Annotated in this window: 105 protein-coding genes, 1 tRNA gene and 2 pseudogenes; 59 read left to right on the plus strand and 49 right to left on the minus strand. The window is 70.4% G+C overall.

The annotated features are described in order from the left end of the window. Positions 1-172 precede the first annotated feature (172 nt). Positions 173-589 carry a cupin domain-containing protein gene (locus tag FJ091_08985; protein MBM4383490.1) on the plus strand — a complete coding sequence of 139 codons (417 nt, stop codon included), beginning with the start codon at positions 173-175 and terminating at the stop codon, positions 587-589. An 11-nt stretch (positions 590-600) separates the two neighbouring features. Here FJ091_08985 and FJ091_08990 read toward each other — a convergent pair whose 3' ends face one another. Continuing rightward, entirely contained in the window at positions 601-1194 is a 594-nt protein-coding gene (locus FJ091_08990) for a pyridoxamine 5'-phosphate oxidase family protein (protein MBM4383491.1), read from the minus strand. Between the two features lie 215 nt (positions 1195-1409). On the opposite strand from FJ091_08990, the gene FJ091_08995 reads away from it, so the two are divergent. The 3 genes from FJ091_08995 (at position 1410) to FJ091_09005 (ending at position 4224) form a co-directional block, all read left to right on the plus strand. Then, a complete protein-coding gene (locus FJ091_08995) occupies positions 1410-1631 on the plus strand; it encodes an antibiotic biosynthesis monooxygenase (GenBank protein ID MBM4383492.1) in 222 nt (73 codons plus the stop codon). 187 nt (positions 1632-1818) lie between these two features. Continuing rightward, the gene (locus FJ091_09000; protein ID MBM4383493.1) at positions 1819-3168 is read left to right on the plus strand and encodes a hypothetical protein; all 1350 of its coding nucleotides are present in this window, start codon (positions 1819-1821) and stop codon (positions 3166-3168) included. A 30-nt stretch (positions 3169-3198) separates the two neighbouring features. After that, positions 3199-4224 (plus strand): NADP-dependent oxidoreductase, encoded by a 1026-nt coding sequence (locus tag FJ091_09005; protein MBM4383494.1) that lies wholly within the window; start codon positions 3199-3201, stop codon positions 4222-4224. A gap of 77 nt (positions 4225-4301) precedes the next feature. Here FJ091_09005 and FJ091_09010 read toward each other — a convergent pair whose 3' ends face one another. Genes FJ091_09010 through FJ091_09020 form a run of 3 tightly spaced genes read right to left on the minus strand, consistent with a single transcriptional unit; the run spans position 4302 to position 6925 of the window. Beyond that, positions 4302-5405 (minus strand): aldo/keto reductase, encoded by a 1104-nt coding sequence (locus FJ091_09010; GenBank protein ID MBM4383495.1) that lies wholly within the window; start codon positions 5403-5405, stop codon positions 4302-4304. A 12-nt stretch (positions 5406-5417) separates the two neighbouring features. Continuing rightward, entirely contained in the window at positions 5418-6527 is a 1110-nt protein-coding gene (locus tag FJ091_09015; protein MBM4383496.1) for an NAD(P)-dependent alcohol dehydrogenase, read from the minus strand. A gap of 20 nt (positions 6528-6547) precedes the next feature. Then, positions 6548-6925 carry a hypothetical protein gene (locus FJ091_09020; protein MBM4383497.1) on the minus strand — a complete coding sequence of 126 codons (378 nt, stop codon included), beginning with the start codon at positions 6923-6925 and terminating at the stop codon, positions 6548-6550. 197 nt (positions 6926-7122) lie between these two features. Here FJ091_09020 and FJ091_09025 point away from each other — a divergent pair, with 197 nt between their 5' ends. From FJ091_09025 to FJ091_09035, 3 genes are all read left to right on the plus strand, one after another. Continuing rightward, a complete protein-coding gene (locus FJ091_09025) occupies positions 7123-8502 on the plus strand; it encodes an MFS transporter (protein MBM4383498.1) in 1380 nt (459 codons plus the stop codon). Next, positions 8492-10177 carry an FAD-dependent oxidoreductase gene (locus FJ091_09030; protein ID MBM4383499.1) on the plus strand — a complete coding sequence of 562 codons (1686 nt, stop codon included), beginning with the start codon at positions 8492-8494 and terminating at the stop codon, positions 10175-10177. The genes FJ091_09025 and FJ091_09030 overlap by 11 nt, the downstream gene beginning before the upstream one ends. Positions 10178-10264: 87 nt before the next feature. Then, complete coding sequence (locus tag FJ091_09035; protein ID MBM4383500.1) at positions 10265-10534, plus strand: hypothetical protein; 270 nt, start codon at positions 10265-10267, stop codon at positions 10532-10534. Between the two features lie 3 nt (positions 10535-10537). On the opposite strand, the gene FJ091_09040 is transcribed toward FJ091_09035, so the two are convergent. Next, positions 10538-11569, minus strand: a complete 1032-nt coding sequence (locus FJ091_09040) for an MFS transporter (GenBank protein MBM4383501.1) — start codon at positions 11567-11569, stop codon at positions 10538-10540. Between the two features lie 24 nt (positions 11570-11593). After that, the gene (locus FJ091_09045) at positions 11594-11758 is read right to left on the minus strand and encodes a hypothetical protein (protein ID MBM4383502.1); all 165 of its coding nucleotides are present in this window, start codon (positions 11756-11758) and stop codon (positions 11594-11596) included. An 83-nt stretch (positions 11759-11841) separates the two neighbouring features. On the opposite strand from FJ091_09045, the gene FJ091_09050 reads away from it, so the two are divergent. The 7 genes from FJ091_09050 (at position 11842) to FJ091_09080 (ending at position 22128) form a co-directional block, all read left to right on the plus strand. Further along, entirely contained in the window at positions 11842-12879 is a 1038-nt protein-coding gene (locus FJ091_09050; protein ID MBM4383503.1) for a phosphotransferase family protein, read from the plus strand. 9 nt (positions 12880-12888) lie between these two features. Continuing rightward, entirely contained in the window at positions 12889-13770 is an 882-nt protein-coding gene (locus FJ091_09055) for an SDR family NAD(P)-dependent oxidoreductase (protein ID MBM4383504.1), read from the plus strand. Positions 13771-13975: 205 nt separating this feature from the next. Then, positions 13976-16609 (plus strand): TonB-dependent receptor, encoded by a 2634-nt coding sequence (locus tag FJ091_09060; GenBank protein ID MBM4383505.1) that lies wholly within the window; start codon positions 13976-13978, stop codon positions 16607-16609. Between the two features lie 118 nt (positions 16610-16727). Beyond that, on the plus strand, positions 16728-19151 hold the full coding sequence (locus FJ091_09065; protein ID MBM4383506.1) for a CoA transferase: 2424 nt from the start codon (positions 16728-16730) through the stop codon (positions 19149-19151). 39 nt (positions 19152-19190) lie between these two features. Further along, positions 19191-19790 carry an RNA polymerase sigma factor gene (locus tag FJ091_09070; protein MBM4383507.1) on the plus strand — a complete coding sequence of 200 codons (600 nt, stop codon included), beginning with the start codon at positions 19191-19193 and terminating at the stop codon, positions 19788-19790. Continuing rightward, on the plus strand, positions 19787-20356 hold the full coding sequence (locus FJ091_09075; protein MBM4383508.1) for a VOC family protein: 570 nt from the start codon (positions 19787-19789) through the stop codon (positions 20354-20356). The genes FJ091_09070 and FJ091_09075 overlap by 4 nt, the downstream gene beginning before the upstream one ends. Before the next feature lie 62 nt (positions 20357-20418). After that, entirely contained in the window at positions 20419-22128 is a 1710-nt protein-coding gene (locus FJ091_09080) for an NAD(P)/FAD-dependent oxidoreductase (GenBank protein ID MBM4383509.1), read from the plus strand. A 24-nt stretch (positions 22129-22152) separates the two neighbouring features. Here the strand turns inward: FJ091_09080 and FJ091_09085 are convergent, their stop codons facing one another. Continuing rightward, a complete protein-coding gene (locus FJ091_09085) occupies positions 22153-22842 on the minus strand; it encodes an SDR family oxidoreductase (protein MBM4383510.1) in 690 nt (229 codons plus the stop codon). Between the two features lie 241 nt (positions 22843-23083). Here FJ091_09085 and FJ091_09090 point away from each other — a divergent pair, with 241 nt between their 5' ends. From FJ091_09090 to FJ091_09130, 9 genes and pseudogenes are all read left to right on the plus strand, one after another. Then, positions 23084-23554, plus strand: a complete 471-nt coding sequence (locus FJ091_09090) for a cytochrome c (GenBank protein ID MBM4383511.1) — start codon at positions 23084-23086, stop codon at positions 23552-23554. An 18-nt stretch (positions 23555-23572) separates the two neighbouring features. Next, positions 23573-25527 (plus strand): annotated as a pseudogene (gene nosZ, locus FJ091_09095) (Sec-dependent nitrous-oxide reductase). Between the two features lie 6 nt (positions 25528-25533). After that, a pseudogene (locus FJ091_09100) lies at positions 25534-26286 on the plus strand (right-handed parallel beta-helix repeat-containing protein). Positions 26287-26308: 22 nt separating this feature from the next. Continuing rightward, on the plus strand, positions 26309-26797 hold the full coding sequence (locus FJ091_09105; GenBank protein ID MBM4383512.1) for a hypothetical protein: 489 nt from the start codon (positions 26309-26311) through the stop codon (positions 26795-26797). After that, positions 26787-27671 (plus strand): ABC transporter ATP-binding protein, encoded by an 885-nt coding sequence (locus tag FJ091_09110; protein MBM4383513.1) that lies wholly within the window; start codon positions 26787-26789, stop codon positions 27669-27671. The genes FJ091_09105 and FJ091_09110 overlap by 11 nt, the downstream gene beginning before the upstream one ends. Then, complete coding sequence (locus FJ091_09115) at positions 27664-28092, plus strand: hypothetical protein (protein ID MBM4383514.1); 429 nt, start codon at positions 27664-27666, stop codon at positions 28090-28092. The genes FJ091_09110 and FJ091_09115 overlap by 8 nt, the downstream gene beginning before the upstream one ends. Continuing rightward, positions 28089-28931, plus strand: a complete 843-nt coding sequence (locus FJ091_09120; GenBank protein ID MBM4383515.1) for an ABC transporter permease subunit — start codon at positions 28089-28091, stop codon at positions 28929-28931. Before FJ091_09115 ends, FJ091_09120 begins: the two co-directional genes overlap by 4 nt. Positions 28932-28941: 10 nt before the next feature. Further along, entirely contained in the window at positions 28942-29571 is a 630-nt protein-coding gene (locus FJ091_09125; protein MBM4383516.1) for a hypothetical protein, read from the plus strand. A 51-nt stretch (positions 29572-29622) separates the two neighbouring features. Next, positions 29623-30378, plus strand: a complete 756-nt coding sequence (locus tag FJ091_09130; protein MBM4383517.1) for a glucose 1-dehydrogenase — start codon at positions 29623-29625, stop codon at positions 30376-30378. A gap of 194 nt (positions 30379-30572) precedes the next feature. Here the strand turns inward: FJ091_09130 and FJ091_09135 are convergent, their stop codons facing one another. From FJ091_09135 to FJ091_09145, 3 genes are all read right to left on the minus strand, one after another. Continuing rightward, positions 30573-31355, minus strand: coding sequence for a DUF2652 domain-containing protein (locus tag FJ091_09135; GenBank protein MBM4383518.1), 783 nt, complete (start codon positions 31353-31355; stop codon positions 30573-30575). Positions 31356-31614: 259 nt separating this feature from the next. Next, positions 31615-32097 carry a hypothetical protein gene (locus FJ091_09140; protein MBM4383519.1) on the minus strand — a complete coding sequence of 161 codons (483 nt, stop codon included), beginning with the start codon at positions 32095-32097 and terminating at the stop codon, positions 31615-31617. Positions 32098-32194: 97 nt separating this feature from the next. After that, positions 32195-32668 (minus strand): pyridoxamine 5'-phosphate oxidase family protein, encoded by a 474-nt coding sequence (locus FJ091_09145; protein ID MBM4383520.1) that lies wholly within the window; start codon positions 32666-32668, stop codon positions 32195-32197. Between the two features lie 562 nt (positions 32669-33230). On the opposite strand from FJ091_09145, the gene FJ091_09150 reads away from it, so the two are divergent. Further along, positions 33231-34214 carry an integron integrase gene (locus FJ091_09150; GenBank protein ID MBM4383521.1) on the plus strand — a complete coding sequence of 328 codons (984 nt, stop codon included), beginning with the start codon at positions 33231-33233 and terminating at the stop codon, positions 34212-34214. Here the strand turns inward: FJ091_09150 and FJ091_09155 are convergent. Further along, positions 34204-34602, minus strand: coding sequence for a DUF1330 domain-containing protein (locus FJ091_09155; GenBank protein MBM4383522.1), 399 nt, complete (start codon positions 34600-34602; stop codon positions 34204-34206). The two genes, FJ091_09150 and FJ091_09155, sit on opposite strands and share 11 nt — an antisense overlap. A gap of 5 nt (positions 34603-34607) precedes the next feature. Further along, positions 34608-37073, minus strand: a complete 2466-nt coding sequence (locus FJ091_09160; GenBank protein MBM4383523.1) for a CoA transferase — start codon at positions 37071-37073, stop codon at positions 34608-34610. Positions 37074-37214: 141 nt separating this feature from the next. On the opposite strand from FJ091_09160, the gene FJ091_09165 reads away from it, so the two are divergent. Further along, positions 37215-37745, plus strand: coding sequence for a hypothetical protein (locus FJ091_09165; GenBank protein ID MBM4383524.1), 531 nt, complete (start codon positions 37215-37217; stop codon positions 37743-37745). Between the two features lie 10 nt (positions 37746-37755). Here FJ091_09165 and FJ091_09170 read toward each other — a convergent pair whose 3' ends face one another. Further along, positions 37756-39030 carry an amino acid permease gene (locus tag FJ091_09170; GenBank protein ID MBM4383525.1) on the minus strand — a complete coding sequence of 425 codons (1275 nt, stop codon included), beginning with the start codon at positions 39028-39030 and terminating at the stop codon, positions 37756-37758. 249 nt (positions 39031-39279) lie between these two features. Here FJ091_09170 and FJ091_09175 point away from each other — a divergent pair, with 249 nt between their 5' ends. Beyond that, positions 39280-40242: a hypothetical protein gene (locus FJ091_09175; protein MBM4383526.1), complete on the plus strand. Its 963-nt coding sequence runs from the start codon at positions 39280-39282 to the stop codon at positions 40240-40242. A gap of 4 nt (positions 40243-40246) precedes the next feature. On the opposite strand, the gene FJ091_09180 is transcribed toward FJ091_09175, so the two are convergent. Continuing rightward, complete coding sequence (locus FJ091_09180) at positions 40247-41311, minus strand: alcohol dehydrogenase catalytic domain-containing protein (protein ID MBM4383527.1); 1065 nt, start codon at positions 41309-41311, stop codon at positions 40247-40249. A gap of 90 nt (positions 41312-41401) precedes the next feature. On the opposite strand from FJ091_09180, the gene FJ091_09185 reads away from it, so the two are divergent. Together FJ091_09185 and FJ091_09190 are read left to right on the plus strand one after the other, a co-directional pair. After that, the gene (locus FJ091_09185; protein MBM4383528.1) at positions 41402-42556 is read left to right on the plus strand and encodes an ATP-binding protein; all 1155 of its coding nucleotides are present in this window, start codon (positions 41402-41404) and stop codon (positions 42554-42556) included. A gap of 78 nt (positions 42557-42634) precedes the next feature. Further along, entirely contained in the window at positions 42635-43867 is a 1233-nt protein-coding gene (locus FJ091_09190) for an acetyl-CoA C-acyltransferase (GenBank protein MBM4383529.1), read from the plus strand. Between the two features lie 56 nt (positions 43868-43923). On the opposite strand, the gene FJ091_09195 is transcribed toward FJ091_09190, so the two are convergent. From FJ091_09195 to FJ091_09205, 3 genes are read right to left on the minus strand one after another with little or no spacing between them, the layout of a single operon-like run. Continuing rightward, positions 43924-44433, minus strand: a complete 510-nt coding sequence (locus FJ091_09195; GenBank protein ID MBM4383530.1) for a DUF1993 domain-containing protein — start codon at positions 44431-44433, stop codon at positions 43924-43926. A gap of 38 nt (positions 44434-44471) precedes the next feature. Next, positions 44472-45344, minus strand: a complete 873-nt coding sequence (locus FJ091_09200) for a sterol desaturase family protein (protein ID MBM4383531.1) — start codon at positions 45342-45344, stop codon at positions 44472-44474. A 14-nt stretch (positions 45345-45358) separates the two neighbouring features. Beyond that, a complete protein-coding gene (locus tag FJ091_09205) occupies positions 45359-45883 on the minus strand; it encodes a hypothetical protein (GenBank protein ID MBM4383532.1) in 525 nt (174 codons plus the stop codon). A 67-nt stretch (positions 45884-45950) separates the two neighbouring features. On the opposite strand from FJ091_09205, the gene FJ091_09210 reads away from it, so the two are divergent. Further along, entirely contained in the window at positions 45951-46604 is a 654-nt protein-coding gene (locus FJ091_09210) for a DUF502 domain-containing protein (protein MBM4383533.1), read from the plus strand. Then, complete coding sequence (locus FJ091_09215; GenBank protein MBM4383534.1) at positions 46601-48148, plus strand: glycosyltransferase family 39 protein; 1548 nt, start codon at positions 46601-46603, stop codon at positions 48146-48148. The genes FJ091_09210 and FJ091_09215 overlap by 4 nt, the downstream gene beginning before the upstream one ends. Here FJ091_09215 and FJ091_09220 read toward each other — a convergent pair. Next, positions 48145-49350, minus strand: coding sequence for a glycosyltransferase family 2 protein (locus FJ091_09220; GenBank protein MBM4383535.1), 1206 nt, complete (start codon positions 49348-49350; stop codon positions 48145-48147). The genes FJ091_09215 and FJ091_09220 overlap by 4 nt on opposite strands. 68 nt (positions 49351-49418) lie before the next feature. Here FJ091_09220 and FJ091_09225 point away from each other — a divergent pair, with 68 nt between their 5' ends. Then, positions 49419-50198 (plus strand): class I SAM-dependent methyltransferase, encoded by a 780-nt coding sequence (locus FJ091_09225; protein MBM4383536.1) that lies wholly within the window; start codon positions 49419-49421, stop codon positions 50196-50198. 7 nt (positions 50199-50205) lie between these two features. Here the strand turns inward: FJ091_09225 and FJ091_09230 are convergent, their stop codons facing one another. After that, positions 50206-52701 (minus strand): penicillin acylase family protein, encoded by a 2496-nt coding sequence (locus tag FJ091_09230; GenBank protein MBM4383537.1) that lies wholly within the window; start codon positions 52699-52701, stop codon positions 50206-50208. Between the two features lie 125 nt (positions 52702-52826). Here FJ091_09230 and FJ091_09235 point away from each other — a divergent pair, with 125 nt between their 5' ends. Next, on the plus strand, positions 52827-54230 hold the full coding sequence (locus FJ091_09235) for a M20/M25/M40 family metallo-hydrolase (protein ID MBM4383538.1): 1404 nt from the start codon (positions 52827-52829) through the stop codon (positions 54228-54230). After that, positions 54220-54603: a VOC family protein gene (locus tag FJ091_09240; GenBank protein MBM4383539.1), complete on the plus strand. Its 384-nt coding sequence runs from the start codon at positions 54220-54222 to the stop codon at positions 54601-54603. The genes FJ091_09235 and FJ091_09240 overlap by 11 nt, the downstream gene beginning before the upstream one ends. On the opposite strand, the gene FJ091_09245 is transcribed toward FJ091_09240, so the two are convergent. Next, entirely contained in the window at positions 54590-56389 is a 1800-nt protein-coding gene (locus FJ091_09245) for a phosphoenolpyruvate carboxykinase (GTP) (GenBank protein ID MBM4383540.1), read from the minus strand. The two genes, FJ091_09240 and FJ091_09245, sit on opposite strands and share 14 nt — an antisense overlap. Before the next feature lie 454 nt (positions 56390-56843). On the opposite strand from FJ091_09245, the gene FJ091_09250 reads away from it, so the two are divergent. From FJ091_09250 to FJ091_09260, 3 genes are all read left to right on the plus strand, one after another. Continuing rightward, entirely contained in the window at positions 56844-58484 is a 1641-nt protein-coding gene (locus FJ091_09250) for a VWA domain-containing protein (protein ID MBM4383541.1), read from the plus strand. Positions 58485-58656: 172 nt separating this feature from the next. Further along, positions 58657-59349, plus strand: coding sequence for a tetratricopeptide repeat protein (locus FJ091_09255; protein MBM4383542.1), 693 nt, complete (start codon positions 58657-58659; stop codon positions 59347-59349). Positions 59350-59377: 28 nt separating this feature from the next. Then, a complete protein-coding gene (locus FJ091_09260) occupies positions 59378-60436 on the plus strand; it encodes a c-type cytochrome (GenBank protein ID MBM4383543.1) in 1059 nt (352 codons plus the stop codon). 4 nt (positions 60437-60440) lie between these two features. Here the strand turns inward: FJ091_09260 and FJ091_09265 are convergent, their stop codons facing one another. Then, positions 60441-60959 (minus strand): hypothetical protein, encoded by a 519-nt coding sequence (locus tag FJ091_09265; GenBank protein ID MBM4383544.1) that lies wholly within the window; start codon positions 60957-60959, stop codon positions 60441-60443. Positions 60960-60998: 39 nt separating this feature from the next. Here FJ091_09265 and FJ091_09270 point away from each other — a divergent pair, with 39 nt between their 5' ends. Beyond that, positions 60999-62201: a CoA transferase gene (locus tag FJ091_09270; protein MBM4383545.1), complete on the plus strand. Its 1203-nt coding sequence runs from the start codon at positions 60999-61001 to the stop codon at positions 62199-62201. A gap of 17 nt (positions 62202-62218) precedes the next feature. Here the strand turns inward: FJ091_09270 and FJ091_09275 are convergent, their stop codons facing one another. From FJ091_09275 to FJ091_09315, 9 genes are all read right to left on the minus strand, one after another. Continuing rightward, positions 62219-63034: a fibro-slime domain-containing protein gene (locus FJ091_09275; GenBank protein MBM4383546.1), complete on the minus strand. Its 816-nt coding sequence runs from the start codon at positions 63032-63034 to the stop codon at positions 62219-62221. A gap of 181 nt (positions 63035-63215) precedes the next feature. Beyond that, on the minus strand, positions 63216-64448 hold the full coding sequence (locus tag FJ091_09280; protein MBM4383547.1) for an acyl-CoA dehydrogenase family protein: 1233 nt from the start codon (positions 64446-64448) through the stop codon (positions 63216-63218). A gap of 2 nt (positions 64449-64450) precedes the next feature. Then, positions 64451-65560 carry an acyl-CoA dehydrogenase family protein gene (locus tag FJ091_09285; protein ID MBM4383548.1) on the minus strand — a complete coding sequence of 370 codons (1110 nt, stop codon included), beginning with the start codon at positions 65558-65560 and terminating at the stop codon, positions 64451-64453. Positions 65561-65584: 24 nt separating this feature from the next. Continuing rightward, positions 65585-66667: an LLM class flavin-dependent oxidoreductase gene (locus FJ091_09290; GenBank protein MBM4383549.1), complete on the minus strand. Its 1083-nt coding sequence runs from the start codon at positions 66665-66667 to the stop codon at positions 65585-65587. A gap of 11 nt (positions 66668-66678) precedes the next feature. Then, positions 66679-67452, minus strand: a complete 774-nt coding sequence (locus FJ091_09295) for a DUF2007 domain-containing protein (GenBank protein ID MBM4383550.1) — start codon at positions 67450-67452, stop codon at positions 66679-66681. A gap of 16 nt (positions 67453-67468) precedes the next feature. Beyond that, a complete protein-coding gene (locus tag FJ091_09300; protein ID MBM4383551.1) occupies positions 67469-67831 on the minus strand; it encodes an MOSC domain-containing protein in 363 nt (120 codons plus the stop codon). Next, positions 67738-68010 carry a hypothetical protein gene (locus FJ091_09305; protein ID MBM4383552.1) on the minus strand — a complete coding sequence of 91 codons (273 nt, stop codon included), beginning with the start codon at positions 68008-68010 and terminating at the stop codon, positions 67738-67740. The genes FJ091_09300 and FJ091_09305 overlap by 94 nt, the downstream gene beginning before the upstream one ends. Then, entirely contained in the window at positions 68007-69611 is a 1605-nt protein-coding gene (locus tag FJ091_09310; protein ID MBM4383553.1) for an alkaline phosphatase family protein, read from the minus strand. The genes FJ091_09305 and FJ091_09310 overlap by 4 nt, the downstream gene beginning before the upstream one ends. 153 nt (positions 69612-69764) lie before the next feature. Continuing rightward, the gene (locus tag FJ091_09315; GenBank protein ID MBM4383554.1) at positions 69765-71168 is read right to left on the minus strand and encodes an MATE family efflux transporter; all 1404 of its coding nucleotides are present in this window, start codon (positions 71166-71168) and stop codon (positions 69765-69767) included. A 71-nt stretch (positions 71169-71239) separates the two neighbouring features. On the opposite strand from FJ091_09315, the gene FJ091_09320 reads away from it, so the two are divergent. Genes FJ091_09320 through FJ091_09330 form a run of 3 tightly spaced genes read left to right on the plus strand, consistent with a single transcriptional unit; the run spans position 71240 to position 73988 of the window. Continuing rightward, on the plus strand, positions 71240-72160 hold the full coding sequence (locus FJ091_09320; protein MBM4383555.1) for a DUF3604 domain-containing protein: 921 nt from the start codon (positions 71240-71242) through the stop codon (positions 72158-72160). Beyond that, a complete protein-coding gene (locus FJ091_09325; GenBank protein ID MBM4383556.1) occupies positions 72112-73524 on the plus strand; it encodes a DUF3604 domain-containing protein in 1413 nt (470 codons plus the stop codon). Before FJ091_09320 ends, FJ091_09325 begins: the two co-directional genes overlap by 49 nt. Continuing rightward, positions 73521-73988, plus strand: coding sequence for a nuclear transport factor 2 family protein (locus FJ091_09330; GenBank protein MBM4383557.1), 468 nt, complete (start codon positions 73521-73523; stop codon positions 73986-73988). Before FJ091_09325 ends, FJ091_09330 begins: the two co-directional genes overlap by 4 nt. A gap of 6 nt (positions 73989-73994) precedes the next feature. Here the strand turns inward: FJ091_09330 and FJ091_09335 are convergent, their stop codons facing one another. Continuing rightward, positions 73995-74828, minus strand: a complete 834-nt coding sequence (locus tag FJ091_09335; protein MBM4383558.1) for a ThuA domain-containing protein — start codon at positions 74826-74828, stop codon at positions 73995-73997. Between the two features lie 106 nt (positions 74829-74934). On the opposite strand from FJ091_09335, the gene FJ091_09340 reads away from it, so the two are divergent. Then, positions 74935-75600, plus strand: coding sequence for an SCP2 sterol-binding domain-containing protein (locus FJ091_09340; GenBank protein ID MBM4383559.1), 666 nt, complete (start codon positions 74935-74937; stop codon positions 75598-75600). A 94-nt stretch (positions 75601-75694) separates the two neighbouring features. Next, positions 75695-75771: transfer RNA gene (locus tag FJ091_09345), tRNA-Asp, on the plus strand. Between the two features lie 688 nt (positions 75772-76459). On the opposite strand, the gene FJ091_09350 is transcribed toward FJ091_09345, so the two are convergent. The 3 genes from FJ091_09350 to katG all read right to left on the minus strand — a co-directional run bounded on the left by FJ091_09350 (position 76460) and on the right by katG (position 79339). Continuing rightward, positions 76460-76618: a hypothetical protein gene (locus FJ091_09350; protein ID MBM4383560.1), complete on the minus strand. Its 159-nt coding sequence runs from the start codon at positions 76616-76618 to the stop codon at positions 76460-76462. A gap of 12 nt (positions 76619-76630) precedes the next feature. Next, on the minus strand, positions 76631-76894 hold the full coding sequence (locus FJ091_09355; protein ID MBM4383561.1) for a hypothetical protein: 264 nt from the start codon (positions 76892-76894) through the stop codon (positions 76631-76633). A 249-nt stretch (positions 76895-77143) separates the two neighbouring features. Then, positions 77144-79339 (minus strand): catalase/peroxidase HPI, encoded by a 2196-nt coding sequence (gene katG / locus FJ091_09360; protein MBM4383562.1) that lies wholly within the window; start codon positions 79337-79339, stop codon positions 77144-77146. Positions 79340-79491: 152 nt separating this feature from the next. On the opposite strand from katG, the gene FJ091_09365 reads away from it, so the two are divergent. After that, complete coding sequence (locus FJ091_09365; protein ID MBM4383563.1) at positions 79492-80424, plus strand: LysR family transcriptional regulator; 933 nt, start codon at positions 79492-79494, stop codon at positions 80422-80424. A 26-nt stretch (positions 80425-80450) separates the two neighbouring features. On the opposite strand, the gene FJ091_09370 is transcribed toward FJ091_09365, so the two are convergent. The 3 genes from FJ091_09370 to FJ091_09380 are packed head-to-tail and all read right to left on the minus strand — an operon-like array spanning position 80451 to position 82690. Next, positions 80451-80885, minus strand: a complete 435-nt coding sequence (locus tag FJ091_09370) for a pyridoxamine 5'-phosphate oxidase family protein (protein ID MBM4383564.1) — start codon at positions 80883-80885, stop codon at positions 80451-80453. Then, positions 80882-82174: an FAD-dependent oxidoreductase gene (locus FJ091_09375; GenBank protein MBM4383565.1), complete on the minus strand. Its 1293-nt coding sequence runs from the start codon at positions 82172-82174 to the stop codon at positions 80882-80884. The genes FJ091_09370 and FJ091_09375 overlap by 4 nt, the downstream gene beginning before the upstream one ends. A gap of 24 nt (positions 82175-82198) precedes the next feature. Next, a complete protein-coding gene (locus tag FJ091_09380) occupies positions 82199-82690 on the minus strand; it encodes a hypothetical protein (GenBank protein MBM4383566.1) in 492 nt (163 codons plus the stop codon). 180 nt (positions 82691-82870) lie between these two features. On the opposite strand from FJ091_09380, the gene FJ091_09385 reads away from it, so the two are divergent. From FJ091_09385 to FJ091_09395, 3 genes are all read left to right on the plus strand, one after another. Further along, positions 82871-83566 carry a hypothetical protein gene (locus FJ091_09385; GenBank protein ID MBM4383567.1) on the plus strand — a complete coding sequence of 232 codons (696 nt, stop codon included), beginning with the start codon at positions 82871-82873 and terminating at the stop codon, positions 83564-83566. An 88-nt stretch (positions 83567-83654) separates the two neighbouring features. Then, positions 83655-85052 (plus strand): deoxyribodipyrimidine photo-lyase, encoded by a 1398-nt coding sequence (locus FJ091_09390; protein MBM4383568.1) that lies wholly within the window; start codon positions 83655-83657, stop codon positions 85050-85052. Next, on the plus strand, positions 85049-86020 hold the full coding sequence (locus FJ091_09395; GenBank protein MBM4383569.1) for a DUF1722 domain-containing protein: 972 nt from the start codon (positions 85049-85051) through the stop codon (positions 86018-86020). Before FJ091_09390 ends, FJ091_09395 begins: the two co-directional genes overlap by 4 nt. A 52-nt stretch (positions 86021-86072) precedes the next feature. Here the strand turns inward: FJ091_09395 and FJ091_09400 are convergent, their stop codons facing one another. Both FJ091_09400 and FJ091_09405 read right to left on the minus strand, forming a co-directional pair. Then, positions 86073-87338 carry a sigma-70 family RNA polymerase sigma factor gene (locus FJ091_09400; GenBank protein MBM4383570.1) on the minus strand — a complete coding sequence of 422 codons (1266 nt, stop codon included), beginning with the start codon at positions 87336-87338 and terminating at the stop codon, positions 86073-86075. Positions 87339-87390: 52 nt separating this feature from the next. After that, complete coding sequence (locus FJ091_09405; protein MBM4383571.1) at positions 87391-88317, minus strand: GTP cyclohydrolase I FolE2; 927 nt, start codon at positions 88315-88317, stop codon at positions 87391-87393. A gap of 58 nt (positions 88318-88375) precedes the next feature. Here FJ091_09405 and FJ091_09410 point away from each other — a divergent pair, with 58 nt between their 5' ends. Together FJ091_09410 and FJ091_09415 are read left to right on the plus strand one after the other, a co-directional pair. Beyond that, positions 88376-89824, plus strand: coding sequence for an SDR family oxidoreductase (locus tag FJ091_09410; GenBank protein ID MBM4383572.1), 1449 nt, complete (start codon positions 88376-88378; stop codon positions 89822-89824). Positions 89825-89834: 10 nt separating this feature from the next. Next, positions 89835-90362: an SRPBCC family protein gene (locus FJ091_09415; GenBank protein MBM4383573.1), complete on the plus strand. Its 528-nt coding sequence runs from the start codon at positions 89835-89837 to the stop codon at positions 90360-90362. Here FJ091_09415 and FJ091_09420 read toward each other — a convergent pair. The 7 genes from FJ091_09420 to FJ091_09450 form a co-directional block, all read right to left on the minus strand. Then, the gene (locus FJ091_09420) at positions 90269-91600 is read right to left on the minus strand and encodes an AarF/ABC1/UbiB kinase family protein (protein ID MBM4383574.1); all 1332 of its coding nucleotides are present in this window, start codon (positions 91598-91600) and stop codon (positions 90269-90271) included. The genes FJ091_09415 and FJ091_09420 overlap by 94 nt on opposite strands. Then, the gene (locus FJ091_09425) at positions 91597-92994 is read right to left on the minus strand and encodes an SDR family NAD(P)-dependent oxidoreductase (protein MBM4383575.1); all 1398 of its coding nucleotides are present in this window, start codon (positions 92992-92994) and stop codon (positions 91597-91599) included. The genes FJ091_09420 and FJ091_09425 overlap by 4 nt, the downstream gene beginning before the upstream one ends. A 203-nt stretch (positions 92995-93197) precedes the next feature. Then, complete coding sequence (locus FJ091_09430; GenBank protein ID MBM4383576.1) at positions 93198-93359, minus strand: hypothetical protein; 162 nt, start codon at positions 93357-93359, stop codon at positions 93198-93200. After that, positions 93352-93540: a hypothetical protein gene (locus FJ091_09435; GenBank protein MBM4383577.1), complete on the minus strand. Its 189-nt coding sequence runs from the start codon at positions 93538-93540 to the stop codon at positions 93352-93354. The genes FJ091_09430 and FJ091_09435 overlap by 8 nt, the downstream gene beginning before the upstream one ends. A gap of 343 nt (positions 93541-93883) precedes the next feature. Further along, a complete protein-coding gene (dps, locus tag FJ091_09440; GenBank protein MBM4383578.1) occupies positions 93884-94360 on the minus strand; it encodes a DNA starvation/stationary phase protection protein Dps in 477 nt (158 codons plus the stop codon). Positions 94361-94394: 34 nt separating this feature from the next. Continuing rightward, positions 94395-94583: an FAD-dependent oxidoreductase gene (locus tag FJ091_09445; protein MBM4383579.1), complete on the minus strand. Its 189-nt coding sequence runs from the start codon at positions 94581-94583 to the stop codon at positions 94395-94397. Beyond that, positions 94580-95620 (minus strand): class I SAM-dependent methyltransferase, encoded by a 1041-nt coding sequence (locus FJ091_09450; GenBank protein MBM4383580.1) that lies wholly within the window; start codon positions 95618-95620, stop codon positions 94580-94582. The genes FJ091_09445 and FJ091_09450 overlap by 4 nt, the downstream gene beginning before the upstream one ends. Positions 95621-95720: 100 nt before the next feature. Here FJ091_09450 and FJ091_09455 point away from each other — a divergent pair, with 100 nt between their 5' ends. The 3 genes from FJ091_09455 (at position 95721) to modA (ending at position 98819) form a co-directional block, all read left to right on the plus strand. Continuing rightward, positions 95721-96683: a MerR family transcriptional regulator gene (locus tag FJ091_09455; GenBank protein MBM4383581.1), complete on the plus strand. Its 963-nt coding sequence runs from the start codon at positions 95721-95723 to the stop codon at positions 96681-96683. Between the two features lie 216 nt (positions 96684-96899). Then, a complete protein-coding gene (locus FJ091_09460; GenBank protein MBM4383582.1) occupies positions 96900-97799 on the plus strand; it encodes an LLM class F420-dependent oxidoreductase in 900 nt (299 codons plus the stop codon). Between the two features lie 216 nt (positions 97800-98015). Continuing rightward, entirely contained in the window at positions 98016-98819 is an 804-nt protein-coding gene (modA, locus tag FJ091_09465; GenBank protein MBM4383583.1) for a molybdate ABC transporter substrate-binding protein, read from the plus strand. Here modA and FJ091_09470 read toward each other — a convergent pair. Together FJ091_09470 and FJ091_09475 are read right to left on the minus strand one after the other, a co-directional pair. Continuing rightward, positions 98816-99556, minus strand: coding sequence for an EthD domain-containing protein (locus FJ091_09470; protein MBM4383584.1), 741 nt, complete (start codon positions 99554-99556; stop codon positions 98816-98818). The two genes, modA and FJ091_09470, sit on opposite strands and share 4 nt — an antisense overlap. Before the next feature lie 109 nt (positions 99557-99665). Further along, entirely contained in the window at positions 99666-101177 is a 1512-nt protein-coding gene (locus FJ091_09475) for a tetratricopeptide repeat protein (GenBank protein ID MBM4383585.1), read from the minus strand. A 63-nt stretch (positions 101178-101240) separates the two neighbouring features. On the opposite strand from FJ091_09475, the gene FJ091_09480 reads away from it, so the two are divergent. The 3 genes from FJ091_09480 to FJ091_09490 are packed head-to-tail and all read left to right on the plus strand — an operon-like array spanning position 101241 to position 103623. Then, a complete protein-coding gene (locus FJ091_09480; protein ID MBM4383586.1) occupies positions 101241-102449 on the plus strand; it encodes a phytanoyl-CoA dioxygenase family protein in 1209 nt (402 codons plus the stop codon). Between the two features lie 9 nt (positions 102450-102458). Beyond that, a complete protein-coding gene (locus FJ091_09485) occupies positions 102459-103055 on the plus strand; it encodes a VOC family protein (protein ID MBM4383587.1) in 597 nt (198 codons plus the stop codon). Positions 103056-103065: 10 nt separating this feature from the next. After that, positions 103066-103623: a hypothetical protein gene (locus FJ091_09490; GenBank protein ID MBM4383588.1), complete on the plus strand. Its 558-nt coding sequence runs from the start codon at positions 103066-103068 to the stop codon at positions 103621-103623. Positions 103624-103630: 7 nt separating this feature from the next. On the opposite strand, the gene FJ091_09495 is transcribed toward FJ091_09490, so the two are convergent. Further along, positions 103631-105052, minus strand: coding sequence for a replication-associated recombination protein A (locus FJ091_09495; GenBank protein ID MBM4383589.1), 1422 nt, complete (start codon positions 105050-105052; stop codon positions 103631-103633). 137 nt (positions 105053-105189) lie between these two features. On the opposite strand from FJ091_09495, the gene FJ091_09500 reads away from it, so the two are divergent. The 5 genes from FJ091_09500 to secA all read left to right on the plus strand — a co-directional run bounded on the left by FJ091_09500 (position 105190) and on the right by secA (position 112152). Next, a complete protein-coding gene (locus FJ091_09500) occupies positions 105190-106050 on the plus strand; it encodes an NAD(+)/NADH kinase (GenBank protein ID MBM4383590.1) in 861 nt (286 codons plus the stop codon). Beyond that, a complete protein-coding gene (gene recN, locus FJ091_09505) occupies positions 106047-107738 on the plus strand; it encodes a DNA repair protein RecN (GenBank protein MBM4383591.1) in 1692 nt (563 codons plus the stop codon). The genes FJ091_09500 and recN overlap by 4 nt, the downstream gene beginning before the upstream one ends. A 58-nt stretch (positions 107739-107796) precedes the next feature. Further along, positions 107797-108147: an FHA domain-containing protein gene (locus tag FJ091_09510; GenBank protein ID MBM4383592.1), complete on the plus strand. Its 351-nt coding sequence runs from the start codon at positions 107797-107799 to the stop codon at positions 108145-108147. Continuing rightward, positions 108144-109115: a M23 family metallopeptidase gene (locus FJ091_09515; GenBank protein ID MBM4383593.1), complete on the plus strand. Its 972-nt coding sequence runs from the start codon at positions 108144-108146 to the stop codon at positions 109113-109115. Before FJ091_09510 ends, FJ091_09515 begins: the two co-directional genes overlap by 4 nt. Before the next feature lie 283 nt (positions 109116-109398). After that, on the plus strand, positions 109399-112152 hold the full coding sequence (gene secA / locus FJ091_09520) for a preprotein translocase subunit SecA (protein MBM4383594.1): 2754 nt from the start codon (positions 109399-109401) through the stop codon (positions 112150-112152). Positions 112153-112192 lie beyond the last annotated feature (40 nt).

The following is a 112192-nucleotide window of genomic DNA, read 5'->3' on the forward strand; positions in this document are numbered from 1 at the left end:
ACACCGTCCGTCCGCACTCGAGTCTCGGCAATCTCACGCCGGCAGAGTTTGCCGCGCGAGGTCGATCAACAGAGCAACCAGGGGCCGTTCTCTAGAGACCGTTGGTCCGAGAAATGCCAGCAGGTCAGCGCCGCGATATCGTGAGCCGACCTGACGACGCGAGGCACACGCGATGATGACTGGACTCGAAGGCAAAGTTTCGACCGACGCACTGCCGTGGATCGACCTCGGCACGGGGCTCGAAGGCAATCGCATCAAGGTCTTGCGCGTGAGCGAGGAGACCGGCGCCTACAGCCTGCTGATCCACGCGCGCGCGGGCACCGTGAATCAAGCCCACGTGCACTCGGGGCCCGCGGACTTCTACATCCTGAGCGGGCGACTCGAGTACCGCCTCGGCGAGGCGAAGGCCGGCGACTGGATGTACGAGCCGGCGGGCGCGGTGCACGATGCGACCACCGCGACCGAAGACACGCTCTATCTCGCCAACGTGTACGGCGCGATCCTCTTCTACAAGCCCGACGGATCGCTCGACTACGTGCAGGACTGGCGCACGATCAAGAGCCTCGCGGAGAGCGCGCGCAAGACCTGAGCTTCCCGCGCTCAGTCGATGCCGAGCTTGCGCAGCTCCTCCGGCATGCGCTTCGCGTCGGCTTCGAGCAGCGGACCGCGCTCTTCGTCCGTGAGCTGGCCCGCCGTGTCCTTCGCCATCTTGTCGCTGTCGAGCTCGATGAACTTCTCGGGCACGATCTCGACGATCACGCGCAGCGGCGAGTCGAGGCGCTTCTCGAACGCGGAAGCCTGCGCCTCCGCCTCGGGCGTGAGCGCACCGCCGGCGCGCCCGTAAGGGCCACGCGCGAGTGCGGGATAGAACCAGCGCTTGGTCGCTTCGTCGTCGTGAATGATCGCGCGGCCCTTGATCGTGATGGCGCCGTTCGGGCCGCCCTCCGCGGCGATTCCGCTCACCACGACCGAGCAGCGCGGATCGCGCCGCAGCGCCGCGATGCGATGGCGATGCCGCCCGCACGTGATCCACGCGCGCCCGTTCTTCCACACGAACGCGTGCACGACGCCCACGGGCCAGCCGTCCTTCGTGCTCCAGTTGAAGACGCACTCGCGCGCCTTGCTGAGCAGCTCTTCGCGCTTCGCGGGCGAGAACGGATAGATCGAGACTTGTTCGTGGTCCTTGTCGGACATCGCGCGGCTCCCGCAGAGTCGAGATGAGAACGCGCAGCGACCGTATCGCAGCGCGCCGCGCAGCCGCTCAGTTGCGGGGGCTGCTCGCGCCGGTCGAGAATGCGCGCCATCGGCAATGAGCGCGCCGCGAACCCTGCGCTCGAGGACGAACCATGATCGCACTGATCGCACGACTGAACGTGGCGGAAGGCAAGGGCGCGTAGTTCGAGAAGGCCATGCTGGCGCTCGCCGGCCAAGTGCGCGCGAACGAGCCCGGCAATCAGCTCTACACGCTCTGCAAGGACTCCGACGGCAAGTACCTCGTGCTCGAGCTCTACAAGGACGAAGCGGCGCTCGCCGCGCACGGACAGAGCGCGCACTTCAAGGCCTCGGGCGCGTCGTTCAAGGGGCTGATGGCCGGCGCGCCGCAGATTCAGCGGCTGCAGGTGATTGGCTGAGCGCGGCGTCGCGCGAGTCGACAAGACTTCGATGTCCGCGGACGGATGGCACGAGCTTCACCGCCGAAGGCGCCTCGCCGTCGCGGAGCCACCAGCGCTTGTCCTACACATCTTCCGACGAACGCGCGCCGCTGCGTCGATTCGCATGTTGTGATCGACGCGGGCGCACGCGCCGCCAGAGGGCTCCATGATGCTGCTCCGCCACTCGCGCCTCGCTGCGCTCCTGCTGCTCGCACTCACGCTCGCGACGACGGCGCACGCAAACCCGCGCGGACCGCGCTGGGTCACGACCTGGGCCACCGCATCGAAGACCCCCACGATCTTCGATCGCGCGCTCCCCACGCTCGACGACGTCACGCTGCGTCAGATCGCGCATGTGAGCCTCGGCGGTCCGCGCGTGCGCGTGTGGCTTACGAACGAGTTCGGTAGCGCCCCGCTGCGAGTCGGCGCGGCGACGGTGGCGCTGCGCGCTTCGGGCGGAAGCATTGCGCCGGAGTCGCTGCGCACGCTCACGTTCGGCGGCGCCGCATCGATCGTGATCGCACCGGGTGCGCGCGTCGTGAGCGACGCGGTGAGCCTGCGCGTGCCGAGTCGCGCCGACCTCGCGATCAGCGTGCATCTCCCCGACGACGTGACCGGCTCGGGCTCGCCCGTCACGTATCACGTGCGCGCGCTGCAGACGAACTACATCGCGAGCGGCGACCAAACCGCGGCGACTCACCTGATCGCCGCTTCCAGCGAGACGTCATGGGTTTTATTCGCCGGCGTCGACGTGATCACCACGCCGGGCACGTGGGGCGTCGCCGCGATCGGAGACTCGATCACTGACGGCGATCAGGTGGCGTTCCCGAACGAGCCCGTCGACCTGAACGCGCGTTACACCGATTTTCTGGCGGAGCGGTTGCTCGCCGAGCGGCGCGCTGGCGTGCTCAACGCGGGCATCTCGGGCAACCAAGTGACGCGCACCTTCTTGGGCGACAACGTGCAAGCGCGCCTCGACCGCGACGTGCTGGCGAGAACGGGCGTGACGCATGTGATCGTGACTGCGGGCATCAACGACATCGGGCTGCCCGGACTGCTCACGGTGATCGGAATTCCCACGCCACCCGTTGCGGTGACGGACATCATCTCGGGCCTCCAGCAAACCGCGGCCCGCGCGCGCGCGCGGCCTCGTGGTGATCGGCGGCACGCTCTCCCCGTCGGGAGGAAGCCTTCCGGGCTACTCCGGCGCAGCAGCCGAGTCGGCTCGGCAAGCCCTGAATGCGTGGATCCGCACCACGGAAGCCTTCGATGCGGTGGTCGACTTCGACGCCGTGCTGCGCGACCCCGCGAATCCGACGGTGATGCAAGCCGGCCTCACGGCCGACAACCTGCACCCGAACACGGAGGGCTACCGCCGCATGGCGGACGCTGCCTTCGCGGTGTTGACCGGCGCGCCGTAGGCGCGGCTGCGCTGGGTCGCCTCCGAGGAGTCGCGCGCTTAGGCGCGCGAGCGGCGCAGCGAGCGCTGACGCGGCGAGTCGCGCCGTTGACCTAGCGTGGCGCGCTTGCAGCCAAGGAGAAGCACGTGCCGCGCACGAGGACCGAACGCAATGCCACACTCCATCTCGCGCGCGTCCCGAGTGGCGAAGCAGGCCCGGGCGACTTCGAAGTGCGCGAATCCGCGATTCCGAGGCCGCACGGCGGCGAGGTGCTGATTCGCACGCACTACGTAGGCATCGATGCGGCGCTGCGTCTGATCGTGCGCGACTCGAGCGACTTCCTGTTCCGCGTGAAGCCCAGAGACGTGGTACACGGATCGGGCGCCGGTGAAGTCCTCGAGAGCCGACACCCCGACTACCGCGTCGGCGACGCGGTGATCGGCTCGTTCGGCGTGCAGCGCTACGCGATCTCCGATGGCAGCGGCCTCGAGCGCTGCGACACGTCGCTCGCGCCGCTCTCGACGTGGCTCGGCCCGATGGGTGTCTCCGGTCTCACCGCGTACTTCGCGATGTTCGACGAGTGCAAGCCGCAGCCCGGGCAGACCGTGCTCGTCACCGGCGCCGCCGGCGCGGTGGGCTCGATCGCCGGACAACTCGCGCGGCTCGCCGGGGCGCGCACGATCGGCCTAACAAGCACGGATCCGAAGTGCCGCTGGCTCGAGTCGGAACTCGGCTACCACGTCGCGATCAACTACCGCGCCCCGGACTTTCGCGAGCAACTCGAGCGCGCGGCGCCGGAACGCATCGACGCGATCTTCGACAACGTGGGCGGCGCGGTGCTCGACGAGAGCCTGCGCCTGATCGGCATGCGAGGCTGCGTGCTGCTGTGCGGCTCGACCTCGCAATACCCCGCCGAAACGATGCAAGGCCCGAGCAACTACATCTGGCTCGGCACGATGCGCGCGCGCATGCAGGGCTTCGTCGTGTTCGACTACGCCGCTCGCTACGGCGAGGGGCGCCGACGCCTCGCAGCGTTCGCGAAGGCGGGTTCGCTGAAAATGCCGGAGCACATCGTTCGCGGTGACGTGAGCGACTTCCCCGCCGCGCTGCGCTCGCTCTATCGCGGCGAGAACAAGGGGAAGATGGTGCTGCGGCTCCCGGCCGCGGGCTGACGCTGATGCTGAACGTGAAAGATCCACAGGGATGGACCTCGCGATTCATGCGTCCGCTGTGAGCGGTCGCGGGCTGCCTACGACTTCCCGCGCGCCTCTCTGTATGCCTCGATGTTCCGCACCGTCTCGCGCGCGGGCTCGTGCGCGGCCTTCAGCGCGGCGCGCCGTCTGAGCTTCGCGTCGCTGATCTCGGGCGCGACGTAGCCGTCGTCGTCACGGCTCACCGTCACGCCTGGCGCGACGATGCGGTCGATCGCGTCGAGCACGTCGTCCGAAAGCGTGACGTCCGCGCCAGCGAGTAGGCCGTCGAGCTGCTCGAGCGTGCGTGGTCCGATGATCGACGACGTCACCGCGGGGTGCGCGCACGTGAACGCGATCGCCATGTGCATGAGCGAGATGCCGGCCTCCGCCGCGACGGCGGCGAGCGCCTCCACGAGGTCGAGCTTGCGCTGGTTATCAGGGCGATTCATGTCGTAGAGGTGCGGCTGCAGCTTCTGGCGATTCGTGTCGGTCGCCTGCGCGCCGCGCCGCCATTTCCCCGTGAGCCAGCCTTGTGAAAGTGGGCTCCACACGACGACGCCCATGCCGTAGCGCTGGCAGGTGGGCAGCACGTCGGCCTCGATGCGGCGCGCGAAGATCGAGTAGGGCGGCTGCTCCACGCGGAAGCGCTCGCGCCCGCGCTCCTTCGCGACCCACTGCGCCTCGACGATTTGCTCCGCCGGAAACGTGGAGGAGCCGAGCATGCGCACCTTGCCCGCGCGCACGAGGTCGCTGAGCGCGCCCAGCGTCTCGTCGATGTCGGTCGCGTCGTCGGGTCGGTGCACCTGATAGAGGTCGATGTAGTCCGTGCCGAGTCGCCGCAGGCTGCTCTCGCACTCGCGCACGATCCAGCGCCGCGAGTTGCCCTTGTGATTCGGGTTCGCGTCCATCGGCAGGCTGAACTTCGTGGCGAGCACGACTTCGTCGCGCACCCCGGCAAGCGCCTTGCCGAGGATCGTTTCCGACTCGCCGTGCGAGTACACGTCGGAGGTGTCGAAGTAGTTGATGCCCGCGTCGAGCGCGCGCCGGACCATGCGCGTGCAGTGCGCTTCATCCTCGTTGCCGAAGTAGCCGAACATGCCGGCGCCGAAGCACAGCTTGCTCACCCGCACGCCGGTGCGGCCTAACGCTCGCAGCTCCACGGAGTCTCCTCGTCAGCGCATGCGCAGGATCGGCTTGATCACTTCACCCGTGACCGCCGAGTCGTGCACTGCGCGGTTGATGTCGGCGAAGTCGTAGAACTTCACGAAGCGATCGAACGGAAGGCGCCCGTCACGGAACAGCTCGGCCAGGTAGGGCACGAACGTCTGCGCGACGGCATCGCCCATCACGACGCCGCGGATGCCGCGCCCCATCCCGATGCGGTCCATGCTGAACGCGATCTCGATGCCGCCTGGCGTCGCGCCCACTTGCGCGCACCAGCCCGGGCGGCCGAGGCAATCGACTGCCTGCCGGACGGCCGCTGGCACGCCAGAGCACTCGACAGAGAAATCCGCACCCGCGCGCGTCAGCGCTCGAATCGACGCGACGGCATCTTCGCGCGAGGCGTCCACGACGTGGGTCGCGCCGACCGCGAGAGCCATCTCGAGCCGCGAGGGCCGCAGGTCGACCGCGATGATGCGCGCGCATCCTGTCGCCCGAGCCCCCATCACCGCTGCGAGGCCGACGGTGCCGACGCCGAACACGGCGACGCTCGAGCCCGGCCGCGGCGCGAGCGCGTTCACGACGGTGCCGAAACCCGTGGTGAGACCGCAGCCGAGGGGCCCCATGAGCTCGAGCGGCAGGTCGCGCGCGATCTTCACGACGCTGCGCGCTGGCGCGATCGAGTGGGTGGCGAAGGACGATTGACCGACGAAGCGGCCGCGCAGCGGCGCTCCGCGGCACGAAAGCGGCGAGCTCCCGTCCGCGCGAAGGCCGGTGAGGTTGCGCGTGACGAACTCGTCGCAGTAGGCCGGCGCACCTCGGTGACAGGCGGGGCACGTCCCGCACGAGTCCCCGCTCAGCACGACGTGGTCGCCCACCGCGACGTGGCGTACGGCGTCGCCGATCGCCTCGACGACGCCCGAGCCTTCGTGCCCGAGCACCATCGGGAGCGGGATGTCGATGTCCTGATTGCGAACGGCGATGTCGGTGTGACAGATCCCGCTCGCGACGATGCGGACGAGCACCTCGTCCGCGCGCGGCGCACCCAGCGAGACGTCCTCGAGCACGAACTCGCCTCGAGCCGAGCGCACCACGGCAGCTCGCGCGGACGCCCCCGTCATCGACGCAACCCTCCCGCCCGCTACGCCTTCGGTCCGTCGAACGACTTCAGCAGCTCGTACCAGCCGGAGCCGACGACCTTGAGCGGCATGCCCTTCATGCGCGCCGCCGTCTCGGTGTGCTTCGTGCGCCCGGCCCACGCGTTCGGATCGCGCTGCCACTCGTTCAGCACGCGCTCCGCTTCTTCGTAGCTCGGCGCTTCGACCTCGTAGAGAGAGAGGTACTGCGAGACCGGCGAGCTGCCGAGGTGCCCGCCCGCGAGCTTGAACACGCGGCCGCGGATGAAGTTCGGGCAGTGCGCGGTGTCTTCGATGTGCTGGTCGACGAACCACTCGTCGAACTGCGCCTGCTTGTCGGGGCTGGGCGGTTCGCAGAGACCGATCAAGACGAATTGCGGCATGGGTTCAGTCCTCGGGTTGAAGTGCGAATGACTCATCGCGCGAAGACGACGATGAAGAGGGTGAGACGGCTGCGGTGCTCTTCACGTGGCGCGACTCCGGGCTTTGGGGTGCCCACGATATCTCGCTGCGTGAAGTCGCGGGCGCGGGCGGAATGGCCTGTGGGCGAGGCACTCGTTCGCGACATCATGCGCGCCGAATGTCTGCGCCCACGCCGCCGCTCGCCCCGCGCACGCTCGCTGCCTACGCGCTCACGGAGCTGCCGCTGAGCATGGCGGCCACGCCGATCGCGCTCTTCATCACGCCCTTCTACGCGCGCGACATGGGTCTCTCGCTCGCGGCGATCGGCACGATCCTGATGCTCGCGCGCATCAGCGACGTGATCACGGATCCACTCGTCGGCCAAGCGAGCGACCGCACGCGCACGCGCTTCGGGCGACGGAAGCCGTGGATCCTGCTCGGCGCGCCGCTCACGATGCTGTCGGTGTGGATGCTGTTCGTGCCGAGCGGCGTCGTCGGAAACGCCTACTTCGCCTTCTGGCTCGTGACGCTGTGGCTCGGCTGGACGCTCGTCGCCATTCCTTACTACGCCTGGGGCGCCGAGCTCTCGCAGGACTATCACGAGCGCACGCGTATCGCGTCGCTGCGCACGGCGCTCGGCGTGACCGGCACGCTCACCGCGATCTGCCTGCCGCTGCTCGCGGAGCCGCTGTTCGGCTACGGCGAGCCGCTCCCCGAGTCGCTGCACTTGATCGCGACTGCCGCGCTCACGCTCTTCGCCGTCGCGATGATGGCGTTGTGGCGGGTGCCCGAAGGCGCGCCGATCGAGTCGCGCCGCATCACGCTTGCCGACGGCTTCCGCGTGATGGCGCGCAACGGCCCGTTCTTGCGCCTGATGATCGGCTTCACGCTCGCCGCCGCGGGCCCCGCGATCGGGGGCCCGCTCTACGTGCTCTACGTCGTGCACGTGCTCGAAGCGAGCGTGTCGAGCTACGTCGTGCTGCTCGCCTTCTACCTCTCGAACCTCGCGGGCGTGGTGCTCTGGAACGCCGTCGCGCGCCGCCTCGGCAAGCGCAACGCGTGGCTGATGGGCATGGGCGTCGCGCTCGTCGCGCAGCCGGGCTACGCGTTGTTAGGCCCCGGCGACCTCTACTGGATGATGCTCGTGTTCGTCGTGCTCGGGATCGGCATCGGCAGCTTCGCGGCGCTGCCCGCCGCGATGAAGGCCGACGTCGTCGACCTCGACCGCCTGCGCAGCGGCGAGGACCGCACCGCGCTCTTCTTCTCGATGTGGTCGCTCGCGAACAAGGCCGTGCTCGCCGTCTCCGCGGGCTTCGCGCTGAACGTGGTCTCGTGGTTCGGGTTTCGCGCGAACGGCGAGAACGGTCCAGAGCAGCTGCTCGCACTGAAGGTCGTGTTCATCTGGGTGCCCGTGGTGTTCTACGTCATCGCGCTCGCGGTGATGTGGGGCTACCCGATCAGCGAGGAACGCCAGCGGCGGCTCGTGGGCTTCCTGCAGCGCAGGACCGCGCGGCGCGAGCGGCGCCGCCTCGAACAAGGAGACGGCCATGGAGTTTGACCTCGACACCGACGTGCTCGTTCTCGGCTCCGGCGCCTGCGGCCTCACCGCCGCGGTGGCGGCGGCAGACGCCGGCGCGCGCGTCGTCGTGCTCGAACGCAGCGACGCGATCGGCGGTACGAGCGCGGTCTCGGGCGGCATCGTGTGGGTGCCTAACAACCACCTGGCGCCCGCACTCGGGATCGCGGACTCGCGCGAGCAGGCGCTCGCGTACCTCGAGTCGCTCTCGCTCGGCGTGATGGACATGGAGCTCGCGACGGCGTTCGTCGACCGCGCGCCGGAGATGGTCCGCTTCCTCGAGGCGCGCACGCCGCTGCGCTTCCACATCGCAGAGAACTACCCCGACTATCACCCCGAGCGCCCGGGCGGCCTGGCGGGCGGCGGCCGCTCGCTCGATCCCGACATGTTCTCGTTCGCGCAGCTCGGCGAGTGGGCAGGGCGCATCCGGCAGGCGCGCACGGACCTTCACCCGCAAGCGCCGATTCAGCGCTTCACGCTCACCGAGGGACTCGAGAAGCGCGTGCCGCCCGCGGAGGTGCTCGCCGCGCGCGCAAGCCGCGACGAGCGCGGGCTCGGGGAGGCGCTCGTGGGCGCGCTGCTGCGCGGCTGCCTCGATCGCGGCGTGGACGTGCGCCTGGGCGTGCGCGCACGCGAGCTCGTGCGCGCGGGTCGCGCGGTCGTCGGCGTGCGCGCGGAGCAGGGCGAGCGCGACGTGCTCGTGCGCGCGCGCGCCGTAGTGCTCGCGACGGGCGGCTTCGAGTGGAACGCGGAGCTCGTTCGCGCGTTCCTGCGCGGGCCGCTGATCGGTCCGGCCTCGCCGCCGGAGCTCGAGGGCGACGGCCTGCTGATGGCGATGGAGGCAGGCGCGCAGCTTGCGAACATGAGCGAAGCGTGGTGGATGCCGACGATCCCGATCCCCGGCGACGGCGTGGCGGGCGGGAAGCCGCTGTATCGCCTCTGCCTCGCGGAGCGCACGTTGCCCGGCTCGCTGATCGTGAACCGCCGCGGGAAGCGCTTCGTGAACGAGGCCGCCAACTACAACGACGTCGGGCGCGCGTTCCACACGTTCGATCCCACGCACTTCAGCTTCGCCAACGCCGAGGCGTGGCTCGTGTTCGACGACACTTATTACGCGAGGTACCCGCTCGCAGGCTTCTCTCCGCGCGCGCCGAAGCCCGCGGGTTTTCTGTTCAGCGGCGCGTCGGTCGAAGAGCTCGCGCGCGCGATCGAGGTCGATCCGGACGCGCTCGCCGCGACCGTCGCGCGCTTCAACGAGTTCGCCGCGCAGGGCGAGGACCCCGACTTCCAGCGTGGCCGCAGCGTGTACGACTCCTACAACGGCGACCGCTCGCGCCCGCGCCCGTTCACGACGCTCGGTGCGCTCACGCGCGCGCCGTTCCACGCGATCAAGCTGGTGGCCGGCGCGCTCGGCACGAAGGGCGGCGCCAAGACGAACACGTCTGCGCAGGTGCTCGACCCGCGCGGGCGGGTGATTCCCGGCCTCTACGCCGTGGGCAACGCGATGGCCGGCGCGACCGGGCTCGTCTACGGCGGCGCCGGCGGCACGCTCGGGCCCGGCATGACCTACGGCTACATCGCCGGCTGCGAGGCTGCGAAGGAGCTTTCGCCGGCGTCCGGTAGAACTCGAGTCAGCGCGGCGTGCTCGCTTCCATGAGATGGTGCTTGGCGTCGGCGCGCGAGCGCGTAAGGTCGGTCCGCGGCAACACCAGGCGCGTCCGCGCCGCGCCCCGGGAGATTGGTCATGACGAGACGACGACTCGCTCTCCTCACTCTTGCCCTCGCCACCGCGTTCGCATCCCCCGCGCTTTCCGACCCTGCCCCGACCGCCCCTACGCCGGAGCAAGGCGCCGCAACGGAGGAAGACTCCGGCGACGAGGTCGTGTGCAAGAAAGAGCGACCCACGGGATCGCGCATCCCGCGCGTGGTGTGTCGTACGAAGTCGCAGATCAAAGACTCCGAAGCGGCGGGGAAGTGGCTGATCAATCGCCCAAAGCACGGCACGCGCGGCTAGCGCTCACGCCCGCATCTGCCTGACGTCTCGCACCGCGAGCACCGCGGCGGTGGGCACTACGATCAGCACGGCGCAAACGACTGCGCTCGGTGCGGCGCCGATGCTGGCCGCGGCGAGGCCCGCCAGCGCTTCGCCGACCGGCACGAGCGCGATCGAGCCCATCGCGTCGTAGGCGGACACGCGCGAGAGTGCCTCTGGTGCCACGCGCTTGTGCAGCTCGGTGTTCCACAGCACGCCGAACGCGCCGAACGCGACCCCCGCGACGAAGCTCGCGGCGGCGATCAGCGGGGTCGGCGCAGGGATCGATAACAACAAGGGCACGCCCGAGATCGGGAAGCAGAAGAGCGTCGCGGCGAGCATCGTACGCGCGAAGTGGACGCGCAGCGCGAGCAGGCCGCCGGCGACGAGGCCAAGCCCCTCGGCGCCGACGATGCGCCCCCAGGCTTCGGCGCCGCCGAGCGACTCCTTGGCGATTACGGGCCCGAGCACCGCGAACGCGCCGAACCAGCCCATCAGCATCACGGAGAACTGCACCACGATCGTCCACAGCCAGGTGTGTGCGGTGAACTCGCGTAAGCCTTCGCGCAGCTCGCGCACGAGGCTCTTGCCCGCGGACCGCGCTTGAGGCGCGGCGCGGATGCCGAGCACGAGCAGCGCGCTCGCGGCGAAGGTGGCGGCGTCGATCGCGAGCTCGGCGCCGGCGCCCGCGAACGCCGCGATGATCCCCGCGCTCACCGCGCCGAGCGCATAGGCGGTGGAGTTCGCGATTCCGAGCAGCGCGTTGGCGGCTTGCAGGCGCTCGCGCGGTGCGACGAGCGGCACGAGCCCGACATGCGCGGGTTGGTGCAACGCCATCGCGACGGAGGCGATCACGACCAATGCGACCAGCGTGGGGAAGCTCGCGCTGCGCGTCAGTAACAACACTGCAATCGCGCCCTGCGCGAGTGCCGCCACGCTGTCGGCGCCGATCATCTGGCGTTGCCGCGAGCCGCGATCCGCGAGGGCGCCGCCGAGCAGCAACGTGGCGACTTGCATCGCGGAGCCAGCGCCGACGAGCAGTCAGACCTGCGCTGCATCGCCCTGAAGATCCTCGAGCACCGCGAACGGCAGCGCGATCGGCGTCATCGCGGTGCCGAAGGTCGAGACGAGCCGCGCCGCTGCGAGGCGCGCGAAGCTCGGATCGCGCAGCAGCGTGAGCGCGTCGCGCGCGCGGTCCGAGGACATCGCGGCATCTTCGCAGAGCGGCGCACGCGTGCGAGCGGTGCGTGCGGTCGCGTAGCGTCGCGGGCTCCCGAACGAGGCAAGCCATGGCCGAAGTGATCGACGTTCGCGCGCAGCACCGCTTCGACGAAGCGCGCCTCGACCGCTTCCTCGCCGCGAACGTCGCAGGCTACGCCGGGCCCCTCACCGTTCGTCAATTCGAGGGCGGTCAGTCGAACCCGACGTACCTGCTCGCGACGCCGGGTGCGCGCTACGTGCTGCGCCGCAAGCCGCCCGGCGCGCTCGTGAAGTCCGCGCACCAAGTGGACCGCGAGTACCGCGTGATCCGCGCGCTGAACGCGACGAGCTTCCCCGTGCCTAAGGCGCTCGTGCTTTGCGAGGACGAGGCGGTGATCGGCACCGCGTTCTTCGTGATGAGCCACGTCGCGGGCGAGCCGGTCTACGACGTCTCGATGCCGAGCCTCGCGCCGGCGCAGCGCACTGCGCTCGTGAACTCCTACGTCGACACGCTCGCGGATCTGCATCGCTTCGATCCCGAGGCGCTCGGCCTCGGCGACTTCGGCCGCGCGGGGAACTACTTCGCGCGCCAGGTCTCGCGCTGGGGGCGCCAGTTCGACGAGACGGAGACCGAGCCGATCCCGGAGATGCGCGAGCTCGGCGCATGGCTCGAGAAGTCGATTCCGCCCGAGAGCGCGGTCGCGATCGCGCACGGCGACTACAGCTTCAACAACGTGCTGCGGCACCCGAGCGAGCCGCGCGTGGTGGCGGTGCTCGACTGGGAGCTCTCGACGCTCGGGGACCCGCTCGCAGACTTCACCTACTTCACGCAGGCGTGGTTCGGCGTCCCGGGAGACCGCACGTTCGCGGGCCGCGATCTCGGGGCGCTCGGCGTCCCTACTTATGAAGCGGTGCGTGCGCGTTACTGCGAACGAGTCGGGCGGCCCGTGTGGACGAACGAGGGCTTCTACCGCGCGTTCCACGCCTTCCGCAGCAGCGCGATTCTGCAGGGAATCATCAAGCGCGTCGCCACCGGCACCAACGCGAGCGCGACCGCGCTGCAGTTCTCTCCGCGCGACGTACGCGCGGGAGCACGGCGCGGGCTCGAGCACGCAGCGAGGAATTAGGAGCTTCCGATGCGAGAGTTCAAGGGCAAGACCGCAGTCGTTACGGGCGCTGCGAGCGGGATCGGGCGTGCGCTGGCAGAGCGCTTCGCGCAGGAGGGCATGCGCGTCGTGCTCGCCGACATCGAGGCGAATGCGCTCGCTCGTGCGGTGAGCGAGCTCGAGGCGCAAGGGCACCGCGCGATCGGGGTCGTGACGAACGTGATGGAGCGCGCCTCGGTCGACGCGCTCGCGGCGCGCGCGACCCGCGAGTTCGGCGCAGTGCACGTCTTGTGCAACAACGCCGGCGTGCTCGCGCGCAGCGAAGGCGCGGGCGCGATCTGGGAGCTGCCGCCGCAAGACTGGGACTGGGTGCTCGGCGTGAATCTGATGGGCGTGCTGCACGGCGTGCAGGCGTTCGTGCCGCAGATGGTCGCGCACGGCGGCGAGGGCCACGTCGTGAACACCGCCTCGGTCGTGGCGTTCTTCCCCGGCGGCGGCCCGTACGGCGTGACGAAGCAGGGCGTGCTCTCGCTGAGCGAGAGCTTGTGGGGCGATCTGAAAGCGCGCGGCGCGAAGATCGGCGCCTCGGTGCTGTGCCCCGGCTGGGTGGACACGAGCCTCGCGAGCGCCGAGCGCAATCGACCCGCGCAGCTCGCGAGCGAGGCGGTCGGCGATCTCGCGACGGGAACCGCGGGCCGCGCGCAGCACACGCTGCGCGGCGCGATGCCGCCCGCGAAGGTGGCGGACGCGGTGGTCGCGTCGATCCGCGAGGAGCGCTTCTACATCCTCCCGCACTCGGGCTGGGATGCTTTCCTGCGCGCCCGCTTCGAGGCGGTGATGGCGCGCGGTACGCCGCCGCGCATGGATCCCGCGGACATCGAGCGGCGCCGCGCGGCGGGCGAGGTGTTTTGAGCGACGTGGAGCTGCGCGAGGCTCATCGCGTTTCGGCACGGCGGCGTTCGCGAGTTTTTTCGCGCAGGCATGGAACAGCGCGCGACTGCTGTGGTAACTCGGCGTCACGGGGGGAGGGCGGAGGCCAAGGTCTCTCCGAAGGCTGAGCGTTCGAGGGAACGCACAGTCGGAGCGCACGACGGCGCTACCCACATCGGAGAAGATCATGCATCGCAACTCTCTGGCGCGAGTTCTCGCGCCGTTGCTCGTGGTGTCGGCGGCGACGCCGATCTGGGCGCAGGACGCTGCGCCGGCGCCGGCGGAAGACCGCGGCGGCGTCGAAGAGATCATCGTGACCGCGCAGAAGCGCGAAGAGAACATCAACGACATCGGCATGTCGATTCAGGCCGCGACCGGCGAGCAGCTCTCGGAGCTGGGCATCACCGACCCATCGCAGCTCGACCGCGTGGTGACCGGTTTCAACGCCAACGTCACCTACTACGGAACGCCGATCTACACGATCCGCGGCGTGGGCTTCCAGGACACGGCGCTCGCCTCAGGCCCGACCGTGAGCATCTACATCGACCAGATGCCGTTGCCGTTCGCCGTGATGGCTCAGGGAACCTCGCTCGATCTCGAGCGCGTGGAAGCGCTGAAGGGCCCGCAGGGCACCCTGTTCGGTCAGAACGCTACCGGCGGTGCCGTGAACTACATCGCCAACAAGCCGACCGAGGGCTTCGAGGCGGGCTTCGACGCGAGCTACGGCCGCTTCAACACGGTCGACCTGATGGGCTACGTGAGCGGGCCGCTCGCGGACACGCTGAGCGCGCGCTTTGCGGGCCGCATCATCAACTCGGGCCCGCACCAAAAGAGCTACACGCGAAACTCGACGCCCGCGCCCGATCCGTACTGGATCACGGGTGGCCGCAATCGGGCGTACAACCGCGACACCGAGAGCGGCGACCAGGACTTCGTGAACCTGCGCGGCTCGCTGCTGTGGGAGCCCACGGATCAACTGTCCGCCCTCTTCACCGCGAGCGGCTTCATCGACAAGGGCGACTCGCAGATGCCGCAGCTCTTCGGCATCGCGACGCTCAACCAGGTGAGCGGCCTGCGACCGGAGATCGCGAACTACCCATTCTCGCCCAAGAACAACCGCTCTGCGGATTGGGGTCCGTGCGTGAACATCACGGGCGGCACGCCGGCGAACGTCACCGGCAACCTCGACTACGAGGGCGAGCTGGAGAATCTCTCGAACCGTCTCTACGACAACTGTGAGCCGGCCGAGCGAGACAACTCGTTCTACTCGACCACTCTGCGCGTCGACTTCGAGATCAACGACGACCTGACGCTGACTTCGTTGACGAGCTGGTCGAAGTTCGACCGCCACGCGACGCTCGAAAGCGACGGGACGTACTACCAAGACTACGAGTCGTTCCAGCAGGGCTTCCTGAAGGCGGCGTATCAGGAGCTGCGCCTCGCCGGAAGCATCATGGGCGAGGGCAACTGGGTCGTCGGCGCGAACTACGAGTGGACCTCGACCTGGGATTCCTTCATGCAGACCTACGGCATCTCGAGCGCCGTGCCGACGGTGGTGTTCACGCGCACGCCGCTGGGTCCAACCAACCCGAACAGCCGCCAGAAGACCGACACCTACGCGATCTTTGCCAACCTCGAGTACCCGGTCCTCGATTGGCTGACGGTTCAAGGCGGCGTGCGGTACACGAACCAGAAGCGTGATTACCGCGGCTGCGGCTCAGACGGCGGGGATGGGACCTGGGCCGACATCTCGGCGGAGATCCAGACGCTGCTGCAGATCCTCGGCGGCTTCCCGGTCGTCGGCGGGCTCGACGCTGGCCCCGGCAACTGCGCGAGCTTCGGTCCTGGGCCGACGTTCTTCCCCGAGCCCGCGGGCTTCACGAACGAGCTCGATGAGGACAACGTCTCCTGGCGCGTCGGCGCAAACGCCGCGGTCACCGATGAGATCCTGCTCTACGCGAACGTCAGCAAGGGCTACAAGTCGGGCAGCTTCCCGACCGTCGCCAGCGCGGCGTTCTATCAGCTCGAGCCGGCGACGCAGGAAGAGTTGTTGGCGTACGAGATCGGCGCCAAGACGAGCTGGCTGGACGGAACGCTGCAGCTGAACGGCGCCGCGTTCTACTACGACTACACGGACAAGCAGATTCTCAGCGCGGTCGCGGACATCATTTTCGGCTCGCTGCCGGCCTTGGTGAACGTGCCCGAGTCACACGTGGTGGGCTTCGAGCTCGCCGGCGTGTGGGAGCCCATCGCGGGGCTGAGGCTCGCGCCCTCGGTGAGCTACGCCAAGAGCGAGGTCGATGGCACGTTCCGAAACTTCGATCCGTTCTTCAACACCGCGAACAACGGTGCGACGAAGGACTTCTCGGGGCTTCCGTTCCCGAACGCTCCGGACTGGCAGGTGAACTTCGACAGCCAGTATGAGTGGTCGGTCGGGAGCGATTGGACCGCCTTCGTTGGAGCCAACGTGAACTACCAGGCTGCGACGAAGGGATTCTTCCACGATCGCTGCGACGAACCGATCGGTGCGATCGACTCCGTAACCGGCCGTCCCATTCAGTGCACGAAGGACTACATCTCCAGCATTCCGGCGGCGAGCCGGAACAGCCCGAACGCGACGGACCTCGTGATCAATGCGCGCGCACTGCTCGACGTACGGGCGGGCATCGAGCGCGGTCCGTGGCGCGCTTGGGTCTGGGGCCGAAACATCACCGACAAGCACTACTGGAATGCGGCCAGCCACGTGAACGACGTGCTGCTCCGCTACACCGGCATGCCCGCCACGTATGGCGCGACGGTGACCTACAGCTTCGGGCGATAGACGCCGCCCATCCCAACGAAGCGCCGGCGTTCGCGAGAACGCCGGCGCTTTCGCTTTGGCGCGCGCGAAGTGCGCGACGCTGCACGCGCGAGGAATACTGCGCGCCTCGGAGTTCCTGATGCCCGCCGTCCTCGAAGGCACTCGCGTCCTCGACCTCACGAGCGGCCCCGTCGGCGGCGTCGCGACGGCGGTGCTCGCGGACTTCGGTGCCGACGTCGTGAAGATCGAGCCGCCGCGCGGCGACCGCTTCCGTGCGCTCGCCGCGGCGCCGCTGTGGCTGCGCGGGAAGCGCAGCGTCGCGCTCGACCTGACCATCGAGGCCGATTGTGCGCGGCTCGCCCCCCTCGTCGCGAGCGCCGATGTGCTCGTCGTCTCGGGTCCGCCCGGCCGCGCGGCGCGCTTCGGCGTCGATGCGGAGCGCGCACTTGCGGCGAATCCTCAGCTCGTGCACGCGAGCCTCACGCCCTTCGGCCCGCGCGGGCCGTACGCCGAGATTCCGGGCTACGAGGGCATCGTCGCGGCGCTGGGCGGGCGCATGGCGGTGTTCGCGCGCCAGGTGCGCCGCGACGGACCGGGCTTCGCGGCGGTGAGCATCGCGAGCCACGCGTGCGCAATGGGCGTGGTGCAGGGCGTTGTCGCGGCGCTCTATGCGCGCGAACGCACGGGGCGCGGGCAGCGCGTCGAGTCCAGCCTGCTGCAGGCGCTGCTCCCGTACGACCTCGTCTCGCTGCTGCTCGTGCAGCTCGCGGCGCGCGAGGGAAAGCCGCCGCCGGATCCGTACGCCGTGGGCGGCGACATGCCCACGCTCAACTACCACCCGATCCTCACGCAGGACGGGCGCTGGCTGCAGTGCGGGAACCTGCTCGAGCACCTGTTCCTCTCGTTCCTCGACTCGATCGATTTGTTGGGCGAGCTGCTCGCCGAGGAGCGCTTCGCGGCGCCGCCCGGGGCGTGGGACGCCGCGACGATCGAGGCCGCGCGGGATCGCATCCTGCTGCGCGTGCTCGAGCGCACGGCGGACGAGTGGATGCAGCGCTTCCACGCGAACGGGAACGTGGCGGCGGAGCCGTATCTCACGCCCACGCAGGCGCTCGCGCACCCCGACCTCGTCGCGAACGGCAGCGTCGTCACGCTGCGCGATCCCGAGCGTGGCGACGTGAAGCAGGTGGGCCCGATCGCGCGCCTCGTCGCGACGCCCGCGCGCATCGCGAAGCCTGCGCCGCGCGTGGGCGAGCACGGGCGCGAGGTGCTCGCCGAGCAGCGCTCGCTCCCGCCGCGAGTTGTTACGGGCGACACGCCGCCGGGACAGCCCCTCGCGGGCGTCACCATCCTCGAGCTCGCGACGATCATCGCGGCGCCACTCGGCACGACGTTCCTCGCGGACCTCGGCGCACGCGTGATCAAGATCGAGGCCATCGACGGCGACCCGTACCGCCAGTTCCTCACGCGCGGGCTCTTGGCCGTGAAGACCAACGCGGGCAAGGAGTCGATCTGCCTCGACCTGAAGAGCGCCGACGGTCGCGCGATCGCGCATGACCTCGTGCGGCGCGTCGATGTGCTCGTGCACAACTACCGCCCCGGCGTACCCGAGCGCCTCGGGATCGACTACGCGAGCGCACGCGCGCTGAATCCGCAGCTGATCTGGGTCTCCGCGAACGGCTACGGCCCCGACGGCCCGAGCGCACGGCGGCCGGTGACGCATCCCGTCGCGGGCGCCGCAGCCGGTGGCGCGGGACACCAAGGCGCGCCGACGCTCGCGCGCGCGCACGAAACGCTCGCGGAGATTCGCGAGGGCGCGCGCCAGTTGATGCGCGCGAACGAGGCGAACCCGGATCCGAACACCTCCGTCGTCCTCGCGGCTGCGATCGCTCTGGGCCTCCTTGCGCGCCAGCGCTTCGGCATCGCACAGCCGATCTACACCGACATGTTCAGCGCGAACGCGTGGGCGAACGCCGACGACTTCCTCGACTACGCCGGCAAGCCCGCGCGCCCGCGCGTCGACGACGCGTTGCTCGGCTTCGCGCCTACGTACCGGCTCTACGAGACGCGCGAGGGCTGGGTGTTCCTTGCGCTCACGTGCGACGCCGAGTGGCGGCGCTTCTGCGCGATGGCGGAGCGCGAGTCGCTAGGGAGCGACCCTCGGTTCGCGAGCGAGGCCGCGCGTGCGCAGAACGCAGATGCGCTCGTGCGCGAGATCGGTACCGCACTGAAGGCGCGCGGCGCCGCCGAGTGGCAGCAGCGCGCGCTCGCCGCGCGCGTACCGCTCGTGCGCGCGGACGCGACCGACCCGGGGCACCTGTGGGCGCACGATGCGCACGTGCGCGAGAACGGCTTCGTGCAGCCGTGCCGCCACGCGCGTTTCGGGGACGTGCTGCGCTGGGGCGCGCTCGTCACGGTGAACGGCGCCGCGGAGCGCTACGGCGCCGGCGCGCTCGCCGGCGACTGCACCGACGCGCTGCTGCGCGAGCTCGGGCGCAGCGACACGGAGATCGCGCGGCTGCGCGAGCAGCGGGTCGTCGCGTCGGAGCCCATCGCGGGCTGATCGCGCGAACCGACCGGGGCGTGCGGGCAAGAGTGAGAGATGGAGCCGGGCTCGGACGCGGACATCATCGAGCGCTCCCTGGGCGAGCCGGCCGCGTTCGCCTCGCTCTACGACCGGCACGCGGCAGTTCTCTATCGCTTTCTCGTGCGCCGCATTGGGCCGTCCGCGGCTGACGGCCTACTCGGCGACACCTTCCGCATCGCATTCGAGCGGCGCGCGAGCTTCGATCGCGGCCACGAGAGCGCGCGCCCGTGGCTCTACGGAATTGCGACGCGCGTACTCGCGCATCACCGCCGCGCAGAGGCACGCCGCATGCGCGCAGCTGCGGTGCTCGTCGCCAGCCGCGAGGCGCCCATCGATCCAGCGCAGCGCGCCGCAGCTTCGCACGACGCGCGCGAGCTGTGGCCGCTCGTGGCCGACGCGATCTCGGCGCTGCCTGTCGGCGAGCGAGATGCACTTCTCCTGCACGTGTGGGAGGACCTTGCTTACGACGAGATCGCGCGCGCGCTCGGAGTTCCGATCGGGACGGTGCGCTCGCGCATCAACCGCGCGCGCAGGCGCCTGCGCGAACTGACGGCGCAGAGCGGGCAACAAGCAGCGACACGGAGCGCAGCCGGACGTGGGAAGATCGAGTCATGAGCGACGACCTCGACCGGCTGCGGCGGCTCCGCCCCGACCGCTTGCAACCGCACGATCCGATGGACCCGAAGGTCCTGATGGACGAGAAGGAGCGACTCATGTCCGCCATCGAGCAGTCCGCCGCGAGTGTGCACGCGGCGACACGCATGCCGTCGATCTATCCGCGCCTCGCCTATCGCGATGTCCTCCGCGCGCTCGACTTTCTCACGCGCGCGTTCGGCCTCCGCGAGCGCCGCGAGGCGCGCCTCGAGCATCCCGACGGAGTGCTCGCGTGGCTCGAGATCGGCGATGGCGTCGTCATGATCGGTCAGTCGGGCGCGGCCCATCACGAGCTCTACAGCCCCGCGGAGCTCGGGCGCACGACCGGTATGGTGATGGTCTCGGTCCACGACATCGACGCCCATCATGGGCGAGCCGTCGCCGCCGGGGCTCGTGTCGTGATGCCGCTCGAGGACATGTTCTGGGGCGACCGCCGCTACGAGGCGCTCGACCTCGACGGGCATCGCTGGCACTTCAGTGAGCGCCTAGCGGACATCGAGCGGCGGCGCGGAAAGAGCGCCGAGTAGCAGCGGCGAGGCGGAGAGAGCGTTCGAGCGGATAGCATCGCGGGATCAACACCGGAGCCGCCATGCCCGAGCCCGTTCGCGACGCCGCTTACTACGACGCGATCAGGCGCCGCTTCGCCGAAGAGCGCGACCTACGCCTGCGCTACCGGCCCGAGGGCACGTCGCAGTACACGTCAGAGCTGACGGGCGCGCTCGAGAAGTACGCGCGCGATCCCTACGGCGGGGAGATCGCACCGCGCGCGCCGATTCGCGACGAGGTGGAGGTGCTCTTCATCGGCGGCGGCTTCTCGGCGCTGCTCACGTCCGCGCGCTTGCGCGAGAAGGGCGTCGAGTCGATCCGCATCGTCGAGCGCGGCGCCGACGTCGGCGGCACCTGGTACTGGAACCGCTACCCCGGCGTCGCCTGCGACGTCGTCTCCTACGACTACCTCCCGCTGCTCGACGAGATGGCGTACGTGCCGACGCGCCACTACGCCGGCGGCCAGGAGATCCTCGACCACTGCCGCGCGATCGCGCGCCGCTACGACCTCTACAAGCTCGCCGTGTTCCAGACGACCGTGACGAGCACGGTCTGGAACGAGCGCGAGCGCGTGTGGGAGATCGGCACGGATCGGGGCGACGCGATGCGCGCGCGCTTCGTCGTGTGCGCGAACGGCACGCTCTCGAAGCCGAAGCTCTCCAAGATCGCGGGCATGGAAAAGTTCCGCGGCCACTCCTTCCACACCTCGCGCTGGGACTACGACTACACCGGCGCGAACCTCGAGAAGCTGCGCGACAAGGTCGTCGGCATCATCGGCACCGGCGCGACGGCGGTGCAGGCCGTACCCGGCCTCGGCGCGAACGCGAAACAACTCTTCGTCTTCCAGCGCACGCCCAGCTCGATCGACGTGCGCGACGACTGGCCCACCGATCCGAAGTGGGCGGCGTCGCTGAAGCCAGGCTGGCAGGCCGAGCGGCGCGCGAAGGCGCTCGCGGAGCCGATGCTCACGCTCGGTGGACGCGCGGCGCCTGGCGAGACGCGCGAGCAGAAGATCGAGCGCCAGGAGCGCGCGAACATCGACTACATGATGCGCATCCACCGGCGCATCGAGAAGATCGTCGCGGATCCCGCCACCGCCGAGGCGCTGAAGCCTTGGTACATGTTCATGTGCAAGCGCCCGTGCTTCCACGAGGACTACCTGCCCACGTTCAACCGCCCGAACGTGCGGCTCGTCGATACGCGCGGGAAGGGCATCACCGAGATCGACGAGCGCGGCCCCGTGTTCGAGGGCAAGACCTACGAGCTCGACCTGCTGATCTACGCGACGGGCTTCGAGGTGCAGAAGACGGGCATCTGGAACCGCATCGTGGGGAAGGGCGGCGTCGACCTCGAAGCGAAGTACGCAGACGGCATTCGCACCTTGTTAGGGATCCACACGCGCGGCTTCCCGAACTTGTTCATCATGGGCGGCTATCAGGCCTCGTTCCAGTTCAATCTCACGGACATGCTGCAGACGCAGGGCGACCACATCGCCGAGTGCATCGCGCACGTGCGCAGTCGCGGCTTCACGACGATCGACCCCACCGAGGCCGCCGAGGAGTGGTGGGTGCAAGAAGTGATCGCGCACCGCGGCAAGACCTCGCGCAATCACGACTGCACGCCCGGCTACTACAACTTCGAGGGCGAGTCGAACCGCCGCCAAGACGGCAACTACAACGGCGGCTTCCGGCAGTACTGGCTGCACCAAGGCGAGGTGCGCGGGCGGATGGAGGAGAGCTTCGAGCTGGAGTGATCGAGCCCTCCTCCTTCGCTGCGCTCACCAGCCGTGCGCTTCTCCGTTCCACTTCGTGAACGTGCCCGTCGTCTCCATCGAGCCCTTGTCGATCACCGACAGGATTCCCGACGCGCTCTCGTCGACCGTGATCTCCGCGTTGGGGCCGCCCATGTCGGTCTTCACGAAGCCGGGATGGATCAGCATCACGCTGATGCCTTCCTTCTTGAGCGCCTCGGACGCCATCTTCATCGCCTTGTTCACGGCGCCTTTGCTCGTGCAGTAGGCGTACATCACGGGGAAGCCCCACACGATCGCGCCCATCTGGCTCGTGATCGTGACGGCGCGCGGGTTGGTGCCGGCCTTCAAGTTGTTACGGAAGGCCTGCAGCATGCGGAACGGCGCCATCGTGTTGACCGCGAACGTGTCCGCCCAGCCGTCGAAGTCCATGTTCTCGAGCGACTGGTTCTGGAACGCGGGACCCGCTTGGCCGGCGTTGTTGAGCAGCACGTCGATGGGGCGGTCGCCGAGCTTCTCCTTCAACGCCGCGACCGACTTGCCATCGGCCACGTGCACGCCGAGCACCGTGACGTTCTTGCCGGCGAGCGCCTGCAGCGCGGAAGCCTTCTGCGGGTCGCGGCAGCACGCGAGCACGTGGTCGCCGCGAGCGGCGATGCGCTTCGTCAGTTCGAGGCCGATGCCGCGGTTCGCGCCGGTGATCAAGAAGGTCTGCATGGTCGTGCTCCTGTGATTCGAAGTGGGAAGAGGCCCACGTTACGACAGCTTCGCGCCGCGCGTGAAACGGGCGGCGCATGTGGCGTGCTGTCCCCTGCCGCCACGAAATCGGGAGAAACCGGCAGCCGGGGTGGGGCGGATTGGGCGCGTGGCCGCGCGCCGCGCCCGCAGCAGCGCTTCTGCCGTGGCACAACGCTTGCGGAACGAGCGCGCCAAACGCCCACTCATTAGGGAGATCTCGATGCTTCGGGTTCGCGCGCTGCAGGTCGCGGTGATGACCGCGGCTGCACTCTGGTTGGCCTGCGGTGGAGACACGGAGAAGCCCAGCGGCACGGCGAGCGGGCCCGAAGTCGCAGCGAAAGAAGCAGAGTCGGCAGACGGCGGCGACGACGAGGCCGAGGAGGTCGCCAAAGCGGACGACGGCGCGACCGAAACGGCGAAGCAGATCTTCGGATCGCGCTGCTTCACCTGTCACGGCGCGGAGGGCGCTGGCGACGGCCCCGGCTCCGCGGCGCTGAACCCCAAGCCCCGCGACTTCCGCGACGCCTCGTGGCAAGACTCCGTCAGCGACGACCACATCGCGAACATCGTGAAGTTCGGCGGCGCCGCCGTCGGGAAGAGCCCGACGATGCCGGGCAACCCCGACCTGATGAGCAAGCCCGAAGTCGTCGCGGCGCTCGTCGCGCACGTGCGCAGCCTGCGCGCGCAGTAACAACTCGTGGAGGGACCCATGCGCACTCGTTCCCATGCTCTCGCTTCGCTCGCCGCCGCGGCGTTCGTGCTCGCGTGTACGCCGCAGTCCGAGCTCGAATCCGCCGGCGGCGGCGGGGGCGCCGACGTCGCGGCGCTGATGAAGGCGCGCAATCTCACGGATGAGCACGTCGCCGCCGCGCTGAAGACCTACACGCCCACTGGCGTGCACGACGAGTACTACACGTTCGCGTCGGGCGGACACGGCGGGCAGGTGCTCGTGATCGGCTTGCCGAGCATGCGCGCATCCTCAAGGTGATCGCGGTGTTTGCGCCGGAGCCGTGGCAAGGCTTCGGCTACGGCGACCAGACCGACGCGCTGCTCGACTCCGGCAACGCCGACGGGAAGAAGCTGCGCTGGGCCGACACGCACCACCCCGCGCTGTCCGAGACCGCGGGTGACTACGACGGCCAGTACTTGTTCATCAACGACAAAGCCAACGCGCGCATGGCCGTGATCAATCTCGAGGACTTCGTCACGACCCAGATCGTGCGCAGCGGGCTGATTCAGTCCGACCACGGCGGCGCGTTCGTCACGCCGAACACCGAATACGTGATCGAGGCGACGCAGTACGCGGCGCCGCTCGGCGGTGGGTACGCGGACGTCACGGAGTACAACGAGAAGTACCGAGGGGCGATCATCCTGTGGAAGTTCGATCGCGAGAAGGGCGCGATCGATCGCGCGAAGTCGTTCGCGATCGAACTCCCGCCATACGGCCAAGACCTCGCGGACGCCGGCAAGCTCGCGAGCGACGGCTTCATCTTCCTCAACTCGTTCAACACCGAGCGCTCGTACGGCGACATCGCCGCGGGCAACCCGCCGATGGAGTCGGGCGCGTCGCAGAACGACACGGACTTCATGCACGTGATCGACTGGCACAAGGCCGAGGCCGCTGTCGCCGCAGGCAAGACGCGCACGATCGCGAACATGCCCGTGATCCCGCTCGCGAGCGCGGTGTCCGAGGGAATCCTCCACCTGATTCCCGAGCCGAAGAGCCCGCACGGCGTCGACGTCTCGCCGGACGGCCAAGACATCGTCGTCGCGGGCAAGCTCGACACTCACGCCCCCGTCTACAGCATCGAGAAGATCAAGGCGCTGATCGGCGCAAAGAAGTACGCCGGCAACGACGACTACGGCGTGCCGATTCTGCCCTTCGAAGAGTCGATCCGCGGCCAGGTCGAGATCGGACTCGGGCCGCTCCACACGCAGTTCGGCCCCGACGGCTTCGCCTACACGTCCGTCTTTCTCGAGTCCGTCGTCGCGAAGTGGAACCTCAAAGACCTGAAGACCGTGAACAAGCTGCCAGTCCACTACAACATCGGGCACTTGACGGCTGCCGAGGGCGACACGGTGAGCCCCGACGGCGGCTACCTGATCGCGATGAACAAATGGGCGATCGATCGCTTCGGCAAAGTCGGCCCGCTGCTGCCGCAGAACTTCCAGCTCGTCGACATCAGCGGCGCGGAGATGAAGCTGCTCTACGACATGCCGCTGCCGATCGGCGAACCGCACTACGCGCAGACGATCAAGGCCGACAAGCTGAAGCCGATCGACGTGTACCCGGTCGGTACCGATCCGATCGCGAAGCGCATCGACCCGAACGCGGTCGAGGCCGGCAAGGAGCGCGTCGAGCGGCGGGACGACGGCGTTCACGTGTGGATGACCGCCGTGCGCAGCCACTTCACGCCGGATGTCGTGCGCGTGAAGGAAGGCGACACCGTGCACCTCCACCTCACGAACACGGAGCAAGCCTACGACGCGACGCACGGCTTCGCGCTCGGCTCGCACAACGTGAACGTGAGCATCGAGCCGGGCGAGCACGCCAACGTGACGTTCAAGGCGGACCGCGCAGGCGTGTTCCCGATGTACTGCACCGAGTTCTGCTCGGCGCTGCACTTGGAGATGGCGGGCTACTTGCTGGTGGAACCGAAGTAACCCGAGATGCTCGCGCGCGCCGTCGTGTTCACGTGCATGGCAGCGCTCGCGAGCGCGGAGACGGCGGCCGCGTCGGAGGCGACTCCGGCGCGGCCGCTCGCTTGCCTCGCGGTGGAGTCCGGCGCGCGGCTTCAGGCTGCACTCGACGCAGCGCAGCCCGGCGATGCGCTCTGTCTCGCGCCCGGCGAATACGCCGGTCCGCTCGTCGTCGCAAAGCGCATCACGCTCTGGGGTCCGCGATCCGCGAGCGTCGTCACGCGCGGGGTGGGCAGCACGATCCGCGTCACCGGCGCGGGCGCCTCATTGCTCGGCTTTCGCGTCGACGGCAGTGGCTCGCGCTTCGAGCGTGCGGACGCGGCGGTGCGAGTCGAGGCCGACGACGTTCGCGTCGAGCGCCTCGCGATCGAGAACGCGCTGTTCGGAATCCTCGCGGAGCGCGCGAATCGCCTGCGCATCGCGCACAACGATGTCGCCGGCATCGCGACGACCGCGCTGGGCCTACGCGGCGACGCGATCCGGCTTTGGGAGGTGCGGCACTCGCGCGTCGAAGGCAATCGCGTGCGCGACGCGCGCGACATCGTCGCCTGGTACGCGCCTGGCAACTCGTTCGTCGCGAACGAGATCGAGCGCGGCCGCTACGGCATGCACTTCATGTACAGCCACGATTGCCGGGTCGAGCGCAATCGCTTCGATCGCAACGTGGTGGGCGTGTTCGTGATGTACAGCCGCGGCGTCGAGATCGTCGGGAACGAGATGCTGCGCGCGGGGGGGCGCCGCGGGCATGGGAATCGGCGCGAAGGAGTCGGGCCTGCTCGTGATCGATGGCAACCGGCTCGTCGGAAACACCATCGGCGTCTACCTCGACCAGAGCCCGCTCGACCCGCGCGAAGAAAATCGCATCGAACGCAACGTCATCGCCGGCCACGACCGCGCGATCGTGATCCACGGCGGCTCTGCGCGGAACCACCTCGTTGCGAACGAGCTGCGCGCCAACGACGTGCAGGTGGCGCTCGAAGGCGGCGGCAACGCGCGCGCCGCAGAGTGGCGTGGGAATTACGACGACTATCGCGGCTACGACCTCGATCGCGACGGCATCGGCGACCTGCCGCACGAGCAGCGCAGCCTCGCGGCGGCGTGGACGCAGCGCGCGCCCGCGCTCGCGCTCTTCCGCGGCACGCCGGCGCTCGCACTTGCAGAGTGGCTCGGCGAGACCGTGCCGCTGTTCCGCCCCGAGACGCTCTTCGTCGACGAGACGCCCCGTGCGCATTGAGGCGCGCGACGTGCGCAAACGCTTCGGCGCCACTGCCGCGCTGCAGGGCGTGTCGTTCGCGGTCGAGCCCGGCGCGCGCGTGGCGCTGATCGGCCCCAACGGGTCGGGCAAGTCGACGCTGAACCGCGCGCTGCTCGGGCTGCTTCGCTGCGAAGGCGAGCTGCGCGTCGACTCGCGCGACCCCGCACGCGAGCGAGCGCACCTCGCACGCGAGATCGCCTACGTGCCGCAGGCCGCGCCGCAGCTCGCGGCGAGCGCGGGCGAGGTGGTCGCTGCGGTGTGCGGGGTGCGCGGCATCGCGGGCTCACGCGTGGATGCGCTTGCGCAGCGGCTTGGGCTCACGCTCGGCGAGATCGCCGCGCGCCCGTTCCGCGGACTCTCGGGCGGGATGAAGCAGAAGCTGCTCGTCGCGCTCGCGCTCGCAGCTTCGCCGCGCTTGCTGGTGCTCGACGAGCCGACCGGCAGCCTCGACGCCGAGAGCCGCGCGCGCGTGCTCGAGGCGATCGCCGAGCAGCCGCGCGAGACCACGCTCGTGCTGTGCTCGCATCGCCTCGAAGAAGTGCGCCAGCTCGCGAGCGAGGTGCTGGTGCTGGAAGAGGGCCGCGTCGCGCGGCGCGGCGCGCTGAGCGACTACCTCGACGACACGCTCGTGAGCGTCCTCGACGTGACCCTCGCCGCGCCGCCGAAGGGCGAGGCCGAGTTGATCGCGCGCGGCTTCAAGCCACTCGGCGAGGGGCGCTACTCGCGGCTCGCGTCGCGGCGCGAGAAGGCGCGCGTCGTGGCCGAGCTCGCACAGCTGTTAGGCGCGCAGCTCGGCGACCTCGAGGTGCGCGACGTCGAGCACGGCACGGCTGCGGAGCCGCGCGATGCGTGAGCGCGCGCTGCGACTGCTGGCGCTCGCGGGGGTGCTCGCCGTGCTCGGCGCCGCCGCGTGGTGGCTCGCGCGCCCGAGCGAGGGGCCGGCGCCCGTCGCCTACGACCGCGTCGCGTGCGCGCACTGCCGCATGCTCGTCTCGGAGCCGCGCTTCGCGGCGCAGCTGCGGCGCGGCACGGGCGAAGTGCTCTTCTACGACGACCCGGGCTGCTTGTTGTTGCACCGCCTGCAGCTTGCCGACCCCGAGTCGCACGCCTGGTTCCACGACTCGCGCAGCGATCGCTGGCTGGACGACGAGGCGGTCGCGTTCCTGCGCGTTGCCGAGTCGCCGATGGGCTACGGCTTCGCGGCAGTTCCGCGGGACACCGAGGGCGCCGAGGATGGCGGAGCAGCGCTCGCGCACATCGAGTCGGGCCGATGAGCGCGGCGCCCGCCGACTTCCTCGCGATGGCGCGGCTCGACGCCGCGGAGCTGCGGCGCTCGCGCTGGCCGCTCTTCAGCCTCGCGCTCTACGCCGCGCTCGCCGCGGGCTTCGTCTACTTCGGCATGCGCGAGTCGAGCGTGGTCGCGTTCACCGGCATGGGCCGCGTGCTGTTCTCGCTCAGCCACGCGCTCGTGTTCTTCCTGCCGCTGCTCGCGCTCGGCGTCACGGGGCAGGCGATCAATCGCGCGCGCGAGGACGGCTCGCTCGAGCTGTGGATGAGCCTGCCCGTGCGCCGCGGCAGCTACCTCGCCGCAGTCACCGGCGTGCGCGCGCTCGCGCTGATCGTGCCGGCGCTCGTCGCCTTCGCCGCGCTCGCCGCGATCGGACGCTTCGCCTTCGCGCAGCCGGTGCCGTGGCAGTTCCTCGCGCGCAGTGCCGCGATCAGCACGTGCTTGCTGCTCGCGTACGCGGCCCTCGGTGTCGCGATCTCCGCGGCGGCGCGCACGCAGGCGCGCGCGCTGGCGGGCTGGCTGCTCGCGTGGCTCGCCTCCGTCGCGCTGCTCGACTTCGGGTTGATCGCGGTGCTGCTCCACACCGCACTCCCGCCGCGCCTCGTGTTCTTCCTCGCCGCGCTGAACCCGGTCGAGTGCGCGCGCCTCGCGCTGCTCTCGGGCGCGCAGCCCGATCTCGCGACGCTCGGGCCCGTCGGCTTCTACCTCGCCTCGGAGCTCGGGCCGAGCTTGTTGTTCGCGCTCGGCCTCGCCTGGCCGCTCGCCTTCGGCGCGCTCGCCTTCGCGTATGCGTGGCGGGCGTTCGGCCGGGATGACTTGATCTAGGAGGTTCGCAATGGACCGCTGGCTGACTTCCTTGAATCGCGCGCTCGCGACGCCGCTCTCGCTGCGAACGCGCCTGCTCGCCCTCGCGCTGCTGGCGCCGCTCGCGCTCGCCGCGTTTGCGCCGCTCTGGACGCTCGAGATGGTGGCGCCGCAGTACCCGAAGGGCCTCACGCTCGACATCTATCCCTACACGGTCGAGGGCGACATCCAGGAAGTGAACACGCTGAACCACTACATCGGCATGGCGCGGATCGACCGCGCGGCGCTCTCCGACCTCGACTGGTTGCCGTTCGCGCTCGGCGTCGCGGCGCTGCTGTTGTTACGGGTCGCGGCGATCGGCGACCTGCGCGCCCTCGTCGATCTCGTCGCGCTCTACACCTACTTCGGCCTGTTCTCGTTCGCGCGCTTTGCCTACACGCTCTACGTGTTCGGCCACAACCTCGCGCCCGACGCGCCGTTCACGGTCGAGCCGTTCACCCCCGTGGTCTTCGGCACGGGCCAAGTGGCGAACTTCACGATCACGAGCTTGCCGTCGACCGGGGCACTCGCTCTGAGCGCGATCGGCATTGCGCTCGTCGGCATGCTGCTCGCCACCGCGGCGTCCGCACTGCGCGGGACGCGCTTGGCGCCCGCGGCGTAGAAGCGCGCGCCGCGCTGGCGCATGATCGCGCCTCTTGCGGGAGGAGCGCGCATGAATCCCTTCGATCTCACGGGCCGCGTCGCCGTCGTCACCGGCGCGGGCAAAGGCATCGGCCGCGGCATCGCGCTGGCGCTCGCGCGCGCGGGCGCCGACGTCGCGCTCGCGGCGCGCAGTGCGAGCGATCTCGAAGAGGTCGCGCGCGAAGCTCGCGCACTCGGCCGCCGCGCCATCGCGGTGCCGACCGACGTGACGGACGGCGACCAGCTCGAGCGGCTTGCAACACGCGCGGTCGCCGAGCTCGGCGGCCTCGACGTTTGGGTGAGCAACGCCGGCGGCCTGCCCGACGCGACGCCGCGCTACCTCACGCGCACGCCGGAAGATCGCTGGGACGCGCAGCTCGATCTCAACCTCAAGTCCGTGTGGGCGAGCGCCGTGATCGCAGCCAAGCACATGGGCGACAAGGGCGGGGCGATCGTGAACATCTCGTCTCGCGCTGCGCAGGGCGGGGCGCTCAAGAACGGCCCCTACGCCGCCTCGAAGGCTGCGGTGAACTCGCTCACCGCGACGCTCGCGCTCGAGCTCGCGCCGAAGATCCGCGTGAACGCCGTCGCGCCCGGCCCGATCCCGACCGAGAACTTCAACGCGTCGACGAAGTTCCCGGAAGGGAAGCCGCTCGAGAAGCTGTTAGGAGTTCCGCTCGCGCGCCTCGGCACGCCCGACGACATCGGCAACGCCGTCGTGTTCATGGCGAGCAGTGCTTCGAGCTGGGTGACGGGGCAGTGCCTTTATGTGACGGGCGGGCTGTAACGCGATCGCGTCGAGCGCGGCGACGAGCCTTCCTCGCGCGCAATCGCGGGCACCGTTTCGGCGACTCGCTCCGCAGAGAACGCGTCGGTGCGCGCACGGCAGCAGGGCCTGTCGGCGCCGGGGTGGGACCTGGTTCGCACGCACAAAGCAGTGCGAATGCGAGGGGGCTCACGAGTCGGGCGTTGCGGCCCCCCTCAATGCGATTTTCGCAGGGCATCGATGTGCGCGTAGCGCTTCGTGGCGGGAGTCACGAGTCGCTTCAGCAGGTGACGCTCGACCTTCGCGAACATTTTCAGCTTCGAGAGAAACGACACTCTCGCCGGCACGATCTCGGATTGATTCTGCGAGGGGTAGTAGACACTGACGTTGACTTGGCCCAGCTCACCGCAGCTCTCGGTGCGGAGCTCTGCGGGTTTCTCGTCGAGATCGCCGAGAAGAGCATGCATGCTCTCAGTCACGAGGACGTGTTCCCGCCGCTCGATCGGAACCTTCAGCAACATGTGAGCGAGAATCACGTCCTCGCCTGAGAGCTTGGTGAACTGCTGCACCTGCGTGAAGACGGCGTTCCCGTGGTGGACGACTGCCTTCATCGAGAGGCGCCCCACCGTCCGGCACGCGTCGCACGTGCAGATCCCGCACTCGCTGACGAGCACGGCCTCTCTTTCGCGAAAGGCCGCGAGACTGCGGTGCACCTGGGCGACGATCTCTTGCGCCATCTCTCGAGTGCTATCCGAGACCGCGTAGAAGAACACGGCGTCGCCTTCCAGCTCCTGCAACACGAGCGGTGGACGAGACTCAGCGATGACTCGCTCGAGCAGCTCGTCGATGATCCGCTCGGCGTGGATCAGGCTCACCTTGTGGAACTTGATGAAGCGCGTGTACCCGCTGATGTCGAGCAGCACCAGGAATACCTTCTGCAGCTGTGTCAACGGCGAGTCCTCGGCGATCGCGAGTGGATCGGCGCTCGGTGCCAGCAAGGTCCGGATGCGTCACGCACCTTATCGCGGTTGATCGGACCTGGGTGCTCGCAAGCAGACCCTCGTGCAAGCAGTCACCTCAGCACGACGCTACCGGCGGCGCGGTCCGCGTTCGGCTGACAGCTCGGTGCCACGTCGTGCTCGTGCACAAAAGGTCACTCGTGCGAGCGTGCGCACCGGACTGCGGGAGTCCCCCACTACGCGTGAGGCCGCGGTAGGCGCGACTTCCATCGCCACCAGAGATCACCGTGAACGAGCGCTATGCCCGCGAGCGGCCCCGCAGCAGCAAGATCCAGCACGCGACGTGACAGACCACGAGCGGCGCACCGGCGAAGACGGGCACGTACCACTGCGCGGCCATGTGCTCGATTGCGCCGATCGACGCCGCGTGCGGAAATGCGACGAGCAAGTCCGCCGTGCCGATGACCGTGCACGCCCACGCGAGCCCGCGCGCTCCGCGCCAGTCGCGCCGCAGCGCGACGAACGCGGCGGCTGCGAGCAGCGCGGTGAGGCTGTCCGCGAGCGCGGTCGGAACCGCGAACTCGAGGGGCATCCCCGGCGAGAGGTTCGGCACGAGCAGCCCGACGCCGAGCACGCGGAACATCTCCGGTGCGATGAAGAGGCTGAGGCGCGCGTTCGGCGAGAGCCCCGCGGAGAGCGGCCATAACAAGAAGTAGGTGAGGAGCGACCACGCGAACAGGAACCAGAGGAACTGGAGGACGAAGAACGCGATCGGGGGCATTGGTGCGGCCTCGTTGCGGTGCGCCGGCCGGGCGCTCGCGGAGTATGTCTACCGAGGTACGTCGGTCCGGCCCTCGACTGTCAGCTGAAGCGCCTGGTTAGGCCACACCCTCGTTCGAGGACCAATGCCGAGAGATCGGCTTCGTGTCAGGCTGCCAGAAGCGTTCCCAGGACACCCAGAGCGCGCGCTCGACGGAGAGCCGAAAGACCGGATCGGTCGTCTTGAAGGCGGGGAAGGGAATCGCTGAATGGACTGCGGCACGCTCGGCCGCGTCGGAGACTTCGAGGGCGCGCCCAGCGACCTGGAACTCCTCGTCCTTCGCTCCGAGGAACGCATGAAGGACGTATCGGCCCGAGGCGCGGAGGTCGGCCGCCTTGGGCGTGTGCGCTCCCGCGCTGATGTAGAGATGGGCATCGCAGAAGATGGGGCAGACAGGTGAGAGGTGAGGCACGCCATGGGCACCGACGGTGGCGACGAAGCCGATGGCAACTCCGTCTGGCCCGACGAGGAGCCTGCGCCCCGCCGCACCGAAGTCGGGAGCGGCCTTGTTGAATTGGGACCAACTCGCCATGCGACCCTCTTGGCGCGGCCTGACGTCGAGGCAACAAGCACGCGGGAGCAAGCGGCGTAGGGCCGCGCTGCGAGGAGAGTACGAAGTGCCACAGTGCGGCCCTAGGCTGCTTGCCGTATCGGGTCCGCTTGACCAAATGGGTAGACCGGTAGGCTCCTCCTCGATTCGCTCGATGATCTCGTGCTCGATGATCACGGCTGTCCAACGGCTCGGCAATAAGCTGCCGGCCGCCGCGAACCTACCACGCGTGCTCCGGAGACCGGCCGCGTGACGACCCCGAACCGGCCGGCCGACGGCCCCGCTCGTTGCACGCCTGACCGACCAGCCTCCGCCGCGTCGGTCCTCGTTCCGGCCGATTCTCTCCCCACAAACACTGCGGCGCAATGACGTTCTCCTGCGTCGCGGCGTCGTCCGCTGGCGTCTCGCACTCGCTCTGCAGCCTTTCCTCGCAGCGTTTGTTCTCGCAGCGTTTCAGACGAAAGGCTGCGAGGGCGCGCGTCGGTGATTAGCTTCGCGGATCGCCCCAAAGCGCCGCGTCGTCCCGCGCGGCGAGGTCGTTGCGATGACCACGAAGCCTGCGGCCGCGGGGCCGCGCTTGCTCGATCGGGTGCGCGAGCGGCTGCGCGTGTTGCAACGGAGTCCGCGCACGGAGCGGAGCTACGTCGATTGGATTCGGCGCTTCATCTTGTTCCACGGCAAGCGGCATCCCGCAGAGCTCGGCGCCGAAGAGATCGCCGCGTTCCTCACTCACCTCGCGGTCGACGCGAAGGTGTCGGCGTCGACCCAGAACCAGGCTCTGAACGCGCTGGTGTTCCTCTATCGCGAGGTGCTTGCTCGAGAGCTGGGTGAGATCCCCGGGGTCGTGCGCGCGCGTACCTCGCAGCACTTGCCGGTCGTGCTCACGCGCGGCGAGGTGCACGCGCTGCTCGCTGGGCTACGTGGCGTCGAGTGGCTGGTCGCTGCGCTTCTCTACGGCGCAGGTTTGCGCCTCCTCGAGGCGCTCACGCTTCGCGCGAAGGACCTGGACTTCGAGCGGCGCGAGCTGCGGTTGCGGCAGACCAAGGGCGGCAAGGAGCGCGTCGCGCCACTACCCCAAACGGTCATCGAACCGCTTCGCGAGCACTTGCGCGCCGTGCGCGCGCTCCATGCGCGCGACCTCGCCGCGGGTTTCGGCGCGGCCGCGTTGCCGAGCGCGCTCGCATCCAAGTACCCGAACGCGGCTCGCGAATGGGTGTGGCAATGGGTGTTCCCCGCGACGCGCCGCTACTTCGACGCCAGCGCGGGCACGGAGCGCCGCCATCACCTCCACGAGACGGTGATTCAGCGCGCGGTGAAGCAGGCCGTCGCGCGCGCTGGCATCGCGAAGCGTGCGAGCTGTCACACGCTGCGCCACAGCTTCGCAACGCACTTGCTCGAATCGGGCACCGACATCCGCACGCTGCAGGAGCTACTCGGCCATACGAGTGTGTCGACCACGATGATCTACACGCACGTGCTGAACCGCGGCGCCGCGGGTGTGAGAAGCCCGCTCGACTTCACTTCGTGAGCGCGAGCTTCGAGTACGCCTCGTGCGTCGCCAGAATCACGTGCTTCTCGCACCCGTTCTCACGGTGCAGGTTGCCGCGCGCGTAGTCAGCTGACTTCATCATGTCGAGAAACGCGTCGGGTCGCGGGTAGTACACGAGCGCGGCGTAGTCCCACTCACCGGCACCGAGCGGGCCGAGTGCGAGCGTCCTCACGTCTCCGGTCCACAGGATCGTGGCGCCCCGCGCCTTGAGCAGCGGCGAGGTGTTCTTGCTGTATCGCAGGTACGCGTCCCAGCCGGTGCCGTCGCCGTCGAGCGAGCGCGCGCGGAACTTCATCAGGTTGAGCATCACCACGGGCTTCGCGGGGTCGAGCCCCGCGACCGCCGCTTCGTGCAGCTCCTCGCGCAGCGCGCTCACTGAATCGCCCCGCTGCCCATCACGCGCGCCACGTCGTCGTCGCTCAGTCCCAGCACCTCGGTCAACACCTGATAACTGTGCTCGCCGATGCACGGTGCGGGGAAGCGCGGGCCGTTGTCGTAGTGGGAGATCTTGTACGAGTGGCCCTCGTACGGGACGAGGCCCATCTCGGGGTGTTCGAGGGGGCGGAAGAACTTGCGGTGCGCGAGCTGCGGGTCGCGCTGGTGGTCGCTCGAGCGCTGCGCCATGCCGGCCGGTACGCCCGCGGCTTGTAACAACTCCATCAGCGCGCGCGGCTCGTGCTGCGCGGTGAACTCGGCGAGGTGCTTGTCGACGAGCTGCGCGTTCGCCTGCCGACCCGCGAGCGTGGCGAGCTCGCCGCGCATCGCCCACGCGGGCTCGCCGAGCGCGCGGCGCAGTGCGCGCCAGTGCGCGTCGGTCTCCACCGCGATCGCGCACCACTCGTCGCGGCCCTTGCACGGGTACGCGTCGTGCGGCGCAGCCGTCGGCGAGTGGTTGCCTGCGCGCCTCGGGCTCTTCCCGGTGAGCTGCACGTTCAGCAGCTCGGGCGCGAGGAAGTGGAGGGCGCTCTCCATCTGCGCCTGATCGATGTACTGCCCCTCGCCCGTGCGGCGGCGGTGGTCGAGCGCGGCCATCAGGATCGTGGCGAGGAAGCGCGGCGCGATCGTGTCGGTGTAGGCGTTGAAGGGGCCGCCCGGCGCGCGGTCGTTCCAGCCCGTCACTTCGAAGAAGCCGCTCACCGCGGCGGCGTGGTAGCCGTAGCCGCCGAGGCGCGCAGCGGGCCCCGTCTGCCCTAACAAGCAGGTCGTCGCCATGATGAGGTTCGGGTTGAGCTTCTTCGCCACGTCGTAGCCGATGCCGAGCTCGTTCATCGTGCCGGCGGTGAACGAGTCGAGCGCGACGTCGCACCAGGCGAGCAGCTTCTTCGCGATCTCGATGCCCTCGGGCGTCTTCAGGTTGAGCGCGAGCGAGAGCTTCGAGGTGTTGAACGAGCCGAAGAACTGGCAGCGGTTGATCCCCGCGATGCCGTCCTTGAACGGGCCGACGAGGCGCAGGCGATCGGCGGGGTTCTCGGTCTCGATGTGCACGACCTGCGCGCCGTGGTCGGCGAGCGCCTTGGCGGTGATCGGGCCGACGCCGATCCACGAGAAGTCGGCGATCTTCACGCCGGCGAGCGGCAGCTTCGGATCCTCCGCGGCGCCGGGGCCGCTCACGGGCACGGCGCGCGCGGCGCTGAGCGCCGGCTTCGGCGCGAGATTCCCGAGCACCTCGGCCGTGTGCTCGCCCGCGCGCGGCGCGGGGCGCGTGAACGCGATCGGCGTGCGCGAGAGCTTCGCGAACGGGCCGGGCGCCTTCAGCTCGCGCGCGCTTGTTAGGGCGAGGGGCCGCCAGTAGTCGCGCGCTGCGAGCTGCTGCATCGCCACCACATCCGCGGCGGTGTTCACCGGCGCGAGGGTGATTTCGCGCGCGACGCCGCCCTCGAACAGCGCCTGCTTCGTCTGAGACAGGGTGAACGCGGTGATCCTTTCGCGCACGTGCGCGACCGAGTGCGCGAGGGCCTGCCCCGTGAGCATGCGCACTTCGTACGAGCTCCAGTCCTCGGCGGCGGCCCATTCCTCGGTGATCGCGCCAGCGCTCAGCATCCACGGAATCAGCTGCTGCAGCGTCGCCTTGGTCGCGATCAGCACGACTTCGCCGTCTGCGCACGGGTAGACGAGCGGCGACGTCATCGTCGCGAGCTGGAGAACCGTTCCGTCGCGCTCGATGTTCTTGCCCTGGATCGGGTGCGCGAGCATCGCGTTGAGCCCGGTCCAGAACACCGAGGCCTGCACGCTCACGTCGACGAACTGCGCCTCGCCCGTCTTGAGCCGCCGGTGATGTGCCGCCATCGCCGCGAGCGCGCCGTCGACCGCGGCGTGGTACCAGGTCTGCGGCACCGTGATGCGCACGGGCCGCCGGTCGGGCTCGCCGTTCAGGATCATCGCGCCGCCCATTGCGGAAAGTGTTAGGTCCGTGGCGAGATGCTTCGCGTACGGGCCGTCCTGCCCGAACGGCGTGATCGCCACGTAGACGAGATCGGGCCGCACGGCGCGCAGCGCGGCGAAGCCGAAGCCGCGCGCGTCCATCTCGCCGGGCGCGGCGTTCTCGAACACGAAATCCGCAGTTGCCGCGAGCCGCAAGAAGTCGGCGCGGCCCTGAGAAGTCTCGAGGTCGAGCGCCACGCTGCGCTTGCCGCGGTTGAACGCGAGGAAGCGCAGGCTCGCGAGCTCCGCGGGCTCGCCGGCCGCGAGCGGCTCCGCGCGCCGCGATTCGGAGCCGCCGGGCGGCTCCACCTTGATGACGTCGGCGCCGAGACCCACGAGCACCTGCGGGCCGAGCTCGGCGCGCGTGTCGGTGAGGTCGAGGACGCGGTACGGAGAGAGGGCTGCGGGTGCGCTCATGCGCGCATCTTCTCATCGCCCCGCGCGCTCGGGCAACTCGCCCCGCGGCTGCGGCGCATTGCTGCGACGCCGCGGTCGAGATCGCTGACGCGCACTCGCGGGAGGCACGCGGCTTGCGATGCCTTCGCTGGGGGATCTCCGATGCGATGGACGAAGGCCGTCTCGTTGATCGTGCTGATCGCCTGTGGGCGCGCACTCGCGCAGTCGGTGCCGTTTCCCACGCCCGCCGGCGACGGCTCGCTCTCGGGGAGCGCCGTCGTGCGCGTGAAGGGCTGCGGGCGCGCCACGATTCCATTCGGCGCGAGCTTCGCTCTGGAGAGCGACGGCACCTGGAGCCTCGACGCTCCCGTCGCCATCGGCGGCGCGTCGCGCAGCCGCCTCACCTGGGGAGCGTTCTACACGCGCCTCCGCGTGAAGACGCTGCTCGCGCCGTCGTCGGCGAGTCTCGCGGCGCTCGGCCTCGACGCGGAGGCGCGCGCCTCGGCGCTGTGCAGAGAGCCGGTAGTGCTCGCGCCCCTCGCGCTGCGCAAGGGCACGCTCAAGCTGAACAAGCGCTGGACGCTCGCGCGGCTGCGTCTCTCGTTGCGCGCCTCCGCCAGCGCTGCGTCCGCAACGCGCGGCGTGCGCGTTCGCTGGGACGCCACGGGTCCTTGGATCCCGGAAGAGGACTGAGCTGCGCGCGCTACGCGGCCTTGCGTCGCCACCACAGCACGCCACCCACTGCCAACGCGAGCGCACCGGCGACGAGATTCGCGCGCGTGGCGGCGCTCGCGAGCACGAGGCACACCGCGACCGCGGCGAGCGGGATCGCGGGGCCGAACGGGAGCCGCAGCGTGCGCGGAGTCGACGGCATGCGGCGTCGCAACACGATCACGGCCGCGGCGGTGCTCACGTAAGTGACGAGCCGCGCGATCACCGAGAGCGCGGCGAGCTCCGCGAACGAGCCCGTGAGCGCGAGCGGCAGCGAAACGACGCACTGCACCACGATCGCGAGATGCGGCGTGCGGAAGCGCGGGTGGATGCGCGCGAGCCAGCTCGGGAGCGCGCCGCTGTGCGCGATCGCGTAGAGGTACCGCGGGCCCGCGAGGATCGTGCCGGCGTTCGTACCCGCGATCGAGACGAGCGCGCCGAGCCCGAGCAGCGCGGCGCCCGCGGGCCCGACCAGCGCGCCCATCGCGTCCGCGAGCGGGCTCGCGGACTTCTCAGGCTCCGCGAGCACGCCCACCACGACGAGTTGCACGAGCGCGTAGAGCGCGGTCACGACACCGATCTGCACGAGCAGCGCGAACGGCACGTCGCGGCGCGGGTCTCGGTGTTCCCCGGCGGCGGCCGCGGTGTTTTCGAAGCCGGCGTACGCGAATAACAACAGCAGCGCTGCCTCGCGCAGGCCCGCGAGCGAAGGCGCGCTCGCCTCTTCGAAGCGCGACCACTCGATCGCGAACACGCCGCACGCGATCAGCGCCACGAGGGGCAGCAGCTTCGCGAGCGCGAGCACCCACGCAGCGCGCGCCCCGGCCTTCACGCCAATCACGTTGAGCGCACCGAGCCCCGCGATGAGCACGACGATCACCGCGCTGCGCAGCGGCTCGCTCTGCGCCGCGGGCCAGAGCGCGCCCAGCGCCTGCGCGAAGCCGGCGCTCAGCGAGCCCACCGAGGCGACGCGCGCGAGCCACGTCATCCACCCCACCTGCCAGCCCGCGAGCTCCCCGAACGCTTCGCGGGCGTAGACCGCGCCCGAGCCGGGCGCGTCGAACAAGCTCGCGGCCTCGGCGAAGCACAGCACGATCAGCAGCACCGCGAAGCCCGCGAGCAGCACCGCGAGCGGGCTCGCGCCGCCTAACAATGCGGCGGCGGTTGCGGGCAAGAGGTACACGCCGCTGCCGATCACGTCGTTGATCGCGAGCGCGACCACCTCCCAGCGCGAGACGACGCGGCGGAGCTGGGGCGGTGCGCTCACCCGCGGGCGCCGTCCACGAGCACGAACCAAGCGAGCGCATACCCCGAGTAGCGACTCCCGAGCTCGGGGGCGCGATCCACGGCGGTGGGGGCGGACGCTGACATCTGTTAGGGAGCTTCCGCTGGCGCGCCGCGCGCCGTCAAGCTCCGAATGCGACGACGGGATCCTGGCGCGGACCTTGCGAGTGCGCGGCGTGGAAACGCGGCCGCGAACCGGCGAGGCGTTACGGAGCACGGGAGGGGCGAGGCAGTGGCGCGTTTGGACATCACGATGCTGCTCGCTGCCGCAGCGATGCTGGTGAGCGCGTGTGGCGTGAGCCTGCGGGTCACGCGGCCGAAGGCGGTGGAGGAGCAGGCGCGACGCAGCGCGGCAATCGTGGCTCGCGAGACCACACGCAGCGCGGTCCACGCGGCGCTCGGTGCACCTTGGCTCGCGAGCCGGGAGTGGAACATCGAGGCGTTTCGTGCGGACGCCGAGCAGCGCGAGATCGGCTTCATCGTGCTCTTCACGCCACCGATTCCGATCGCTGCGCCGCGCGAGCACGTGACCGGCTTCGTGCTCGTGTCGTACGCACCCGACGATGTCGTCGCGGAAGTTCGCGCTGGCAGCGCACCGTCGGGCGACCCGCGCGGAGTGCTGCTGCGCGTGGGAGCGGTGTCACTCGGCATCGAGGGCGTGGAGCCACGTGGTGCTCAGCTGTTCGCGGAGGCATCCGCGTGGCCGCAGTGGCTCGCGGCGAGGCGCGCCTCGCATGCGTGCACGCTGTTGCTCGCGTGTGAGCCGAGCGCGCGCGATCGTTGGCTCGACGAGAGCTGCCCGGATCGCGCGAGTGTCGACGGCGCCGAAGCGCTCGACTTGCGCGGCTATCTCGTCGCGTGCGACGGCGGCAACTGTCCCGAGGGCGCGCGCGAAGGCGGCAGCTTCGCGCGCATCCCGCTCGCGGTGCCGGTCTCTCTCGCGCCCGGCAGCCACGTGCTCGCGCTCGCGAGCTCGACCTATCTGGGCCGCAGCGAGCAGGCGTTCAGCTGCGCCGCGGGCAACGTGCGCTTCGCGCTCGTGCGCGGCGACGTGAAGCGCCATTGGTGGGGGCCGAGCAAGAGCACGCTCGAGGCGCGCGCGGAGATCAGCGACGCGCCCGACTCGCTCGGAGCGCGCCGCATCTTGCTCTACCGCGGCGCGCGCTGGCTCATGGAGCCCGAGCCGGCGCCGTAATCACTCACGGCTTCAGCACGACCTTCAGCACGTCCTCCGCGTGCGCGTCGAACACCTGATAACCGCGCACGCCGTCCGCAAGCGGCAGCCGATGCGTGATGATCTCGGTGGGATCGAGGCGACCCTGCTCGATCAACGGCAGCAGCTTCGTGATCTGGTTCTGCGGATTCACGAGGCCGGAGCGCAGCGTCAGGTTCTTGCCCATCAGGCCGCGCAGGAATGGAACCGGCACGGCCTCCGCGTCCGCGACGACGCCGATCACCGCGACGCGTCCGCCCGCGCGCACGATCTCGATCGCGCTCAGCACGAGCTCGCTGCGGCCCACGGCTTCGATCGCGGCGTCGGCGCCGCGCCCGCTCGTGAGCGCGTTCACCACTTCGCGCAGGTCCTGGCGCTTCGGATTCAGCGGGATGCAGCCGCGCGCCTTCGCCTTCGCGAGGCGGCCCTCGTCGAGGTCGACCGCGACCACCGCAGCGGCGCCACGGATCAGGGCGGAACGCTGGGCGAAGGTTCCGACGGGACCGCAGCCGAACACGACGACCACTTCGCCCGGCCCGACTTCCGCGAGCTCCGCGCCCATGTAGCCCGTGGGCAGGATGTCGGTGAGGAAGAGGGCGTGCTCGTCGTCGACGGCGTCGGGCAGCTTGAAGAGGTTGGTGTTCACGAACGGCACGCGCGCCGCTTCAGCTTGGCCGCCGTTCAGCGAGGGGTGCCCGAAGCCGAACACGTTCGAGGCGGGCGCGCCGGCCGCGAGCGTCTGGCAGCCCGAGTACTCGCGGCGGCGGCAGAGCGCGCACTCGCCGCAGCCCGCGGTGCACGAGACCGCGACGCGATCGCCGCGCTTCACGCGCGTCACGCCCGAGCCCACGTCTTCCACCACGCCCACGAACTCGTGCCCCACCGCGAAGCCCGTCAGCGCGGACGGCATGCCGTGCCAGAGGTGCAGGTCCGAGCCGCAGATCGCGGTGCGCGTGATGCGCACGAGCGCGTCCTGCTCGTGCACGAGCTTCGGGTCCGCGACCTGTTCGACGCGGAAGTCCTTGGGGCCGTGGTAGACGATGGCGCGCATGGGGTCTCCTTCAGGAGTCACGATAGACCGGCCGAAATGCTCCGGATAATCCAATTCGCCACATTCGATTATCTGGATAATCTCAATCAGATGTTCAAGCGATCCTTGCCACTCCCAGCCCCAGGAACGGAGACGTTCTTTCTGTGGGGCCCCCGCCAAACAGGAAAATCAACGCTGCTCGCGGAGGCATACCCCGACGCGATTCGAGTCGACTTGCTGCGGGCAGACGACTTTCGCCGCTACCTCGAGCGGCCCGAGTTGCTTCGCGCGGAGCTCGCGGCGCTCGCGGGCACGAAGAGGCCGCAGGTCGTCATCGACGAAGTGCAGAAGGTGCCCGCTCTACTCGACGAAGCGCATTGGCTGCACGAGAACGCGGGAGTGCGATTCGCGCTGTGCGGATCGAGTGCGCGCCGCGTGAAGCGCGGCCAGGCCAATCTGCTCGGCGGGCGCGCCGTGCGCTACGAGCTGCACGGCCTCACCGCGGGTGAAATCGGGCGGGAGTTCGACCTCACGCGCGCGCTCAACCACGGCTACTTGCCGCGGATCTATCTCGCCGAACGTCCCCAGCGCCTGCTCGCGGCCTACGTCGGCGACTACCTGAAGGAGGAGATCGCGGGCGAAGGTCTCGTGCGCAATCTGCCTGTCTTCTCGGAGTTCCTCTCGATCGCGGCGCTGTCGGACACCGAGCTGGTGAACTTCACCAACATCGCACGAGAGTGCGGAGTCTCGAGCACGGCGGTGAAGGGGTACTTCAGCATCCTCGAGGACACGTTGTTATGGCGCTGGCTGCCGGCGTACCGAAAGCGCCCGAAGCGTCGGGTGATCGGCGCGCCGAAGTTGTACTTCGCGGACGTGGGCGTGGTGAACCAACTTGCGCGACGTGGGCGGCTCGAGCCCGGCGCGCAGCTCTACGGCAAGGCCTTCGAGAACTGGGTCTTTCACGAGCTGTGCGCGCACAACGCATACAGCGAGGCCTTCGCGCAGCTCTCTTACTGGCGCCTCGCGAGCGGCATCGAGGTCGATTTCATCGTGAACGACATGGCGCTCGCGATCGAAGCGAAGGCCACGCGCAAGGCCACGAGCGACCACCTGCGTGGCCTGCGCGAGCTCGCGAAGGATCAGCCGCGGGTCAAGCAGCGCGCGCTCGTCTGCCTCGAAGCGAAGGCGTACGAGACCGATGACGGGATCTGGGTTCTTCCGGCGAAAGAGTTCGTCGCGCGGCTCGCTGCGGGGGATCTGTTCTAGCCGCGCCCCGCTGGCGTCCTCCCCGCTCAGAGTGCCACGATGCGCGCTTCCGCAAATCCAACACTCGAAGGAACTCCCATGACACGCGAAGCCTGGATCATCGACGCGGTTCGCTCACCGCGCGGCGCTGGTAAGCCCGGCAAGGGCGCACTCTCGCACCTCCATCCGCAGCTCGTGCTCGCGCAGGTGCTGGAGGGGCTGCAGAAGAAGGCGGGCTTCGATCCGCGCGATCTCGACGACGTGGTTTGCGGCAACGGCTCGCACGCGGGCGATCACGCCCACGACATCGGGCGCATGGCGGTGCTCGATGCGGGTTGGCCGATCTCGGTGCCCGGCGTGACGCTGAACCGCTTCTGCGGCTCGGGTCAGCAGGCGGTGACGTTCGCGGCGATGGGCATCGCGGCGTGCCATCAGGACCTCGTGATCGGCTGCGGCGTCGAGCACATGAGCCGCGGCGCGCGCAACGGCACCGACGGCTTCCACGCCAATAACAAGCACCTACTCGAACGGCACCCGCAGGTGCCCCAGGGCCTCAGCGCGGACCTGATCGCGACGGTCGACGGCTGGACGCGCGAGCAGTGCGACGCGCTCGGCCTCGAGAGCCAGAAGCGCGCCGCGGCGGCGCTCGCGGCGAAGCGCTTCGATCAGAGCCTCGTCACGATCAAGAACGAGGACGGCTCGGTCGCGCTCGATCACGAGGAGTACCCGCGGCCGAGCACGACGATGGAAGGGCTCGCTAAGCTCGAGCCGAGCTTCCCGAAGATGACCGGCTTCAAGTTCGAGCAGTCCGAGAAAGACATGCTCGCGCTGATCAAGCAGGTGTATCCGCAGGTCGCGCAGCTGAACCACGTGCACCACGCGGGCAACAGCTCCGGCGTCGTCGACGGCGCGGGCGCGGTGGTGCTCGCTTCGCCCGACTACGCGAAGGCGCACGGCCTGAAGCCGCGCGCGCGCATCAAGATGACGGCTGTCGCCGCGGACGAGCCGCTGATCATGCTGACCGCGCCGGGCCCGGCGGCGAACAAGTGCCTCAAGCGCGCGGGCATGACGATGAAGGACATCGACCTGCTCGAGGTGAACGAGGCATTCGCGTCGGTGGTGCTGCGCTTCTTCCGCGACACCGGCGCCGATCCGGCCAAGGTGAACGTGAACGGCGGCGCGATCGCGCTCGGTCACCCGATCGGCGCGACCGGCGCGATGCTGATCGGCACGCTCGTGGACGAGCTCGAGCGCCAGAACAAGACGACCGGCCTCGTGGCGATGTGCACGGGCGGCGGAATGGGCACGGCGACGATCGTCGAGCGCGTCTGACGACCGCTCTTGTTAGGGGCGGGCGAGCGGCGCGAGCCGCTCGCCCGCTTCGCGTTTCAGCGCACCGCGCCGAGGTAATCCATCTTGCCCACGTCGACGCCGCCCTGGCGCAGCAGCGCGTAGGCCATCGTCACGTGGAAGTAGAAGTTCGGCAGCGAGAAGCCCGTGAGGAAGCGCTCGCCGCTCATCTTCAGCGGCCCGCGCGGCGTCGGCAGCACGATCTCGCGCGACTCGGCGCCCTCGAGCTGGGCGGGGGTGATCGTCGCAGCGAACTCGAGCGCCTTGCGGATGCGCGCGCGCAGCTCTTCGATCGTCTTCTCGTCGTCCGACCACTTCGGCGGCTCCTGGCCGGCGAGCCGCGCGAGGCAGCCCTTCACGTGGTCGGTCGCGATCTGGATTTGGCGCTCGAACGGCAGCATGTCGGGCGAGAGCCGCATGCCGACGAACTTGTTCGCGTCGAACTTCTTGGCGGCGGCGTGCGCCTCGGCCTTGTCGAGCCAGCCCACTAGGTTTGTCAGCATCTGCGTGAAGACGGGCGCGCTGGCGGCGTGCATCGAGAACGGCATCGGGGCCTCCTGTGGTGGAAGAGCACGGTAACGCGGGCTCACACGCAGTCGCGCGCAAGCGCCTCGCCAGCTTTCGCGCGCCGCCACGGGTAGGCGAGCTGGCGCCAGATGCCTGCGGGCACCGGCTCGTCGCCTGCGCCGAACTCGGTGGGCACGCGCCCAGCCGGCATGTGGAGCGTGCCGAATAACAAGTCCCACACCGGCAACAGGCCCGCGAAGTTCTTGTCGCGGCCCTCGCTCTCGCTCGTGTGGTGCCAGCGATGGAAGCGCGGCGTCGCGATCAGCCAGCGCAGTGGCCCGAAGTCGAAGCGCACGTTGGCGTGCACGAAGATCGCGTAGAAGGTGAGCAGGGGCGCGACCGCCGCGAACACGCGCGGGTCGAAGCCGAGCCATAGGAGCGGCAGCGCCTGGGCCACGTTCATCGCGGCTTGATTCAGCGGATGAAGGCGGACGGAGGAGAGCCAGTCGAGCCGCGGTGGTGAGTGGTGGATCGCGTGGAGGCCCCACAGCGGACCTGCGTGGAAGGCGCGGTGCATCCAGTACGAGATGAAGTCCGCGACGGCGAGGCCGAGCGCGAGCTGCAGCGCGAACGGCAGCGCGCGCAGCGCGTCGCGGCCGATCGTCCAGCCGAGCTCCGGCGCGCGGCCCGCGGCGAGGTCGGCGCGCAGCGCGGCGATGGAGCCGCCGCTCGCGAGCACGGCCGCGACGACCGCGAGGCCGACCACGATGCGCGTGAAGCTGCGCGACACGAGCGGCGTGAAGAGCCAGTACGCGAGATCGGTGCGGAAGTCGCGGCGGCGAAAGAAGAGCGGCGCCGGAGCACTCGCGAAGCGCGATTCGAGCAGCGCGAACAGTGCGCCGAGCAGCACGAACGCGATCGCGAGGCCGATCAGCGTGGGTCCTTCTCGCACGCGGCTCTCCTCCGTTACTTCACGATCGGCTGCACGTACAGAATCGTGTCTCCGAGGTTCAACGTGTAGGACGCGGCGTCCTGATAACCGTGCGCTTCGCGGTGCAGCTCGAGCGCAGGCACGACCTTGAAGTAGCCGACTACGAACGACGCCGGGTGCTTCCACGGAAACTCGACGACGAGGCTCGGCGCGGCGGGAATCGTCCGCTGCCGCAGCGAGGAGTCGAGCGCCGCGAGCTTCGCGGCGTCTCCGTCTCCGATCGCCCAGCCGATCTCGTTCGGCTCGCGCGCGCCAGCGGGGTAGAAGAGATCGAGCGGCTGGCGCTGCGTGATGCCCGCCGCATCGAGTGCGCGCGCGATCTCGTCCGTGATCGCGCCGACTTGTTGGGGATCGGCGCCGATCATCGTGCGATAGACGAAGCGATGGGGGCCGACTTCGCGTTCCTCGACCGCGATGCGCGCGAACGCGCCCAGCCATGCCGCCGCGCCGAGCACGGCCGCGAGCACGAGCAGGAACACGATGACCAGGATGCGAAGCATGCGCCGGGCCTCCACGCTGGCATCCTCTCACGCTCGCGGCGCGAAATCGCGCGGGCATAATCGCGCGATGCGTCTCTCCCTTCGCCGTCTCGCGCGCACATTCGTCACGGGCTCGGTCGCCGCGCTGCCGCTGGTCGCGACCGTCTCGATCCTCACGTGGACCATCGGCTTCGTGTTCGCGTGGCTCGGGCCCGACAGCTTGGTCGGCGGTGCGCTCGGCCAACTCGGCATCGCGATCGGCGGCTCGCGGCTCGCGGGCTACGCGCTCGGCATCGCGCTGATGCTGCTCGCGATCCTCGCGCTCGGCCTCGTGGTCGAGCGCGGCGCGCAGGCGGGCCTCGAAGCCGCGGTCGAGAGCGTGGTGCAGCGCATTCCGATCGTGCGCAACGTCTACGACACGATCGAGCGCTTCGTGGAGATGCTCTCGCGGCGCGATCAAGAGGGCCTGCTCTCGATGAGCCCCGTGTGGTGCCACTTCGGCGGCCCCGGCGGCGCGACGGTGTTGGGGCTGCTCTCGACCCCGGAGCCGGTGCCGATCGGCGGCAAACTGTTTCGCGCCGTGCTGATCCCGACCGCCCCCGTGCCGATAGGCGGCGCGCTGATCTACGTGCCCGACGAGTGGGTCACGCCCGCGAACGTCGGCATGGAGGCGCTCACGAGCGTGTACGTCTCGATGGGTGTCACCTCGGCGCAGTACCTCGGCGGCGGCCAGAAGAAGTGAACGGCGACGACGCAAGCGGAGCGCGCAGCGAGCCGCAGGCGAGTGAAGCAGCACGCAGCGACCGCCGGATCGCACTGCGGCTCGGCGTGCTCGTAGCCGTGGTGCTGGCGCTCTTCCATCGCGGGCACTTCATGTCGACCGACGAGCTCGGGGTGTTCTTTCAGGCGAAGTCGATCTCCGAGGATTTCTCGCTGGCCGTTCCGCCGCGCGTTCACATGGCGTTCCGCGGCCGCGACGTGCGCAGCTACAGCCAGTACGTCGTCGGGCAGTCGCTGCTCGCCGCGCCGTTCTACGCCGCGGGTGATCTCGTCGATCCGCTCCTCACGCCCCGGATGCGCGCGACCCTGGCGGGGCCGATCGGGCGGCAGAGCTGGCTCGGGGAGCCGCCCGTCGGATCGAGCGCGTTCAGCGTGCTGTTCTATCCGCCGATCGTCGCCGGCGCGCTCGCGGGACTCTTCTTCCTGTTCGAGCGCCGACTCGGCGCGTCGCAGGGGAGCGCGCTCGCTGCCGCGCTCGCGCTCGCGCTGTGTACGCACATGGCGCTGATGGGCACGTTGTTCCTGCAGCACGGCACCGAGACGCTGCTCGCGCTCGCTGCGTTCTATTTCTGGCATCGCTTCCGCGCGTCCGGCTCTCCGCGCGACTTGTTATGGGGCGCAGCCTGCGCGGCGTTCATCTTCAACGTGCGGGCGGCGGGCGCGCTGAACGGGCTCGCGCTCGGCGGCTATCTCGCGTTCGTGCTCGCGGAGCGCTTCCGCCGCGAGCGCGACGTCGCGCGCCTCGTGCGCAGCCTTGCGCTCGCGGCGGCCCCGCTCGCGGCGTCCGCGGCGTTCTATGTCGCGATGAACTGGCTCAAGTGGGGCTCGCTGCTCGAGTCGCCGCAGATGCTGGAACGCAGCACGCTCGGCAGCGACCCCCGGCGCGCGCTGCTCGGCTTTCTCGCGAGCCCTGGCATGAGCGTGTTCCTCTACACGCCGCTGCTCGCGCTCGCGCCGCTCGGCCTCGCGCGCCTCTGGCGCACACAGCGCGTCGAAGTGGTCACGGTGATCGCGCTGTTCGCGACGACGCTCGGGCTCTACTCCACGTACGAGCTCTGGACGGGGCTCTTCTCGTGTCCCGGGCCGCGGTACCTCGTCACGCCGATGGTGTTCGCGCTGCTCGGCCTCGGGCCCTGGCTCGACCACGCGCGGAGCTTGGCAGCACACGCGACTTTCGCTGGGCTCGCGGCTGCGGGCGCCGTCGCGCAGCTCGCGTCGATCTGTGTTTCGTGGGCGCGCCTGACGACCGGCGGCGCGTGGGCGACCTGGCAGCCGCCGTTCGGCTTCGTGTTCGAGTGGCACGCTGCACCCTTGCCGCTCGCGCTCTCGCGCTTGTTCGACCCCACGTTCGCGGACGTGTGGCTCGCGCGCGTGGCGCTCGGCTGGCCGGGCTTTCCGGGCCGCCCGCTCTTCGCGGCGGCGGCGTTCGCGCTTTGGGCGCTCGCCTTCGCGGCGAGCCTCGCGTGGCTGCGACGCGGGCTCACGCAGGCGGACGCGCCTCGCTAGGCGCGCGGGCCGCCGTCGCGACGGCGAATGCCGAGCATGCTGTAGACGAACGACGCGAGGATCGTCTGCACGCCCACGGCGACGAGCACGCCGCCCACGATGCTCGGGCGCAGCACGGCGGCGGCGTCGGGGATCTCCCAGCCCGACTGCGCCCAAGACCACACCTGGCCTGCGAGCAGCGCGCCGCCCACGAGCGTCGCGAGCGCGCCGGCAGCGAGGCCGCGCTCGAGCGTGAGAAACGCGAACGAGCGCTCGAGCCGCGGCGCCGGAGGCCCGAGCTCCTCCACCAGCGCGAAGATGCGCATCGCGAAGGCGGTGGTGATCGCGGCGTAGCCGGTCGAGATCAGCACGCTGCCGACCAGCATGCGATTCACGGCGCGCGCCGGACCGCCCGCGGCCACGTCGTCGAACCAGCCCGCCAGCATCAGCGCCGTCCCTAACAACACGAACGCGGCGCCCGGCGCCATCAGCGTCCAGCGCGGCGAGAGCGTGAGCAGGAAGCGCAAGTGGCGCCAGCCGTCGCGCCAGGTCCGCAAATGCGGCGGACGCCCGCGGCCATCGGGGCGCAGCGTCACCGGCGCCTCCGCGACCCGCAGCTTCCTCACGCCGGCCTTCACCACCATCTCGCTCGCGAACTCCATGCCGGTCGTGCGCAGCTCCATCGCCTGATACGCGCGCTTGGTGAGTGCGCGCAGGCCGCAGTGGAAGTCGGAGATCGGCACGCGGAAGAAGCGGCGGCCGACGAACGAGAGCATGGGATTGCCGAGGTAGCGATGGAGGAACGGCATCGCGCCGGGCTCGATGCGGCACCGGAAGCGCGATCCCATCGCGAGGTCGGCGCCATCGCGCAGCTTCGCGAGCAGGCGCGGCGCCTCGCGGAAGTCGTAGGAGAGGTCGCTGTCGCCCATCACGAGGTAGTCCCCGCGCGCGGCGTCGAAGCCCGCCATGAGCGCCGCGCCGTAGCCGCGCTGGGTGGCGTGCACGACGCGCGCGCCCGCGGCTTCCGCGATCGCCTGCGAGCCGTCGCTCGAGCCGTTGTCGGCGACCACGATCTCGGCGTCGAGGCCGTGCTCGCGGATGCACGCCTGCACCTCGCGAATGCAGGCTTCGAGCGTGCGCGCCTCGTTCAGGCACGGCAGCACGAACGAGACGAGGGCGCGCGCTTCCGACACGTCCCCATTATGTCGCCGCGGGGCACCCACGCGTGGCAAAGAACGCAAGCGGAGCGCGCAGCGAGGCGAAGCCGAGCGAAGGCGGCAAGGATGAAGCAATGAGCTCGCAGCTCGAAGGCGACGCACGCGCGCGGGTCGAAGACGACGAGCGCGCGTTCTTCGCGCGCTACTACGCCGAGCAGCAATACAACGCGCTCGGCTGGCGGCTGCGCATGCGGCGCGACCTGCGCGTGCTGCTGGCGGCAGCGGGCGAGAAGGGCCCCGGGCGCGTGCTCTCGATCGGCTGCGGCGACGGCGCGTTCGAGCTGCTGCTCGCGCAGCACGCCGAGCACGTCGTCGCGCTCGATCTCTCGCCCGAGGCGATCGCCGTGGCGCAGCGCGCGCAGGCGCGGGACGGAGTGCGCAACGTCGAGTTCCGCTGCATGTCGTTCCGCGACCTCGCATGGAGCGAGCGCTTCGACACGATCGTGTGCCTCGCATTCCTGCATCACGTCGCCGAGGCGGAGCTGCCGGGCTTCCTGCGCGACTGCGTGGCGCACCTCGAGCCGGGCGGGCTCTTCTTCTCGCAGGACCCCAACGTGAACGGCGCGCTCCGCGCAGTCGGCCGCGTGTTGTTAGGCCGCAAGTACCACGCGTTTCACACGCCCGACGAGCGCGAGCTCGATCCCGACGCGACGCGACGGCAACTGCAGGGCGCCGGCCTCGAGGGCGTCGCGCTGCGCCACGTCGATCTCACGCTGATCCCCGCGTCCTACGTGCTGAAGCGCGGCCCCGATTTCGCGCTGCGCGTGCTCAGCTGGATCGACCGCGCGTGGTGCGCGACGCCTCTCGCGCCTTGGGCCAGCGGATTCGCCGCGTGGGGGCGACGGCCTCGTTAGCGCGGTGCTACTGCGGCGTTTGCGGATAGATCTTCGCGCGCTCGCGCTCCGGCAGCAGTGGATCGAGGATTACGCGCCGCTTCGCGGCATCCGCAGGGAAAGCCTCCGCGGAGCTCGGGAAGCGCAGCCGCGTGTACTTCCCCGTCGCCCACAGCGCGAGCTGGTCCGCGTAGTGCGGGCTCGCGGGGTCGCCGCTCTGGCCGCCGGGGTAAGCGCCCACGCTCCGGTCGAGAGCGCCGAGGTCGACGACCTGGCGCCAAGATGCTCCGCTCGAGACCGCGCCGCCTTTGCCGCCGGGGTTGAGCGTGAACGGCCCGCCGCGCAGCTCGGGCGCTGGGCTGCTCGCCGTAACAACTGGTGAGAGCTGTTCCGCCGCGAAGCGGTTGCGCGCGCCCCAGCGCCAGGTCGCGACGTCGGGGCCGAGCTCGCGCGAGAGCTCGCGCACGGCGGCGCGGAACGTGGAGAACATCAGCTCGTCGCGGCTCTCGCGCTGCGGCGTCGTCCGATCGTCGAACCAGATCGCGTGCGGCTTCTCGCGCGTGATGTACTCGAGCACCTCGAGCGCGGGCTCGCGCTCGTTGTCGCCGCTGTAGCCCCAGCTGCCCGCGGGCTGCACGATTCCGCGCGAGCGCCACTCGTCGTCCCAGACGGCGTCGCGGTACAGCGCGAACCAGCGGTTCCAAATCGTGCCCGCCACCGTGTCGGGCGTGAACTCGAAGCGCCACCCGCGCAGCGCCTCGCGCGCGGCGATCTCCGTGCTCTCAGTAGGAGGCGTCTCTTCGAGCACCGCGAGCAGCACCGGCGTGAACACTTCCGCGGCGAGATCGTGCGCATCGAGCTGGAAGGCGCGCATCTCCGCGACCGTAAGCGCCCCGCCGCGCGCGAGCAGCTCGTGGATGCGGCGCGTGCGATAGCTCGGGTCCCACATCCAGCCGAGGTAGTGCGGGTAGCCCACCGGCGCGGGCCGGCCGTTCGCGCTCGCGAGCCAGCCGCGCGCGGGATTGATCGAGAGCGGCATCGCATCGCGCGGGACGAGGCCCACCCAGTCGTACTCGCCGCTCGCGCCGTCGACGGGCACGCGGCCGTGACCGCGCGCGCGCAGCGGGAGATCGCCCCACGGCGCCATCGCGATGTTCCCCTCGATGTCGGCGTAAGCGACGTTCATCGGCGGCGTGTCGAGCACGCGCATCGCCTCGATGAAGTCGCGTAGGCCGCGGGCGTTGTTGAGGCGCGCGATCGCGAGTGCCTCGCGCGTCGGGCGCAGCCCGGTCCACGCGATCGCCACGACCTTCTCGCCCACCTCCAGCGTCGGTCCGTGCACGGTGCTGCGAATGGTGAGCGTGACGGGCGCCTCCCCGCGCACGTGGATCAGCTCGCTGCGCGCCTCGAACTCTTTCCACGCGCCGCGGTGGCGGTACTGGTTCGGGTTCGCGGGGTTGACGGTCTCGACGAAGTAGTCGACCGCATCCGCCTGCATGTTGGTGAAGCCCCAAGCGATGCGGTCGTTGTGTCCGAGCGTGACGAAGGGTTGGCCGGGGAAGGTCACGCCGATCACGTTCAGTCCGGGCGCGACGATGTGCGCCGTGTACCAGAGCGACGGCAGGGTGAAGCCGAGGTGGGGATCGTTCGCGAGCAGCGGCTTGCCGCTCTGCGTGAGTGCGCCCGAGACGACCCAGTTGTTACTGCCGAACGCGCCGCCGCGATCGTCGCGCGCGGCGGCCGCGAGCCGCGCGATCAGCGCGCTCGACTCCTGCGCATCGACGCGGCCGCCGCTGCGCGCGGCGAGCGCCGCGACATCGGCGGAGACTTCGCGCCGCGCAGCTTCGAGAGAGCGGCGCGCGCCTTCTTCGATCGCGCCGTCCGCCGGAATCGTGGGGAGCTCGTAGGGGCGATCGAGCGGCCACAGCTCGCCCACCGCTTCCGCGCCGAGCTTCTCGACCATCATGCCGAGCCAGAGGTCGGCGTCGCTGCCGCTCTGGTCCCAGCCCATGTACTTGCTGAACGCTGCGCTGTCGCCCGGCGTCCACGGCGCGGGCGTCGCGCCGAGCGCCTTGAATTCCGCAGGGAGCCCGTCGCTGCCGAGCTCGCTCAGCTTCGCGTTCACGCCCTCCGCGTAGGCCCCGAGCCAGCGCGGCACGTCCGGGCCCGCGAGACCGCTCGCGAGGGCTTCCTCCGCCGTGCGCCGGATCCCGAGCCGGCGCACGAGCTTGTCGGACTCGAGCCCGTCCGGGCCGATCAGCTCCGCGAGCGTTCCCGACGCGCGCCGCCGTAACAACTCCATCTGCCACAGCCGCTCGCCCGCGTGCAGCCAGCCGAGCGCGCGGTAGGCGTCCTCGGGGCTCCTCGCGTAGATGTGCGGCACGTCGTGCGCGTCGAACACGATCTCGACGCGACCGCTCGCGGCGGAGAAGTGCAGCGACTGCACGGGGGGCGCCTCCGCGAACGCCGCCGTCGCCGCGAGCGAGACGAGGCAGAGGGCGAGCACTGCAGCGAGCGATGGCATGAGCGTCTCCTGGGAGCGCGACTGTATGCGAGTCGTGCGCTCGCGAACTCGGATCGCACCGGAAGAAATCCCTGAGAGCGGAGGCGCCTGGACTGATTCGCGCGCGGCGTCCATAAACTGTCGCGATGCGCTCACTCCGAATCGCCTGCGCCGTGCTCGCCGCGTTTGCCGGCTCGTCTCTCGCCGCCGCAGATCCTGCGGCGGACCGGGACGAAGCGAGCCAGTTGCTCGCGGAGCTCGTCGCGATCGACACCACTCAGGCGGGCAGCACCGGCCCGGCGGTCGATCGCATCGCCTCGTACTTGCGCGCGGCCGGCTTCCGCGACGAGGAGCTGCTCGTGCTGGGCCCGCGGCCGGACCGCATGAACCTCGTGGTGCGCTTGCCAAGCGCGCGGCGGGCGCAAGCGAAGCCGATCGTGTTCATGGCGCACCTAGACGTCGTGGAGGCGAATGCGCGCGAGTGGTCGACGCCGCCGTTCACGCTCACCGAAAGGGACGGCTTTTATTACGGGCGCGGCGCCGTCGACATCAAGAACGAGGTCGCCGACCTGGTCGCGAATTTCGCGCGGCTGCGGCGCGAGGGCTTCGTGCCGAAGCGAGATCTTCTGCTGGCGCTCACCGCGGACGAGGAGGAGGGCGACGCGAACGGCGTGGCGTGGCTGCTCGCGAACCGGCCCGACCTGATGGACGTGGCCTATGCGATCAATCTCGACGCCGGCGGGCTCCATCAGCAGCGCGGGCGCTTCGTGCGCATGCCGATTCAAACTGCCGAGAAGCTCTACTTGTTGTTCCGGATCGAAGCGACGAGCCTCGGGGGCCACGGCTCGCTGCCGACGCGCGAGAACGCGATCTACCGCCTCGGCGCTGCGCTCGCGCGGCTCGACGGCATCGAGTTTCCCGCGCGCATCACCGCGACGACGCGCCCGTACCTCGAGCAGCTCGCGGAGAGCGAGACGGGCGAGCTCGGTGCGGCGCTGCGCGGCGTGCTCGCCGAGCCGCCGGACGCGGCGGGGCTCGCGAAGCTGAGCGCGATCCCGTTCTACAACGGCACGCTGCGCTCGGTGTGCACGCCGACGCTGATCGCGGGCGGGCACGCCGAGAACGCGCTGCCCGAGCGCGCGACCGCGACGCTCCAGTGCCGCCTGATGCCCGAAGATGATCCCGCGGAGATCGAGCGTCGCATCGTGGAGCGCATCGCCGACCCGCTCGTGCGCGTGACGCGCGGCGGGGGCGAGCTCGTCGTGGCCCCAGCGTCCGAACCGAACCCACGCCTCTTCGCTCACGTCGCCGCCGTCTCGCGCGAGTTCTGGCCCGGCGTGCCGGCGGTGCCGCTGATGGACCCGTGGATGAGCGACGCCGCCTACACGCGCCGCGCGGGAATTCCCACCTACGGTATGTCGGGCATGTACTTCGACATCGACGACTACCGCGCCCACGGCAAGGACGAGCGCATCGCGGTGGAGGCGTTCGAGCAGGGGCTCGAGTTCACGCGCCGCTTGTTGTTGCGCCTCGGCCGCGATGCCCGCTGACTTCACGCTCGCCTACGTGCGCGTGTTCGTGCGCGATTTCGACCGCGCCGTCTCCTTCTACACGGACGCGCTCGGGATGAAGCTCGCGCAGCGCAGCGACGAGTTCGGCTGGGCCGAGCTCGCGACGGGCGATGCGAAGCTCGCGCTAGAGCGCGTTGCGCCCAGCGACGCGGAAGGCGAGGCGCTCGTCGGCCGCTTCGTCGGCGTGTCGCTCGCAGTGGCGGACGTCGAGGCGACCTACGCGCGTCTGCGCGAACGCGGCGTCGCGTTCGAGGCGCCGCCCGAGCACATGCCGTGGGGCGGCGTGCTCGCGCACTTCCGCGATCCCGACGGCAACGTGCTCACGCTCGTGAGCGCGGCTAGTTCGCGCTGAGCCGCTTCTCCAGCGCGTCCAGCTCCGCGTTCAGCTCGCGCGGCATGCGCGCGCCGAAGCTGGCGTAGTACTCGCGGATCAGCGGCACTTCGTTCGCCCAGCCCTCGCGGTCGACGGCGAGCAGCTCGTTCATGTCGTCTTCGTCGAGTGCGAGCCCGCCGAGGTCGATGTCGCTCGCGCGCGGCACCACGCCGATCGGCGTCTCGACGCCGTGCGCCTTGCCGGCGCAGCGCTCGAACACCCATTTCAGCACGCGGCCGTTGTCGCCGAAGCCGGGCCACAGGAACTCGCCGGCGGCGTTCTTGCGGAACCAGTTCACGTAGTAGACGCGCGGCATCTTCGCGCCTTGAGCGCGGCCCATCTTCAGCCAGTGCGCCCAATAACTCGCCATGTTGTATCCGCAGAACGGAAGCATGGCCATCGGATCGCGGCGCAGGTTGCCGACCTTGCCGGCCTGCGCGGCCGTCGTCTCGCTCGAGATGATCGAGCCGAGGAACGTGCCGTGCTGCCAGTCGCGCGCTTCGTGCACGAGCGGCACCACCGTCGCGCGGCGGCCGCCGAACAGGATCGCGCTGATCGGCACGCCGTTCGGGTCTTCCCACTCTTTCGCGATCACCGGGCACTGGCTCGCGGGCGCGGTGAAGCGCGCGTTCGGGTGCGCGGCGGGCGTCTTCGACTCGGGCGTCCAGTGCTTGCCCTGCCAGTCGATCAGGTGAGCGGGCCTTTTGCTCATCTGCTCCCACCAGATGTCGCCGTCGTCCGTCTTGCCGACGTTCGTGAAGATCACGTTGCCGTGAAGCCCGCGCATCGCGTTCGGGTTCGACTGCATGCTCGTGCCGGGCGCGACGCCGAAGAAGCCGGCCTCGGGATTGATCGCGTAGAGCTGGCCGTCCTTGCCGAACTTCATCCACGCGATGTCGTCGCCGACCGTCTCCACCTTCCAGCCCGAGATCGTCGGCTCGAGCATCGCGAGATTGGTCTTGCCGCACGCGCTCGGGAACGCGGCGGCGACGTACTTCACCTCATTCGCGGGCGACGTGAGCTTCAGGATCAGCATGTGCTCGGCGAGCCAACCCTCGTCGCGCGCCATCGTCGAGGCGATGCGCAGCGCGAAGCACTTCTTGCCGAGCAGCGCGTTGCCGCCGTAGCCCGAGCCGAACGACCAGATCTCGCGCGTCTCCGGGAAGTGCACGATGTACTTGTTGTCGGCGTTGCACGGCCACGCCACGTCCTGCTGCCAGGGCTGGAGCGGGGCGCCGACGCTGTGCAGGCACGGCACGAACTCGCCGTTCTCACCGAGCACGTCGAGCACCTTCTTCCCCATGCGCGTCATGATGCGCATGTTCGCCACCACGTACGGCGAATCGCTGAGCTCGACGCCGATGTGCGCGATGTGCGAGCCGAGCGGGCCCATCGAGAAGGGCACGACGTACATCGTGCGGCCGCGCATCGCGCCGCGGAAGAGCCCCGTCAGCGTGGCGCGCATCTCGGCGGGAGCGCGCCAGTTGTTATTCGGGCCGGCGTCTTCCTGATTCTCCGAGCACACGAACGTGCGGTCTTCGACGCGCGCCACGTCCGCGGGGTCCGACAGCACGAGATAGGAGTTGGGGCGCTTCTGCTCGTTCAGCTTCTGGGCGGTTCCGCTCGCGACCATCAGGCGGAACATTTCGTCGTACTCGGCCTGCGAACCGTCGCACCAGTGGATCGAATCGGGCTGGGTGAGGGCTGCCACCTCTTGCACCCAGGCGAGGAGCTTCTGGTTACGCGTCGGAGCCGTCGTGCCCATGTCGATTCGTCGCCTTTCCGAAATGCGCGATCTCTGGGTATCGGGCGCCAAGCTCCGATCCCAAAGCCGGTGGACGTGAAGACTGAGTGACCGCGGGAGGCCCGGCCGTAACGGCCGATCACCCCCGGCGCCCAGCTCGAGCGGCATCCGCCGTCGCCGGGGGGTGGAGATTTGCACAATTGCCGCGAGGGGAAACGCGGAATTTTGCGTTCGATTTACCGGCGCGGCCTTTCGCAGCGCCCGCCGTCGGATTTGCTCTCTCCCATACGCGCGGCCTGCTGCCGCGCAGGGGAGAAACGAAATGGCACGGCGTTTGGTCGTTCTCGGAATGGGCTTTGCGGTCGCGGTCTTGGCGCTTGGCTGCGCAATGAAGGAGTCGGCCCCGGTGAGCGAGCGGCGTTTGCCCTCGCCCCAGGCGGAAGCGGCGCCGGCGGACGAGCTCTCGCGGAGCGAGATGGAGTCGGCGCCTGCGCCCGCCGGGCGGCGGCGAGACGCGAAGGCCGCTCGGCAAGCGCCCGAGGCGGCGGCAGACAGCGCGGTGGAGTCGATCGTGGTGACCGCGCATCGCCGCGAAGAATCGATCCAGGAAGTGCCGATCGCGGTGGAGTCGTCCGGCCTCGAGTTCGCGGTCCCGTCGCCCTCGATCGCCGCGCAGCCCGAGCTCGACACGGAGGGCTACGCGCGCATCGACGAGAGCGATTTCCGCGCGGCGGCGACCGCGCCGCTCTCCACGTTCTCGATCGACGTCGACACCGCGTCCTACGCGAACGTGCGCCGCTTCCTCACGAGCGGCGAGCTGCCTCCCGCCGACGCGGTGCGCATCGAGGAGCTCGTGAACTACTTCCCGTACGAGTACGAACGCCCGCAGCGCGCGCCCTTCGCGGTGCACGTGGACGTGACGGAGGCGCCGTGGCGCCCCGAGCACAAGCTCGTGCGCATCGCGCTCGCAGCGCGCGAGATCCCGCAAGCCGAGCGGCCCGCGAGCAACCTCGTGTTCCTGATCGACGTCTCGGGCTCGATGCAGGACGAGAACAAGCTGCCGCTCGTGAAGCGCGCGCTGTCGTTGTTGGCCGAGCAGCTCGGCGAGCGCGATCGCGTCGCGATCGTGGTGTACGCCGGCGCGGCGGGTGTCGTGCTCGAGCCGGTGCGCGGCGATCAGCGGCATGCGATCACGCGCGCCATCGAGCAGCTCGAAGCCGGCGGCTCGACCAACGGCGGGCAGGGCATCGAGCGCGCCTACGCGCTCGCGCGTGCGGGGCATCGCGCGGGCGTGGCGAGCCGCGTCGTGCTCGCGACCGACGGCGACTTCAACGTCGGCGTCACCAGCGAGGGCGAGCTCACGCGCCTGATCGAGCGCGAGGCGAAGTCGGGCGTGTTCCTGAGCGTGCTCGGCTTCGGCATGGGGAATTATCAGGACGCGACGCTCGAGCAGCTCGCGGACCGCGGCAACGGCAACTACGCGTACGTCGACACGCTCGCGGAAGCGCGCAAGGCGCTCGTCGAGCAGATGACCGGCACGCTGCTCACGGTCGCGAAGGACGTGAAGATTCAGGTCGAGTGGAACCCTGCGCAGGTCGGCGAGTACCGACTGCTCGGCTACGAGAACCGCGCGCTGCGCGATGAAGACTTCCTCGACGACGCGAAGGACGCGGGCGAGATCGGCGCGGGCCACACCGTGACCGCGCTCTACGAAGTCGCGCCGCCGGGCTCGGGGACGAAGGGCGGGAAGGTCGAGCCGCTGAAGTACCAGACGCGGCGCGCGCCGAGCGACGCCGCCTTCGGCGGCGAGCTCGCGACGGTGAAGCTGCGCTGGAAGGCGCCCGACGCGGAGGCGAGCGACGGCTTCGCGGTGACGGTGGACAGCGCAGTGACGCCGCTCGCGCGCGCACCCGAGGACGCGCGCTTCGCCGCCTCGGTCGCCGCATTCGGCATGCTGCTGCGCGCCAGCGAGCACCGCGGCGGCGCGACCTGGGCGGACACGATCGCGCTCGCCGAGAGCGCGCTCGGCCGCGACGCGCAGGGCTACCGCGCCGAGTTCGTGGCGCTCGTCCGCCGCGCGCAGGCGCTCAGCGCCCAGCACGCGCGCGCGAACTGACGGCTGAGCGCGAGTCGGCGCGAAGCGACCTCCGTAACGCCAGCGTCAGACGCGGGCGTGGCGATCGCGAAACCGCGCGCGGGCGCTGCGGTTCCAGGGTCTGACGCCGCATCTCGGGTGTGCGCCCGGGAGGGCGCGCGTCTACGGTCGCGCGCATCTCAGGAGGGTTCGCATGCGTCGCCTTCACGTGCCCGCAGCGCTCGTCGTGCTCGTGTTCGCTTCGGCCTCGTTCGCCGCGGGCGGTGGTGGCGGCGGAGGCGGGGGCGGCGGCTTCGGTGGCGGGAGCTCGCCGCAGGAGATCGCGCTGGGGCATTTCGAAGCCGGCGAGAAGGCGCGCAAGCAGGCGCTCGATCTCTTCGTCGAGGCGCAGGCCGCGACCGACCCGAAGGCGCGCGCGAAGGCGGTCGAGAGCGCGAACGCGAAGCTGAAGCGCGCGCAGCGCTCCTACAAGGAGGCGACGCGCGCGGATGGCCGCGCGTTCTACGCGTGGAACGGCATTGGCTTCTGCCAGCGCATGCTCGGTGACAACGAGGCGGCGCTCGCTTCGTATGACAAGGCGCTGAAGATCGAGCCGGGCTTCCCGCAGGCGGTCGAGTACCGCGGCGAGGCGTACATGAATCTCGGCAAGCTCGACGAGGCGAAGGCGGCGTACATGGATTTGTTCGCCCGCGAGCGCGCGCTCGCCGACATGCTGCTGAAGAAGATGCAGGCGTGGGTCGCTGCGGCGAAGCAGAACTCGCAGACGCCCGGCGCACAGGCGCGCCTCGACGAGTTCGCGAAGTGGGTCGACGAGCGCGCGGCGCTCGCCCAGGAGACCGCGAGCCTCGCGGCGCCCGGCTCGGGAGCCGAGATCGCGAGCTGGTAGGCGCACCGCTCGCGCGCCGCTCGCTCGCGTGAACCGCTGGTTGTTAGGGGCGGTCGCGCTGCTGCTGTGCGCGCACGCGCAAGCCGAAGCTGCCTGGCGCTGGCAGATGCCGCCCGGGATGCCCGCGCCACGGGTTCCAGCGGACAACCCCATGTCCGCGCGCAAAGTGGAGCTCGGGCGCCGGCTCTTCTACGACACGCGCCTATCGTCGACCGGCGCCTACTCCTGCGCGTCGTGCCACCAGCAGGCGCGCGCGTTCACCGATGGCCGCGCGCGCGCGCTCGGCGCCACGGGCGAGCTGCACCCGCGCAGCGCGATGTCGCTCGCGAACGTCGCCTACAACGCGCGCTTCGGCTGGGAGGATCCGGACACCGCATCGCTCGAAGCGCAGGCCGCGATCCCCATGCTCAACACCGCGCCGATCGAGCTCGGCGTCGCGGGGAACGAGGCGCGCATCCTCGCCGCGCTGCAGCGGGATCGCTTCTACGCGCGCGAGTTTCCGCGCGTGTTTCCTGAGTCACGGCGCGGACTTCGGCTCGAACACGTGCAGAAAGCGCTCGCCGCGTTCGAGCGCACCCTGATCTCCGGCAGCTCCGCGTACGACCGTGCCGTGTACGGGGACGACGCCAGCGCGCTCTCGCCACTCGCGCGCCGCGGCCTGCGCCTCTTCACCTCGCCCGAGCTCGCGTGCAGCTCGTGCCACGGAGGGCCAGCGTTCGCGGGCGACGGCGCGAGCTTCCACCACAACGGCCTCACGCCTCCCGCGGCGCTCGCCGGATTGTTCGCGCGCACGCGGCGGCCGGATGACGCGGGCAGGTTCCGCGCGCCCGGGCTGCGCAACATCGCGCTGACCGCGCCTTACATGCACGACGGCCGCCTGGCGACGCTGCGCGAAGTGATCGCGCACTACGCGAGCGGCGGCGTGCACGCGCCGCAGCAGAGCGAGCGCGTGCGCGGCTTCACGCTGCGCGAGGGCGATGCGGATGCGCTCGTCGCGTTCCTCGAAGCGCTCACGGACGAAGCGTTCGTGCGCGATCCGCGCTTTGCGGACCCGTTTGTGATCGCGGGCGATCGCCGCGCGCGCTGACCGCTCAGCGCTTGCGCTTCGACCATTCCACGATGCCTTGCACGATCTCCCAGATCGTTCCGACCTGATCGATCACCTGCGCGATCGGCGTGACGGGATCGACCGCCGCGGCGGCGCGCATCGGGTCGTTCATCATGTTGTCGACGGTCTTGCGGAACTCGCGAAAGCTGCGGTCGAACGAAGCCGCGGCCTGCTTCGCGCGCTTGACACCGGCCGGCAAGTCGGCCGTCGACTGGAACGAGGCGGGCCTCCCGGGAGAGATCTTGCGGGGCGGGCGGCCGATGCCGGTGGCGCGCAGCGCGCTCGCCTCGCTCTCGAGCTTCGCGAGCGAGTCGAGCAGCTTCTTCGCTTGACCCGCGACGTCGACCTGCACGTCGAGCAAGGCGCTCGGGACTTGCTGCCACGACGCCGCGCTGTCGTTGAGCATCCGGCAATGCCCCGCGAGTGCGCCTAGCTGCGCTTCGATCGCCGGCAGCCGCTTGCGGACGTTTTGTAAGCGCACCTGGTCGACGTGCTTGGCCATCGCGTTCTCCGTGCTCCGGTTCTGCGCGATCATCGCACGATGAACGCCGCACAAGGCCCGCTCTCGGGCCAGCTCGTCCTCGACCTCGGCCAGGTTTATCAGGGTCCGTATGCGGGCTTGCTGTTCGCGCAGGCCGGCGCGCGCGTGATCAAGATCGAGCCGCCGAGCGGCGAGCCGCTGCGCGCGCGCGAGCTGACCGGGCGCAAGACGCTGCCCGCGATGGCGACGCTCAACCAGCACAAGCGCGGCATCACGCTCAACCTGAAGCACCCGCGCGGCCGCGAGTTGTTATTGGCGCTGGCGGGCAAGGCCGACGTGCTGATCGAGAACTACGCGCCCGGCGTGATGGATCGCCTCGGAGTGGGCGCCGCCGTGCTGATGGCCGCGAACCCGCGCCTGATCTACGCGACGGGCACCGGCTACGGGTTGTCAGGCCCCGATCGCGATCATCTCGCACTCGACTTCACGGTGCAGGCGGCTTCGGGCGCGATGAGCGTGACCGGCTTTCCCGATGGTCCGCCCGTGAAGGCGGGGCCTACGTGGATCGACTTCCTCTCCGGCACGCACGTCTACGCCGGCGTGATGACCGCGCTCTTCGAGCGCGAGCGCACGGGCCGCGGGCGGCTCGTCGAGGTCGCGATGCTCGACGCCGCGATTCACACCGTCGCCTCACAGCTCGAGTGGGTCTACGACAAGGGCGAGGCGCCGCCGCGCGTCGGCAACCAGCAGGGCAGCTTCATGCTCGCGCCGTACAACGCGTATGCCACGAAGGACGGCGGCTTCATCGTGCTGCTCTGCCTCACGGAGCCGCACTGGAAGAACCTGTGCGAAGCGATGGGGCGACCGGAGCTCGCCCCCGACGAGCGCTACCGCACGACGCCGCGGCGCGTGAAGCGGCGCGATGAGGTGGACGCGCTCGTCGGCGCGTGGTGCGCGCAGCACACGCGCGACGAGGCTGCCGCGCTGCTCGCCGCCGCGAAGGTGCCGAGCGCGCCCGTGCGCGACGTGCGCGAAGCGCTTCACCGCGAGCACCTCCACGAGCGCGGCGCGCTCGAGTGGTACGAGCACCCGAGCCTCGGCCGCATCGCGCTGCCGCAGAGCCCGCTCCGCCTCCACGGCGCGCCCGCTGTGCGCGGCGCGCGCAACCCGAACCTCGGCGAGCACAACGCGCAGGTGTACGGGGAGTTGTTGGGGATGAGAGCGGAGGAGGTAAAGGCGCTGCGCGCCGAGGGCGCGATCTGAGGCCAGCGCCCTTGAATCTACGACGACGGCGAGCCGCGCCGTGGGACCCGACGCAGGAGGCACGGTGCGAGCGCGCTCGCTGCCAACGCCAGCAGGGAAACTGTGCTCGCCTCCGGCGTGGGAACGAGCGCAATCGTCGTCGAGATCGTGAAGTTGGACTGCGTGCGACGGCGCTCCGCGAAGAAGAGGTCGAAGTCGTAAGAGTTTCCCGGCGTGATGCCGAGCAGCGCCTGCACGGCCGGATTGGAGAGGTCGATCGTCGCTGTGCGTGGCAGGTGAACGCCGCCGACATCGACCGCCAGCACGCCGTTGATGAAGAGCCACAGATCGTCGTCACCGGTAAACGTGAAGACCTCGTCGCCCAGGAAGCCGAACGTCGTGTGGATCTCGTAGGTGAAGTGGTAGTTGTGGGAGAACCCTTGATCGCCGAACAGCATCCCGTCGATCGGGAAGAAGAAGTTGTTGCTGTACACGAACACGCGCGGGTCGGAGGAGGAAGAGTTGTCCAGCGTGATCGTGAGAGGCGCGCTCGTGTTGACGCCGGCAGTGTCCCGATACCACTGATCGAAGTTCGCCCGCCCCGACGTGGTCGGATTAGGCAGGCTCCCGCCGACGTACACGGGCTTCCCGTCCGTGCCGAGGGTCGTCGCCACGATCCCGGGATCGAAGCCGGTCCACGACACCTCGAAGTCGGGATGCGCGGAGCAAACGTTCGGAATCGCCGTCCAGCAGAAGTCTCGGATCGTCCCGGTGAGGGCGATCGTCGCAGCACCGGCCGGGGTACCCAGGAGTGCCAAGGCGGCGAACGCGGCCACGGGCCATCGCTGCGCCATAGGAGGATCCTCCCTCCGTGTAGTGGTCGCAATCGAGGTTGCGTGTCACGGGTTGCTGCGATTCCGCCCGGCCCGTCCCAGTGGACCTCACGGACCACTGGCACAAGGGACCTTCTGCCTCGGAGCGCAGGTACCGCATCGCACGTGTTAGGGGCAGTTGCGCCAGTGCAGTCCGTTTGGGTCAGCGCGCTTTACTGCGGCTCGCCTTCACCTCGCGGAACGGAATCTCGCGGTCGATCTCCGGCTCCTTCGGCAGACCGAGCACGCGCTCGCCGATGATGTTGCGCTGGATCTGGTCCGTGCCGCCGCCGATCGACGTGAAGTATGCGTTCAGCGTGAGGAAGTTCGCGTCCTCCGCGCGCGGATGCTGCGGGCCCTCGAACAGGCTGCGCGCGCCGAGAATCGCGGTGCGCACGCGCGCCTCTTCGTGAAGGATGCGGCTCATCGCGAGCTTGCCGAGGCTGACGACGGGCGACGAGGTGCCCTGCGCGAGGTCCGCCTTGGCGCGTAGCGAGTTGAGCGCATTCAGCTTCTTGTACGCGATCGCCTGCGCGATCTGCTGGCGCAGCGCGGCGTCGCCGAGCACGCCGGCCTCGCGCGCGAGCGCGATCAGCGGCTCTTCCTTCGTCGCTTCGGGAACGCCGCTGCGCGGGCCGCGCGCGTCGTCACCCATTACGGAGCGCTCGTAGGCGAGGGCGGTCTGCAGCACGCCCCAGCCGTGGTTCAGCGGGCCGAGCAGGTTCTCTGCCGGGATTCGCGCGTTCGTGAGGAACACCTCGTTGAAGTGGCTCTCGTTCGTGATCTGCCGCAGCGGGCGCACTTCGACGCCCGGCTGCTTCATCGGGCAGAAGAAGAAGCTGATGCCGCGGTGCTTCGGCGCATCCCAGTCAGTGCGCGCGATCAGCATTCCGTAGTCCGCGGTCGCCGCGCCGGACGTCCACACTTTCTGGCCGTTCACGACGAAGTCGTCGCCGTCGCGATCGGCGCGCGTGCGAATGCCCGCAAGGTCGGAGCCGGCGCCGGGCTCGGAGTAGAGCAGGCACATCGCGACGCTGCTCTTCAGCAGCGCGGGCACGATCTTCTGCCGGAACGCGGGCGACGCGTGGGCGAGGGCGGTGTTCGCCCACAGGTTCGTGCGGTCTTGGCCCGTGCCGGGCGCGCCGACGGCGGCGAACTCGCGCTCGACGATGCGCGCCTGGTCGTCGCTGAGGCCGCGCCCGTACCACTCGGCCGACCAACGTGGCGCAGCCCAGCGCGCCTCGACCACGAGCGAGAGCCACGCCTTGTGCTCGGGCGAAAGCGTCCAGTCGCCACTCGCCCCGCGCTGCGGCTTCGGCAGCCCCTTCCAATTCGCGGCGAGCCAAGCGCGCACTTCGTCGCGCAGGGCGGAGTCGGAGATCGCGGCGGTCGACATGCTCAGGCTCCCAGCGCCGCGAGGTAGCGCTCTCGGTGGGCGGATGGGCTCCCGAAGAGCTGGGCGCCCGAGCGCGCGCGTCGTAAGTAGAGATGGGCGGGGTTCTCCCACGTGAACGCGATGCCGCCGTGCATCTGGATGCTCGTGGCGGCGACCTGCGTGAACGCGTCCGCGCACGCGAACGCCGCGAGCGGGACGGCGGCGCGCGCCTCAGCGGAACCGGCGGCGAGCTGCTCCGCAGCGGAGCGCGCGGCGGAAACCGCGCTCTCGGCTTCCAATAACAAGTCGGCGGCCATGTGCTTCACGGCCTGGAACGAGCCGATCGCGCGGCCGAATTGGAAGCGGTTCTTCGCGTACTCGACCGTGAGCTCGAGGCAGCGCCGCGAGCCGCCGGCCTGCTCGCCTGCGAGCGCCACCAGCGCGAGGTCGAGCGCGGCCTCGGCCGCGCGCCAGCCGTCGCCGGCGATCCTGCGGCCCGGCGCGCCGTCGAACGCGATGCGCGCGAGGCGCAGTGTGTGGTCGAACGTGGGCAGCGCCGCGATCGCGACGCCGCGCGCGCGTGGATCCACCTCGTAGATCGCGACGTCATCGCGCTCGCGCGCGAGCACCAGCAGCACGTCCGCGTTCTGCGCGTGCAGCACGTAGCTCGCGACTCCGCTGAGCGCCTCGCCCGCGGCCGTCACCGAGACGCCGTCGCGCGTCCACGTCCCGGCATCGCCCGTCAGCGCGGCGGTCGCGATCGTCGCGCCGCTTGCGATGCCGGGCAGAAGGCGCGCCTGCGCGGCCTCGTCTCCCGAAGCGCGCAGCAGCTCGGCCGCGAGCACGCTCGATGCGAGCAGCGGTGCGCACAGCAGCGCAGCGCCCGCGAGCTCCATCACGGCTTCGAGCTCGACCGCGCCGGCGCCCGCGCCGCCGTGCGCCTCGTCGACCACGAGCCCGGCGACGCCCATGTCGGCGAGCTGTTTCCAGAGCGCGCGGTCGTAGCCCGCCGGCGTCGCCATGGTGCGCCGCACGCTCGCCTCGCTGCTCTCCGTCGCGAGCAAGCGGCTCACGGCTTCGAGCAAGGCGGCTCGTTGATCGGCGGGCAAAGTCGTCACGTCGCTCTCCTCGATTCGGGCCCGCGCATCGGTACCGCGTCAGCGGCGCGCCATCACCTCGGTCGCGAACTCCCGTAACAACTCGCGTGCGTTCGCCATGGGCGGCAGCAGCGTTACCTCGCGCAGGCCGGCGGCCTCGTGTTGTTTCAGCATGGCGAGGATCTCGTCGGGGGAGCCGACCAGGCCGCCGCTCGCGCGGATCACCTCGGGCGTGATGAAGCGGCGCTCTTCGGGCACGAGGTAGGTGCAGTGGCCCTCGTGTACGCGCAGGTGCATGCGCGCGCGCGGGATGCCGAGGCCCTTCAGGTACGCGAGGTACTGGTCCCAGGTGTCGCGCGCCTCGTTCGGGATGAAGCGGTCGCTGCCCGATTGCTCCGCGAGCTCCCACCAGAAGTGCAGCGTCGCGCTCGCCATCGAGCCCACCGCGTCGATCACGCGCTCGCTCTTCAGCGTCTCGCCGGGGCGCAGCACGCACGAGAACGTGAGCGCGGCGGTGTGGAAGTCATTCGGAAGCGCGCGCCCGACCTTGGCGGCGCCATCCTTCATCGCACCGAGGCTGCGGCGCATGTGGTCGCTCGCCTCCGCGCCCGCGGAGATGCGGCCGTCGCCGTAAGCGCCCGCCGCGGCGAGCGCGAGCGGGCCATTCGCCGCGACCCAGATCGGAATCTCGTGCGCGACGTCGACGAAGCCGAGCTCGCGGTGCAGCAGCTTGATCGCGCGCGTCTCGCCGCCGTGCGTGTACTCCACCTCCTCGCCGCGCAGCAGGCCGCGCACGACGCGCAGGTAGTCGCGGAATTCGCGCGGCTTCACGGGATCGAAGCCCATCACGCGCATCGCGGTGTGGCCCGTCCCGATGCCGAGGAACACGCGGCCCGGCGCGATGCGGTTGATCGAGGCGATCGAGTGCGCGGTGACCGGCGCGCTGCGCGTGCCCGCGACCGCGACGCCGGTGCCGAGCTTGATGCGCGAGGTGTGGTGCGCTGCGAGCGCGAGCACGGCATAACAATCGGACCAGATCATCTGCGAATCCGGCACCCAGCCGTGGTCGTAGCCGAGCTGCTCCGCGTACTGCAGCAGCTGCCAGTCGTCGATCTTGGTGGCGACCATCGCGCCGAATTTCATGGGGACTCCTGTTAGGGACTCTCCGGCAGCGCTGCCTGACACGACGAGCAGCGCCGCTCGGTGGCGGCAGCGTAGTCCGAGTTCGCGTAGGGCAGGTGGCACTGCGCGCAGGCGCCGTCGTACGCACGGCCGGGCGTGACGCGCTGCGCATACGCGATACGCCCCGGCAGGGCGTTGCCGCAGCTCGGGCACGCCGCAGCGCCGCTCGCGAACTGCGCGCCGCACTTCCAGCAAGCGAACACGTCGCGCGAGAAGATCGCGCGCACGCCGCCGATGCCGCGCAGCGAAAGCGAGAGCACGCCGAGCAGCGCGAGCACGAGCAGCGCGCCGAGGTTCGCGAGCGCGCGCAGAAAGCCGCGGTGCTCCGGCACGGCGCGCCAGCGCGTTCCACACGCTTCGCACGCGAGCCGGTGGCGCCCGATCGTGAACGGCAGCGGCACGGTGAGCATCGAGAACGCGCGCAGCCGGCGGTCGAGCTGATTCGCGGGAACGCCTTCGGCGCCGCACTTCGGGCAGCGCGCCGCCTCGTCGAGTGGTTCGGGCGAATCGCTCGCCTCGAACGCGGCGCTCTCCTCGGGCGGCGCAGCCAGCACGTCACGCGCGGCCGCGGCCTGCTCTGCCGCGACGAGCACCTTCACACCGCCGAGCGCGCTCGCCATCTGCCAATCGAGGCCGACGAGGTGCTGGTCCGCGACGTGCGCCTCGATGCCCGCAGACTCGAGCAGTGCGCGCGCGAGCTCGGCCTCATGCAGATAGGTGAAGCTCGCGACGCGTTCGAGCGGCATCGTTCACCTCACGGGATCAGCGCAGCACCTCGATCGCATCTCCGACCGCGATCTCGCCCGGCTCCACCACGCGCCAGTAGATGCCGCGCCAGTTGTTGTGGCGCGTCTCGGCGCGCTGCACGAAGCGCAGCGCGTCGTTGCCGAAGCGCGCGTTGAACTTGGCGCAGCCGTTGTGCGGGAACGGCGTCGTCTCGACCAGCGCGCTGCCGACGCGAATGCGCGTGCCGGTGGGCAGGTTCGCCGCGGAGAGATCGAGGTCGACGTAGAGATTGTCGCCGAAGGTCGTCAGCGGCTGGCCGGCGCCGAACGCGCGGCGACGTCGCGGTTCATCACGGCGAGCTGCATGTCGAGATCGCGCGGCGCGGGCAGGCGGCTCCACGAGTCGCCCGGCACGCCGAGCTCGCGGTCGAGCACGACGCGCTGCGGCGTCGTGCGCGCGCCGTCCGCGTGGCGTGAGAGGATCAGTGCGAGCGTGCCGCGATCTCGCGGCGCCGCGGGCAGCGCGCGGATGCCGGCGTCGAGCTCGGCGAGCGAGAGGTGGCGGACTCCAGCATTCATTCGACGTACCCCATGGCGCGCAGGCGTTCTAACAACTCTTCGTCCGGGATCGCAGGCGCAGCGGGCGGCGGCAGCCGCTTCAGCGTGCCCGCCTTCACGAAGCGCGGCGGGTGCTGCGCCAGCGCGCTCGGCTCGAGCCAGTGCGTCGCGAGCTTGCCGGGGAGATCGTCGGGAATCTGCGCGCGCGCGAGGTACGCGTAGAGCGGGGCGATGTCGAGCACCGAGAGCTCGCCGCGCCGTGCGTCGTGGCGCAGCGCGCCGCCTGCCGCCGCGAACACCGCGACGGGATCATGCGTGCCGCTGAAGCCGTCCCCGAAGATCAACTCGCGCGCGTCGTGCAGCTTGCCGCCGATGCGCACGCGACCGTTCGGCCACGCACCATCGAGCGCATCGCCGTTCGGCATCGCGACGATCCAGGCGTGCGCTGGCTGGTCGAACTCGAAGCCGCGCGTGAAGCGCGCGACCTGGCGGAACGCCCACTGTGCGAGTCGATCGCTGAAGCCGCGCTCGTGGCCCTCGGGGCGCTGGATGCCGTCGAGGCGCCACACCGAGAAGAGCGGCGCACCGGCTTCGGTCGTCGCGCCTTCGAGCAGCGCGACGAGCTTCTCGAGCAGCGCGTCTTGCTGCGCGAAGTCCCCGGGAACGACGCGAGCGGCCACGACCGCGAACTCGCCCATCTCGAACGTGTTAGGTCCCTCGTGCAGCGCCTCAGCCGCGAGCGCCTTGCGAAGCCGTAACGACCACACGCGCTGCCACTCAGGCGAGGCCTGGAAGCCGTGGTCGGAGGCGACGATGACCGCGCACTCGGCTGGCAGCGCGGCCACGATCTCGCCGAGCGCGCGGTCGAATCCGACGTACGCGTCCTCGATCGCGCGCGCGTACCGCGCCTCGGGCGGTGGCGCGGAGCCCACCTCGAACTGCGCGGGAAACGAGTCGCCCCAGAAGCGGTGCGAGAGCGCGTCGATCGCGTAGAAGGAGACGGCCCCCGCGTCGAGCTCGAAGGCGCGCGCCAGCGCGTTCCAGCGCGAGGGGCGCGCGGCGAGCTCGCGGAACGAAGTGCGATGAAAGCCGTCGCGCGTGGTGATGCCCGCGTTCGAGTAGCGGTAGTCGCCGACGCCCGCGCGCGCGAACGCGTCGCTCGGCGAGATCGCGCCGTCGCGGCGGAGCCAGTCCGGAATCACGAAGCCGCCGGGCAGCGGGCGCGGCGGCCACGTCACGAGCCACTCGTACGTGCCGACGCGCAGCCCCTGCACCGCGAGGCGCTCGAAGATGGTGGGTGCCGCGATCTCGCGCGCGTCGCCGAAGAAGTCGCCGATGCCGTGCACGGCGGTCGGCTGGCCGGTCGCGATCGAGGTCCACACCACGGGCGAGATCACCGGCTCCACCGTCGCGAGGTTCGCGTGGACGCCGCGCTTCATCAGCGCCGCGAGATTCGGGAGCTTGCCCTGTGCGAGCAGCCGGTCGATGACGCTCCAGCTCGCGCCATCGACGCCGACGATCACGACGCGCGGCGCCGCGTGTGCGGAGCTGGCGCCGAGCAGCGCGGCGAGCGCGAGCACGAATGCGGCGAGCGAGGGCGGCGGGCGAAGGGAGCGCGACATCGAGGCTCCGCGGTGCGCGGTGAGATGCGACGCTAAGGGGCGCGCGCGAGCGGGGCCAATGCGGGCGCGAACGGGCACCAGACCAGGGATGTTCCGCAACGAAGGCAGCTGAAAGTTGGAATCAGGGAGTGGCGCGATGCCGGCGCCGCGCGGTCATGCCGTCCGCTCCCGGAGCCACTTCCCCCGCGCGAGCCAGATCAGCATCAGCCCCGCGTTGATCACCGCGTACACGAGGTTCGCGATCCACATGCCCGTCGCGCCGTAGTCGAGCCGCGAGCTGAGGATGACCGCGAGCGGAATGCCGGCGCCGAACGCAGCGCCCACCGAGATGAACATCGGCGTGAGCATGTCGCCTGCCGCTTGCAGGGTGCGGAACGCGACGAAGTAGAGGCCGTAGAAGCTGAGCAGCACGGCGGTGTAGGCGAGGTATTCGGTCGCGTGCGCGGCCACGAGCGGATCGCTCGTGAACGTCGCGACGAAGCCCTCTCGCCATAACAACAGCGCGAGCGCGCACGGCCAGAGCGCGGCGCAGGTGGCGATGAAGCTCATGCGCACCGCCGGCCAAACGCGCTCGATGCGGCCCGCGCCGAGGTTCTGGCCGACCAGCGTGGCGCACGCGTTCGAGATCGGGAACGCGATCATGATCGCGACCATCTCGACGCGCACGCCGATGCCGTACGCCGCTACGACCTCTGGGCCGAGCCGCGCGGCGAACACGGTGAAGAACATCAGGATGCCCGTGCGCGCGAGCATGTGGAGGCTCGGCTGCCACGACGAGCCGAGCAGGCGCTTCAGCGCGGGCAGGTCGGGGCGGAAGTGCTCGCGGCGCAGTCGCACGCGGCCCTCGCCCCCTAACAAGGCGACGACGATCATCGCGCCGCCGACGAGCGAGCCGATGCCGGCGCCGAGCGCGATGCCGCGCACGCCGAGCTCGGGCAGGCCGAAGGCGCCGAAGGCGAGCGCGTACTGCGCGACGAGCATCACCGCGGCGGAGACGAAGTTGGCGAGCATCGGCGTGGTGGCGTCGCCGGCGCCGGCGAGCACGGACGCGCCGAGCTGGATCGCGATCGGGCCGATCAGCAGCGCGAACGTGATGTGCGCGAAGGCGGCGATGCCGGCGGCGACGTCGGCGTCGTTGGGCGACATCCAGCGCGCGAGCGGATCCACGAAGAAGAGGCTCGCGAGCGCCGCCACGACCCAGAACGTGCCGCCCGCGAGGAGCGACTGGCCCGCGACGTGCTCCGCTTGCCCGCGCTGCGCCGCGCCGACCATGCGCGCGATGAACATCTGCGTCGCGGTCTGCAGGCCCATCAGGAAGAGCATGGTCAGCTGGCGAAACGTCTGCGAGGCGCTGTTCACTGCGGCGAGCGCGCTCGTGCCGAGCTTGCCCGTGATCCACATCTCGCCGAGCTGCATCGCGCCCGCGCCCGCGAGTGACGCGACGATCGACGGCAGCGCCAGCGCGAGCACCGAAGTCATCAGGTCGCCGCGCGTGTGGTCGCGATCGCGGATGCGGGCGAACCACGATGCCTGCTTCGGTGCGGAGTCTTCGGCCACGCGGCCACGGTGGCACGAATCAGAGAATCGAGACAAACAGTGGCGCGCGCCCTGCGCCTCGGAGGCTCCCCATGCGCCGCGCTCTCGTGCTCGTCGCCGTTCTCCTCGTCGCCGTCGCCGCGTTCGTGCGCATCGCCGGCTCCGGCGCACTGGGCGAGCGCTGGCACTCGGGCGACCCCGTGGCGCGGCCACGCGCTGCGGAGCGCGTGGCGGCGGAAGCGAGCGCGCAGTCGAGCGCGGCGGTGGCGGCAGGTGTCGCGGACGCGAAGCAGATCTTGTTCGGCGATCTGCACGTGCACACGACCTATTCGCCCGACGCGTTCATGATGGCGCTCTCGTCTTCGGGCGGTGACGGCGCGCATCCGGTCGACGACGCGTGCGACTTCGCCCGCTTCTGCTCGGCGCTCGACTTCTGGTCGATCAACGACCACGACGTCGGCCTGACACCCTGGCAATGGGAGGAAACGATCGCGTCGATGCGCCAGTGCGATGCGGTGGGCGGCGGCGGCGGCGCACCGGACACCGTGGCGTTCCTCGGCTGGGAATGGACGCAGATCGGCAGCACGCCCGACAACCACTACGGCCACAAGAACGTGGTGATCCGCGGGCTCGGCGACGACGAGATTCCCGCGCGTCCCATCGCCGCGGCGCAGGTGCAGCTGCTCAGCGAGGACGAGGCCGATGCGGCGTTCAATCCGTGGGCGCTCGGCTTGTTAGGGCTGTTTCGGCCGGGCCAGGAGTCGTTCGACTTCATTCGCTTCTGGAACGAGCTGGACGTGGAGGCGTGCCCGGAGGGCGTGCCGGTGCGGGACTTGCCGAAGGACTGCCGCGAGTCGGTGAAGGACCCGGCGGGCCTGTTCGCGAAGCTCGACGAGTGGGGCTTCGACTCGATCGTGATCCCGCACGGCACGACCTGGGGCATGTACACGCCCTCGGGCTCGGCGTGGGACAAGCAGCGCGGCGCGCAGCACACCCGAAGCGCCAGACGCTGATCGAAGTGTTCTCGAGCCACGGCAACTCCGAGGAGTTCCGCGCCTTCCGCGAAGTCGAGATCGCGGCGGACGGCGCGAAGGCGTGCCCTGCGCCGGACGGCGCGTTCACGCCCTCGTGTTGGCGCGCGGGCGAGATCATCGCCGCGCGCTGCGCTGCCGCGGGCGAGAGCGCGGAGGAGTGTGCGAAGCGCGCCGAGGAGGCGCGCGCGAACTACGTCGCGGCGGATCTGACCGGCCACCTCACCGTTCCCGGCGCGAAGGTGGAGGACTGGCTCGACTCCGGGCAGTGCCCCGACTGCTTCCAGCCCGCGTTCAACTACCGCCCGCGCAGCTCGGTCCAGTACATCATGGCCCTGCGCGACTTCGAGAACCCCGCGCAGCCCGAGCGCTTCCACTTCGGCTTCATGGCGTCGAGCGACAACCACTCGGCGCGCCCCGGTACGGGCTACAAGGAGATCGCGCGCAGCACGTTCACCGAGGCGCGCCTGCCGCTCGCCGCGAGCGAGCTGTTGGGTGGGGCGCGCAAGCCGGAAGATCCGAGCGCGCGCAGCGTTCCGTTCGACGCGACGAGCGGCGCGTACCAGTTCTTCGATCTGCGCGAGTCCGAGCGCTCGAGCTCGTTCTTCCTGAACGGCGGCCTGATCGCCGCGCACGCGAGCGGGCGCGACCGCGACGCGATCTGGGACTCGCTGCAGCGCCGCGAGGTCTACGGCACGAGCGGCCCGCGCATCTTGCTGTGGTTCGATCTCGTGAACGCGGGCGCCGAGGCTGCCGCGAGTGCGCCCATGGGCAGCTCGCTCGCGTTCGGCGCGGAGCCGCAGTTCCGCGTGCGCGCGGTCGGCTCGTTCGAGCAGAACCCGGGTTGCCCGGATGATTCGACCGAGGCATTAGGGACGGAGCAGCTCGCGCGCCTGTGCCGCGGCGAGTGTCATCACCCGAGCGAGAAGCGGCGGCGCATCACGCGCATCGAGGTCGTGCGCATCCGCCCGCAGAACGCTCCCGGCGAAGACGTCGCGCCGCTGATCGAGGATCCGTGGCGCGTGATCGCGTGCGAGCCGAGCGAGGCCGGCTGCGCCGCGACGTTTAGCGATCCCGAGTTCGTGGGCGCCGCGCGCGACACGCTCTACTACGTGCGCGCGATCGAGGAGAAGAGTCTCGCCGTGAACGCCGACTTGCTGCGCTGCGAGCGCGACGGCTCGGGCAAGTGCGTGCGCGTGAAGCCGTGCATCGGCGTGAGCCCGGAGGACGAGTGCCTCGCCGAGACCGAAGAGCGCGCGTGGTCGTCGCCGATCTTCTTGGAGCACGCTCCGGCCGAAGGCGCAGCGGGCGGCGCGATCGCGCGCGCAGAAGGAGTCCAGCGATGAACGAGCGAAACCTACGCAACCTCGCGGATGAGCTGGAGATTCGCGCGCTCGTGGCGCGCTACGCCGACGCGGTGAATCGCGTCGCCGCGGACGACTGGATCGCGACTTGGGCGGACGATGGCGAGTGGCGGCTGATGGGCCAGGTCGTGACGGGCCACGCGGCCCTCGTGCCGTTCTGGAAGAACGCGATGGGGATGTTTCGCTGGGTGATTCAGCTCGTGCACCAAGGCACGATCGCGCTGGACGGCGACCGCGCGACCGCGCGCTTCTACATCAGCGAAGTGGGCGAGCGCGCAGACGGCGCGCGCAGCTCGATGGTGGGCGTCTACAGCGACGAGTGCGTGCGCACGGCCGCGGGCTGGCGCTTCGCGCGCCGCAGCTTCGACGCGCTGTACTGGGGCACGCCCGATCTCGCGGGCAGCGTGTTCGGCTTCCCCGCGGACAAGAATCGTCCCACGCCCTGAGTCCCCTCAGCGGCGCGCGGCCCACTTCCGCGCGTCCTCGCTCGCGCTCCATTGCAGCGCGTTCGCGACGAGCGTGCGGAACGCGGGGTTCGCGTACGCGAGGGGCCCGTCGCCGAGTTCGATCGCGACCACCGGGCTCGCGCCGCACGCATTCGCCCACGCCACGAGATTGCTGCCGCGCGGGTGCGTCCAGCGCGCGCTCTCTTCGGGCGGCGCGAGCGGCGGCGACGTGAAGTTGCGCGCGTCGTAGTCGTAGTCGGCCCGTAACAACGGCGTGACGTCGCGCTCGAACGCGCTCGTCTTGAGATAGATCTCGTCCGTGATCTCGAAGCCGGCGGCGTCGATGCCCGCGAGCACGGGATGCCCCGGCGTGGCGGGGCGCACGCGCACGGTCGCGTTGCGATCGGGCTCGCCCGCGCCGCCGCGGAAGCCGGAGCCCGGCACCTCCGCGTCGCCGAGCTTGCCCGCGCGCAGCATGAACGGCGTGCGCGAGAGCGCGCGCCAGAGCGGCCAGGCGGGCCACGCGACGAGCGCGTGGTTGAGCATCACCACGCCCGTGCCGCGCGCGACGAGCCGCTCGATCGCAGCGCGATACGACGCGCTCGGTTCCACCCAATCGAGCGGTGCGCCTTCCATCGCGAGCCCCGGCAGCGCGATGCCCCACATGTCGTAGAAGAGCACCGCCGCGTAGCGAGCCGCTTCGTCGCTCGCGAGCACGATCTGCGCGGCGGGCTGCTCGACGAGGCACGCCTGCACGCCGGGCAGCGCCTCGACCATCGCCATGAAGGCGCTGCGGTCGTATGCGTGCCCGCCCGCGACGACGAGAACCGGAAGCGGCATTCGCGTGTCTCCTTGTTAGGGAGAGCGTGCCGCAGCGGCGCGGCGGTGCGCTCTCGCGCGCCTATGATGCGCGTTCTTCATCGCCGCGCGCATCCGAGGAGTCGCCGTGTCCGAGCTGCCGAGCCGCACCACTTCACCCGCCGAGTTCCTCGAGCAGTGGCTGCCGCGCGCGTTCGCAGAAGTAGGCCTCCCGCCCGGCAGCGAAGGCCTCGATGTCTCGCTCGGGCTCCTGCTCGAGGGCGAGGGCGGCGGCGAGTGGGTCGTGCGCATCGCCGGCGGCGCAGTCTCGGTGACGCACGGCTCGCGCGGCGAAACGCCGGTGACGTACGTGCAGCGCGTCGCGGATTGGCGCGCCGCAATCTGGGACGGTGCGGGCGGCGCGATCGGCGAGGGCGCCTCACGCTTCTTCCGCCCCGCGGCGCTGCGCGCGACACCCGAGACCGCGGCGCAGCAGATCGCGGCGGCGCCAACGCCGGCAGCGCTCGCCGAGCTCGCGAAGCTCGAGGGCGTGGTGCGCATGGAGGTGACCGGCGGCGCGAGTGGCGACTGGGCGGTCGCGTTCAAGCTCGGCCCCGGCGCGATTCCGAGCGAAGCTACCGCCACGCTGCGCATGACCGCGGACGACGCCGCCGAGCTCGCGAGTGGCGCGCTCGACCCGATGCAGGCGTTCCTCGGCGGCAAAGTCGAGGTGCTCGGCGACATGACGATCGTGCTGCAGATGCAGGCCGCGCAGATGATCGCCGCGGAGGCCGCCGCGGCGGCGCGAGGCTGACGGCGTGCGCGCGCACGCAGGCTGTCGCGACGTTATTTCGGCCGCGCGGGCCTAGCCCCACCGAGGGGCGGGCGCTAATCACTCGCGCCTCCGCGGGGTGGTAGTTCAATCGGTTAGAGCACCGGCCTGTCACGCCGGAAGTTGCGGGTTCGAGTCCCGTCCACCCCGCCAGCTCGCCCTGATGAATCGCCGCGTTGCAAAGGCGATGTCGCTCGGGGTCCAAACGGAGTCCGAGTCCGCTTGCGTCGCGATCTGCCCGCGCGATCGCGTCGATGCGGGTCTCGTTGCTGCGAACGCAGCACGCCGGAACAGTTCCACCAACCGGTGTCACCTCGGCGAGCCGCGCGAGCGCCCCGTGCTCTTGCGATCGCGCTGGCCGAGCGCGCTGAACTCGCACGCGAACGCTCGCCCGCTGCGCGACGCGGTCGCACGCTTCGCGCAGCGGACTCGAGAGCCAGCGATTGGAGTCGCGTCGCCCGGTCGGGACGAAGAGCGGCGCACCTGTTAGGGCGCTCGCGCTTCGCGGCCGCTCGCAGCGCGCCGGCAACTCTCCGGCACGCAACTCGCTGCGTTCGCTCGCTCCCGTGGGGCATTCCTCTAGTCGTGGATTTTGGTGACGAAGAGCACTGGGACTACGGCGCGGAAGCGCCCACTTAGGAGCTCACCATGCTAGGAGCTCACCATGCGGTCCCGATTCGCTGCGCTCGGATTTGGCGTCCGAGCCCAGCTTCGCCGTCTCGATCGGGGCGTCCGCCTTCAGTGGCGCCCAGACCGTCGAGCACTTCGAGGGTCTCGTGGTCGGCCCGAACGTCGGCGCGACGGCGTTCGCGAACATCGTGTCGCCCGGCATCAGCGGCGCCTACGCGTTCGCCTCGGGCGCGATCCTGAATGGCGTGAACCCGGGTCTGTTCGCGAACGGCGCCTTCGTGCACAACACGGCGATCGCTGGCGCGGTGAACGCCTGGGGCGCGAACGGCAGCGTCAGCGCGGCGAGCCAGGTGCCCGACGCGTGGGGCATTCTTTCGAGCTCTTACCTCGGCGCCTTCGACAACGTCGGCGCCGGCAGTGCAATCCTCGACATCTCGTTCTCGCAGGACATGGCGCGCGTCGGCGCGTTCGTGGCGGGCGCGGCGGGCACCAGCATCACGCTCGAGGCGTACGACGCGGTCGGCACGCTGCTCGAGTCGATGACGATCGCGTCGCCGAGCGTCGCGGCCTGGGCGAACAGCTTCGTCGGCCTCGAGCGCAGCGAGGGCATCCGCCGCGTGGTGTTCCGTGGCGCCGACTTCGGCATCGACGGCCTCGCCTTCGAGGCCGCGCCGGCGGTGGACGAGCCCTCGGTGGCGCTGCTCGCCGGCGAGGGCGCGCTGGCCTCTGGACGATGGGCGGCCGCGAGCGCGCGACCGCGCGCGCCCGCCGGTCGGCGTAGCGCTCAGCGCAGCGCGCGCGGACGGCGCGGTGATGCGAGGCCTCGCCGCGCCGCTCGATCTCACCGCGAGCGGCGCTGCTGCAGGTCACCGAGGCTCGCGCATCGGTCGCTCGCTCAGCCGAGATCGAAGCGGTCGAGGTTCATCACCTTCGACCAGGCCGCTACGAAGTCGGTGACGAACCTCGCTTGTCCGTCGCGACTCGCATACACCTCGGCAAGCGAGCGCAGCTGTGAGTTCGAGCCGAACACGAGGTCGACGGTGGTCGCCGTCCACTCGAGGGCGCCCGTCGTGCGGTCGCGCCCTTCGAGCACGCCCTCGGTCGCCGTCCTTCTCCACGCCGTGCGCATGTCGAGCAGGTTGACGAAGAAGTCGTTGCTCAGCGTTCCAAGGCGGCGCGTGAGCACGCCGTGCTTGCTGCCCTCCGTGTTGGCGCCGAGCACGCGCAAGCCGCCCACGAGCACCGTCATCTCGGGTGCGCTGAGCGTGAGCAGCTGCGCCTTGTCCACCAACAACTCGGCCGCGGCACTTTCTGCACCGTTGGCAGTGAAGTTGCGGAAACCATCGGCGCGCGGCTCCAGCACGCCGAAGGATTCGACGTCCGTCTGGTCCTGCGATGCGTCGGTGCGACCCGGCGAGAACGGCACCTTCACCTCGTGGCCCGCCTTCTTCGCTGCCGCTTCCACCGCGGCGCCACCGGCCAGCACGATCAGGTCGGCCAGTGAGATCTTCCTGCCACCGGCGGCCGAGGAGTTGAAGTCGTTCCGCACTCGTTCCAGCACCTTCAGCACCTTGTCCAGCTCCGGCGGCTGGTTCACCGCCCAATCCTTCTGAGGTGCCAGTCGGATGCGCGCGCCATTGGCGCCGCCCCGCTTGTCGCTGCCACGGAAGCTGGCCGCCGAAGCCCAGGCCGTACTCACGAGCTGCGGGATCGAGAGGCCCGAGGCCAGCACCTTCTGCTTCAGCGCAGCGATGTCCTGCTCGTTCACCAGCGGGTGACTCACCGCGGGCACCGGGTCTTGCCAGATCAGCACTTCCTTGGGCACGAGCTTGCCGCGGTATCGCGACCTCGGGCCCATGTCGCGGTGCGTGAGCTTGAACCACGCGCGCGCGAAGGCATCCGCGAAGGCCGCCGGGTCCTTGTGAAAGCGGCGTGAGACTTTCTCGTACGCGGGGTCGAAGCGGAGGGATAGGTCCGCCGTGGTCATCATCGGCGGGTGCTTTTTCGAGGGGTCGTGAGCGCCCGGGATGAGGTGCTCGGGCTTGCAGTTCTTCGCGACCCACTGTTTCGCGCCGGCCGGACTGCGCGTGAGCTCCCACTCGTAGCCGAAGAGCATGTCGAAGTAGCCGTTGTCCCACTTCGTCGGGTTCGGCTTCCACGCGCCCTCGATGCCGCTGGTGATGGTGTGGGCACCTTTGCCGTCGCCCAGGGTGTTGATCCAGCCCAAGCCCTGGGCCTCGATCGGCGCGCCCTCGGGTTCTCGCCCGACGTGGCTCTCGAGCCCAGCGCCGTGAGCCTTGCCGAAGGTGTGGCCGCCCGCGATCAGCGCCACGGTCTCTTCGTCGTTCATCGCCATGCGAGCGAAGGTCTCTCGCACGTCGCGGCCGGAAGCCACGGGGTCGGGGTTGCCGTCCGGGCCCTGCGGATTCACGTAGATGAGGCCCATCTGCACCGCGCCGAACGGGCGCGCGAGCTCACGATCGCCGGAGTAGCGGCTGTTGGGCTTGTCGCTCGTGGCGAGCCACTCGGTTTCGGAACCCCAGTGGATGTCTTGCTCGGGCTCCCAGATGTCGGGCCGGCCGCCCGCGAAGCCGAACGTCTTGAAGCCCATCGACTCGAGCGCCACGTTGCCCGCCAGCACGAGCAGGTCCGCCCAGGAGAGCTTCTGGCCGTACTTCTGCTTGATCGGCCACAACAGCCGGCGCGCCTTGTCGAGGTTGCCGTTGTCGGGCCAGCTGTTCAGCGGAGCGAAGCGCTGCGCGCCGGTGCCTGCGCCGCCGCGGCCGTCGTGAATGCGGTACGTGCCGGCCGCGTGCCAGGTCATGCGGATGAAGAGCGCGCCGTAGTGACCCCAGTCCGCGGGCCACCAGTCCTGCGAGTCGGTCATCAGCGCGCGCAGGTCCTTGGTCACGGCGTCGAGATCGAGAGTCTCGAACTCCTTGGCGTAGTCGAAGCCGACGGGCAGGGGGCTCGACTTCGACGACTGCTGGTGAAGGATCCCGAGGTCGAGCTGGTTGGGCCACCAATCGCGGTTGCTGCGGCCCCCGGCGGCCATGGTGTGATGGAACGGGCACTTCGCTTCGCTCGACATGATGTTCATCCCCTCGAACCGGCGCGGTCGGCTTCGAGTCGCCGCGCAGTCTCTGTCGCTTGGGCCGAATTGCCTGCGACTCCGAACTATCGAGCGCGCCCGTTGATCGGGCCAAGACAACTTCTCGATGACTTCGATAGGCTGCGCCTATCATGAAGCTCGACGCTCACGCCTTCTCGCTGCGCCAGCTCCAGTACGCCGTCGCGGTGGCGGACGCGCTCTCGTTCCGGCGCGCCGCCGAGCGCTGCCACGTCTCGCAGCCCGCGCTCTCGGCGCAGCTCGCGCTGCTCGAGGGCGCGCTCGGCGTGCGCCTGTTCGAGCGCGACCGCCGGCACGTCGTGCTCACGCCGGCGGGCACGCTCGTGGTGGAACGCGCGCGGGCGCTGCTGCGCGACGCCGACGATCTCGTCGGTCTCGCCACGCGCGCCGGCGACCCCCTCGCCGGAACGTTGCGCGTCGGCGTGATCCCGACGCTCTCCCCGTACCTGCTGCCCGAGATCGCGCCCGCGCTGCGCGCGCGCTTCCCGCGCCTCACGTTGCTGTGGAGCGAGGACAAGACCGCGAGCCTCGTGGCCCAGCTCGATCGCGGCGACCTCGATGCGGCGCTGCTCGCGCGCGAGGCGGCGCTCGGCGACGTCGAGGGAGAGCCGATCGCGCGCGATGCGTTCCTGCTCGCGCTGCCGCCGCGGCACCCGCTCGCGACCGCGCGGGAGCCGCTCACGCCGAAGGCGCTGCGCGACGAGCCGGTGCTGCTGCTAGACGACGGCCACTGCTTCCGCGACCAGGCGCTCTCGTTCTGCGAGCGCGCGCGTGCGCAGGAGCTCGAGTTCCGCGCGACGAGCCTCTCGACCCTATCGCAGATGGTGGCGAGCGGAGCGGGCGTGACGTTGCTGCCCGAAGTCGCTGCGCGCAGCGAGGCCGCGCGCGCCAAGCTGAAGCTGCGCCGCTTCGCCGCTCCCGAGCCGGGGCGCACCGTGGCGCTCGTGTGGCGCAAGCGTTCCGCGCTCGCGCCGTCGCTGCGCAAGGTCGCCGAAGTGCTACGCGCGGCGTATCCGGCGAAGGCGCTCGGCAAACGTCCGCGCTGAAACGCTTCGGCCCCCGTCGCCGCGCGCTATCGGCCCTGCATGCGCTGAGAGAAGTCCCAGTGCGTCGCACGCACGGCCGTGAGTGCGAGCGCGACCTCCGGCTCGTCGCGCGAGAGCAGCCAGCGCGAGAACGGCGTCGGAGCTTCGCCGAGGTAGCGGGACGCGAGTCGCCCCAACAACTCCTTGCCGCGCTCGGGCACGACCCGCGCGAGCGCGCGCCCGCGCACGCCGCGGTACGGCACTTCGTTCGTCGAGACCTCGAAGCCGCAGCGCGGCTCGCGCGCGAGCCACGCGGCCGCCTGCGCGCGTGCCGGCGTCGCGCACCACAGCGTGTCGCCCTCGCGCAGGAACCAGAGCGAGACGAGCGCGGGCCAGCCGGCGGCATCGGTGCACGCGATGCGCACCGGCACGCATGCGGCATCCAGTAACTCACGCGCCGCGGGTGAAAGCTGCTCGCTCACGGCGCGGCGCGCCGGCGCGGGAACAGCGCAGCGGGTTCGCGCGCGAGACCGAGCGCAGTGCAGACCGCCTCCGCCGCGCGCCGCCCCGAGCGGAGCGCCCCGTGCAGCGAACCCATGTCGCGGTGATCGCCGCACGCGAACAGCCGCGGCCCGAAGCGCACCTCGCGCTCGACCGGCTGCAGCGCGCCCACGAGTTGTTGGGGGAGCGCATGTGCGATGCGGTCGACGCGCAACAGACGCCACGCATCCACTTCCACACCGAACCACCCGCGCAGCTGCGCGCACGCGTCGCGCGCGAGCTCCGCGTCGCTCGCGCTCGGCACGCCGATCACGCTCGCCGAGACGAGCGCGCTGCCCGCGGGCGCGTAGCTCGGCGCCACCGCGCTCGGCACGCACACGTGATTCACCGGGCCGCTGCCCTCGGCGTCGAGCACGAGCAGCGGCGCGCCCACGGGGTCGCGCTCCGCCGCGAACGAGAGGCACGTCGTCGCGTTGTGGCGCAGCGCGGGCAGGGTGGGCAGGAAGCTCCGCGCGCTCTCGCCGTCGGTGGCGATCACCACCGCGCTCGTCTCGAAGCGCTCGCCCGCGACGCGCACGCCGCCCGACTCGATCGACTCGACCGGCGCGTTCACGCGAATCGCGCCATCGGGAAGCCGCGCCGCAAGCTGCCGCGGGATCGCCTCCATGCCCTCGGCGGGAAGCGTCGCTTCGCCGAGCGCGAAGTGGCGAAACGCGAACTCGAGAAAGCGGCTCGAGCTCGCGAGGTCGCGCTCGAGGAACACGCCCGCGAAGAACGGGCGGAAGAAGTGCTCGATCGCGCGCTCCGAGAAGCCGCGCGCGCGCAGGCGCTGGAGCGCGCTCTGCTCGGGGCGCTCGTAAAGCGCTTCGAGCGAGCCGCGCGTCGTGTGCTGGCGGAGCGCGCCGACGCGCAGCTGGTCGGCGAGCGGCATCACGGGCGAGCCGAACAGGCGCGTCAGCTCGCGCGGGTGCCGCAGCGGATCGATCACGTCGGCGAACGCGCCGCCGACTCTCACGCGCGCGCCCGGTAGAAACGCGCCGAGCTTCAGCGCAGGGAGATCGACCAGCGCCTGCACTTCGGGATAAGCGGTCGACAACACCTGAAAGCCGCGATCGATCTGGAAGCCGTCGACGCGGTCCGTGCGCACGCGCCCGCCCACGCGATCGGACGCCTCGAACACGCGCACCGCCGCGCCGGCTTCGTACAGGTGCAGCGCGCACGCGAGCCCCGCCACGCCGCCGCCCACGATCGCCACCGGTGCGGCGTTCATCGCACGTCGTCAGTCATTGGGCCCTCACTTCCAGAGCAGCGGCCACACGATCGCGTCGAGCAGCACCGTCTGCACGCTGAACGCCGCGGCGCCGAGCGGCGCAGCGATTCGCCACGCGCCCGGCAGCATCGCGCTGCGCGTGGTGGCGAGCAGCGCGAGCGAGCCCGCTGCGACGAGCCAGAGATCGAGCACCACGAGCGCGAACGGAATCGCGCCGTCGAGGTGCCACTTCGTGAGCGGCAACCACAGAATCGAGCCCGCGAGCACTGCCGCGAACATCGCGAGGAGGCGCGGCGCGCTCGCTGCGTGCAGGAAGAGCGCCGGCGCGAACACGAAGTAGCCCGCGGCCGCGACGAACATCCACGCCGTGTAGACACCCCGCAGCCCAGGCGGGACGCCGCCCCACATCGCGGCGACCGCATCTGGCCAGAACGCGAAGCCGTAGACGTAGGAGCCGAGCACGGCGGGGCCGAGCGCGAGCTGAAGCAGGAGGAAGCGGCGTTGGTCGCGGGACATCACGTGACTATGCCCTGACAATTCGCGCTGCCTAGCTGCCGCGCGAGTGGTTTCGGGGAGCGCCAGATCACCCAGTTGAAGTCTCAGTTTTGTCTAGATTTAATCTTGACATCCGTTGCGCTTCGAAGCAACCTCATTTTTCGGAAGGGACGAGCTCGTCCCCTCCTGGAGGTGCCCGCGGTGAGCTGGAAGCGCTGGATCCCGATCGCTGCCGTCCTGCTCTGCGCGCTCGCCGCGAGCGCGAGCGTCGAGGGCGCGCGACGGCTCACGTTCGACGTGTTTCTCGACGAACGGCCGATCGGCGTGCAGCGCTTCGGGCTCGAGACGACATCGAACGGGCTTCGCGTCGAGGTCGACGCGGCCTTCCAGCTCAGGGTGCTGCGCATCACCGCGTTCTCGTACGAGCACCGCAACGTCGAGCTGTGGCGCGACGGTTGTCTGCACTCGATCGAGTCGCGCACGAACTCGAACGGCACGCCCTATCGCGTGAAGGGAAGCGCCGCAGGCGACGCGTTTCTCGTGTCGAACGGCGCGGGCGAGCAGCGGCTGGCCGAGTGCGTCGGGACCTTCGCCTATTGGGACAAGCGCGAGCTGCTCCAGCGCTCGAAGCTGCTCAACTCCCAGACTGGTGACTACGTGAACGTCGCGGCGCGCGCGCTCGGCCCCGGCAAGCTGAAGCTCGGGGACCGCGAGCTGCCGGTAGAGCGCTACGAGCTGCGCGGCCGCGATCTCGCGATTCAGCTTGCCTACTCGGCCGAGACCGGGGAGTGGGTCGCCCTGGACAGCGAGGTCGCTGGCGGGCGCACGTTGCGTTACCGGCGCAGCGCCGGGGAGCTGCGGGAGTTCGATCGAGCGGGCCTGGTCGGGACTCGCTGAGGGCCCGGATGGAAAGACCGCAGGCCGCGATCTTCGCTCGCGTCCGCAGGCGAGTGGCAATCGAGATCGGCGCCTTCACACTGCGCGCGTGAACACCGTCCACTGGTTCCGCGCCGATCTACGCCTCGCCGACAACACCGCGCTCTCGGAAGCCGCGGCGCGCAGCGAGCGCCTCGCCTGCTTGTTCGTGCTCGACGACGCGCTGCTCGCGAGCCCGCGCATGGGCGCGGCGCGCCTGCGCTTCCTGCGCGGCTGCCTCGAAGCGCTCGCCGCGGATCTCGCGAAGCGCGGCCATCGACTCGCGCTGCGCCGCGGCGATCCGCGCCGCGCCGTCGCCGCGTTCGCACGCGAGGTGGGCGCGCAGCGCGTGTTCTGGAATCGCGACACCACGCCGTACGCGCGCCGCCGCGACGCCGCGGTGGAGGCGTCGCTCGCGAAGGCGGGCATCAGCGCGCACGCGTGCAAGGACCGCGTCGTGTTCGAGGGCGCGGAGCTGCGCACCGGCGAAGGGCGGGGCTATCAGGTCTTCACGCCGTTCCGCAATCGCTGGCTCGCGCGCTTTCGCGAGGCCGCGCTTCCCGAGCCGAGGCCCCTGCGCCTCCCGGCGCCGCTCGCCGCGACCGAGCGCGCCGAGCTGTTAGGGGCGCTGGCGCGCTTCGACGAAGGCGTCCCGCTGCCACCCGCCGGAGAGGCCGCCGCGCGCCGCCGTCTCGCGCAGTTCTGCACTCGCGCGATCGGTGCGTACGCCGAGGCGCGCGACATCCCCGGCATCGACGGCACCTCACGCCTCTCGCATCACCTGCGCTTCGGCACGCTCTCAGCACGCGCGTGCGTGCGCGCCGCACAGGACACGGCGCTCGAGCATCCGCAGCTGCGCGGCGGCGCGATGAAGTGGCAGGACGAGCTGATCTGGCGCGAGTTCTACGCCGCCGTGCTCGAAGAACATCCCCGCGTCCTCACGCGCGCGTTTCGCCCCGAGTACGACGCCGTGCGCTGGAACGAAGACCCGAGCGGCTTCGCCGCCTGGTGCGCCGGCCGCACGGGCTATCCCATCGTCGACGCCGGCATGCGTCAGCTCGTCGCGACCGGCTGGATGCACAATCGCGCGCGCATGATCGCCGCGAGCTTCCTCACCAAGGACCTGCTCGTCGACTGGCGTCGCGGCGAGCACTTCTTCCTCCAGCACCTCGTCGACGGCGATCCCGCCAGCAACAACGGCGGCTGGCAATGGAGCGCGTCCACCGGCACCGACGCGCAGCCGTATTTCCGAATCTTCTCTCCCACCGCCCAAGGCGAACGCTTCGACCCCACCGGCGCCTTCGTCCGGCGCTGGATCCCGGAGTTGCGCGACGTGCCTGACAAGCTCGTGCACCGCCCCTGGGAGGCCCCGATGCTCGCGCCGGAGTATCCGGCGCGTGTGGTGATGCACGAGGAGAGGAGGGTGGAAGCGGTGCGGAGGTTCGAGGCGGTGAGGAAGCGAGCGTGAGTGGACGACCCGAGTCGGCTGAACGGCCCATCCGCGTCGGCATCTCCTCCTGCCTGCTCGGCAGCGAGGTGCGCTGGGACGGCGGGCACAAGCGCGAGCGCTTTCTCACCGACGTGCTCGCGCCGTTCGTCGAGTGGGTGCCGGTGTGCCCCGAGGTGGAGCTCGGGATGGGGATCCCGCGCGAGCCGGTGCACTTGTCGCGCGCCTCGGGCGAGCTGCGCATGCTCGGCACGCGCAGTGGCGAGGACTGGACGCGGCGCATGGAGGCGCTCGCCGCACAGCGCACGCGCGCGCTCGAGAGTCTCGACCTGTGCGGCTACGTGCTGAAGAAAGACTCGCCGAGCTGCGGGATGGAGCGCGTGAAGGTGCGGCTCGAAGGCGGCCACGCGAGGCGCGACGGGAGCGGCATGTTCGCCGAGGAGTTGTTACGGCGCTTTCCCACGCTGCCGGTGGAGGAGGAAGGGCGCCTCAACGATGCGCCGCTGCGCGAGAACTGGATCGAGCGCGTCTTCGCCTACCACCGCCTGCGCGCGCTCTTCGCGGAGCGCTGGACGCTGGCGCAGCTCGTGGCGTTTCACGCCGCGCACAAGCTGCAGCTGCTCGCGCACTCGCCCGAGGCGTATCGCTCGCTCGGCCGACTCGTGGCCGCGGCGAAGTCGCACGGTCGCGCCGAGCTGCGGGACGCCTACGAGCGCGGCTTCATGGACGGCCTCGCCTCGCGCGCGACCCGCGGGCGCAACGTGAACGTGATGGAGCATTGCATCGGTTATCTGCGCGATCGCGTCGAGGCGCCGGTGCGCGCATCGATCGCGCACACGATCGCCGACTATCAGGCGGGCCTCACGCCGCTGATCGTGCCCGTGACGATGCTGCGCCACTACGTGCAGCAGCTCGGGATCGAGTACCTCGCGCAGCAGACCTACCTCGACCCGCATCCGAAGGAGCTGATGCTGCGCAATCACGTGTGAGCTGCTCGCTCGGTCACTTCGCTCGCCCGCGGCTCGCTGCGCGCTTCGCTTGCTAGGCGAGCCCGAGCTCCGTGGCGCGGCTCTCGAGCCGCGCGAGCGCTTCCTTCTCGATCTGCCGCACGCGCTCGCGCGAGACTCCAAGCTCGTCCGCCAGCTCCTGCAGCGTGCGCTCCTCGCGGCCGCCCAGCCCGAAGCGCGCTTCGAGGATTTGCCGCTCGCGCGGAGGCGCTCCGTCGAGCAAGCGGTACACGCCCTCGCAGCGCGCGCGCTCCTCGACCCGCTGGTCTGCCGGGATCGCCTCGGCGTCGGCGAGGGTCTCGGCGAGCGAGCGCTCGATTTGCGCAGAGACGGGCGCATCCAGCGCGACGGCGCGGCGCGGGCTCGTCGCGGCGAGCGCGTAGCGCGCGGGGGAGACGCCGGCGGCGCGCCCTAGCTCCTCTCCGGTCGGCACCCTGCCGAGCCGCCGCGTGAGCTGCTCTTCGCGCTCGCGCAGCTTGCGCTGGTCGTTCAGCACGCCGTCGGGAAGCGAGATCAAGCTCAGCTCGCGTCGCGTACCGCGTTGCAACGCCTGCACGATCCACCAGCCTGCGTAGGTCGAGAAGCGGAAGCCGCGCGTGTCGTCGAACTTCTCGACGGCGCGCAGCAGGGCGATGTTGCCTTCTTGAATCAGATCCGCGAACGGCACGTCGCCGTGGCTGAAGTCCTTCGCGATGTGGATGACGAGGCGCAGGTTGTGCTTCGCGAAGGTTCCGCGCGCACTCAGGTAGGCCTCGCGCTGGAGCGCGGCCTCGCGCGCCCACGCGGCGGCCTCGCTGCGTGCGAGGCCGAAGCAGCGCGCCGGTGCGTCCGAAGCGAGCGCCTTGGCTTCGAGCGCTCGCGACCACTCGATCAGGAGTGGCGTGCGCGGATCGAGCTTCTCGAAGAGCGCGGCGCTGCGCTCGCGCGCGCGTTCTCGCTCGCGCGTGTTCGCGCAGCGCAGCGTGAGCGGGAGCAGCTCGCCCAGCTCTCGCGCGATGCGTGCAAGCTCCGCGGGAATCGGCGCGCCTTGCTCGTAGCGCTCCGAGAGCAGCTCGGGCACCAGCGTCTTCGCTTCTCGCTCGCGCCACGCGCAGATCAGGCGCTTCACTACGCCCGGTACGTGCGCCAGCGCGGCGCGCAGGCCCTCGCGCCCGGCGCGCATCGCACGCGCGAGCTCCACTTCCTGTCCGGCCGTGAGCACCGGCGTCGCGTGGATGTCTCGCAGGTAGTAGGCGAGCGCTTCGTCTCCGGCCCCGTGTGGCGGGAGCGCAGCCCCTCGTCGCGAGCGTCTTCCTCGCATGCGATTGCGGCTGATGGTCGGCACGGCGTTCCTCACGATGGGCGCGCGAGGTTCAATGGCTGGCGCGAAGGGTTCCTCCCGCAACGCGGCTCACCGCGTTGTGGGCGTGCAGGCTCTCCTGGTGCTCCACCACGACGGCGTGCCCGAGCACTCGTGGGTCGCTCCCCAACAGGTGGTGGATGCGGCGCGCGGCGTCTTCGCAGAACATCGGGTTCGCGCCGTTGCGCCGCGCGAACTCCTGCTCGTCCATGCGCTTCACGGCCGCCTGCACCGGTGTCTCGAGGCACGCTTCCAGGCGATCGATCAGCCCGGCGAGCGAGGGCGCGTGATCCGGCGCCACCTCGACGCGCACGTCGGCGTGGCTGCGCTGGCTGTGCGGCGTCGCGGTGATGCCGTCCGCGCTCTCGAGCCACGCGGCGATCTCGCCCGCCTCGAGGGGCGCGAGGTCGCCGAAGCGCTCGAGGAAGCGATCGCGCACGTGCTGCCGCGCGAGCGCCGCCGAGCACGGACACGTGCTCGAGTAGGTCACGCGCACGCGCAGCTCGCAGCGCACGCGACCGCGCTCGAGCGTCGCGCTCATCTCCGCGGGGTAGCTGCGCCAGCCGCGGAAGCCGCTCAGCAGGGCGGGGCGCTTCAGCAGGTACTCGAAGCGCGCGTTCACCTGCGCGCCGCGGCTGATGTCCGCGTGGGAAGCGACGAAGCCGCGCACCAGCGTTTCGAGCGTCGTGAGGGTGAGCAGTTCCTTCTCGAGAGTCTCCTGCGCGAGCAGGAACAGGCGCGACATGTGGATGCCCTTCGCGCGCGGGTCGTCGAGGCTCACGAAGGCGTCGACGCGCGCGGGCACGCGGCTCGCGACGCCGTCGGGCGTCGCGAGCCGCACCGGCAGCTCGATCTCGGTCATGCCGACGCGATCGAGGCGTCCGCCCACGGCGGCGTGGTGGTCGAGGGCGATGTCGATCAGCGCGGGGGCGGCTGCCATGGCGTTCTCTTTCGGTTGGGGGTTGCGTTTTGTCTAGATAAAAACTAGACACGTATTCATGCCCGAGCAAGCCCAATCTCGATTGATTCTGCTGACCGGCGCCACCGGCTACGTCGGCGGGCGCCTGCTGCGCGTGCTCGCCGAGCGGGGCGACCGCGTGCGCTGCTTCACGCGGCGCCCCGCGGCGCTCGCGGGGCGCGTGCCGGCGGGCGTCGAGATCGAGGGCGGCGATTGTCTCGATGCCGCCGCGGTCGAGCGCGCCTGCCGCGGAGTGAGCGTGGCCTACTACATGGTCCACTCGATGGGCCTTGGCGCGGAGTTCGAGGCGCGCGACCGCGCCGCCGCCGAGGCGTTCGCCCGCGGTGCGCGCGCCGCCGGGGTGGGGAGGATCGTCTACCTCGGCGGCCTCGCGGACGAGAGCGCGCCGCTCTCGCCCCATCTGCGCAGCCGTCTCGAAGTGGGCCGCATCCTGCGCGAGAGCGGCGTGCCATGTGTGGAGCTGCGCGCTTCGATCGTGCTCGGCTCGGGCAGCCTCTCGTTCGAGCTCGTGCGCTCGCTCGTGGAGCGGCTGCCCGTGATGGTCACGCCGCGCTGGGTCGAGACGCCGGCGCAGCCGATCGCGATCACGGACCTGCTCGAGATCCTCGTGCGCGCGCGCGACGTGGCGCCGGGCGTGTACGAGATCGGCGGCGCGGAGCGCACGAGTTATCAGGGGCTGATGCGCGAATACGCGCGCCAGCGCGGCCTCTCGCGCTGGATGCTCCGCGTGCCGGTCCTCACGCCGGGGCTCTCTGCGCTGTGGCTCGGCCTGGTGACGCCGGTTTTCGCGCGCGTGGGACGCCACCTGATCGAGAGCATCCGCACCGCCACGGTCGTGAACCGCCCGTGCCAGGAAGTGTTCGGCATCGCGCCGCGCAGCGTCTCCGAGGCGATCGCCGAGGCGCTCGCAAACGAAGACAGCGAGCACGCGGAGACGCGCTGGACGGATGCGCTCTCGTCTTCCGCGATCTCGCCCCGCCGGTTCGGTGGCGCCGACTTCGGCCGTCGGCTGATCGACGCGCGGGAGCTGTTCGTTCCGGCAGCGCCGGAGCAGGTGTTCGCTGCGGTCGAGCGCATCGGCGGTGCGGCGGGCTGGTACGCGTACGACTGGCTGTGGCGGCTGCGCGGCGCACTCGATCTGATCGCGGGCGGCGTCGGCCTGCGCCGCGGGCGCGCGCACCCCACGCGGCTGCACGTGGGCGACGTCGTCGACTGCTGGCGCGTGGAAGCGCTGGAGCCCGGTCGGCGCCTGCGCCTTCGCGCGGAGATGAAGCTGCCCGGCCGCGCTTGGCTCGATTTCGAGGTGGAGCCGGCGCCGAGCGGTGCGCGGCTGCGCCAGGTCGCGAGCTTCGACCCGCGCGGCGTCGCGGGCCTCGCGTACTGGTTCTCGATCTATCCCGCTCACGCCTTCGTGTTTCGCGACATGCTGCGCGGCGTCGCCGCGCATGCGCTCGCGAGCCGTAACTGAGGAGACGCCCATGGCCCGCTATCTCGCGACGATCGATCTGCCCCTCACGTGCGATGCCGCGTTCGACGCGCTCGCGGATTTCTCGACGACCGAGCGCTGGGATCCGAGCGTCGTGCGCGCGCGCCGCCTGACGCGCGGCGCCGTCGCCGAAGGCGCGCGCTTCGAGGTGGTGGTGCGCGTGCTCGGCGTCGAGAGCGCGCTCGAGTACGAGCTCGTCGTTGCGGAGCGCCCGCATCGCATCGTGCTGCGCGCGCAGCAAGGCGCGCTCACGTCGCTCGACGAGATCACGCTCGCACCGCGCGGCGAGGGCGTGCGCGTCACCTACGACGCGCGCATCGAGTTGTCCGGACTCGCTCGCGCGCTCGATCCGCTGCTCGATGCCTGGTTCCAGCGCAGCGGCGCGCGCTCCGTGGAGGGAATGCGGCGCGCGCTCTCGGCGCCGGCTCAGGCGCCGAGGGCGGCTTCCGCGAGGTTGCGCAGCGGAATGCGCGCACGCAGCCGGGCGCACAGCAAGAACGTCCCCGCGAACTTGCGCTGAAGGAAGAGCGTCTCGGGCGGCGGCGGCCGCCGATGACCGGCGTCGAACGCGAGCGAGAGCGCGGCGTTGCGCAGGCGTTCGGCGAGCGACGAACGTCCGAAGTCGTAGACGCCGCGCGCCGCGAACGGCTCGCAGCTCGCTTCGAGAAGGTCGACCACCGCCTCGAGCCGACGCTCGCCGTCGCCATCTGCGACGAAGCCGAGACTCGTCGCGAAGTGGCGCATGCCCTCGCGGTCGCCGCGCATCGCCGAGCGCAGCAGGAGCGCGTAGCCGTCCGCGAGGCGCTTCGAGACGGGATGCGCCGCGCCGAGATCGATCAGGCCGAGGCGCTGCGACTCCGACAGCCACAAGTAGTTCGCGAAGTTCGGATCGCTCTGCACGAAGCGCAGCGAGAACACCTCGCGCAGTAACAAGCGGTAGAGCGCCGTGCCGACGGCGTCGCGTGCGGCCTGCGGTTGTTCTGGAGCGCACAGCTCCTCGAGCGGAGCTCCGGGCAAGTACTCCATCGCAAGCACACGGCGCGTGGTGAGCTCGGGACGCGGGCGCGGCACCGCGAGCCTGGGCTCGTCCGCGAGCAGCTCCGCGTAGCGCGCGAGGTGTTTCGCTTCGAGGCGGTAGTCCGCCTCGCGGTGGAGCTGCCGCTTCGCCTCCGTGGCGAGCGCGGCGAGGTCGACGTCTCGCGGCAGCAGCTGCGACCAGCGCAGCGCGCGCACGAGCGCGTCGATGTCGCTGTCGATGCTGTCGGCCACGCCGGGAAACTGGATCTTCACGGCGAGCGCTGCGCCGTCGAGCGCCGTCGCGCGGTGAACCTGACCGATCGACGCGGCAGCCACGGGCTCGAGGTCGAACGACGCGACGCGCGTGCGCCACTCGCGTTTCCACTCTTTCTCGAGTACGCGCAGCAGCTGCGTCTCCGGCATCGCGTCGCCATCGGCGCGCAGCGCCGCGATCGCTTCCGCGAACTCGGGCGGCAGGAACTCGTCTCCTTCGAGCGAGAGCAGCTGCCCGAGCTTCATCGCCGCGCCGCGCAGGTGCGCGAGCCGCTCGGCGAGGCGCCGCCCGTTCGCCGGGGTGAGCAGTGCGCTCCACGCCGCGTTTTCGCGGCGGCCCACCAGCCGCCGCGCCTGTTCGAGCACGCCCCCGAGCGCGAGCTCGCCCGCGAGCACGCCGACGCGGCTCACGCGCTCGAGCGCGCTGCGCGGCACGCGCGAGCGCCGGCGGGGCGGAGCGGCGCTCACGCCGCGCGGTCCTCGGCGCCGCCCGCGATCGCCTTCTCCACGTAGCGCCACAGGGCTGCGCGCTCGCGCGCGCTCTCGCGCGTCCACGGCAAGAAGTGCTCGCTGCGGCGTTTGCGATCGAAGTAGAACGCGCCTTCTTCGAGCTTCTCGCGCGGCGCGGCGGCAAGCCAGACGATCGTGTCCGCACCCTCCGCGGGTGTTCGCAGCAGCGCCTCCGTCACGCGCCGGAAGCGCGGCAGCGAAGACGCGACCGCCGGCGTGTCCGCCCAGCCGGGGTGCATCGAGACGGAGCAGACGCTCGTCTTCGCGAGCTTGCGTGCCCACTGCTCCGCGAGCGCGACCTGCATGCGCTTGGTCTCCGCATACGCGAGCCCGCCGTCGTAGGCGCGCTTCGTCCACTGCGGATCGTTCAGGTCGAGCTTGCGCGTGTACATCCCGCCCGACGAAACCCAGATCAGCCGCGCGTCGTCCGAGCGCTCGAGCGCCGGCCGTAACAACTGGGTCAGCAGCTGCGGACCCGCGACGTGCGTCGCGAAGGTGAGCTCGAAGCCGTCGCGCGATTCGCCGCGCTCGTCGGGGAGCACGCCCGCGTTGTGGACGAGGATGTCGAGGCGCTGCGCCGCGAGGCGCGGCGCGACTGCGCGCACGGCGGCGAGGTCCGACACGTCGAGCACCTCGAGCGAGATCTTGCGGCTGCCCGTGCGTTCGCGGATGGCGTCGCGCGCGGCGATCCCGCGTTCCTCGTTGCGGCACGCGAGCACGACCTCCGCGCCGAGATCCGCGAGCGCGAGCGCCGTCTCGAAGCCGATGCCGGAGTTCGCGCCCGTGACTACGGCGCGCTTCCCGCTCAGGTCGCGGTCGAGGTCATCGGGATCGAAGCCGAGCGCGTGGCGCGCGAAGCCGGTGCGGTCGAACGAGAACAAGATCGTGGGATCGAGCACGCGCGAGAGCGCGTTCGCGGCACGAACCACGCGCGGCGAGGGTGAGCTTTCCTCTCGCAGCGCGGGCGCGTCGGGCGCGAGCGCGGCGAGGATGTCCTCCGTCGCTGCGTGGTCGCCCGCTTCGCGCGAAACGTGGCGCAGCGTGAGCGACCCATCCTGGCGCACTACCAGCACGCCTCCGAGCTGGAACGGGTCGCCCTGCACGGCGCCTTGCCGGTAGCCGCCGCGCAGCGCGCGCAACGCGTTCGTCGCGAGGCGCGGCGAGAGCAGCTCGCTGCGGCCGCGCCGCATGCCCGCCGCGCGATACGAGCGCAGCCCGGGGTCGACGAGCAGCACGACGTCGTCCGGCAAGCCGATGTCTTCGCGGAATGCGCGGGCAAATTCCGCGGTGCCATTGCCGATGATGGCGAGGTCGCCGCCTGCGGCGCGGATCTCGGGAAGCTTGTCGCGCAACTGCGCGACTTGTTCGCGGCAGAACATTCAACCGAAGTGGCGCACCCAGGCGATCACGACCTTGCGCTCCCGCCACAGCTCGGCGAGCGCGAGCTCGCCACCTTCTGCGCGCGCGAGCGAGAGGGCGGCGAGTCGAAGCGAAGTTCTCATGGAATCTCCTGGGTGGGCGGAAGCTCGCGGGCGCGCGCGCTCCGCGGGTCGCGTCAGCGGGGTCTTGCGCTCGACGGAGCCTGTTCCGAAGTCTCGGCGGCCGTCTCAGCGCGCGGTGAGCCGTCGAGGAAGCGCTCACGCACGAACGTGTAGGCGCCGCCGAAGGCCATGAACAGAACTCCGCAGCCCCAAGCGAAGAGGTCCGAGTCAGTCATTTCGGAGTCCTCCGAGCAGCAAGCTCCCCGCAGACAAGATCGACGGCACCCAGACGCCGACGAAGATCCCGCGATCGTGGTCACCGGTGAAGTAGAAGTAGACCGAGAGCAGGAAGGAAAGCCCTGCGGCGCCGAAGAACCACGCCTTCGTCGTAACGAGGGTCTTGTCGACGGAGACCATCTCGTCTCCCCGAGCTCGCGAATTGGCCATTGTTGTCGTCCTTTTTTGTCTCGAGCTCTCGGCCGCACGATGCGGTCGCTCCCGAGCTGTCCATATGGATAACGGAAGAACGGCTTGTTGTCTATATTTTTTATAGACAAAATTTGGGCTGCTCGACAGGCTCGGCAGGGGCCAGGGCCAGGCCAGAGGACCAAGTCGATCCCTTCACCAAGGGGGCTGGTTTGAGGCGAGCTTCGCGCCCAGTGCTTGCGCCAGACCGTCGATGGCCTGCAAACCACACGGGGCTTGCTCGGTGGCGACTGCTCGTTGCCTTTGAACGCAGAACGCGAGTCGCGCTGCGAGCTCACTCCGTGAGCATCGCGCGCAAGAACCAGGCGTTCTTCTCCAGCTCGAGCACCGCGGCGGTGAGTAGGTCCGTGGTGTCGTCGTCGCCGAGCTCGAGGGTGACCCCGCGGGCGCTGCGCAGCCCCGCCGCGTGCTGCTCGAAGCGCTCGGCGAGCAGCTTCACGTGGACGAGATCGCGGCTCGCGGTGTGCGGGTACTCGGGCAGTCGAGAGGAGCGCGCGACGCAGCGCGCGGTGCCGTGGATCTGCGCGCCGAGTGCCACTGCCCGCTCGGCGAGCGCGTCGTTGTGCGCGGCGAGCCCGAGCGCGAACTGCTCGAACAGCGGATGGAGGGCCGCGAAGTGCGGACCCTTCACGTTCCAATGCGCGACCTTCAGCTGGCCGTGCAGGTCGAGGCCGTCGAGCACGCAGGCGTGTAATGCGGCAGCGACCTGCTCGCGGTCTTTCTCGGGAAACGGGATCGGGCTCTGGTACATGACGATCTCCTCTTCGTTCGGGCGCAAGCCGTAATCAGCGTGCTTCGACGCAGGGGCGCGAGCGGCGCGCGCGCGTCGCGCTCGAAGCGCACGATCTCGCGCACGTGCTCGCGTGACCCCCGAGCTGCCGCGCGGCCTCGAACAGCGTGACGTCGTGATGCGGGCCCAATCGGTGGGCGCACGCGAGCCCCGTGATCCCTGCGCCGACGATCGCGATCTTCATCGCGTCGCCTCGCGCGGGCCCATCAGCACGTGGGATACCCACCACTCCTGGCCGTCGCGGTAGCCGAACAGCTCCGAGCAGCCGAGGAAGAAGAGCCGCCAGCGCTGCAGCCAGAGCCGTTCGTTCCCCGCGCCGTACGTCTCGCGGAGGATCGGCAACGCCTTGCGGGCGTTGCGATCGAGCTCGGCGAGCCAGGCGTCGCTGGTCTTGCGGTAGTGCGTCCCGCTCACGCGCCAGCGCCGGCGCACCGCGAGGTCGTCCTGAAACGCGAGCAGCCAGTCGTCGGAAGGCATCATGCCGCCCGTGAAGAAGTGGCGGCCCATCCAGTTGGCTTCGCCCTCGGTCTCGTACGGATACGCGGCGCTGCGGTGGGCGAAGTGGTGGACGAAGAGCAGGCCGTCGGGTGCGAGCCAGCGCGCGATGCGGGCGAGCAGGGCGCCGTGGTTGCGCACGTGCTCGAACATCTCGATCGAGACGACGCGATCGAAGCGGCCCTCCGCCTCGAAGCGGTTCACGTCTTCGGTGACGACTTCGAGATTGCGCAGGCCTTCGCGGTCGGCGCGCCGCCGGATGAACTCCGCTTGGCCCTTCGAGTTCGACACGGCGAGCACGTGGGAGCCGCGGAAGTGGCTCGCGCACCAGAGCGCGAACGAGCCCCAGCCGCAGCCGAGGTCGAGCACGCGCTGCCCGTCGCGCAGCTGCGCGCGCTCGGCCGTGAGCGCGAGCATGGCGCGCTCGGCGTCTGCGAGATCCTGCGTGGTCTCGCCCCAATGTGCACAGCTGTACTTGAGGTGAGGGCCGAGCACGAGCTCGAAGAAGGCCGCGGGAACCTCGTAGTGCTGGCGGTTCGCCGCGTCCGTCGCGAGCGCGACCGGGGAACGGCGCGCGTCCGCGAGAAACGCCTGATGGCGCTCGCTCTCGCGCTCACAGTCGGCGGCTTCGATTTCGCGCAGGCGCTCGCGGAGCAGCGAACGGATGCCCGCGCGGACGACGAAGTCCGGAAGATGCCCGCGTTCGGCGAGCGATAAACCGAGCATGTTGTGGGGTCCTCGCGGAAACCAGTTGGACGTTTGCCGCCGCCTCGGATTCTGTCAATATTAAATCTAGACAGTCTCTCGAGCCCAGAGAGGAGGCGAGATGCCCGCGAGGAACGAAGCCACCTACGCCCTCGGTGCGGTCTGCCGCATCACCGGTCTCTCGCCGCACGTCGTTCGGGTTTGGGAGCGGCGCTACGGAGCAATCGCGCCGCTGCGCACGCCGAAGGGCACGCGGCGCTACCGGCCGGCGGACGTGGAGCGCCTTCAGCTGCTGCGCGCGGGCGTCGAGGCGGGCCACCGCATCGGCTCGCTCGTGAGCCTCGACGACCCGACGCTGGCCGCGCTCGCACGGGCGAGCGCCGCGACCCCCGCGCAGCCCGCAGAGCCGCTCGCGCGCGCCATCGCGGCGATCGAGGCCCTTGACGCTGGCCTCGCCGAGCGAGTCATCGCGGATCAGCTGCTCTCGCTCGGTCCGGTTCGCTTCGCGCGCGAGTTCGCGCTGCCGCTGCTCGGCGCAGTCGGCACACGCTGGTTCGAGGGCAAGCTGTGCGTCGCGGCCGAGCACATGGCGTCAGCCCAGCTGCGCTCGCTGTTGGGTGCGGCGCTGCGCCCGGCCCCGCGTGCGGCCGGCGCGCCACTCGTACTCTTCGCGACGCTGCCGAGTGAGCGTCACGAGCTGGGACTCCTGATCTCGGCGCTCGTCGCGATGGGCGAGGGTGCGAGCCCGTTGTATCTCGGAGTAGAGCTGCCGCCGACCGAGCTGGCGAAGGCGGCCGAGCTTGCGAGCGCGAGCGCGCTCGTCCTCGCCGTGACGCACGCGAGCAAGGCGACGGGGCGTGATCTCGCGGAGACGAGGTCCGCGATTCCACGCGCGACCGAGATCTGGCTCGGTGGCGCGGCCGCATCGAATCTCGAGCTGCCGCCAGGGGTGACGCTGCTCGCGACCCTCGAAGATCTCGAGCGGCAGGTACGCCGCCTCCACGAGCCACGCGCAGTTCGTGTCGTCCGCAAGGGCGCGCGCTCCGCCAAGGCCACGCGCAGCAAGCCCCCCCTGCGCGGCTAGTCGGCCGCGATGGCCGCGCCGCAGAGGCGGATCCAAACGAGGGTCGCGCTCACCACGCGCGTGTTTCGAGTCCCGTCCGCCACAAAGACGACCGACTTCGAGCGCCGAGCGTGGCGCCCGAGCCGCAGCACAGTGCCTTGGGCGAAGTTGCGGCGCATGTTGTGCCCCGGCGCGGTGCGCGATCACCGAGCCATCTCACTCGCTGCGGAGAACGCGATGCAGTTCATGCTCCAGTACCCCGACTTCCATGGCGCGGGCGGCGACATGCTCGATGCGGGCAGCGTCGCCGAGATCGCAGTCGCCGCGGAGCGCGCGGGCTTCGGCGGCCTCGCGTTCACCGAGCATCCTGCGCCGGGTGCGCGGTGGCTCGCGGCTGGCGGGCACCAGGCTCTCGATCCGTTCGTCGCGCTCGGCGGCGCCGCCACGGTGACGACGCGCATTCGGCTCCTCACGTACCTGACGGTCGTCCCGTACCGAAACCCGCTGCTCCTCGCGAAGTCCGCGGCGACCGTCGATCGCCTCTCGAATGGGCGCTTCATCTTGGGCGCCGGCGCTGGCTACTTGAAGGGCGAGTTCGCCGCGCTCGGCGCCGACTTCGATGAGCGCAACGCCAGCTTCGACGAAGCGCTCGACATCCTGCCGCTCTCGTGGCGCGGCGAACCCTTCAGTTATCAGGGCAAGCGCTTCAGCGCGCGCGACGTGCAGGTGTTGCCGAAGCCCGCGCAGCAGCCGATTCCGATCTGGCTCGGCGGCAACTCGAAGGCGACGCTGCGCCGCGTCGCCGAGCGCTGCCAAGGCTGGATGCCGCTCGTCGGCCCCGCAGAGCTGTTCAAGACCGCGCGCACCGCTAACGCCGGATCGCACGGCGACATCGCGGCCACGATGCATGCGTTGCGAGGGGCCGCGGCGCAGCGCGGCGCCACGCTCGATCTGGCGCTCCCGTACAGCGTGGCCGATGTCGCGAAGTCTCTCGCCGATGGGGACCGCCACCGCGAAGCCTTCGCGCACCTCGCCGAGATCGGCGCGACCTGGCTGATCGTCACGCTCCGCTCGGCGCCGCGCGAAGCCGTGCTCGACTTCATCGCCGCGTTCGGCGAGACGCATCTCGGCCGCTGAGCGCGGTCCCGCTGTGACTCATCGCGAGCGGTGCTCCATGCGCTCCACCTCGCTGAAGGGCTCGCGCGCGTCGAGCACTGGTTTCGCGTCGAGCGGTGCAGACGCGCGCGCGGATACCGCGGCGCCCGGTGCGCATCTTGCACGACTCCGGCGTCGTTCCGGGCGCGTGCGGCGGGCTGCCCCGCTTCTCCTCGGAGCGAGACCCGAGGAGCCCCAATGAGACGCATTTGGCTGGCCGCGCTGATCTCACTCTCGCTCTCCGCGTGCGGGGACGCGCGATCCGCTGGGGAGGCTCCGGCCGAGGCCGCGTCCGCACCTGACCTCGGCGCGCACCGCGTCGACGTGTGCGCGACCGCCTCGCTGCGGAGCGCATTCGAGGCGATCGCACGCGCGTACGAGGCGCAGCACGCGGGTGCGGAGGTGGCGCTGCGCTTCGCGGGCAGCGCCGAGCTGCTCGCCGCGCTGAATGCGGGCGAGCCGTGCGACGTGGTCGCGTTCGCGGACAGCTCCGCGATGTCGCGGGCGGTGGGCGCGGGGCAGATCGCGGTGGGCAGCCCCGCCGAGCTCGCGCGCAATCGCATCGCGATCGCCGTGGCACGGGGCAACCCGAAGGGCATCGCGCACGTCTCCGACCTCGCGCGCCCGGGCGTGCGCGTCGCGCTCGGCGCTAAGAGCGCGTCGATCGGGCACCACGCGCGCTGGGTGCTCTCGCGCGCCAAGGTGGCGGTGAAGCCCGTGGCGGAGGTCGCCACCGCGGACGAGGTCTATGCGCGCGTCGCGAGCGGCGAAGCGGATGCGGGCATCGTCTACACGACGACCTTCCTCGGCGCAGAGCCCGCGCTGGAGCGCGTCGACCTCCCGGCGGAGGAGAACACGCCCGCGCTCTATTCGATCGCGGTCGTGCGCGAGCCGCGCGAGAAGCTCGGCGCCGAGGCGTTCCGCGCGTTTGCGCTCGCCGCCGAAGGGCAGCGCTTGTTAGGGGAGGCGGGCTTCCTGCCGATCGGCGCGAAGCGGGACTAGAGCCCGGCGCCCGGGATCCCGACCATCTCCGTCCCGCTCGTGAACAGGAGCGACTTCTCGGCGTCGAGGAAGCGCTCGATCCCGTCGGGCTTCATCTCGCTCTGCGCCTTCGCGACCGCTTCCGCGCTCGGCATCCACAGCTCCGTGTGCGCGCCGAACTCCTCGTTCACGGGATCGACGCTGAACGCCACGACGTAGCGCGCGCAGCCCGCGCGCGTGAGCGCGCCCACGGAGCCAGGCGCGTGGACTTCGAGGTAGTGGCGCACGAACGCGTCGCGATCGGCGCCGGGCTTCGTCTTCAGCAGGTACGTGAGCTTGTGGAAGCCCGAGCGCGTGAACGGGAACGGCTCGTTCAGAGTGTTCGGGGTCACGGCGAGCGCGCCGTCGATCACGACGTGCTCGCGCACCATCCACGGCATGTACGGCATGGCCTTTTGCTGGAACGTGTCGGCCGGCTTCGTGCCGTGCGGCTCCTTCGGCTTCGGCAGATTGATCTTCCACCACAGCTGCGCGATGCCGTCCCACGCGGGCGCAGCTTGCGCCGGCGCGTCGAACAGCGTCGCGATGTAGCGATGCGCGTGCGGTTGCCCCGCGAGCGCGGCGCCGGCCATCGACTTCACGACGGCGGGCATGTGATTCGCGAACCAGTTCGCGACCAGCTCGTCGCGCGTGACGCCGGGGCGGCGCCGGATCAGCACGTTCATGCGATAGCCGGGCGTGGGTTCGAGAGCGCGCATTCGGTCGCCTCCGCGTGGGAAGCGCACGCTAGATCGCGGGCGCGCAGCTCTGCACGCTCACACGCCCTCGGCGAGCGTGAGCGTCACCTCGCGGGTCGCTGAGCTCGTGTCACTCGCTTGCCGGAGCTGGCGGCTTCCCGCGCGCCGAATCGCCCGCGAGCTGCGTCTCGACCTCGGCGAGCAGCTTCCCGAGGTCGTCGTCCGACTCCAAGTGGCTCCACGCGATCAGGCGCTGAAGAATCGGCCGGGCTTTGGCGGGCTGCTTCGCGGCGACGTAGGCCTGCGCGAGGTGCTGCTGAATCGTCTTCTGCGAGGGCAGCAGCTGGTGCGCGATCTCGAGCGAATCCACCGCCTTTTGCGGGTCGCTGTCTTCGAGCAGGTACGTGTACCCGTTCTGATGGAGCGTCTCCGGGTTGTCGGGATTCAGCTTGTAGCTCCGGAAGAAGTGCCGGCGCGCTTCTGTGATGAATGCCGCTCTCTTCGCAGCTTCCTTTTCTCGCACCGCACGGAACAGGAAGTACTCGCCGTAATCGAGCTCGTGATTCGCCTCATTCGGCTCGAGCGCGATCGCGCGTTCGTAGCCGCTCACAGCTTCGTCCCAGCGCGATTCGTCACGCGCGATGTCGTCCATCCCGACGAGCGCGAGCGCGTTGTTCGGGTTCAGCGCGAGGGCAGCGCCGAAGAGTTCGCGCGCGGTCTTGCGCTCGCCGCGAATGAGCGCTGTCAGCGCGATTCCGGCCGTGACGGCATCAGGCTCCGCAGGCTTGATCGTCACGTTCGCTGGTGTAAGCGGTGTGTGAAGCGTCGTCGTCCAGTACTGCGCCTTCCTCGCGTAGCTCACGAGTGTGCGCGCCAGCGCCGACACCTTCAGCCCGAAGGCGCGCTCGAAGGCCTCCGCCGGCGGCGTGCCCGCTTCCGTGAGCTTCAGGTACTCCGTGATATGCGCCACGCTGTTCGCGCCGGGCCGCCCGATCATCAGGTAGTGGACCAGGAACCACGACTGCGCGTAGAACATGTGCATCCGGTCGCGCCCGAACTCGCGCTGATTTCGTGACTCGATGATCGCCCGAAACGGGAGCCACGCGGAGTTGTTGAGCGACGACGCGCGCCACTCGAGAGAGTTCCCGTACTCGAAGGACGTGCCGTCCGGGCTGACGGTCAAAGTCGAGAGCAGCTCTGCGAAGCCATCGTCGAGCCATGGCGGGAAGAGCTGCGCGCCCTGGTTGCGCAGCAAGAAGTGCAGATACTCGTGCTTCAGCACTTCGTCGGTCTTCTTGCCTTGTGGGAGGAGCATCGCGTAGTTCGCGCGCATGCCCGGCAAGAACCAGCCCACCGCGCCTTGCTTGAAGCCGAGCGCGGGCATGGCTTTTGGGAGCACGTAGATCTTCGTCGGGATGCGCTCGTCGAAACGCCGGATGCTGGTGAGGCCGGGTACGACTTCGCGGAAGTGCTCGAGCGAGACGATCAACTCGCGGGTTTTGTCTTCGTCGAGTGCGCTCTGCACGATGAAGTGCTCGCTGCGCGCCTCGAGCCAAGGGTACTCCCACAACTCCTTGGCTTCCGCCGCCGCGGCGAGACACAGCGCGAGCCCGACCGACGCAAGCGGTGTTAGGTGACGCATACCGCCAGCATATTCCCACACGCGCGCCGCGGCAGCGTATCCTCGCGCGCCGAGGAGGCCCGCGTGCCGCTCGCAGGCTTTGCGCCGATCGACTTCGCCGCGTTTCACCGCGACGTCCTGCCCGCGCGGCTCGCGGGCTCCGCCCGCGCGGCGCACGCGGTCGCCGGCTTCGGCAGCCTCGCCCTGCGCACCCGCGATGGCGCCGTGTTCACGTACTCCGCGCGCGAGAGTGGACTCTGCGCGGTCGCGGGCGACGCGAGCGCCGACACCGTGATCGAGCTCGACGCCGAGGACTGGCAGGGCCTCGTTCACGACTACGAGGCCGCTGCTGGGCTGCTCTACGCTAACCGCGTGCGCTGTCTGCGCGGCGACGCGCTGAAGTTCGTGCTGTGGGAGCCCGCGCTGCGCAGCCTCTACACGGGCATGGAGGTGTTCGACGCGAAAGCGCTCACGCTGCGCGACGAGCGCGGCGCAAAGCTCGACCCGGCGCGGTCGTTCCGCCTGGGCGACGACGCGGGCGCGATGCGCCACTTCCTGCGCACGTGCGGGTACCTGCTCGTGCGCGGCGTGTTCACGCAGCGCGAGATCGACGGCTTCCTCGCAGAAGCGCGCGAGCTCGCGAGCGAGGCGCGGCCCGGCGACAAGCTCTCGTGGTGGTCGAAGGACGCCGCGGGGCGCGAGGTGCTGTGCCGCGTCACGCGCGCCGCCGCGAAGCCGCGCCTCGCATCGCTGCAACACGACGCGCGCGTGAGCGGCCTCGCAGCGCTCGCGCGCGAAGGGCTCGTCGCGCGCAAGGGCGAAGGCAACGGCGTCACGGTGATCTTCAAGAACCCCGGCATTCGCGAGGGCCTCTCCGATCTGCCCTGGCACCGCGACTGCGGCATGGGCGGCCACGCGCTGATGTGCCCCGCCGTGATCGTGTCCACGTACCTGACCCCTGCGAACGCCGACACCGGTGAGCTGCGCTTCCTGCCGGGCTCGCACGTGCGCGCATGCGGCGCGTTCATCGATCCCGCGGAGTCGGCTTCGCCGCGCGGCGTTTCGTTCGACGCTCGGCCCGGCGACGTGAGCGTTCACTTCGGCGACGTGATGCACGCCGCGCCGCCGCCGCGCCGCAGCGATCTCGCGGGCTACCGCGTCAGCGCGATCACGGGCTTCGGACCGCCCGAGTTCCGCGCGCACCGCGGCGAGAGCTACAACGCCGCACTTCACCGCCGCGACGACGGACAGATCGAGAACTTGCTCGATGTCGCGAAGCAGACGAGCCGCTGAGGAGACGAGATGGCCGACCGCATTCCGCAGACCGCCCGCGAGCGCGGCAAGATCGCGCCCGCGAAGGTCGCACACGTCGTGCTGCGCACGAATCAGTACGACGAGATGGTCGCGTGGTGGAAGACGTTCCTCGAGGCCGAGCCGCTGCACGCGAACCCGTTCATCACGTTCCTCACCTTCGACGAGGAGCACCACCGCCTCGCGATCGCGCGGGGGCCGAATCTCGCGCCCAAGGTCACGAACTCGGTCGGCGTCGATCACTTCGCGTTCGCGCATGCCAGCGTCGGCGACCTGCTCTCGACCTACGTGCGCCTCGCGGAGCAGGGCATTCGCCCGAGCACGTCGATCCATCACGGCATCTCGCTCTCGTTCTACTACCTCGATCACGACCGCAACGAGGTGGAGCTGCAGGTCGACGCGTTCCCGAGCGTGGAGGCGACGAACGCGTACCTCGCGGACGGCCCCTTCGCGCGCAATCCGATCGGCGTGCTGTTCGACGCCGACGCGCTCGTGAAGCGCTGGCGCGAAGGCGCGAGCGACGCGGAGTTGTTACGGCCGCTGGCGGGTGGGCCCCCGGACATGAGCACGGCGTTCGCCGAGCACTGAGGAGACGAGCATGCGGAGCCTCACGGGCCTTTCGATGGCGCTCGCGCTCGGGCTCGCGACGCCGGGCGCCGCGCACGAAGGTCACGATGTCGAAGCGGGTGCGGGCATGGAGGCGCCCGCGCCGCCGCCGCACGCGTTCGACCGCTTGCAGGCGCTCGCGGGCGAGTGGATCGCGGCGGAGGACACGCCGAGCTTCAAGCAGGGTGAGCTCGTCGCGCGCTACACGCTGACGGGCGGCGGCAGCGCGCTCGTCGACGTGCTCTTCCCAGGCAAGCCGTACGAGATGACGACCGTCTACCACCGCGACGGCGCCGACCTCGCGCTCACGCATTACTGCGCCGGCGGCAATCAGCCGCGCATGCGCGCGACGGCGCCGGCAGCGGACGCGAGCGTGTTCGAGTTCGCGTTCGACGGCGGCACGAACCTCGACGCGAGCCGCGATTCCCACATGCACAGCGCGCGCATTCAGCTCGTGAACGCGGACGAGCTGATCGGCGAGTGGCAAGGCTGGAATGGCGGCAAGCCCGACGGGCCGCCGATGCGCTTTCACTTGTTGCGGAAGAAGTAGAGCGCCCTCAGCGCGGTTCGCTCTCGCGCTCGGCCTTTCGCCTCGCACGCAGCGCGTCGAGGCGCGCCTTGATGTCGCGCTCCGCCCCGAGCTCGGTCGGCTGATAGAACGGATCGCCGCTCACCGCGCTCGGCAGGTTGCGCGCGGCGACGAACGCGTCGGGAGCGTCGTGCGCGTACTGGTAGCCGGCGCCGTAGCCCTCGCGCTTCATCAGCGCGCTGACCGCGTTGCGTAGATGCATGGGCACCGGCGCGCTGCCGAACTTCGCGACGGCTTCGCTCGCGCGTCCGAGCGCGAGGTACGAGGCGTTGCTCTTGGGCGCGCACGCGAGATACGCGGCGCACTGCGCGAGGGGGATGCGCGCCTCGGGCATGCCGAGGCGGTCGACGGCCTGGAAGCATGCGACGGCCAGCGGCAGCGCGTGGGGATCCGCGTTCGAGACGTCCTCGCTCGCGAAGATCATCATGCGGCGCGCGGCGAAGAGCGGGTCGTCGCCGGAGTCGAGGATGCGCGCGAGGTAGTAGAGCGCCGCGTCGGGATCGCTCGCGCGCAGGCTCTTGATGAACGCCGATGCGACGTTGTAGTGCTCCTCGCGATCGCGGTCGTGCAGCAGCGTGCGCTCGCCGATCGCACGCTTCGCGACATCGAGCGTGAGCGTGGGAGTTGTTACGGCCTCCGCGTCCGTGCGCGTGCGCAGGAACGCGACGCTCGTCTCGAGCATGCCGAGCGCGCGGCGCGCGTCGCCGTCCGCGGCGTCCGCGATCGCGGCGAGCGCGTCGGCGTTCGCGGCGACCGTGCCGCCGTAGCCGCGCTCCGCGTCCGCGAGGGCGCGTTCAAGCAGCGCAAGCAGGTCGCTCGCAGCGAGCGAGCGCAGCGTGAACACGCGGCAGCGCGAGAGCAGCGGGCCGACCACCTCGAACGATGGGTTCTCGGTGGTCGCGCCGATCAGCGTGATCACGCCCGACTCGACGTGGGGGAGCAGGGCGTCCTGCTGAGCCCGGTTGAAGCGATGGATCTCGTCGAGGAACAGGACGGTGCGCTCGCCGCCGCGCCGCGTGCGCTCCGCCTCGGCGATCACCTCGCGCACTTCCTTCACACCCGCGGTCACTGCGGACAGCGCGACGAAGCGCGCCGCGCGGCCGGGTGCCGCCTGCGCGACGAGGCGCGCGAGCGTGGTCTTGCCGCAGCCGGGCGGGCCCCACAGCAGGAGTGACGGCAGCGTGCCCGCGCCGATCAGCGCGCGCAGCGGCGCGCCGGGCGCGACCAGATGCGGTTGCCCCGCGATCTCGTCGAGCGCGCGCGGGCGCATGCGCTCCGCGAGCGGCGCGCCGGCGCGCGAGAGCGCGGATGCGCCCGCCAGCGCGGAGCCAGCGGCGCGCGGTGCGGGCGCGTCGTGCGCGAAGAGGTCGGGCGTGTCGTCGCGCGGCATCTGGGCACGATACCGGCGCGCGCGGGGCGATCATTCCGGCCGGGCCAAAATGACCGGGCGGACAAAACGGCCCGGCCGAAACGATCGGCCGCGCGCGCCGCTTGCGGCGCCCGCGCGCTGCGGCCACGCTGCGCAGCATGTCGTCGCTGCGTTCGCCGGTGCATCGCGTGGGCTTGTGCTCGAAGCCGCGCTCGGCGCCGGCGCAGGCCGCGGCGCGCGAGTTGGCGCAGTGGCTCGCGGCGCGCGGCGTCGAGGTGATGCTCGCGGACTCGCTCGGCGCGGGCGGGCAGGCGCTCGGCGCTCTCGCGGAGAAGGCGGACCTACTCGTCGTGCTCGGCGGCGACGGCACGCTGCTCTCCGTCGCGCGCGAGGTCGGCGCGCGCACAGTGCCGATCCTCGGCGTGAATCTCGGCACGCTCGGATTTCTCGCCGAGTTCGCGCCGAGCGAAGAGCGCGAGATCCTCGAGCGCGTGCTGCGCGGCGATTACACCACCGTGGAGCGCATGCGCCTCGAGGTGCGCGCGCTGCGCGGCGAGCGCGAGCTGTTCCGCTCGCACGCGCTCAACGACGCGGTCATCGCGCGCACCGATCTCTCGCGCATGATCGACCTCGAAGTCGCGGCCGATGCGGTGCCGGTCACGCGCTACCACGGCGATGGCCTGATCGTCGCGACGCCCACCGGCTCCACCGCCTACACGCTCTCTGCGGGCGGTCCCATCCTGATGCCCGGCGCGCGCGTGTTCGTGCTCACGCCGATCTGTCCGCACGCGCTCGCGCAGCGGCCGCTCGTGCTGCCGGACTCGACGCACCTGACGATTCGCGTGCATCCGCGCGAAGGCGCCGCGCACCTCACGGTCGACGGACAGCTCGGCCTCGCGCTGCACGACGGCGATCGAATCGAGATCGCGGCCTCCTCGCATCCCGCGCACTTCGTCGCGTCGCCGTTCCGCTCGCGCTTCGACGTGCTGCGCACCAAGCTCGGCTGGGGCGCCGCGTGATCGAGCGGCTGCGCATCTCGTCGCTCGCGCTGGTGGACGAGCTCGAGATCGAGCTCGGCGCGGGGCTCAACGTGCTCACGGGCGAGACGGGCGCGGGCAAGTCGATCGTGCTCTCGGCGCTCGCGCTGCTCGCTGGCGCGCGCCCGAAGCCGGGCAGCGTGCGCGATGGCGCCGAGAACGCCGCGGTCGAGGCGGTGTTCCGCACGAGCTCGCTGCCCGCACTCGCGGCAGCGATCGAAGCGCGCGGACTCGAAGCCGAGGGCGGCGAGCTGATCGTGCGGCGCACGCTTACGCCGGACGGTCGCAGCCGCGCGTGGGTGGGCGGCGCGCTCGTGCCGATTGGCACGCTCGCGGAGCTGTTCGGCGAGCAGATCGAGATCTCGAGCCAGCACGCCTCGCAGGCGCTGCTGCGCAGCGAGGCGCAGGGGCTCCTGTTGGACGCGTTCGGCGAGCTGCAAGAGCTGCGCGCGCAGGTCGAACGCGGCGTGCGCGAGCTGCGCGAGCGCGATGCGGAGATCGCGCGCCTGCAAGCCGAGGCCGACGAGCGCGCGCGCCGCGCGGACTACCTCGCGTTCCAAGTGCGGGAGATCGACGAGGTGGGGGTCGATCCCGAGAAGGTCGCCGCGCTCGAGCGCGACCACGCGCGGCTCGTGCACGCCGAGCGCCTGCGCGAAGACGCCGCGCGCGCAGCGGCAGCCCTGACCGGTGACCCCGCGCAGAGCGATGCCGCCGCAGCGGTGGACCTCGCGAGCGAGGCGGAGCGCGCGATCACGTCGCTCGCGAAGCTCGACGCGACGCTGGCGCCGCTCGCGGAGCGCCTGCTCGCGCTGCGCACGGAAGCGCAGGAGATCGCGCGCGAGCTCGAGCACTACGCGTCGGGCATCGACGTCGATCCGGCGCAGCTCGCCGAGACCGAGGAGCGCATTCGCGCGCTCGAGAAGCTGCGGCGCAAGTACGGGCGCAGCGCGGAGGAGATCGTCGCGCACCGCGAGCGTGCGGCGGCGGAGCTTGCCGCACTCGCGACGAGCGACGACCGCATGCGCAAGCTCGCGGGCGAGCGAGCGGCAGCGAACACCGCACTCGTGCGCGAAGTCGCGAAGCTGAGCGCCGGGCGCGTGAAGGCCGCGAAATCGCTCGCCGCGGAAGCGCAGCGCGCGATGCGCGAGCTCGCGCTGCCGGCTGCGCGCTTCGAGGTGCAGCTCGCGCCGGTCGCGGAAGGCTTCGGCGCGAGCGGCGCGGAGACGACCGAGTTCCTGTTCAGCGCGAACGCCGGTGAAGCGCTGCGCCCGCTGCGCGCGGTCGCCTCCGGCGGCGAGCTTTCGCGCGTGTTCCTCGCGCTGAAGAACACGCTGCGGCGCGCGGGCGCGGGCATGGTGCTCGTGTTCGACGAGGTCGACGCTGGCGTGGGCGGCGCGGTCGCCGAGCGCGTGGGTGCAACGCTCGGCTCGCTCGCCGAGCACCATCAGGTCCTCTGCATCACGCACTTGCCGCAGATCGCGGCACACGCGGCCGCGCACTTTGCGGTGCGCAAGCGCGAGGTGAAGGGGCGCACGGTCACCGAGGTCGTGCGCCTCGGTGCAGCGGAGCGCGTCGACGAAGTCTCGCGCATGGCGGGCGGCGAGAAGGTCACGGACGCAACGCGCAAGCACGCGCGGGCGCTGCTCCAGAGCGCGCGGCCGCCCCGCTAGCGCGCCCATCCTTATGGGCCCCCTGCCGCCGATGCATTGAGGCGAAGCGGGGGAAGTCATGGCAGGCGAGGCGACCGTCAAGCCGTCCGCGCCGGTGCCGTCGGGCGCCGCGATCGAAGTGCTGCGCGGCTTCTATGAAGGGCTCGAGCTGCCGATCGATCGCGACTGGTTCGTGATCGGCCGCGGCCGCGGGGCCGACGCGGTGCTCGCCGAAGCCACGATCAGCCGGGCGCACGCCGCGATCGGCTTCGACACGGCACAGGGCTTCTTCGTCCAGGACCTCGGCAGCACGAACGGCACGCTGCTCAACGGCGAGAAGCAGAAGCACAGCGTGCTGCAGAGCGGGGATCAGATTCAGATCGGGAAGTTGTTACTGCGCGTGACGCTCCCGGCGCAGGTGGCGCGATGAGCGACAAGCGCGACCTCACGCTGCTCGTGATGGCGGGAGAAACCGCGCCGGTGCGGCGGCTGCGCGTCAAGCGCGCGTGGTTCAAGCAGGCGGCGATCGCGGGCGGTCTGCTCGTCGTCGCGCTCGGCGGTGTGGGCATCGACTACGTGCGGCTGCGCCGCGATGCGATCGACGTGGAAGAGATGCGCGCGGACACGACGCGCCGGCGCGAGGAGCTCGACGCGCTGAAGGCGGAGATCGGCGGGCTCTCGCAGCAGTTCGAGGGGATGCGCGAGCTCGAGCGCAAGGTTCGCGTGATCGCGAATCTGCCCGACGCCGTGCAGGAGGCGCGCGTTCCGAGCGACGCCGGGCAGGGCGGCGCGGAGGACACCGACGGCGCGAACGACGCGGAGCCCGCGATCGACGCGCAGCCCTCCAGCGCGGAGCATCACGAGGACTCGAGCGCGGCTGCGAGCCCCGAAGCGGAGCTCCGCGCTGCGCTGGATCGCATCGAGACGCGCGCGCGCAGGCTGAGCACGCTCTTCCCCGAGCAGCGCGCGAGCCTGGAAGCGCTCGTCGCGGGGCTCGAAGATCGCCGCGAGCAGCTCGCCGCGACGCCGTCGATCTGGCCGACGAACGGATACGTCACCTCGGGCTACGGCTTCCGCACCTCGCCGTTCACGGGCCGCAAGCAGTTCCACGCGGGCATCGACATCGCGGCCGACTACGGCACGCGCATCATCTCCCCGGCGAGCGGTCGCGTCGTGTTCGCCGGCCGCCGCGGCGCCTTCGGGCGCGTGGTCGAGATCGATCACGGCTTCGGGGTGCGCACGATCTACGGTCACACCGAGGACATCTACGTGCGCGTCGGCGAGCGCGTCGAGCGCGGCACGAGGATCGCGAGCGTCGGCAGCACGGGGCCGCACCTTCATTATCAGGTGAAGGCGCAGGGGAAGACCGTGAATCCGAGCGACTACATCTTCGAGTAGGGCGGGGCGGGTCGGCTTAGTCGCGGCATTGAGCCCGCGCCTTTTCTCCTTGTTTACTTCGCAAAGCGCTCCGAGGACTCCGCGCTTTGCTGCGCGCTTCGCTTGCGGCCTCGGCCGACCAGCTTGGGTGGAGCGTTCGACGGCTTGCTCGTGTAGGGCACGGTGGCGCTTCGGGTCGGTTTGGCGGCTGGAAGTCGTTGCGGGTGGCTCAACTTCGCGGCGAGTTGCTCCGTTATGGTCCGCGGTCTCTACCCCCGACCCGGACTGAAGGACGCAGCGCGCGATGGCGAGCATTTGGAGCCGACTCGTCGGCGCGATCGGGACGAAGAATGATCGCGAGCTGAAGCGGATTCTTCCGCTCGTGACGCGAATCAACGAGCTCGAGCCGAAGTTCGTGGCGCTCTCGGACGCGGAGCTGCGCGCGAAGACCGCGGAGTACAAGGAGCGGCACGCGAACGGGGAGTCGCTCGACGCGCTCTTGCCCGAGGCGTTCGCGACGGTGCGCGAGGCGATGAAGCGCACGATCGGGAAGCGCCACTTCGACGTGCAGCTGATCGGCGGCATCGCGCTGCACGAGGGCAAGATCGCCGAGATGAAGACCGGCGAGGGCAAGACCTTCGTCGCGAATCTGCCTGCGTACCTGAACGCGCTCTCCGGCAAGGGCGTGCACGTCATCACCGTGAACGACTACCTCGCGCGCCGCGACTCGGAGTGGATGGGCGAGATCCACCAGTTCCTCGGTCTCACCGTGGGCTGCATCGTTCACGACCTCAGCGACGCCGAGCGCCGCGCGGCGTACGGCGCGGACATCACGTACGGCACGAACAACGAGTTCGGCTTCGACTACCTGCGCGACAACATGAAGCCGAGCCTCGCGCACTGCGTTCAGCGCGAGCTCAACTTCGCGATCGTCGACGAGGTCGACTCGATCCTGATCGACGAGGCGCGCACGCCGCTCATCATCAGCGGCCCGAGCGAGGAGAACACCGAACTCTATCGCGTCGCGAACGCGGTGATTCCGCGCCTCGCGGTGGGGCAGAAGCCCGATCTGAAAAAGGAGATTCCGGAGACCGGTGATTATTGGGTCGACGAAGAGCACCACTCGGCCACGCTCACGGAAGAGGGCATCAAGAAGGTCGAGCAGATGCTGCGGATCGAGAACCTCTACGACCCGCAGATGATCCGCGTGCTGCACGCGATCAATCAGGCGCTGCAGGCGCACACGCTCAAGAAGCGCGACGTCGACTACGTGGTGCAGCCCGGCAAGACCGGGAAGCCCGAGGTGATCATCGTCGACGAGTTCACGGGCCGGCTGATGCCGGGCCGGCGCTGGTCGGACGGCCTGCATCAAGCGGTCGAGGCGAAGGAAGGCATCCAGGTTCAGAGCGAGAACCAGACGCTCGCGTCGGTCACGTTCCAAAACTACTTCCGCATGTACTCGAAGCTCGCGGGCATGACCGGCACCGCGGACACCGAGGCTCCGGAGTTCGCGAAGATCTACAACCTCGACGTGCTGGTGGTGCCGACGAACCGGCCGCCGCGGCGCACGGATCTTCCCGACGTGGTCTACAAGAGCGAGCGCGAGAAGTTCGACGCGATCGTGAAGGAGATCGAGACGCGCCACGCGACCGGTCAGCCGATTCTCGTGGGCACGATCTCGATCGAGAACAGCGAGCGGCTCTCGCTGCGGCTCAAGCGCAACGGCGTGAAGCACAACGTGCTGAACGCGAAGCAGCACGAGCGCGAGGCCGAGATCGTCGCGCAGGCGGGCCGCAAGGACGCGGTGACGATCTCCACCAACATGGCCGGTCGCGGCACCGACATCTTGTTGGGCGGCAACCCCGAGTTCCTCGCGCTCGCGAAGTCCGGCGGCTCGAAGGATCACCCCGACTACCCGCGGCTCTTCGCCGAGTTCGAGGCGCAGTGCGCGAAAGAGCGCGAGGCCGTGATCGCCGCGGGCGGTCTGCACATCCTCGGCACCGAGCGCCACGAGAGCCGGCGCATCGACAATCAGCTGCGCGGTCGCGCCGGCCGCCAGGGCGACCCCGGCTCGTCGCAGTTCTTCCTCGCGCTCGACGACAACCTGATGCGCATCTTCGGCGGCGACAAGATCACGCCGTGGATGGAGCGCCTCGGCCTGGAAGAGGGCGAGGCGATCGAGCATCGCATGGTGACGCGCGCCATCGAGAACGCGCAGAAGAAGGTGGAGGCGCGCAACTTCGACACGCGCAAGCACCTGCTCGACTACGACAACGTGATGAACCAGCAGCGCAAGACTTATTACGGGAAGCGGCGCGAGGTGCTGGCGCGCGAGGACATTCACGACGAGGCGGTCGAGGTGTTCGAGGCCGCGCTGTTCGAGGTGGTCTCGCAGTATTGGGGCGAGAAGGGCGCGCCCGGCGACGAGGAGCTGTCGGGCCTCGCGGCGGCGCTCGAGAAGCAATTCGGCGTGCCCTTCGACCCGCGCGTGGCTCCGCTCGCCGGCGCTGCCAGCCGCGACGCGCTCGGCGCGGCGGTGCTCGACAAGCTGCTCGCGCATCTCGAGGAAAAGCGCGCGCGCTGCGACGAGCTCGCGAAGCAGCACGCGGACGTGGGCTACCCGCACTTCTCGGACTACGAGCGCGAGGTGTTGTTACGGGTCGGCGACCGGCAGTGGAAGGATCACCTGCACGGCATGGACGGCCTGCGCGAGGGCGTCTCGCTGCGCGGCTACGCGCAGAAGGACCCGAAGCTCGAGTACCAGCGCGAGGGCTTCGCGCTGTTCGAGCAGATGAACGCGCGCGTCGATCGCGAGGTCGCGGAGATCCTGTTCAAGCTCGTGCTGCCGGAGCCCGAGCACCTTCGTCCGCCGCCGCCTCCGCCGCCGCGCCCGGTCGCGCGGCCCGCCGGCGCAGCGCCGCAGCAGGCTGCGCCTGCGGGACAGCGCCCCGGTCTTCCGGGCGGCACACAGCCTGCGCGCGAAGTCGCGAAGGCGGCGCCGAACGACCAGTGTCCGTGCGGCAGCGGGAAGAAGTACAAGCGCTGCCACGGCGCGTGAGAGCGGGGCGAGCTCTCGAGCTCGTCGCTTCGCGTCGACG

Source organism: Deltaproteobacteria bacterium (genome assembly GCA_016875395.1).
Classification (GTDB): domain Bacteria; phylum Myxococcota_A; class UBA9160; order UBA9160; family UBA6930; genus VGRF01.

Excerpts from the sequence above, each read along its gene's own strand:
- FJ091_09125 (MBM4383516.1), top strand. The coding sequence starts at position 28,942 with ATGGACCGCTGGCTGACTTCCTTGAATCGCGCGCTCGCGACGCCGCTC.
- FJ091_09255 (MBM4383542.1), top strand. The coding sequence starts at position 58,657 with ATGCGTCGCCTTCACGTGCCCGCAGCGCTCGTCGTGCTCGTGTTCGCT.
- FJ091_09055 (MBM4383504.1), top strand. The coding sequence starts at position 12,889 with ATGCGAGAGTTCAAGGGCAAGACCGCAGTCGTTACGGGCGCTGCGAGC.
- katG (MBM4383562.1), bottom strand. The coding sequence starts at position 79,339 with ATGTCGAGCGAAGCGAAGTGCCCGTTCCATCACACCATGGCCGCCGGG.
- FJ091_09185 (MBM4383528.1), top strand. The coding sequence starts at position 41,402 with ATGTTCAAGCGATCCTTGCCACTCCCAGCCCCAGGAACGGAGACGTTC.
- FJ091_09090 (MBM4383511.1), top strand. The coding sequence starts at position 23,084 with ATGCTTCGGGTTCGCGCGCTGCAGGTCGCGGTGATGACCGCGGCTGCA.
- FJ091_09190 (MBM4383529.1), top strand. The coding sequence starts at position 42,635 with ATGACACGCGAAGCCTGGATCATCGACGCGGTTCGCTCACCGCGCGGC.
- FJ091_09280 (MBM4383547.1), bottom strand. The coding sequence starts at position 64,448 with ATGTCGACCGCCGCGATCTCCGACTCCGCCCTGCGCGACGAAGTGCGC.
- FJ091_09065 (MBM4383506.1), top strand. The coding sequence starts at position 16,728 with ATGCCCGCCGTCCTCGAAGGCACTCGCGTCCTCGACCTCACGAGCGGC.
- FJ091_09040 (MBM4383501.1), bottom strand. The coding sequence starts at position 11,569 with ATGCAAGTCGCCACGTTGCTGCTCGGCGGCGCCCTCGCGGATCGCGGC.
- FJ091_09230 (MBM4383537.1), bottom strand. The coding sequence starts at position 52,701 with ATGCCATCGCTCGCTGCAGTGCTCGCCCTCTGCCTCGTCTCGCTCGCG.
- FJ091_09310 (MBM4383553.1), bottom strand. The coding sequence starts at position 69,611 with ATGTCGCGCTCCCTTCGCCCGCCGCCCTCGCTCGCCGCATTCGTGCTC.
- FJ091_09510 (MBM4383592.1), top strand. The coding sequence starts at position 107,797 with ATGGCAGGCGAGGCGACCGTCAAGCCGTCCGCGCCGGTGCCGTCGGGC.
- FJ091_09180 (MBM4383527.1), bottom strand. The coding sequence starts at position 41,311 with ATGCGCGCCATCGTCTACCACGGCCCCAAGGACTTCCGCGTCGAACAG.
- FJ091_09305 (MBM4383552.1), bottom strand. The coding sequence starts at position 68,010 with ATGAATGCTGGAGTCCGCCACCTCTCGCTCGCCGAGCTCGACGCCGGC.
- FJ091_09240 (MBM4383539.1), top strand. The coding sequence starts at position 54,220 with ATGCCCGCTGACTTCACGCTCGCCTACGTGCGCGTGTTCGTGCGCGAT.
- FJ091_09470 (MBM4383584.1), bottom strand. The coding sequence starts at position 99,556 with ATGCGCGCTCTCGAACCCACGCCCGGCTATCGCATGAACGTGCTGATC.
- FJ091_09265 (MBM4383544.1), bottom strand. The coding sequence starts at position 60,959 with ATGGCCAAGCACGTCGACCAGGTGCGCTTACAAAACGTCCGCAAGCGG.
- FJ091_08985 (MBM4383490.1), top strand. The coding sequence starts at position 173 with ATGATGACTGGACTCGAAGGCAAAGTTTCGACCGACGCACTGCCGTGG.
- FJ091_09320 (MBM4383555.1), top strand. The coding sequence starts at position 71,240 with ATGCGCCGCGCTCTCGTGCTCGTCGCCGTTCTCCTCGTCGCCGTCGCC.
- FJ091_09365 (MBM4383563.1), top strand. The coding sequence starts at position 79,492 with ATGAAGCTCGACGCTCACGCCTTCTCGCTGCGCCAGCTCCAGTACGCC.
- FJ091_09330 (MBM4383557.1), top strand. The coding sequence starts at position 73,521 with ATGAACGAGCGAAACCTACGCAACCTCGCGGATGAGCTGGAGATTCGC.
- FJ091_09115 (MBM4383514.1), top strand. The coding sequence starts at position 27,664 with ATGCGTGAGCGCGCGCTGCGACTGCTGGCGCTCGCGGGGGTGCTCGCC.
- FJ091_08990 (MBM4383491.1), bottom strand. The coding sequence starts at position 1,194 with ATGTCCGACAAGGACCACGAACAAGTCTCGATCTATCCGTTCTCGCCC.
- FJ091_09150 (MBM4383521.1), top strand. The coding sequence starts at position 33,231 with ATGACCACGAAGCCTGCGGCCGCGGGGCCGCGCTTGCTCGATCGGGTG.
- FJ091_09160 (MBM4383523.1), bottom strand. The coding sequence starts at position 37,073 with ATGAGCGCACCCGCAGCCCTCTCTCCGTACCGCGTCCTCGACCTCACC.
- FJ091_09380 (MBM4383566.1), bottom strand. The coding sequence starts at position 82,690 with ATGTCCCGCGACCAACGCCGCTTCCTCCTGCTTCAGCTCGCGCTCGGC.
- FJ091_09075 (MBM4383508.1), top strand. The coding sequence starts at position 19,787 with ATGAGCGACGACCTCGACCGGCTGCGGCGGCTCCGCCCCGACCGCTTG.
- FJ091_09130 (MBM4383517.1), top strand. The coding sequence starts at position 29,623 with ATGAATCCCTTCGATCTCACGGGCCGCGTCGCCGTCGTCACCGGCGCG.
- FJ091_09105 (MBM4383512.1), top strand. The coding sequence starts at position 26,309 with ATGGGAATCGGCGCGAAGGAGTCGGGCCTGCTCGTGATCGATGGCAAC.
- FJ091_09000 (MBM4383493.1), top strand. The coding sequence starts at position 1,819 with ATGATGCTGCTCCGCCACTCGCGCCTCGCTGCGCTCCTGCTGCTCGCA.
- FJ091_09415 (MBM4383573.1), top strand. The coding sequence starts at position 89,835 with ATGGCCCGCTATCTCGCGACGATCGATCTGCCCCTCACGTGCGATGCC.
- FJ091_09515 (MBM4383593.1), top strand. The coding sequence starts at position 108,144 with ATGAGCGACAAGCGCGACCTCACGCTGCTCGTGATGGCGGGAGAAACC.
- FJ091_09250 (MBM4383541.1), top strand. The coding sequence starts at position 56,844 with ATGGAGTCGGCGCCTGCGCCCGCCGGGCGGCGGCGAGACGCGAAGGCC.
- FJ091_09275 (MBM4383546.1), bottom strand. The coding sequence starts at position 63,034 with ATGGCGCAGCGATGGCCCGTGGCCGCGTTCGCCGCCTTGGCACTCCTG.
- FJ091_09490 (MBM4383588.1), top strand. The coding sequence starts at position 103,066 with ATGCGGAGCCTCACGGGCCTTTCGATGGCGCTCGCGCTCGGGCTCGCG.
- FJ091_09245 (MBM4383540.1), bottom strand. The coding sequence starts at position 56,389 with ATGGGCACGACGGCTCCGACGCGTAACCAGAAGCTCCTCGCCTGGGTG.
- FJ091_09460 (MBM4383582.1), top strand. The coding sequence starts at position 96,900 with ATGCAGTTCATGCTCCAGTACCCCGACTTCCATGGCGCGGGCGGCGAC.
- FJ091_09015 (MBM4383496.1), bottom strand. The coding sequence starts at position 6,527 with ATGACGGGGGCGTCCGCGCGAGCTGCCGTGGTGCGCTCGGCTCGAGGC.
- FJ091_09295 (MBM4383550.1), bottom strand. The coding sequence starts at position 67,452 with ATGCCGCTCGAACGCGTCGCGAGCTTCACCTATCTGCATGAGGCCGAG.
- FJ091_09475 (MBM4383585.1), bottom strand. The coding sequence starts at position 101,177 with ATGCGTCACCTAACACCGCTTGCGTCGGTCGGGCTCGCGCTGTGTCTC.
- dps (MBM4383578.1), bottom strand. The coding sequence starts at position 94,360 with ATGTACCAGAGCCCGATCCCGTTTCCCGAGAAAGACCGCGAGCAGGTC.
- FJ091_09445 (MBM4383579.1), bottom strand. The coding sequence starts at position 94,583 with ATGAAGATCGCGATCGTCGGCGCAGGGATCACGGGGCTCGCGTGCGCC.
- FJ091_09045 (MBM4383502.1), bottom strand. The coding sequence starts at position 11,758 with ATGTCCTCGGACCGCGCGCGCGACGCGCTCACGCTGCTGCGCGATCCG.
- secA (MBM4383594.1), top strand. The coding sequence starts at position 109,399 with ATGGCGAGCATTTGGAGCCGACTCGTCGGCGCGATCGGGACGAAGAAT.
- FJ091_09080 (MBM4383509.1), top strand. The coding sequence starts at position 20,419 with ATGCCCGAGCCCGTTCGCGACGCCGCTTACTACGACGCGATCAGGCGC.
- FJ091_09225 (MBM4383536.1), top strand. The coding sequence starts at position 49,419 with ATGAGCTCGCAGCTCGAAGGCGACGCACGCGCGCGGGTCGAAGACGAC.
- FJ091_09085 (MBM4383510.1), bottom strand. The coding sequence starts at position 22,842 with ATGCAGACCTTCTTGATCACCGGCGCGAACCGCGGCATCGGCCTCGAA.
- modA (MBM4383583.1), top strand. The coding sequence starts at position 98,016 with ATGAGACGCATTTGGCTGGCCGCGCTGATCTCACTCTCGCTCTCCGCG.
- FJ091_09140 (MBM4383519.1), bottom strand. The coding sequence starts at position 32,097 with ATGCCCCCGATCGCGTTCTTCGTCCTCCAGTTCCTCTGGTTCCTGTTC.
- FJ091_09375 (MBM4383565.1), bottom strand. The coding sequence starts at position 82,174 with ATGAACGCCGCACCGGTGGCGATCGTGGGCGGCGGCGTGGCGGGGCTC.
- FJ091_09035 (MBM4383500.1), top strand. The coding sequence starts at position 10,265 with ATGACGAGACGACGACTCGCTCTCCTCACTCTTGCCCTCGCCACCGCG.
- FJ091_09210 (MBM4383533.1), top strand. The coding sequence starts at position 45,951 with ATGCGTCTCTCCCTTCGCCGTCTCGCGCGCACATTCGTCACGGGCTCG.
- FJ091_09335 (MBM4383558.1), bottom strand. The coding sequence starts at position 74,828 with ATGCCGCTTCCGGTTCTCGTCGTCGCGGGCGGGCACGCATACGACCGC.
- FJ091_09030 (MBM4383499.1), top strand. The coding sequence starts at position 8,492 with ATGGAGTTTGACCTCGACACCGACGTGCTCGTTCTCGGCTCCGGCGCC.
- FJ091_09195 (MBM4383530.1), bottom strand. The coding sequence starts at position 44,433 with ATGCCGTTCTCGATGCACGCCGCCAGCGCGCCCGTCTTCACGCAGATG.
- FJ091_09050 (MBM4383503.1), top strand. The coding sequence starts at position 11,842 with ATGGCCGAAGTGATCGACGTTCGCGCGCAGCACCGCTTCGACGAAGCG.
- FJ091_09165 (MBM4383524.1), top strand. The coding sequence starts at position 37,215 with ATGCGATGGACGAAGGCCGTCTCGTTGATCGTGCTGATCGCCTGTGGG.
- FJ091_09290 (MBM4383549.1), bottom strand. The coding sequence starts at position 66,667 with ATGAAATTCGGCGCGATGGTCGCCACCAAGATCGACGACTGGCAGCTG.
- FJ091_09355 (MBM4383561.1), bottom strand. The coding sequence starts at position 76,894 with ATGCCGAAGTCGGCGCCACGGAACACCACGCGGCGGATGCCCTCGCTG.
- FJ091_09270 (MBM4383545.1), top strand. The coding sequence starts at position 60,999 with ATGAACGCCGCACAAGGCCCGCTCTCGGGCCAGCTCGTCCTCGACCTC.
- FJ091_09435 (MBM4383577.1), bottom strand. The coding sequence starts at position 93,540 with ATGGTCTCCGTCGACAAGACCCTCGTTACGACGAAGGCGTGGTTCTTC.
- FJ091_09205 (MBM4383532.1), bottom strand. The coding sequence starts at position 45,883 with ATGCTTCGCATCCTGGTCATCGTGTTCCTGCTCGTGCTCGCGGCCGTG.
- FJ091_09145 (MBM4383520.1), bottom strand. The coding sequence starts at position 32,668 with ATGGCGAGTTGGTCCCAATTCAACAAGGCCGCTCCCGACTTCGGTGCG.
- FJ091_09025 (MBM4383498.1), top strand. The coding sequence starts at position 7,123 with ATGTCTGCGCCCACGCCGCCGCTCGCCCCGCGCACGCTCGCTGCCTAC.
- FJ091_08995 (MBM4383492.1), top strand. The coding sequence starts at position 1,410 with ATGCTGGCGCTCGCCGGCCAAGTGCGCGCGAACGAGCCCGGCAATCAG.
- FJ091_09500 (MBM4383590.1), top strand. The coding sequence starts at position 105,190 with ATGTCGTCGCTGCGTTCGCCGGTGCATCGCGTGGGCTTGTGCTCGAAG.
- FJ091_09020 (MBM4383497.1), bottom strand. The coding sequence starts at position 6,925 with ATGCCGCAATTCGTCTTGATCGGTCTCTGCGAACCGCCCAGCCCCGAC.
- FJ091_09350 (MBM4383560.1), bottom strand. The coding sequence starts at position 76,618 with ATGCCCCACGCGTCGGGCACCTGGCTCGCCGCGCTGACGCTGCCGTTC.
- FJ091_09485 (MBM4383587.1), top strand. The coding sequence starts at position 102,459 with ATGGCCGACCGCATTCCGCAGACCGCCCGCGAGCGCGGCAAGATCGCG.
- FJ091_09235 (MBM4383538.1), top strand. The coding sequence starts at position 52,827 with ATGCGCTCACTCCGAATCGCCTGCGCCGTGCTCGCCGCGTTTGCCGGC.
- FJ091_09060 (MBM4383505.1), top strand. The coding sequence starts at position 13,976 with ATGCATCGCAACTCTCTGGCGCGAGTTCTCGCGCCGTTGCTCGTGGTG.
- FJ091_09430 (MBM4383576.1), bottom strand. The coding sequence starts at position 93,359 with ATGACTGACTCGGACCTCTTCGCTTGGGGCTGCGGAGTTCTGTTCATG.
- FJ091_09400 (MBM4383570.1), bottom strand. The coding sequence starts at position 87,338 with ATGCGAGGAAGACGCTCGCGACGAGGGGCTGCGCTCCCGCCACACGGG.
- FJ091_09410 (MBM4383572.1), top strand. The coding sequence starts at position 88,376 with ATGCCCGAGCAAGCCCAATCTCGATTGATTCTGCTGACCGGCGCCACC.
- FJ091_09070 (MBM4383507.1), top strand. The coding sequence starts at position 19,191 with ATGGAGCCGGGCTCGGACGCGGACATCATCGAGCGCTCCCTGGGCGAG.
- FJ091_09495 (MBM4383589.1), bottom strand. The coding sequence starts at position 105,052 with ATGCCGCGCGACGACACGCCCGACCTCTTCGCGCACGACGCGCCCGCA.
- FJ091_09450 (MBM4383580.1), bottom strand. The coding sequence starts at position 95,620 with ATGCTCGGTTTATCGCTCGCCGAACGCGGGCATCTTCCGGACTTCGTC.
- FJ091_09405 (MBM4383571.1), bottom strand. The coding sequence starts at position 88,317 with ATGGCAGCCGCCCCCGCGCTGATCGACATCGCCCTCGACCACCACGCC.
- FJ091_09120 (MBM4383515.1), top strand. The coding sequence starts at position 28,089 with ATGAGCGCGGCGCCCGCCGACTTCCTCGCGATGGCGCGGCTCGACGCC.
- FJ091_09455 (MBM4383581.1), top strand. The coding sequence starts at position 95,721 with ATGCCCGCGAGGAACGAAGCCACCTACGCCCTCGGTGCGGTCTGCCGC.